Annotated in this window: 107 protein-coding genes and 1 pseudogene (1 of these 108 running past the window's edge); 97 read left to right on the top strand and 11 right to left on the bottom strand. The window is 26.4% G+C overall.

Features of this window, described 5'->3' with window-relative positions; all coding sequences use genetic code 11:
• Together I2E98_RS03010 and I2E98_RS03005 are read left to right on the top strand one after the other, a co-directional pair.
• Nucleotides 1–684, top strand: partial view of an ABC transporter permease gene (locus I2E98_RS03010; RefSeq protein WP_195467485.1) — the 3' portion only. Its footprint begins 120 nt before the window's first position; 684 of the gene's 804 nt are visible here — the last part of the coding sequence; the start codon falls outside the window, past its left edge; its stop codon occupies nt 682–684.
• 127 nt (nt 685–811) lie between these two features.
• Nucleotides 812–2,086, top strand: a complete 1,275-nt coding sequence (locus I2E98_RS03005) for a 4Fe-4S binding protein (RefSeq protein ID WP_195467484.1) — start codon at nt 812–814, stop codon at nt 2,084–2,086.
• A gap of 338 nt (nt 2,087–2,424) precedes the next feature.
• Here the strand turns inward: I2E98_RS03005 and I2E98_RS03000 are convergent, their stop codons facing one another.
• Nucleotides 2,425–3,507, bottom strand: a complete 1,083-nt coding sequence (locus I2E98_RS03000; protein ID WP_195467483.1) for a PRK06851 family protein — start codon at nt 3,505–3,507, stop codon at nt 2,425–2,427.
• Nucleotides 3,508–3,840: 333 nt separating this feature from the next.
• Between I2E98_RS03000 and I2E98_RS02995 the strand changes: the two genes are divergently transcribed.
• The 4 genes from I2E98_RS02995 to I2E98_RS02980 all read left to right on the top strand — a co-directional run bounded on the left by I2E98_RS02995 (nt 3,841) and on the right by I2E98_RS02980 (nt 9,096).
• Nucleotides 3,841–4,680: a transporter substrate-binding domain-containing protein gene (locus I2E98_RS02995; protein ID WP_195467482.1), complete on the top strand. Its 840-nt coding sequence runs from the start codon at nt 3,841–3,843 to the stop codon at nt 4,678–4,680.
• A 276-nt stretch (nt 4,681–4,956) separates the two neighbouring features.
• Complete coding sequence (locus I2E98_RS02990; RefSeq protein WP_195467481.1) at nt 4,957–5,637, top strand: amino acid ABC transporter permease; 681 nt, start codon at nt 4,957–4,959, stop codon at nt 5,635–5,637.
• Nucleotides 5,624–6,346 carry an amino acid ABC transporter ATP-binding protein gene (locus tag I2E98_RS02985; protein WP_195467480.1) on the top strand — a complete coding sequence of 241 codons (723 nt, stop codon included), beginning with the start codon at nt 5,624–5,626 and terminating at the stop codon, nt 6,344–6,346. The genes I2E98_RS02990 and I2E98_RS02985 overlap by 14 nt, the downstream gene beginning before the upstream one ends.
• 149 nt (nt 6,347–6,495) lie before the next feature.
• Complete coding sequence (locus I2E98_RS02980; protein ID WP_195467479.1) at nt 6,496–9,096, top strand: SEL1-like repeat protein; 2,601 nt, start codon at nt 6,496–6,498, stop codon at nt 9,094–9,096.
• 465 nt (nt 9,097–9,561) lie between these two features.
• Here the strand turns inward: I2E98_RS02980 and I2E98_RS02975 are convergent, their stop codons facing one another.
• Nucleotides 9,562–10,737, bottom strand: a complete 1,176-nt coding sequence (locus tag I2E98_RS02975) for a cation diffusion facilitator family transporter (RefSeq protein ID WP_195467478.1) — start codon at nt 10,735–10,737, stop codon at nt 9,562–9,564.
• Between the two features lie 254 nt (nt 10,738–10,991).
• Between I2E98_RS02975 and I2E98_RS02970 the strand changes: the two genes are divergently transcribed.
• A complete protein-coding gene (locus I2E98_RS02970) occupies nt 10,992–12,287 on the top strand; it encodes a M18 family aminopeptidase (RefSeq protein WP_195467477.1) in 1,296 nt (431 codons plus the stop codon).
• 188 nt (nt 12,288–12,475) lie between these two features.
• On the opposite strand, the gene I2E98_RS02965 is transcribed toward I2E98_RS02970, so the two are convergent.
• Nucleotides 12,476–12,898, bottom strand: coding sequence for a type II secretion system protein (locus I2E98_RS02965; protein WP_195467476.1), 423 nt, complete (start codon nt 12,896–12,898; stop codon nt 12,476–12,478).
• Nucleotides 12,899–13,648: 750 nt separating this feature from the next.
• The gene (locus tag I2E98_RS02960; RefSeq protein ID WP_195467475.1) at nt 13,649–14,320 is read right to left on the bottom strand and encodes a response regulator transcription factor; all 672 of its coding nucleotides are present in this window, start codon (nt 14,318–14,320) and stop codon (nt 13,649–13,651) included.
• A 606-nt stretch (nt 14,321–14,926) separates the two neighbouring features.
• Between I2E98_RS02960 and I2E98_RS02955 the strand changes: the two genes are divergently transcribed.
• The 22 genes from I2E98_RS02955 to I2E98_RS02850 all read left to right on the top strand — a co-directional run bounded on the left by I2E98_RS02955 (nt 14,927) and on the right by I2E98_RS02850 (nt 38,144).
• On the top strand, nt 14,927–16,837 hold the full coding sequence (locus I2E98_RS02955) for a nucleoside-diphosphate sugar epimerase/dehydratase (protein ID WP_347708009.1): 1,911 nt from the start codon (nt 14,927–14,929) through the stop codon (nt 16,835–16,837).
• Between the two features lie 89 nt (nt 16,838–16,926).
• Nucleotides 16,927–18,033, top strand: a complete 1,107-nt coding sequence (locus tag I2E98_RS02950; RefSeq protein ID WP_243250911.1) for an aminotransferase class I/II-fold pyridoxal phosphate-dependent enzyme — start codon at nt 16,927–16,929, stop codon at nt 18,031–18,033.
• 94 nt (nt 18,034–18,127) lie between these two features.
• Complete coding sequence (locus I2E98_RS02945; protein WP_195467473.1) at nt 18,128–18,724, top strand: sugar transferase; 597 nt, start codon at nt 18,128–18,130, stop codon at nt 18,722–18,724.
• A 148-nt stretch (nt 18,725–18,872) separates the two neighbouring features.
• Nucleotides 18,873–19,613, top strand: a complete 741-nt coding sequence (locus I2E98_RS02940) for a Wzz/FepE/Etk N-terminal domain-containing protein (protein WP_195467472.1) — start codon at nt 18,873–18,875, stop codon at nt 19,611–19,613.
• Entirely contained in the window at nt 19,564–20,253 is a 690-nt protein-coding gene (locus I2E98_RS02935; RefSeq protein WP_195467471.1) for a CpsD/CapB family tyrosine-protein kinase, read from the top strand. Before I2E98_RS02940 ends, I2E98_RS02935 begins: the two co-directional genes overlap by 50 nt.
• Nucleotides 20,254–20,264: 11 nt before the next feature.
• On the top strand, nt 20,265–21,239 hold the full coding sequence (locus I2E98_RS02930) for an ATP-grasp domain-containing protein (protein ID WP_195467470.1): 975 nt from the start codon (nt 20,265–20,267) through the stop codon (nt 21,237–21,239).
• Nucleotides 21,240–21,911, top strand: a complete 672-nt coding sequence (locus I2E98_RS02925) for an HAD-IA family hydrolase (protein ID WP_195467469.1) — start codon at nt 21,240–21,242, stop codon at nt 21,909–21,911.
• A 28-nt stretch (nt 21,912–21,939) separates the two neighbouring features.
• Nucleotides 21,940–23,067, top strand: a complete 1,128-nt coding sequence (locus I2E98_RS02920) for a glycosyltransferase family 4 protein (protein ID WP_195467468.1) — start codon at nt 21,940–21,942, stop codon at nt 23,065–23,067.
• Nucleotides 23,068–23,150: 83 nt separating this feature from the next.
• Nucleotides 23,151–24,260 carry a glycosyltransferase family 4 protein gene (locus tag I2E98_RS02915; RefSeq protein WP_195467467.1) on the top strand — a complete coding sequence of 370 codons (1,110 nt, stop codon included), beginning with the start codon at nt 23,151–23,153 and terminating at the stop codon, nt 24,258–24,260.
• A gap of 14 nt (nt 24,261–24,274) precedes the next feature.
• The gene (locus tag I2E98_RS02910; protein ID WP_195467466.1) at nt 24,275–25,090 is read left to right on the top strand and encodes a glycosyltransferase; all 816 of its coding nucleotides are present in this window, start codon (nt 24,275–24,277) and stop codon (nt 25,088–25,090) included.
• A gap of 11 nt (nt 25,091–25,101) precedes the next feature.
• On the top strand, nt 25,102–26,163 hold the full coding sequence (locus I2E98_RS02905) for an EpsG family protein (protein WP_195467465.1): 1,062 nt from the start codon (nt 25,102–25,104) through the stop codon (nt 26,161–26,163).
• A 16-nt stretch (nt 26,164–26,179) separates the two neighbouring features.
• Nucleotides 26,180–27,304, top strand: coding sequence for a glycosyltransferase family 1 protein (locus I2E98_RS02900; RefSeq protein WP_195467464.1), 1,125 nt, complete (start codon nt 26,180–26,182; stop codon nt 27,302–27,304).
• Between the two features lie 11 nt (nt 27,305–27,315).
• Nucleotides 27,316–28,506, top strand: coding sequence for a glycosyltransferase (locus I2E98_RS02895; RefSeq protein ID WP_195467463.1), 1,191 nt, complete (start codon nt 27,316–27,318; stop codon nt 28,504–28,506).
• An 18-nt stretch (nt 28,507–28,524) separates the two neighbouring features.
• Nucleotides 28,525–29,553: a glycosyltransferase family 2 protein gene (locus I2E98_RS02890; protein ID WP_195467462.1), complete on the top strand. Its 1,029-nt coding sequence runs from the start codon at nt 28,525–28,527 to the stop codon at nt 29,551–29,553.
• A 68-nt stretch (nt 29,554–29,621) separates the two neighbouring features.
• A complete protein-coding gene (locus I2E98_RS02885) occupies nt 29,622–30,719 on the top strand; it encodes a polysaccharide pyruvyl transferase family protein (protein ID WP_195467461.1) in 1,098 nt (365 codons plus the stop codon).
• A gap of 37 nt (nt 30,720–30,756) precedes the next feature.
• A complete protein-coding gene (locus I2E98_RS02880; protein WP_195467460.1) occupies nt 30,757–31,947 on the top strand; it encodes a glycosyltransferase in 1,191 nt (396 codons plus the stop codon).
• A 9-nt stretch (nt 31,948–31,956) separates the two neighbouring features.
• Nucleotides 31,957–33,147, top strand: a complete 1,191-nt coding sequence (locus I2E98_RS02875) for a glycosyltransferase (RefSeq protein WP_195467459.1) — start codon at nt 31,957–31,959, stop codon at nt 33,145–33,147.
• 21 nt (nt 33,148–33,168) lie between these two features.
• A complete protein-coding gene (locus tag I2E98_RS02870) occupies nt 33,169–34,359 on the top strand; it encodes a glycosyltransferase (protein ID WP_347708008.1) in 1,191 nt (396 codons plus the stop codon).
• Nucleotides 34,360–34,376: 17 nt separating this feature from the next.
• On the top strand, nt 34,377–35,333 hold the full coding sequence (locus I2E98_RS02865) for a glycosyltransferase (RefSeq protein WP_195467458.1): 957 nt from the start codon (nt 34,377–34,379) through the stop codon (nt 35,331–35,333).
• Nucleotides 35,334–35,347: 14 nt separating this feature from the next.
• Entirely contained in the window at nt 35,348–36,259 is a 912-nt protein-coding gene (locus tag I2E98_RS02860; RefSeq protein ID WP_195467457.1) for an SP_1767 family glycosyltransferase, read from the top strand.
• Nucleotides 36,260–36,384: 125 nt separating this feature from the next.
• On the top strand, nt 36,385–36,594 hold the full coding sequence (locus tag I2E98_RS02855; protein WP_195467456.1) for a hypothetical protein: 210 nt from the start codon (nt 36,385–36,387) through the stop codon (nt 36,592–36,594).
• A 2-nt stretch (nt 36,595–36,596) separates the two neighbouring features.
• Nucleotides 36,597–38,144: an oligosaccharide flippase family protein gene (locus I2E98_RS02850; RefSeq protein ID WP_195467455.1), complete on the top strand. Its 1,548-nt coding sequence runs from the start codon at nt 36,597–36,599 to the stop codon at nt 38,142–38,144.
• A 483-nt stretch (nt 38,145–38,627) separates the two neighbouring features.
• Here I2E98_RS02850 and I2E98_RS02845 read toward each other — a convergent pair whose 3' ends face one another.
• Nucleotides 38,628–42,239, bottom strand: a complete 3,612-nt coding sequence (locus I2E98_RS02845; protein WP_195467454.1) for a MucBP domain-containing protein — start codon at nt 42,237–42,239, stop codon at nt 38,628–38,630.
• Between the two features lie 184 nt (nt 42,240–42,423).
• Here I2E98_RS02845 and I2E98_RS02840 point away from each other — a divergent pair, with 184 nt between their 5' ends.
• From I2E98_RS02840 to I2E98_RS02830, 3 genes are read left to right on the top strand one after another with little or no spacing between them, the layout of a single operon-like run.
• Nucleotides 42,424–43,452: an acyltransferase gene (locus I2E98_RS02840; protein ID WP_195467453.1), complete on the top strand. Its 1,029-nt coding sequence runs from the start codon at nt 42,424–42,426 to the stop codon at nt 43,450–43,452.
• Nucleotides 43,439–44,503, top strand: coding sequence for an acyltransferase family protein (locus I2E98_RS02835; RefSeq protein ID WP_195467452.1), 1,065 nt, complete (start codon nt 43,439–43,441; stop codon nt 44,501–44,503). Before I2E98_RS02840 ends, I2E98_RS02835 begins: the two co-directional genes overlap by 14 nt.
• Before the next feature lie 48 nt (nt 44,504–44,551).
• A complete protein-coding gene (locus I2E98_RS02830; protein WP_195467451.1) occupies nt 44,552–44,698 on the top strand; it encodes an acyltransferase family protein in 147 nt (48 codons plus the stop codon).
• A 1,011-nt stretch (nt 44,699–45,709) separates the two neighbouring features.
• Here I2E98_RS02830 and I2E98_RS02820 read toward each other — a convergent pair.
• Entirely contained in the window at nt 45,710–48,430 is a 2,721-nt protein-coding gene (locus I2E98_RS02820; protein ID WP_195467450.1) for a hypothetical protein, read from the bottom strand.
• 164 nt (nt 48,431–48,594) lie between these two features.
• On the opposite strand from I2E98_RS02820, the gene I2E98_RS02815 reads away from it, so the two are divergent.
• The 11 genes from I2E98_RS02815 (at nt 48,595) to I2E98_RS02765 (ending at nt 56,998) form a co-directional block, all read left to right on the top strand.
• Nucleotides 48,595–49,191: a YdcF family protein gene (locus tag I2E98_RS02815; RefSeq protein WP_195467449.1), complete on the top strand. Its 597-nt coding sequence runs from the start codon at nt 48,595–48,597 to the stop codon at nt 49,189–49,191.
• Between the two features lie 57 nt (nt 49,192–49,248).
• Nucleotides 49,249–50,115 (top strand): metallophosphoesterase, encoded by an 867-nt coding sequence (locus tag I2E98_RS02810; protein ID WP_195467448.1) that lies wholly within the window; start codon nt 49,249–49,251, stop codon nt 50,113–50,115.
• Between the two features lie 224 nt (nt 50,116–50,339).
• Nucleotides 50,340–51,569: a nucleotidyltransferase family protein gene (locus I2E98_RS02805; RefSeq protein WP_195467447.1), complete on the top strand. Its 1,230-nt coding sequence runs from the start codon at nt 50,340–50,342 to the stop codon at nt 51,567–51,569.
• Between the two features lie 398 nt (nt 51,570–51,967).
• Entirely contained in the window at nt 51,968–52,252 is a 285-nt protein-coding gene (locus tag I2E98_RS02800) for a hypothetical protein (protein WP_195467446.1), read from the top strand.
• Between the two features lie 283 nt (nt 52,253–52,535).
• Nucleotides 52,536–52,820, top strand: coding sequence for a hypothetical protein (locus tag I2E98_RS02795; protein WP_195467445.1), 285 nt, complete (start codon nt 52,536–52,538; stop codon nt 52,818–52,820).
• A 176-nt stretch (nt 52,821–52,996) separates the two neighbouring features.
• Nucleotides 52,997–53,920, top strand: coding sequence for a hypothetical protein (locus I2E98_RS02790; protein ID WP_195467444.1), 924 nt, complete (start codon nt 52,997–52,999; stop codon nt 53,918–53,920).
• A 324-nt stretch (nt 53,921–54,244) separates the two neighbouring features.
• Complete coding sequence (locus tag I2E98_RS02785; RefSeq protein WP_207737562.1) at nt 54,245–54,574, top strand: lasso peptide biosynthesis PqqD family chaperone; 330 nt, start codon at nt 54,245–54,247, stop codon at nt 54,572–54,574.
• The gene (locus I2E98_RS02780) at nt 54,549–55,004 is read left to right on the top strand and encodes a lasso peptide biosynthesis B2 protein (RefSeq protein ID WP_195467443.1); all 456 of its coding nucleotides are present in this window, start codon (nt 54,549–54,551) and stop codon (nt 55,002–55,004) included. The genes I2E98_RS02785 and I2E98_RS02780 overlap by 26 nt, the downstream gene beginning before the upstream one ends.
• A gap of 45 nt (nt 55,005–55,049) precedes the next feature.
• Entirely contained in the window at nt 55,050–55,349 is a 300-nt protein-coding gene (locus I2E98_RS02775; protein WP_195467442.1) for a hypothetical protein, read from the top strand.
• A 571-nt stretch (nt 55,350–55,920) separates the two neighbouring features.
• The gene (locus tag I2E98_RS02770) at nt 55,921–56,190 is read left to right on the top strand and encodes a hypothetical protein (RefSeq protein WP_195467441.1); all 270 of its coding nucleotides are present in this window, start codon (nt 55,921–55,923) and stop codon (nt 56,188–56,190) included.
• Between the two features lie 265 nt (nt 56,191–56,455).
• Nucleotides 56,456–56,998 (top strand): Uma2 family endonuclease, encoded by a 543-nt coding sequence (locus tag I2E98_RS02765; RefSeq protein ID WP_195467440.1) that lies wholly within the window; start codon nt 56,456–56,458, stop codon nt 56,996–56,998.
• A 58-nt stretch (nt 56,999–57,056) separates the two neighbouring features.
• Here I2E98_RS02765 and I2E98_RS02760 read toward each other — a convergent pair whose 3' ends face one another.
• Nucleotides 57,057–58,835, bottom strand: coding sequence for an ABC transporter ATP-binding protein (locus I2E98_RS02760; protein ID WP_195467439.1), 1,779 nt, complete (start codon nt 58,833–58,835; stop codon nt 57,057–57,059).
• A gap of 161 nt (nt 58,836–58,996) precedes the next feature.
• On the opposite strand from I2E98_RS02760, the gene I2E98_RS02755 reads away from it, so the two are divergent.
• Complete coding sequence (locus tag I2E98_RS02755) at nt 58,997–61,312, top strand: bifunctional diguanylate cyclase/phosphodiesterase (protein ID WP_195467438.1); 2,316 nt, start codon at nt 58,997–58,999, stop codon at nt 61,310–61,312.
• A 118-nt stretch (nt 61,313–61,430) separates the two neighbouring features.
• On the opposite strand, the gene I2E98_RS02750 is transcribed toward I2E98_RS02755, so the two are convergent.
• Both I2E98_RS02750 and I2E98_RS02745 read right to left on the bottom strand, forming a co-directional pair.
• Nucleotides 61,431–61,595 carry a hypothetical protein gene (locus tag I2E98_RS02750; protein ID WP_195467437.1) on the bottom strand — a complete coding sequence of 55 codons (165 nt, stop codon included), beginning with the start codon at nt 61,593–61,595 and terminating at the stop codon, nt 61,431–61,433.
• A 100-nt stretch (nt 61,596–61,695) separates the two neighbouring features.
• The gene (locus tag I2E98_RS02745; protein WP_195467436.1) at nt 61,696–61,884 is read right to left on the bottom strand and encodes a hypothetical protein; all 189 of its coding nucleotides are present in this window, start codon (nt 61,882–61,884) and stop codon (nt 61,696–61,698) included.
• A 228-nt stretch (nt 61,885–62,112) separates the two neighbouring features.
• Between I2E98_RS02745 and I2E98_RS02740 the strand changes: the two genes are divergently transcribed.
• The 30 genes from I2E98_RS02740 (at nt 62,113) to I2E98_RS02610 (ending at nt 91,280) form a co-directional block, all read left to right on the top strand.
• Nucleotides 62,113–63,141 carry a type I phosphomannose isomerase catalytic subunit gene (locus I2E98_RS02740; protein WP_195467435.1) on the top strand — a complete coding sequence of 343 codons (1,029 nt, stop codon included), beginning with the start codon at nt 62,113–62,115 and terminating at the stop codon, nt 63,139–63,141.
• A gap of 116 nt (nt 63,142–63,257) precedes the next feature.
• Nucleotides 63,258–63,926, top strand: a complete 669-nt coding sequence (locus I2E98_RS02735) for a transposase (protein WP_195467434.1) — start codon at nt 63,258–63,260, stop codon at nt 63,924–63,926.
• A gap of 111 nt (nt 63,927–64,037) precedes the next feature.
• Nucleotides 64,038–65,159: a glycerate kinase gene (locus tag I2E98_RS02730; RefSeq protein ID WP_195467433.1), complete on the top strand. Its 1,122-nt coding sequence runs from the start codon at nt 64,038–64,040 to the stop codon at nt 65,157–65,159.
• 179 nt (nt 65,160–65,338) lie between these two features.
• On the top strand, nt 65,339–65,938 hold the full coding sequence (locus I2E98_RS02725) for an ATP-binding protein (protein ID WP_195467432.1): 600 nt from the start codon (nt 65,339–65,341) through the stop codon (nt 65,936–65,938).
• A 628-nt stretch (nt 65,939–66,566) separates the two neighbouring features.
• A complete protein-coding gene (locus I2E98_RS02720; protein WP_195467431.1) occupies nt 66,567–66,917 on the top strand; it encodes a hypothetical protein in 351 nt (116 codons plus the stop codon).
• Nucleotides 66,918–67,105: 188 nt separating this feature from the next.
• Nucleotides 67,106–67,609, top strand: coding sequence for a hypothetical protein (locus tag I2E98_RS02715; RefSeq protein WP_195467430.1), 504 nt, complete (start codon nt 67,106–67,108; stop codon nt 67,607–67,609).
• Between the two features lie 137 nt (nt 67,610–67,746).
• Nucleotides 67,747–68,025: a hypothetical protein gene (locus I2E98_RS02710; RefSeq protein WP_195467429.1), complete on the top strand. Its 279-nt coding sequence runs from the start codon at nt 67,747–67,749 to the stop codon at nt 68,023–68,025.
• Complete coding sequence (locus tag I2E98_RS02705; protein WP_195467428.1) at nt 68,025–68,768, top strand: ABC transporter ATP-binding protein; 744 nt, start codon at nt 68,025–68,027, stop codon at nt 68,766–68,768. Before I2E98_RS02710 ends, I2E98_RS02705 begins: the two co-directional genes overlap by 1 nt.
• Before the next feature lie 14 nt (nt 68,769–68,782).
• The gene (locus I2E98_RS02700; RefSeq protein WP_195467427.1) at nt 68,783–68,983 is read left to right on the top strand and encodes a hypothetical protein; all 201 of its coding nucleotides are present in this window, start codon (nt 68,783–68,785) and stop codon (nt 68,981–68,983) included.
• 254 nt (nt 68,984–69,237) lie between these two features.
• On the top strand, nt 69,238–70,122 hold the full coding sequence (locus tag I2E98_RS02695) for an extracellular solute-binding protein (RefSeq protein ID WP_195467426.1): 885 nt from the start codon (nt 69,238–69,240) through the stop codon (nt 70,120–70,122).
• The gene (locus I2E98_RS02690; protein WP_195467425.1) at nt 70,119–70,799 is read left to right on the top strand and encodes a hypothetical protein; all 681 of its coding nucleotides are present in this window, start codon (nt 70,119–70,121) and stop codon (nt 70,797–70,799) included. The genes I2E98_RS02695 and I2E98_RS02690 overlap by 4 nt, the downstream gene beginning before the upstream one ends.
• 645 nt (nt 70,800–71,444) lie before the next feature.
• Entirely contained in the window at nt 71,445–73,178 is a 1,734-nt protein-coding gene (locus tag I2E98_RS02685) for an ABC transporter ATP-binding protein (protein ID WP_195467424.1), read from the top strand.
• Between the two features lie 13 nt (nt 73,179–73,191).
• Nucleotides 73,192–75,177, top strand: coding sequence for an ABC transporter ATP-binding protein (locus I2E98_RS02680; protein ID WP_195467557.1), 1,986 nt, complete (start codon nt 73,192–73,194; stop codon nt 75,175–75,177).
• A gap of 225 nt (nt 75,178–75,402) precedes the next feature.
• Entirely contained in the window at nt 75,403–76,521 is a 1,119-nt protein-coding gene (locus I2E98_RS15845; protein WP_207737561.1) for a hypothetical protein, read from the top strand.
• Nucleotides 76,522–76,537: 16 nt separating this feature from the next.
• On the top strand, nt 76,538–77,290 hold the full coding sequence (locus tag I2E98_RS15840; RefSeq protein ID WP_207737560.1) for an FtsK/SpoIIIE domain-containing protein: 753 nt from the start codon (nt 76,538–76,540) through the stop codon (nt 77,288–77,290).
• Nucleotides 77,223–77,573, top strand: coding sequence for an FtsK/SpoIIIE domain-containing protein (locus tag I2E98_RS15835; RefSeq protein ID WP_207737559.1), 351 nt, complete (start codon nt 77,223–77,225; stop codon nt 77,571–77,573). The genes I2E98_RS15840 and I2E98_RS15835 overlap by 68 nt, the downstream gene beginning before the upstream one ends.
• A 167-nt stretch (nt 77,574–77,740) precedes the next feature.
• Nucleotides 77,741–78,022 carry a hypothetical protein gene (locus tag I2E98_RS15830; RefSeq protein WP_207737558.1) on the top strand — a complete coding sequence of 94 codons (282 nt, stop codon included), beginning with the start codon at nt 77,741–77,743 and terminating at the stop codon, nt 78,020–78,022.
• A gap of 26 nt (nt 78,023–78,048) precedes the next feature.
• Nucleotides 78,049–78,813 (top strand): hypothetical protein, encoded by a 765-nt coding sequence (locus I2E98_RS02670; RefSeq protein ID WP_195467423.1) that lies wholly within the window; start codon nt 78,049–78,051, stop codon nt 78,811–78,813.
• A gap of 54 nt (nt 78,814–78,867) precedes the next feature.
• Nucleotides 78,868–79,719 (top strand): hypothetical protein, encoded by an 852-nt coding sequence (locus I2E98_RS02665; protein WP_195467422.1) that lies wholly within the window; start codon nt 78,868–78,870, stop codon nt 79,717–79,719.
• 18 nt (nt 79,720–79,737) lie between these two features.
• The gene (locus I2E98_RS02660) at nt 79,738–79,914 is read left to right on the top strand and encodes a hypothetical protein (RefSeq protein ID WP_195467421.1); all 177 of its coding nucleotides are present in this window, start codon (nt 79,738–79,740) and stop codon (nt 79,912–79,914) included.
• Between the two features lie 37 nt (nt 79,915–79,951).
• Nucleotides 79,952–80,203 carry a methyltransferase gene (locus I2E98_RS02655; protein WP_195467420.1) on the top strand — a complete coding sequence of 84 codons (252 nt, stop codon included), beginning with the start codon at nt 79,952–79,954 and terminating at the stop codon, nt 80,201–80,203.
• An 85-nt stretch (nt 80,204–80,288) separates the two neighbouring features.
• Nucleotides 80,289–81,101 carry a hypothetical protein gene (locus I2E98_RS02650; RefSeq protein WP_195467419.1) on the top strand — a complete coding sequence of 271 codons (813 nt, stop codon included), beginning with the start codon at nt 80,289–80,291 and terminating at the stop codon, nt 81,099–81,101.
• A 27-nt stretch (nt 81,102–81,128) separates the two neighbouring features.
• A complete protein-coding gene (locus I2E98_RS02645; protein WP_195467418.1) occupies nt 81,129–81,929 on the top strand; it encodes a hypothetical protein in 801 nt (266 codons plus the stop codon).
• A gap of 44 nt (nt 81,930–81,973) precedes the next feature.
• Nucleotides 81,974–82,630, top strand: a complete 657-nt coding sequence (locus I2E98_RS02640; protein WP_195467417.1) for a hypothetical protein — start codon at nt 81,974–81,976, stop codon at nt 82,628–82,630.
• A gap of 592 nt (nt 82,631–83,222) precedes the next feature.
• Nucleotides 83,223–85,445: a MucBP domain-containing protein gene (locus I2E98_RS02635; RefSeq protein WP_195467416.1), complete on the top strand. Its 2,223-nt coding sequence runs from the start codon at nt 83,223–83,225 to the stop codon at nt 85,443–85,445.
• Between the two features lie 708 nt (nt 85,446–86,153).
• Nucleotides 86,154–87,146: a hypothetical protein gene (locus I2E98_RS02630; RefSeq protein ID WP_195467415.1), complete on the top strand. Its 993-nt coding sequence runs from the start codon at nt 86,154–86,156 to the stop codon at nt 87,144–87,146.
• Nucleotides 87,147–87,414: 268 nt separating this feature from the next.
• Entirely contained in the window at nt 87,415–87,705 is a 291-nt protein-coding gene (locus tag I2E98_RS02625) for a nucleotidyltransferase domain-containing protein (protein ID WP_195467414.1), read from the top strand.
• A complete protein-coding gene (locus I2E98_RS02620; protein ID WP_195467413.1) occupies nt 87,692–88,087 on the top strand; it encodes a nucleotidyltransferase substrate binding protein in 396 nt (131 codons plus the stop codon). The genes I2E98_RS02625 and I2E98_RS02620 overlap by 14 nt, the downstream gene beginning before the upstream one ends.
• A gap of 237 nt (nt 88,088–88,324) precedes the next feature.
• A complete protein-coding gene (locus I2E98_RS02615; RefSeq protein ID WP_195467412.1) occupies nt 88,325–89,269 on the top strand; it encodes an IS1 family transposase in 945 nt (314 codons plus the stop codon).
• A gap of 415 nt (nt 89,270–89,684) precedes the next feature.
• Nucleotides 89,685–91,280: a peptide chain release factor 3 gene (locus I2E98_RS02610; protein WP_195467411.1), complete on the top strand. Its 1,596-nt coding sequence runs from the start codon at nt 89,685–89,687 to the stop codon at nt 91,278–91,280.
• Between the two features lie 159 nt (nt 91,281–91,439).
• Here the strand turns inward: I2E98_RS02610 and I2E98_RS02605 are convergent, their stop codons facing one another.
• The gene (locus I2E98_RS02605) at nt 91,440–91,853 is read right to left on the bottom strand and encodes a hypothetical protein (protein WP_148324539.1); all 414 of its coding nucleotides are present in this window, start codon (nt 91,851–91,853) and stop codon (nt 91,440–91,442) included.
• Between the two features lie 384 nt (nt 91,854–92,237).
• On the opposite strand from I2E98_RS02605, the gene I2E98_RS02600 reads away from it, so the two are divergent.
• The 4 genes from I2E98_RS02600 (at nt 92,238) to I2E98_RS02585 (ending at nt 95,990) form a co-directional block, all read left to right on the top strand.
• The gene (locus I2E98_RS02600) at nt 92,238–93,305 is read left to right on the top strand and encodes a SpaA isopeptide-forming pilin-related protein (protein WP_207737557.1); all 1,068 of its coding nucleotides are present in this window, start codon (nt 92,238–92,240) and stop codon (nt 93,303–93,305) included.
• Nucleotides 93,306–93,523: 218 nt separating this feature from the next.
• Nucleotides 93,524–94,315, top strand: a complete 792-nt coding sequence (gene srtB, locus I2E98_RS02595) for a class B sortase (RefSeq protein ID WP_195467410.1) — start codon at nt 93,524–93,526, stop codon at nt 94,313–94,315.
• Nucleotides 94,316–94,405: 90 nt separating this feature from the next.
• Nucleotides 94,406–95,119: a thioester domain-containing protein gene (locus tag I2E98_RS02590; protein ID WP_195467409.1), complete on the top strand. Its 714-nt coding sequence runs from the start codon at nt 94,406–94,408 to the stop codon at nt 95,117–95,119.
• A 118-nt stretch (nt 95,120–95,237) separates the two neighbouring features.
• The gene (locus tag I2E98_RS02585) at nt 95,238–95,990 is read left to right on the top strand and encodes a CpsB/CapC family capsule biosynthesis tyrosine phosphatase (RefSeq protein WP_195467408.1); all 753 of its coding nucleotides are present in this window, start codon (nt 95,238–95,240) and stop codon (nt 95,988–95,990) included.
• A gap of 120 nt (nt 95,991–96,110) precedes the next feature.
• Here the strand turns inward: I2E98_RS02585 and I2E98_RS02580 are convergent, their stop codons facing one another.
• The gene (locus tag I2E98_RS02580; protein WP_195467407.1) at nt 96,111–96,749 is read right to left on the bottom strand and encodes a sigma-70 family RNA polymerase sigma factor; all 639 of its coding nucleotides are present in this window, start codon (nt 96,747–96,749) and stop codon (nt 96,111–96,113) included.
• A 657-nt stretch (nt 96,750–97,406) separates the two neighbouring features.
• Here I2E98_RS02580 and I2E98_RS02575 point away from each other — a divergent pair.
• From I2E98_RS02575 to I2E98_RS02485, 19 genes and pseudogenes are all read left to right on the top strand, one after another.
• Nucleotides 97,407–98,081: a Wzz/FepE/Etk N-terminal domain-containing protein gene (locus I2E98_RS02575; protein WP_195467555.1), complete on the top strand. Its 675-nt coding sequence runs from the start codon at nt 97,407–97,409 to the stop codon at nt 98,079–98,081.
• A gap of 14 nt (nt 98,082–98,095) precedes the next feature.
• A complete protein-coding gene (locus I2E98_RS02570) occupies nt 98,096–98,782 on the top strand; it encodes a CpsD/CapB family tyrosine-protein kinase (RefSeq protein WP_195467406.1) in 687 nt (228 codons plus the stop codon).
• 117 nt (nt 98,783–98,899) lie between these two features.
• A complete protein-coding gene (locus I2E98_RS02565) occupies nt 98,900–99,550 on the top strand; it encodes a sugar transferase (protein ID WP_195467405.1) in 651 nt (216 codons plus the stop codon).
• Between the two features lie 32 nt (nt 99,551–99,582).
• Nucleotides 99,583–100,647, top strand: a complete 1,065-nt coding sequence (locus I2E98_RS02560; protein ID WP_195467404.1) for a glycosyltransferase — start codon at nt 99,583–99,585, stop codon at nt 100,645–100,647.
• A gap of 75 nt (nt 100,648–100,722) precedes the next feature.
• Nucleotides 100,723–101,211, top strand: coding sequence for an acyltransferase (locus tag I2E98_RS02555; RefSeq protein WP_195467403.1), 489 nt, complete (start codon nt 100,723–100,725; stop codon nt 101,209–101,211).
• 78 nt (nt 101,212–101,289) lie between these two features.
• Entirely contained in the window at nt 101,290–102,090 is an 801-nt protein-coding gene (locus I2E98_RS02550; protein ID WP_195467402.1) for a glycosyltransferase, read from the top strand.
• 56 nt (nt 102,091–102,146) lie between these two features.
• Nucleotides 102,147–103,310: a hypothetical protein gene (locus I2E98_RS02545; protein WP_195467401.1), complete on the top strand. Its 1,164-nt coding sequence runs from the start codon at nt 102,147–102,149 to the stop codon at nt 103,308–103,310.
• A complete protein-coding gene (locus tag I2E98_RS02540; protein WP_195467400.1) occupies nt 103,303–104,109 on the top strand; it encodes a glycosyltransferase in 807 nt (268 codons plus the stop codon). The genes I2E98_RS02545 and I2E98_RS02540 overlap by 8 nt, the downstream gene beginning before the upstream one ends.
• Nucleotides 104,102–105,082, top strand: coding sequence for a glycosyltransferase family 2 protein (locus I2E98_RS02535; RefSeq protein ID WP_195467399.1), 981 nt, complete (start codon nt 104,102–104,104; stop codon nt 105,080–105,082). Before I2E98_RS02540 ends, I2E98_RS02535 begins: the two co-directional genes overlap by 8 nt.
• A 35-nt stretch (nt 105,083–105,117) precedes the next feature.
• Nucleotides 105,118–106,218 (top strand): polysaccharide pyruvyl transferase family protein, encoded by a 1,101-nt coding sequence (locus tag I2E98_RS02530; RefSeq protein ID WP_195467398.1) that lies wholly within the window; start codon nt 105,118–105,120, stop codon nt 106,216–106,218.
• Between the two features lie 24 nt (nt 106,219–106,242).
• Nucleotides 106,243–107,772: an oligosaccharide flippase family protein gene (locus tag I2E98_RS02525; RefSeq protein WP_195467397.1), complete on the top strand. Its 1,530-nt coding sequence runs from the start codon at nt 106,243–106,245 to the stop codon at nt 107,770–107,772.
• Between the two features lie 2 nt (nt 107,773–107,774).
• The gene (locus tag I2E98_RS02520) at nt 107,775–108,926 is read left to right on the top strand and encodes a Coenzyme F420 hydrogenase/dehydrogenase, beta subunit C-terminal domain (RefSeq protein ID WP_195467396.1); all 1,152 of its coding nucleotides are present in this window, start codon (nt 107,775–107,777) and stop codon (nt 108,924–108,926) included.
• A 113-nt stretch (nt 108,927–109,039) separates the two neighbouring features.
• Nucleotides 109,040–109,912 carry a UTP--glucose-1-phosphate uridylyltransferase GalU gene (gene galU / locus I2E98_RS02515; RefSeq protein ID WP_195467395.1) on the top strand — a complete coding sequence of 291 codons (873 nt, stop codon included), beginning with the start codon at nt 109,040–109,042 and terminating at the stop codon, nt 109,910–109,912.
• Between the two features lie 746 nt (nt 109,913–110,658).
• Nucleotides 110,659–110,829, top strand: coding sequence for a hypothetical protein (locus I2E98_RS02510; protein WP_195467394.1), 171 nt, complete (start codon nt 110,659–110,661; stop codon nt 110,827–110,829).
• Between the two features lie 209 nt (nt 110,830–111,038).
• Nucleotides 111,039–111,623 carry a hypothetical protein gene (locus I2E98_RS02505; protein WP_195467393.1) on the top strand — a complete coding sequence of 195 codons (585 nt, stop codon included), beginning with the start codon at nt 111,039–111,041 and terminating at the stop codon, nt 111,621–111,623.
• A 106-nt stretch (nt 111,624–111,729) separates the two neighbouring features.
• Nucleotides 111,730–111,936 (top strand): hypothetical protein, encoded by a 207-nt coding sequence (locus I2E98_RS02500; RefSeq protein WP_195467392.1) that lies wholly within the window; start codon nt 111,730–111,732, stop codon nt 111,934–111,936.
• 27 nt (nt 111,937–111,963) lie between these two features.
• The gene (locus I2E98_RS02495) at nt 111,964–112,242 is read left to right on the top strand and encodes a RepB family plasmid replication initiator protein (protein ID WP_195467391.1); all 279 of its coding nucleotides are present in this window, start codon (nt 111,964–111,966) and stop codon (nt 112,240–112,242) included.
• Nucleotides 112,243–112,409: 167 nt separating this feature from the next.
• A pseudogene (locus I2E98_RS02490) lies at nt 112,410–113,614 on the top strand (hypothetical protein).
• Between the two features lie 347 nt (nt 113,615–113,961).
• Nucleotides 113,962–115,239, top strand: a complete 1,278-nt coding sequence (locus I2E98_RS02485; RefSeq protein ID WP_195467390.1) for a hypothetical protein — start codon at nt 113,962–113,964, stop codon at nt 115,237–115,239.
• Nucleotides 115,240–115,343 lie beyond the last annotated feature (104 nt).

The raw sequence follows: 115,343 nt of genomic DNA, 5'->3' as shown, positions 1-115,343 counted from the left end.
AATAGTGATACAATCTTAGGCAATATACCACAAATACTTGCAATATTAATTTATGTTGGAATAATGGTTGCTATATTTGTAGTTACAGTATTTATAATAATTCAAAGATATCGTACTAATTTATTATGTGATGAAGGCTACTTAATGAATACAATACCTGTTAAACCATGGGAAAATATATTAAGTAAGCTTGTAGTAGCATTAGTTTGGTCAATAGCAAGCATAGTTATTTCAGTTATTTCAATTATAATTTTAGCTTATCAAAAAGGATTATTTACAAAAATAATTACTACAATTCCAGTGTTCTTTAATGATGTAAATAAAATAGCTGGAACTCAGGGATTCTTAATAATATTAGAAATAATATTAATGATGATTATAAATGTAGTATTTTCAATACTAATGATATATGCATCACTATCTATAGGAAGTTTATTTCAAAAACAAAAAATATTAGCTTCATTTGGAGCATTTATAGTATTAAATATTGCAACTAATATAATAGCGTCAATGGTTCAACTTCCATTAATGCTAGGACTAGATTTAACAGGCACTATGAATAATTCTGAAATTACTGCAGTGAGTATATTTATGGGAGTAATGTTAGGTATAAGTATACTATTTTCTATAGCATACTTTATAATTTCAAATTATATCTTAAATAAAAAATTAAATTTAGATTAGTAGATAAAAAACATGGTTTCTTTTGATAGCTATGACCCTTGAGGGGTGTATAAAAATTTTTAAAATAGAAAATAATTGTATGTGATAGTAAAATTAACTATATGATTGTGAATGGAGGATATTAATAATGTCACATATAGTTGGAAAATCAGCATACAAAAGCTTAGAAGAAAGATTAAATAGATTTCCGCAAGGGGCACCAGCATCAGATACACTTTATAAAATATTAGAAGTACTATTCGATGAAAAGGAAGCTGAGTTAGTTGCACAGTTACCAATAAAGGCATTTAGTATAGAAAAAGCAGCGAAAATATGGGGAATGAAACCTATAGAAGCAGAAAAGATTTTAGATAAACTTGCAAGTAGAGCAATCCTACTAGATATTGAGCATGACGGAAAAAGAACATTTATGCTACCACCTCCAATGGCTGGATTCTTAGAGTTTAGTATGATGAGAACGAGAGGAGATGTAGATCAAAAACTATTAGCAGAATTATATTATCAATATTTAAACGTAGAAGAAGATTTTATTAAAGACCTATTTTATAGTGCAGAAACTAAATTAGGTAGAGTTTATGTTCAAGAAAAAGTTCTTACAAATGATAATTCAGTAGAAGTTTTAGATTATGAAAGGGCTTCTCATATAATAAAGACTGCAAGTGATATAGGAATTAGTATGTGTTACTGTAGACATAAAATGCATCATATGGGTAAGGCCTGTGATTCACCAATGGATATATGTATGACATTTAATACTACAGCTTCATCATTAATTAAGCATGGTCATGCAAGAAAAGTAGATGCTTCAGAATGTTTAGATCTTTTAGATTTAGCTTATGAAAGTAATTTAGTACAATGTGGTGAAAATGTTAGAAAGGGAGTAAACTTCATTTGTAATTGCTGTGGATGTTGTTGTGAAGCAATGCTTGCAGCTAAGAAATTTGGAGTAATTCATCCAGTTGAAACTACTAATTTTATTGCAGAAGTAAATAAAGATACTTGTGTTAACTGTGGAAAATGCATTAGGAAATGTCCTGTTGGAGCTATTAAAAATGTAGTTATAAATAAAGGTACACCAATGGAGAAAACAGTAGCGGAAGTTGATAAAGATTTATGTTTAGGTTGTGGAGTATGTGTAAGAAATTGTTTTAATAATAGCCTAATGTTAAAATCAAGAGGAAAAAGAATAATAACTCCAGCAACTTCAGTTCACAGAGTTGTACTTATGGCCATAGAAAAAGGTCAGTTATCTAACCTTATTTTTGATAATAGAGCACTAGCAAGTCATAGAGCCATGGCAGCAATATTATCATCAATATTAAAACTTTCACCAGTAAAAAAAGCAATGGCCAGTGAACAGATGAAGTCTATATATTTAGATAAGTTATTGGATACCAAGTAATAATATAACTAAATTGTGAGCACTACGAGATTGAAATATAAAATAGTATTTTTCTGATAATGGTAAAATTTTTGCCTAGAATTTATGATTCACTGCTTTCATTAATATTCGCACTTGAAAATTAACGACTTCTTCTAGGGGATCATATGAGAAGTCGTTAACTTTTTAGATTGGAGTATGTGAAATTGTATACTTAAGCTTTAAAGCTAGTGATAGAGAAAAATTAATGATATTACCGGAAGGAAGTATTATATAAATTCTTAGCGAAATTATATGACTTAATGGAGGTTATATCATTAATTTTCGGCATCACGGCACAAATGCTTTAGTGTACAATATTACTCGTATTTTTCTAGCTTCTTAATGACTTTTTCGTAGATGTTATCGGCTACAGAGAAGTCCATAGCTTTAATATAATATGCTTCCAATTCATCATGTAAAAGATGAGCATTATGAATTAAAGAAATACTCTTATTAATCAAATCATAGAATAAATCGCTATCATACTTTATATCATCATTTTTTGATGAAGATAAATTTGATTTAGTATAATCAAACAAGTTATACTCTATTCCAGTATAGTTAGCTTGATTAATTTCATTATTAGTTATAATACATGTAGAAATTTCGGGAATAAATATATGCTCAATACGTTCGGGAACAAATGGATCATGCATATATTCAATAAAATAACCTTTCTTTTGAGCGCAACTACCTATAAATTTTAAAATATCAGTCTTACCAAATCCAGGTCCACCAGTCAATATATATTTCGTCTTAAAATCAGTACTCAAAGAGTCAGCATAAGTAATGATTCCATCAGGAGTAATTGCAGTTGCAAATAAATGACGTTCATTACCATATCCAAATTTGTCAGTTTTAAAAATATTATTCTTTAAATTCTCAATCAAATTATAAATTTTATTAGAATCTAAAGATTCATAATTTAAGCTACTCCAATCATCGTGAATACATTTAGCTGAGCCTAAAAATCTATAAGCTCTCTTAAAGTTTTTACCTATTTCTTTATTTAAAGATATTATTTCTTTTTTATTTTTAGCTAGCATATCCATATCCAGAGCATCACCCATATTAAGTATTTCATCAACAGCACCAGGATTAATAGGATCTACTATATGAGGTGAAGTACCGTCTAATAAAGCTATGTTTAATTCTTTTACCAAAACTCCATCTAAAGAATTTGGATCTGAAGAACAGTGATGATATTCGATTGTATATCCTTTTTTATTAAAATGAGCACCAACCTTTTTCATTAATTGAGATTTACCTGTTCCAGGACCGCCTTTTATACAAAGAATTCGTCTAGCATCATCTTGTGGAAGTACATATCTATAAAAAGAATAGAATCCTTTTGAAGTATTTCCACCTGGGAATAGATGCCTTTCTTTTAGTGTAGACATTAAATCACTCCTAAATAAATATAACTTGTTCATAATATTTTATTCAGTATGTACTAAAAAATGGACAAAATAAAATAAATAATTTCTAAAGAATTTATAGCAAGTACTATGAGAATAATATTTATACAAAAAAGGCTGAATAAAACGAGAATGTATGCATAAAAAATATACATATTTGTTTTATAAAAATCGCAAAATACGTAAAATATTCATAAAAATATAATTTTTATGCATAAATATAAAAAAACTATTGCATAAATATAATTTTATAATGTATAATTATACCGTGGTTTAGGAAAAGTTTTACATAGAATAATTAAGGGGGATTTAAATATGAAAAAAGGATTAATTAAAAAGGTGGTTGCAAGTGCAGTATTAGGAATTATGGCTATGGGGTTAGTTGGATGTGGGGCATCAGGAAATAAAAAAGAAACTAAAGACTTATTAGAAACAATTCAAGAAAAGGGAAAAGTTGTTGTTGGAATGAGTGCAGATTACGCACCATATGAATTTCATTACATAGATGAAAATGGCAAAGATGTTATTGGGGGATTTGATGTAGATATAGCTAATGAAATTGCTAATGAACTTGGTGTTGAATTAGTAATTCAAGAGATGGATTTTGATGCATTAGTAGCAGCATTACCAGCAGGAAAGGTAGACTTAGTAATATCAGGGATGAATCCTACAGAAGAAAGAGCTAAAGTAGTAGATTTCTCAGAAATTTATTATAACTCACAACATGGAATATTAGTTAGAGCAGAAGATGTAGATAAGTATAAAACATTTGCTGATTTAGAAGGTGCAAAGGTTGGAGCTCAATTAGGATCAACTCAAGAACAAATAGCTAAGGATGAAATTCCAAATGCTGACTTACAATTATTAGCCAATGTTAATAACTTAATATTAGAATTAAAAGCAGGGAAAGTTGATGCAATAGTTATGGAAAAACCAGTTGCAGAAATGGCAGTTAAAACTAATCCAGAATTAGCAGTTGGACAACCAACATATGAAGAGGAATCTGGTGGGAATGCAGTAGGTATTGCTAAGGGAAATGAAGAGTTATTAGCTAAAGTAAATGAAGTTATTAAAGAATTAAATGAAACAGGAAAAATGGACGAGTATATTGTAAAAGCTAATGAATTAGCAGCAACTGCTAATATAGTAGAATAATAATATTTGCAATTAAAGTTACTTTTATAAAATTGGGGCTATAAATGTAAGAGTAAACTTTAAATATAAACGGAATTCTTAGCTTCAGGTGGAGTTTTAACTCCAGCTGAAGGTTAGAATTCGTTATCTAGGGGCGTGCCCGATGTTATCTCCCAATTTGAAGAAGATGGGAGTGTTACAGCGGCTAGCCATCAGATAAAATTTAGTTATAGCAGAGCTTTGGGGCAAGCTCTGTTAAATAGTAAATTTTACATAAGGAAAAGAGGAGGATAAAAAATGGGTTTTGATTTTAGTTTCGTGCCACAATATATGCCTTATTATTTAGAAGGTGTTAAATATACATTATTAATTTCTTTAATTACAGTACTTTTCGGGGCATTATTTGGTTCTTTATTATTCTTTATGAAGAGCTCAAATTTTCATATTTGGAAGATTAAGCCTTTAAAAATAATAGCTGTAGTTTATATTGAAATAATTAGAGGAACACCAATGCTATTACAAATCTTAATTATGTATGCTGGTTCTAAGATGTTCTTTGGAATAGATTTAAGTCCATTTACATCAGCAATAATAGCAATTGCATTAAATTCAGCAGCATATGTATCAGAAATAGTAAGAGCTGGTATAGAAGCAGTAGACAAAGGACAAATGGAAGCTGCAAGAAGTTTAGGAATGAAAAGAAGTACAGCAATGATGTTAATTGTAATACCTCAAGCTGTTAAAAATATATTACCTGCAATAGGTAATGAGTTTGTTGCAATAATCAAAGAATCATCAATGGCTTCAATAATTGGTGTTAATGAATTGATGTTTGCATCAAAGGTTGTAGTAGGTTCAACATATAGGGGATTAGAACCATATATAGTAGCAGCAGGATTCTACTTCATTATGACATTTACATTAGGTAGAATTATATCTCTTATAGAAAGGAGAATGAAAAAAAGTGATTCACGTTAGTAATCTTCATAAAAGTTTTGGAAAAAATGATGTTTTAAAAGGAATAGATGAACATATAGAAAAAGGTGAAGTTGTAGTTGTAATAGGCCCATCAGGTTCTGGTAAAAGTACATTTTTAAGATGTTTAAACCTATTAGAAGAGCCAACTTCAGGTAAAATAGTATTTGAAGGTAATGATATTACAGATAAAAAAGTAGATATAAATAAAATTAGAGAAAAGATGGGAATGGTATTCCAACAATTTAACCTTTTCCCACATAAGACTGTATTACAGAACTTAACAATAGCTCCTATTAAAGTGAAAGGGCTTAGTAAGCAAGAAGCGGAAAAGAAGGCAATGGAATTATTAGATAGAGTTGGTTTAACTAATAAGGCAAAGGCATATCCATCATCACTTTCAGGTGGACAAAAGCAAAGAATAGCAATAGCAAGAGCATTAGCTATGGAGCCTGATGTTATGCTATTTGATGAACCAACCTCTGCATTAGATCCAGAAATGGTTGGAGAAGTTTTAAGTGTTATGAAAGATCTTGCAAAAGAAGGAATGACAATGGTAGTTGTTACTCATGAAATGGGATTTGCAAGAGAAGTTGGAGATAGAATTTTATTCATGGATAATGGAAATATTGTAGAACAAGGAACTCCAGAAGAAATATTCTCAAATCCAAAGAATCCGAGAACAATAGATTTTTTATCAAAAGTATTGTAAAAATATGTAACGACCTCCGGGGTCAATCCAAATAATGGATTGACCCCGGAGGTCGTTACAATATTTGGATTCTTTATTATATCTGATGCGTAATAAAGGGATTATCAATATAATAAACTAATAGTAGAAGCAATAGCATTGGAGGATATATGAATAGGATCTTCAGTTATGATTTTTTAAAGCTAGAATTTAGAGATATATATGAAGATATAGAAGAATTGAGGAAAAAGACAACTCATGATGATATAGAGAAAAATATTAATGCTTTAATTGGTGATATTATTTATTATATATATAAGAAAAATAGTATATTATATGATGAAAAAATTCAGTGGAATAAAAGATTAGAGATGTTGAAGGAGATAAATATAATACCAAGTGAGATATTGGATATGATTATACTTTGGAGTAACAAAGTTAAAGTAAATCATTCTGATATTATAACTGCCGAGGATAAGATCTCGGAAATGAAAATATTATATGAAATTTTAGCATGGTTTGTTGTTAATTATGGTGAGGAGAATTATTCTTTAATAGTAGATAATTTAATAGATTCAGAGAAAGAAATTTTTACGAAATATTTGCCGACCAGTAAAAGCATTCCAGAAAAAAAGGCATCAAAAGTCCTTGAGAATAAAGTAGGAGAATTAGAAGAAAAAGAAGAGGTTACACGTCAGCTTCTTGAGAAAGGTGAAAATTATTACTTTGGTAGAGGCGTTAAGAAGGATAGCAAAAAGGCTTATAAATATTTCTTAGATGCAGCAAAATATAAGGATGAATATGCTGAAACTTACCTTGGATTATTTTACGATAAAGGTATAGCAGTAAATAAAAACTATGAAATTGCATATCAATGGTATTACAAAGCTGCAATAAAGGGGAATGCATTTGCTCAATACTCTTTAGGTGTTTTATATTCTGAAGGAAATGGAGTTATTAAGGATTATAATAAAGCATTTATATGGTTTCAAAAGAGTGCAGAAAATGATTATGTAGGTGCATACTATCAATTGGGACGTGCGTATTATAATGGATTAGGTGTAGATAAAGATGAAGAAAAAGCATTTAAATGGCATAAGAAAGCAGCAGAAAATAATTTACCAGCCTCACAATATGCCTTATCACTAATGTATAAAAATGGAGAAGGCTGTGATGAAAACTTAGTAAGTGCATATTATTGGCTTGAAAGAGCAGCAGAAAATGATTATGAAGATGCTTATTATGTAGTTGGAAGATCATATTTAGAGGGAATATGCCTAGAGGTTAATTATAAGAAAGCATTTTATTATTTAAGTAAAGGATATTTAGCCTTAGATACAAATTGTATAGAATCCCTTGCGGAAATGTATTTAAAGGGACTTAATGTAAAGAAAGATGTTTATACTGCATTAGAATTATATAATAAGGCAATAGAATTTGGGGATAGAAGTATATACTTCAAGCTTGGAAAGGTATATGAAGATGAAGGTTTAATTAATCAAGCAATTTCAATATATGAACAAGGTCATCAAGAAGGAAATTTAAAGTGTACTCAAAGATTAGGTATAATGTATTACAATGGTGAAGGTATTGAGAAGAATCTTGAAAAGGCAGTGGAATATATGGAGATAGCAGTAGCTAAAAAAGAACCACATGCCATGTATGTTCTAGCAGTTGCATATTATAGATTAAATAAATTTGGTGATAAAACAAGTGATATTGTTAAGGCCTTATTAAAAGAAGCATATGAATTAGGTTCACCTTATGCAGCAGATTATTTGGCCTGTATAATGATTAATGAATTAAAGGAAGGCAAAGATGTTAATAAAAATGAGCTTGTAATTTATATAAAATTTGGTGTAGAAAATGAACTTAAAGAATCAATCTTTAAGTATGGATATATATATGAAAAGGGAATTGGAATAGAGCAAAGTTATGAAAAGGCCTATTACTATTATACCTTAGCAGCTGAAACTAAATATGTTAAAGCTATGAATAAGCTAGGGGATTGGTACAAGGCAGGTATTTTCTTAAGCAGAAATATAGATTTAGCAATTAAATGGTATGAAAAAGCAGCAAAAGAAGATGATATAGAATCAATAGAAAAATTAATAGAGATATACGAAAGTGGAATTGGCGGTAGGAAAAGTGATATAAAAGCTATTTACTATGTATTTAAACTTATTGATTTAGATGCATTAAAGGGAAAAGAAAAGCTAGTATATTATTGCTTTAAAGGAATAGGAATTGAAGAAAATAGGGACAAAGGCTATGAATTACTTGATGAAATTGAAGAAATAGATGTAGGAACAGCCAAATATATTAGAGGATATTTAGGTGAAAAAGTATTAATAGATATTGATAGAGATGAAATTATAAATTTATATAGGGAAGGAATAGAACTTGGAAATTTAGAGTGCTATGGACAGCTTGCTATTTATTTATATAATAGTGGCTTAAGTAAAAATAATAAGTATAAAGAAGCATTTGAAGTTGCCATGGAAGGAAAGAGTTTAGGAATAAATAAATGTAAATATATATTCCTAAAGGATAAATTAAAAGAGGTTCAAAGTAGTAGTATAGTTACTGTTGAGGAATTAATAATTATTAAAAAGCTTAGTAAGATGATAAATAGTGGATTTTATGAAGTGATCAATGATTTAATTCAGTGGTATGATAATAGAAAACCTCAGGACAAGAGAATTTATTATGAGTTACAGGAGGAGGCAATATATTATAACGTTGTTAAAGAAGATGAGAGACTTCAATAAAATAAACGACGAGGCTTAAATATAAGTCTCGTCATTTATTTTAAATAGACATTTTGAAAAATGTAAATACTCTAAATTTACTTCTTATAAAGAGCGTAAATTAGATTAATTATATTATTTATATTAAGTGTTTAGAAGAGTGAGCCAATTAAATTACCCCTATTTATAGAGGATATAAATTCGTAAATTTCAGTTAATGATTGATATACTATAGAAAGTTATATTCTATTTAATTTGTACATCAATCATTAACTATCGTTTCTATTGTTTTACTTTAGATTAAAAGGGAGTTCAAAGTAAAAAATAGAAACGATTCCAAAAAAGTGTGAAATTTGATTAGATTGTTTGGTATAAAAATATTTATATTTTTATGGAAGTTATGTAATAATTATAACGTAAATTTCCCCAATAAACCATTGGAGAAATTTACAAAATTTATCAAATATATATAAATTACACCTATTTTTATAAGGCTAAATCAACAGTAATAACACATCTATATTCAGGAGATTTTTCCTTAATATCTTTCTCTATATTAGATAATAATTGAGATGAACTACTTTCACTAGCTAAGCATTTAGGGCAAACTTCTATATCAAAAATCAAATTTTTCTTATCATCATCTCCAACAACTCTGAAATCATGGAAAGACTTAACTTCTTCATATTTGCTAAGTATATCTTGGACCATATTTCTGGCTTCAACTATTTCATCTGTATCAACACAAATAGGATCCATATGAATAACTAAATAGATATTTAACTTTTTAGAAATTTCTCTTTCAGCAGTATCAATAATATGATGTATTTCCATAATATCAATATTACTAGGAATTTCAGCATGAATAGAAGCCATAATTCTACCTGGACCATAATTATGAACAATTAAATCATGAATTCCAGTTATATTATCATAAGACATAACCATATCAGTAATATCACTAACTAAAACGGGATCTGGTGGTTCTCCAAGTAATGGACTTAAAGTTTCTTTAATAAGAGAGAAACCAGAATAAACAATAGCTAAAGCTACAACAATACCAATATAACCATCAATAGGTAAAGTAGTGAATTTACATATTAAAAAAGAAATAACAACAGTAGTAGAAGTAAAAACATCACCCATAGCATCAGTTGCAGTAGCCTTTAAAGTAGATGAATTAATCTTATTTCCAATAGACTTATTAAATTTAGATAGCCAAAACTTAAATCCAATAGAAATAAGTAATAAAATAAATGGCCATAATTCAAAAGTTACTGGGGTAGGATTAATAATCTTTTGAAAAGATGTTTTAACAAATTGAAGACCAACAAGCATAACCATGAAAGAAACAATCATGGCAGTTATATATTCAATACGACCATGTCCAAAAGGATGTTCTGCATCAGCTGGTTTATTTGCCATCTTAAAACCAATTATAGTTATAATTGAAGAGGTAGCGTCAGATAAGTTATTAAATGCATCTGCTAAAATTGAAACAGAGTTAGATAATAAACCAACAGATAGCTTTATTATAAATAATATTAAGTTAACAATTATTCCAATGATTCCAGCAAGATTAGCATAAGCACCTCTTACTTTTATGTCTGATATATTATCATAATTCTTAACAAATCTTTTAACTAAAAAATTTGAAAACATAAAAATCCTCCCATTTTTATTTGTAATTATATTAATAGTATGTTATTTTTTTAAAATAATTACGCTTATTATAATATGCTAATTTAATCCAATATAAAAGTCAATTATATATTATTTAAAGGACATACTAAATAAGGCTAAACCTAATAATGTAGCCATGTCTTATATGTAGTTGTGGTAAAAAATAATCAGTTGTGAAAAAATAGTAAATGAAGTATATTAGAAATATACGAAATATAAAGGAGTAAATGACTATGGAAAAGAAGTTAGCATTAGAATTAGTAGACTTTTTATATGACAGTCCAAGTGCTTGTCATGGAGTAAAAGCAACACAAAAAATATTAGATGAAAATGGATTTATTGAAATAAAGGAAACTGATAAATGGGATTTACAAGCAAAAGGCAAATATTATGTTATAAAAAATGATTCAGCATTAATTGCTTTTGAAGTTGGTACTGGAGATATAGAAGAAGCAGGATTAAGACTTATAGGAGCCCACACTGATGTGCCAGGATTCAGAATTAAGCCAAATCCTCAAATGATTTCAGAAGGAAAATACGTTAAACTAAATACAGAGGTTTATGGTGGGCCAATACTTCACACATGGTTTGATAGACCATTATCAATAGCTGGTAAGGTATCATTAAAAGGTGCATCTCCATTAAAACCAGAAACAAGATTAGTTAATATAAATAAGCCATTATTAATAATTCCAAGCTTAGCCATTCATATGAATAGAGAGGTTAATGAAGGATTTAAAATAAATAGACAAGTAGATACACTTCCTTTATTAGGGCTTATAAATGATAAATTAGAAAAAGAAGACTACTTAATGAATATATTAGCAGAAGAACTTCAAGTTAATAAAGAAGACATATTAAACTTTGAATTAGGTTTATATGAATATGAAAAAGGTATGCTAATAGGAATGAATGAAGAACTTATTTCTTCAGGTAGATTCGATGATTTATGGATGGTTTATGCAGGAATTAAAGCTTTAGTTGATAGTAGAGAAAATGCAGCAACTAAGGTTATGATTTGCATAGATAATGAAGAAATTGGTAGCTTAACTGCTGAAGGAGCTAATTCTACATTACTAAATAATATATTAGAAAGAATAGCTTTAGGATTAGGTAAGGATAGAGAAGGATATTATAGAACATTAGCTAATTCTATAATGATTTCTGCTGACTTAGCTCATGCTGTTCATCCAAACTTAGGTGATAAACATGATCCAACTAACAGACCTGTACTTGAAGGTGGACCTGTATTAAAGATTGCTGCTTCTGGAAGTTATAGTACTGATAGCTTTAATGGTGCTGTATTTGCAGGTGTATGTGAAGCTGCAGGTGTACCATTCCAAAAGTTTGTTAACAGATCTGATGTTAGAGGTGGAACTACAATAGGTCCTGTAACAGCTGCAAATTTAACTATTCCAGTTATCGATATGGGAGCTCCTGTTCTTGGAATGCACTCTATAAGAGAATTAGCAAGTGTTAAGGATAATTATTATACTGTTAAAGCATTTACTGAGTTCTTTAGTTTATAATTTTAAAATTAATTATGACTTTTAGAATAAGCTGTGTAAAGGAATATAATATATTATATAAGCCTTACACAGCTTTTATTATATAAATTAATGTAAATATTATTAATTTAATTTTTAAATATTATATAAATAATTTCTATATAGTTTGTTTTAATCAATATAATGTCTATTAAAGTAATATTAAAAATTTAGTTAGGTAATTGTATAGTACCAAGATCAGAATTATCAATATTTTTAAATATAGAAATACTATTATCATTTATTTTAAAGCCATTTGTTTCAGTATCAAGTAGCAATCTACATTCTGATACTGTTGCATTTCCTAGCCTTTTTAATGTTCCTTCTTCAATTGGTAAATTATCACCTTCAAATTCTATACCAGTATCATCTTCATCAAAATTTGATCTATGTCTTACTGATTCATAAGCAGTAACAATAGTCTTAGCTTCATTTAAAACAGCAACCTTTTTAGCTTCCGTAATATAATTACCCACTTTAGGAACAAATGCAGCAGATAAAATTGCAATAATAGCTAGGACAGCAACAAGCTCAATTAAAGTGAACCCCTTTTTCTTTTTTTTAGATTTTAGATTTTTAGTTTTTAATTTCAATAGACTTTCATCTCCTTTGAAAAATAATAAAATTATGATTATTTCATGAAATAATTCTTTACAGATTATGGACGATAAATAAATTAGATATTCAAAAAAAGATGAAAAAAATTACAAAACTCATATTTTTGTAAAAAGTTCTAAAGAAATATGAATAAATTAACCTCAAAAAGGATAAAACAATAATAGAGATAACAAATGATAAATAAAATTATTGTTTATAAGTTTTAAATGAAATGTGAATATAATATGTTTGTTATATTCTAAATTGAATTTAAAATTTATACTGTTATCTCTGTAAGGATTTTGATCTATTTCTTTCAAAATACATAGTATGCAGAGTTATTTTTATGAGATAACAGAGATATTAATTTTTGAAAGATGCTTATTTATATATGAGAAAAGCTTTATAAGGGCACATGATGGTTCGAGATAGTATTTTAATATTAACTTAGATTAATATTAAGCATAGCTTCGGATATTTTCTATTTAGACATACTGCAATAAAAATGATAAAGAAATTTATCAAGAGATGACTAAAGTTATGTATAATACACTTGTCAACAAGTCATAGAGGATAAAGGACTATCTCTATATATTAAATATAGTAGTTTAAGTTTATAGTTTTAATGATGGGTATATTATTAAAAAGTAGAACTTAAATAAAATAGAATCAAAATCCTTTTAATAATAAAAATAAGATATTTTTTTTATAAAATTAAAAAAGCTACCAATAGGTAGCTTTTAATATTACAAGAATAAAGGTTTAGCTATTAATCCAGATTCATAAGCATAAATTATAGCTTGAGTTCTATCCTTAACATTTATCTTTATAAATATATTACTAATATGTTTTTTTACAGTATTCTCACTTATGTTAAGATTCTTAGAAATTTCAAAATTGCTTAATCCATTAGATAGTTGCGAAAGAATTTCTAATTCTCTTCTAGTTAGAGGACTTCCTAAGTTGCTTTTACCAGTAATAGTTGCAGCAGGTTCTTCTTCTACCAATCTATATAATAACTCTCTATCATAAAATTTAGTTCCAGTAGAAATTTTATGAAGAGCATAATTAATATCTTCTTGAGCAAATGTTCCAAGCATATATCCATCAATATTTAGTTTTGACACCTTAAAGAACATGTCCTTACTTTCATTGAAATCAACAATTAACAATTTAAGCTTAGAATAATTATCTTTAATAGATAAGATATTGTCTATTGATCTTAAATCTTCTTTAAATAAAGTAACAATTAAAATAGTATCTTCAGTATCATTTATAAAATCACTATCAGAATCATCTAATGCTTTAAAACAATCTTCAATAGAAGTAAAAGAGGTGATGATTGGATACTTCTCTTTTAATATTGATTTAATTCCTTCATGGATCACTGGATACTTGCATAATATGGAAATATTCATTTAATCCCCCTTTTCATACATAACATAAATTTATATTAAAATTATACATTCAAAAAATGTAAAAGTCTATATATAATTACATTAAATTCCAAGAAATTATTCTGTAGTAGTAGAAATGATGATTTAAAAGTAGTAATTACACAAAGTAATTCTAAAGCAGTATTTATAAAGGGTGAAAAAGAAAAATAATTTAGTAAAAGAATAAAAAATAGAAGGAGAGATTTAGAATCATTAGAAAAATATAAAAAAATATTACCATTAAAAATTCAGGGGATTTACAAAAAAATTAAGGGGCATAAGGTTACTTATTTAACTTTATATTTAAAGAGTAACCTAAATAATAAGAAAATGTTTACAAAAGCAAAAAATAATCTGTAAGAATTAGTGTTTAATACCACTATAGTTTACTAATGTGATTATTAAAAGAATTAATCGGTGTAGTAATAAAAAGTAGAATCAACAGTATAATACCAATAGATTATTTACTGTCAAAATGTGTAAATATATAATTTACATTATAATAAATGGTAAAAATGTAGCAAAGTGGTTACTGGGGGTTGATAAATAAGCTACATAATTAAGTAATAATTATGAGGGGGAATAAATGTGCAAGATTTAAGAATATTAAATCTAAGCAGAAGAAAAAAAAATATAATATTACTATTAGTTGATATATCAATAATAATGTTGGTTTACACTACATTAGCTCTATTAAATAGAGATGATATTAATTCAATTATAGGATTATGGACAACAATAGCAATTGCAGTAATTACTTATGTATTCTTCTTAGAAATAAATAATATGTATAGTTGCATTTGGGTTAATGCAGGTGCATATGAATTTAGACAAACAATAGTAGCATCTATATCAGCATGTATAGTAGTTACATGGATAACATTAATTATACCAAATACAATGTCAGTACTAAGTAATATTTTAGCTGGAATATTAATAATGGTAGCACTTACAGGGGTTAGGCTTTCATTAAGAGTTTTAACTAGAATTGTAACGTATTCTGTAGCTAATAGGACTAATGGTAAATATAACATTCTAATTATAGGGGCTGGAGATTGTGCTTCAACGATTATAAGTGAAATAAGGAAAGAAAAAAGTAGTGACTATAATATTATAGGAATTATAGATGATAATGAATCAAAATTAAATACTCTTCTAAATGGAGTAAAAGTATTAGGAAATAGAGACAACATAGTTGAAATAGTGGAAAGAGAAAATATAGATCAAATATTATTTGCAATAGCTAAGATAAGTGGACAAGAAAAAACTAGCATATTAGATATATGCGGAAAAACTAAAGCAAAAGTAAAAGTTATCCCAGGATATTATCAACTTTTAGAAGAGGGAATATCAATTAATAAAATGAGAGATGTTGACTTAAGAGATTTAATTGGTAGAGAAGAAGTTAAGTTAGATAAGTCAGGTATAGAGAAATATATAAATAATAAAGTTGTTTTAGTAACTGGTGGTGGTGGTTCAATAGGATCAGAGCTATGTAGACAAATTGCAAAGTTTAATCCAAAGTTACTTTTAATATTAGATATATATGAAAACAATGCATATGATTTACAAAATGAATTATCTTACAAAGAACCAGAATTAAATAAGAAAGTAATAATTGCTTCAGTAAGAGATAAAGCAAGATTAAATCAAATAATAAGTGCATATAAGCCTAATATAATATTCCATGCAGCAGCACATAAGCATGTACCTTTAATGGAAGATAATCCATCAGAAGCAATAAAAAATAATGTAATAGGTACATTAAATATGGCACAAATTGCAAGTCAATATAAGGTAGAAAAGTTTGTTTTAATTTCAACAGACAAGGCAGTAAATCCAACTAATGTAATGGGGGCAACAAAGAGACTTTGTGAAATGATAGTTCAAGCTGTCAATCATGAAAGAGGAAATAAAACAGAATTTGTTGCAGTTAGGTTTGGTAATGTACTAGGAAGTAATGGTTCAGTAATTCCATTATTTAAGAGACAAATTAAAAATGGAGGGCCATTAACTTTAACACATAAAGATATAACTAGATATTTCATGCTAATTCCAGAAGCAGCACAACTTGTACTCCAAGCTGGTGCATATGCAAAAGGCGGAGAAATATTTGTTTTAGATATGGGTAAGCCAGTTAAAATTTATGACTTAGCAGAAAATTTAATTAGACTTTCAGGATATACTCCAAATAAGGACATAAAGATAGAAATAACTGGTCTTAGACCTGGAGAAAAATTATATGAAGAATTATTAATGAATAATGATAACTTAACAAAAACAGCACATAACAAGATATTTATAGATAAGCCAGAAACTATATCTCTAAATAAAATAATAAAACAAATAGATGATTTATTATTTGTTGCTAAGATAGGAAATAAAAATATGTTAAAGGATAAGTTAAAAGAAATAGTTCCAACATATAATTCGCCAGAATTTTATAACAATAAAAGGGCATTAGAAGAAGCAGCAGTTACTACAGGGGGGAAAGAGTAATGGAAATATTGAAAAGTAAAGAAATACTAGAAAAATCAAAAGAAGAAAGCAAGAAGGAAAACAAGAGAATATATTTAGCATCTCCACATATGGGAGAGCTAGAGCAAGTTTTTGTGAAAGAGGCTTTTGATACAAACTGGGTAGCTCCACTTGGACCTAATGTAAATAACTTTGAAAAGGAAATTGCTGAATATGTAGGAATAAAATATGCATCAGCATTAGTTTCAGGAACCGCAGCAATACATTTAGCTATTAAGCTTTTAGGTATAAAGCCTGGAGATGTAATTTTCTGTTCATCATTAACTTTTGCAGCTAGTTGTAATCCCATAATTTATGAAGGAGCAGAACCAGTATTTATAGATTCAGAATATGAAAGCTTAAATATGTCACCAATAGCATTAAAAAATGCATTTAAAGCTTACTCAGAAAAGGGAAAGCTACCAAAGGCAGTAATAGTAGTTCATCTTTATGGACAATCAGCTAATATGGATGAAATTATGGCTATTTGTAATGAATATAATGTTCCAGTAATAGAAGATGCAGCAGAATCTCTTGGAGCAACTTATAAGGGAAAACAAACAGGAACAATAGGTAAGTATGGAATTTATTCCTTTAATGGTAATAAGATTATAACTACTTCTGGTGGTGGAATGCTTGTCTCTAATGATGAAGAAGGAATAAAGAAGTCAAAGTTTTGGGCAACTCAGGCTAGAGATAATAAAAGATATTATCAACATACAGAGTTAGGATATAACTATAGAATGAGTAATGTTGTTGCGGGAATTGGAAGAGGACAGCTTAGAGTTCTAGATGAAAGAATAGCTAAAAAGAAATATATATATGAAAAATATAAAGAAGGATTTAGTGATATTAGAGATATAGAAATGTCTAATATATGTGAATATGGTGAAGCAAATTATTGGTTAAGTATTGGAATATTAAGTCCTGAATCAAAGGTTAAACCAATTGATATTATTTTAGAGTTAGAAAAGGAGAATATTGAATCAAGACATATATGGAGACCAATGAATATGCAGCTTTTCTATGAAAAATATGATTTTTTTAAAGATTATGATAATGATGGGATTAGTGTTGGAGAGGATATTTTTAATAGAGGAATATGTTTACCTTCTGATACTAAGATGAGTGATGAAGAAATTAATAGAATTATTAAAATTATTAAGGGATTATTTTAAATTAAGAAAATACTAATTTAGATGTGAAAAATTAGGGGTTGGTATGAGTAGGATTTAGGGGAAGAAGACTATTCATAAAAAAGGATGGGGAAATATGCTTATAAAAAGAATATTAGATTTTATTATATCATTGGTAGCACTAATTATTTTGTCACCATTGATGTTAATTATTTATATATTAGTAAAAATTAATCTTGGATCACCGGCGTTTTTTGTTCAAGAAAGAGTTGGAAAAGATAACAAAGTTTTTAAGATGATTAAATTCAGAACAATGAGGGATGCCAGAGATAAGAATGGTAATTTACTTAGCGATAATGAAAGAGTTACAAAGCTTGGAAGCTTTTTAAGAAGTTTTAGTTTAGATGAGTTGCCAGAGCTTATAAATATTATAAGAGGTGATATGAGTCTAATTGGCCCAAGAGCATTATTAGTTCAATATTTAGGACTTTATAATGATGAACAAATAAGAAGACATGAAGTGCTTCCAGGTCTTACTGGATGGGCACAGATAAATGGAAGAAATTCAATTACTTGGAGTGAAAAGTTTAAGCTTGATGTTTGGTATGTAGATAATTGGTCCTTATGGTTAGATATTAAAATTTTCTTTTTAACTTTTTGGAAAGTTATTAAAAGAGAAGGAATTAATCAAAGTGGAAGTGTTACAATGGAATATTTTAATGGCACAAATTAAGTAATTAATTGGGAAATTAATTGTTAGCAATAAGTAATAGATAATTAAGGGCTATATAAGAATTAAAGTAATAGATAATTGAGGTCGATATAAGAATTAAAATTGGGGATTGCTTTAAAAAATATGAATAGATGACTGGAGGATGAAGATGGAAGAGAAATTAATTGATATTGAATTTGACGAAGTGTGGTATTTATTTAAAAAGAAATTTTGGATAATTATTGTCATTACTGCAATGACAACTTCTTTAGCTGTAGTTAAAGTATCAAAATTACAACCAAGCTATAGTGCTACAGCTAAGGTATTTATGGGAAATGGAAATGATATGCTTCAAGTTTACTCTGAAAGTGAATTAAGTTATTATTCACAATTTTTAACCATATTTAGTGAAATATCTAAAATAGATGGTTTTTTAGATGATACTTTAAAGAAGAATAAAATAGATAAAACATCTCTTGAAGTTGCTTCAGCATTAAGTTTTTCATCTTCAGCAAATACTCCAATAGTTAATATTTATTATGCAAGCTATACTGATTATCAAATGGCAGAAACATTAGATGCAGTATGCGAACAACTCTTAGATAAGGTAAAAGAAATAATGCCGGAAACGAATCCCACAATATTAAGTGAAGCCAGAGTAGCTACTATATATCCCAATAAAACTAAGTTGCCAATTATGGCTTTTGGAGTAGGAATTATTTTATCTATTGGGTTAATTTTAGTTTTAGATTATTTAGATACAAGAATAATTTCTAAAAAACAATTAGGGAAAATAGTACCAGTACCTGTATTAGGAAGTATACCAGTATTAGAAAAAGAGTTTAGAAAGGAGAGCAAAAATGCTTATAACAAAGGAGAAACCGAAGTCACTGTCAGCGGAAGCTTATAGAAGCTTAAGAACGAGTATTAAGTTTTCATCAGTAGATAAACCAATAAAAACAATAGTTGTAACAAGTGCCTTAATAGGGGAAGGTAAGTCTACTGTTGCAGCAAATTTAGCATATACTTTAAATCAAGATGGTGCAAAAGTTTTAGTAATTGATTGTGATTTAAGAAAACCATCTATGCATTGCAACTTTTCTGTATCAAATGAGGAAGGGCTAACAGATGTTTTGGCTGGAAACTCTGATTTAAAGAGTGTTATTAAAAAGGTTGAGGAATCACTTTTTTTAATAACAGCAGGGTCGATTTCACCTAATCCAGCTGAAATTTTAGGTTTAAAAGCAATGAAAGATTTAATAAATGAGTTGTCTACTAATTTTGATTATATAATTCTTGATACTTCATCAGTACTTCCAGCAAGTGATGCATTACTTTTAGCCTCAAAAGCAGATGCAACTTTAATAGTTGTTAAGGCTAGAAAGACTAAAGAAAAGATGGTTAAGGAAAGTTATGCACAGCTTGTAGATGCTGGAGCAAATGTTATTGGCACTGTTTTAAATGAAAGTGATAAGTCTTTAGATAATAAATATTGTGGTTATTATGAAGAAGGAAAAAGTAAAAAGGGAAAAAGATTTAATAAGATATAAAGGGGATTTATATGGAGATAAATATACTAATATTAAGTGCAGGTAGAAGAGTAGAATTGATAAAGTGTTTTAAGGAAGCGGCAAAGATTAAAGGAATAAAAAGTAATATAATAGCAGCAGATATGTCAAAAACTGCACCTGCAACATATTTTGCTGATAAAAGCTATATGATACCAATGGTTGATCAAGAAGGATACATAGAATCAATTATTGATATATGTAATAAAGAAAAGATTAAGTTAATAGTACCAACAATAGATACTGAGCTTAGAATTATTAGTGTAAATAAAGCTTTAATAGAAGAAAGAACAAAGGCAAAAGTTTTAATTAGTGATAAACGAGTTATAGATATATGTAGGAATAAAAAAAATACTAATAGATTTTTTGAGAAAAATGGATTTGGAGTTCCAAGAGAAATTAGTGAAAATGATATAAACGAAGAAAATTATAATTTACCTTTATTTATAAAACCGCTTGATGGTAGTTCAAGTATTAATGCTTTTAAGATAAATAATAAAAGAGAATTAGAATTTTTTAAAGATTATATTAAAGAACCTATAATTCAAGAATGTATAGAGGGAAAGGAATATACAATTGATGCTTTTATAGATTTTGATGGACAACCAATAACAATAGTTCCAAGAGAAAGAATAGCGACTAGATCAGGTGAAATATCTAAGGGGAAAATTATTAAAGATAGAGAGTTAATTGATGAAGTAAAGGAAGTAATAGAAGTATTAAAGCCAATAGGACATATTACATTTCAATGTATGAAGACTAATGAAGGAATTAAGTTTATTGAGATTAATCCACGATTTGGTGGTGGAGCTCCTATGAGTATTAAGGCAGGAGCAAATTCACCATTAAATTTATATAAGTTACTTTTAGGTGAAAAAATTTCTTATAACGAAGATTATGAAGATAATATGATAGCTTTAAGATTTGATGATTGTATATTTTTAAATAGTGATGGAGCATTGATTTAAATGATTAAGGCAGTGGTATTTGATTTAGATGATACGTTAATTTCTGAAAAGGAGTATATAGAAAGTGGATTTAATATTATAAGCAAAGAAATAGCTAAGAGGCATAACTTATATAGTGAAAGGGTTTATGAGAAAATGATTAATCTTTTTGAGGATTCATCAAAGAATGTTTTCAATAGGGTTTTAGATTATTTTAGTATTAAATATTCAAATGATGAAATATTAGATTTTATTAATATTTATAGAAATCATAAGCCTAATATAAAATTTTATGATGATGTCATTCCAACTATTACAGCGCTTAAAGAGAAAGAGATTAAAGTTGGAATAATTACAGATGGATATAAAGAGACACAGTTTAAAAAAATTGAGGTTTTAGGCTGTATGGAGTTATTTGATGAAATAATTATTACAGATGAGATGGGAAGAGAGTTTTGGAAGCCAAATGAAGTATCATATAAGTTAATGGCTGAAAGATTAAATATTAATTTAAATGAAATGATTTATGTAGGTGATAATGTAAATAAAGATTTTGTAACAGCTAATAAATTAGGAATAGAAACAATACACATTGATAGAAAAAATGGAATATATAGTGAGTTAGATGTTCCGAGGGGGTTTTTGGCAAAGACTAAAATAGAATTTCTATATGATATATGCTTAAATTTATAAAGTGAATTTTTATATATAGGAGATAAAAATGAAAATTGTATTATTAGCAAAGTTTTTAAGAAAAGATGGGGCAAGTACTCATATATATACTTTAGCAAAGGAATTTGATAATAGAGGGCATGATGTTCATATAATTTCAGCAGGGCCTACTAAAGATAAAAATGCAATTAAATTGTTTAATAATTCAATAAATAAAAATGTGAAACATCATAAAGTTATATTTCCTTGTTACGCAAAGTTTAATTTTATTAATAAAGTTTTTCAATTAATTAGATATTTATGCGCAATACCACAAGTATTATATATATTATATAAAATTAATCCAGATATAATACATGTTCATTATCCTGTAACATCATATGTAGCCTGGATATATTGTAAATTAAACAACAAAAAGTTTATTACGACATATCATATAACCGGTATAGAGAAGCAGATTTTGCATAAAAAGGCTAATGCTGCAGTTGCTATAAGTAAGGAATTAGAAGAAGAGTTAATGCTAAAATGGGGATATTCTAAAGATGAAATTTATAAAGTAACTAACGGAGTTGATGATAAAAGATTTAATAGAGATGTTTCACAACTAGAAAAACAAAGATTGAAAGAAGAATTTAATATACCAAAGGATAAAATTATAATAGGTTTTGTTGGAACATATGAGCATAAAAAAGGTATTGATATATTGATAAAAGCATGTAGCAAAATTGAAAAGAATAAATTTCATGTAGTTTTAGTAGGAGATGGAGATGTGAACTGGGTAAATTCATTAATTAACGAATTTAATATTAGAGATAATATTACATTAAAACAATTCCAGGATCCTGTAGATTTTTATTCAATATTTGATATTTTTGTATTACCATCAACGAATGAGGGATTTGGATTGGTTGCAGTTGAAGCTATGATGCAAGCAATACCTGTAATAAGAAGTAATACGGGTGGAGCTTATGATATGATAAAACATAAAATTGATGGATATATATTTGAAAATAAAAATGTAGATGAATTAAGGGGCTATCTAGAAGAGTTAATTATAGATAATAAATTAAGAAAAAAAATTGGATATAATGGTAAACAAAGAGCTATTAATGAATTTGGTAAAGATAAAATGATTGATAAAATGTTAGAGGTATATACTGATGTTATTAGTAAATAGCGATAAATAATAATTTATGAATAAAGTTAAATCAATAAGAAGTAGATACTTTATTTAAAAAGAATAGGAGAGATATTGTCGATATGAAAAAAATACTATATGTTACTACGGTGAGCAGTACAATAAATGTATTTCTAATACCTCATATAAAAAGATTAATAGAGAAAGGTAATAAGGTTGAAATAGCATGTAATATTGACCAACCAATATCTAACGAATTAATAGATTATGGAGTCAAATTACATATGGTAGACTTTTCGAGAAATCCACTAAGCTTAAATAATATAAGAGCATATAAGCAAATAAAAGAAATACAAAAAAAAAATAAATATCAAATAATAAACGTTCATACACCTATAGCATCATTTATTACTAGATTAGCATTAAGAAGTTATAAGGTAAAGATGATTTACACATGTCATGGTTTTCATTTTTATAAAGGATCATCTATTTTAAACTGGATTTTATATTATCCTATGGAAAAAATAGCAGGTAGATTTACTGATACTATAATTACAATAAATACAGAAGATCTAAAAATAGCTAAAACATTTAAACTTAGAAAAAATGGTAAAATAAGGCTTATGCATGGGGTAGGAATTGAACCTAATAGATACAGAGTTGAGAATTTTAATAAAGAAGAATATAGGTTGAAATTAGGAATTGACAAAGATGATTTTATAATATTAATGCTTGCTGAGTTAAATAAAAATAAAAATCATAGACAGCTTATAAATGCTATAGAAATTTTAAGTAAAAAATATTCCAATATAAAAGTATTATGTGCAGGAAAAGGAGAATTAAAAGATAGATTAGAAAAAATAGTTGAAGAAAAAGGTCTATCAAAAACTATAAGTTTTTTAGGATTTAGAAGTGACGTAAAAGAGTTAATTAATATATCAGACTGTATAGCATTATTTTCAAAAAGGGAGGGGTTAGGAAAGTGCATTTTAGAAGGAATGATAGTAGGAATACCGGTAATAGCAACTAATACAAGAGGTCCGAGGGAATTAATACAAGATGGTGATAATGGATACTTAGTGCAAGTTGGGAATATAAAAGAAACTGCAAATAAAATTGAGAAAATATATTTAAATAAAGAAATTAGAGAAAAGTTTATTAGCCAATCATTTAGTAGATGTCAAAAATATTATATTAAAAATGTCTTAAATGAAATAGAAGAATATTGTTAGAAAGAGGAAACCTAATGAATAATAATCCTAAGGTATCAATAATTATGGGGATCTATAATTGTGAAAATACAATAAGAGAAAGTATAGAATCTATAATTAATCAAACATATAAAAATTGGGAGCTTATAATGTGTGATGATTGCTCGAGTGATAATACCTATGCAATAGCAAATGAATATAGAAAGCAATATCCACAAAAAATTAAACTTATTAAAAATGAAAAAAATATTACCTTAGCACCTACCTTAAATAATTGTCTAAAGATAGCCACAGGAAAATATATAGCTAGACAAGATGGAGATGATATATCTATACAAGATAGATTAGAGAAACAAGTTGAGTTTTTGGAGAAAAATTCAACTTATGATCTAGTATCTACGCAAATGATATCTTTTGATAAAAATGGAATAAAAGGCGTTAGAGGAATAACTGTAGAAGAACCTACAAAACTAATTATGATAAATGGAACTGCTTTTTGTCATGCTACAATATTAACAAAAAAAAGTGTATATGATAAGTTAAATGGTTACAATGTTAAAGGATATACTAAAAGATGTGAGGATATAGATTTATGGTTTAGATTTTTTGAAAATGAATTCAAAGGATATAACTTAAAAGAAGCTTTGTATATGGTTAGAGATGATGATAGCTCTTATAAAAGAAGGACTATGAAAAATTATATTAATATATTTCTAACAAGTATAATAGGATACAGAAGAGTAAAAATACCAATTAAATATTATGGATATTTAATTAAACCATTGATAACAATATTGATACCAAATTGTATTCTTAAAATCTATCATAATAAAAAACATAATGTGAAATAGGACATTAAAATATGGATATGTTTATTTTTACTACTATAATCACGTTTTTATTTAGTTGTTTAGCAATTACTCATTTAAATAATAAAAAAGAGGCAAATATTATATTTACAGCTGTAGTAATGGTTGTATTAGTGTTAGTTTCTGGGCTAAGAAATGGAATAGGAGACACGGTATATTATATACACTCATATAATATGATTGGACCGGAATATAATTTTATGGATGGAGGATATGAACCAGCGTTTTGTCTTTTATTAAAGATTTTACACAGCATTTCTCCAAATCCACAATTAATGATTATGGTTACATCAATAATTATAAATGTATTAAATGTGTGGATAATAAGAAAATACAGTAAAGATTGGTTTGAGTTAAGTGTTTTTTTATATGTAACAACTTATTATATGGTTACTATGAATGGGCTTAGACAATCTTTAGCAGCTGCGCTTATATTTTCTGCAACGCCTTTATTAATTAAGAAAAAGACTATTCTCTATTGCTCATTAATGGTATTTTTACTTTTATTTCATGAATCAACATTTATTATGATTCCACTTTATTTTGTAGTAACTAAAAAGGCTTGGTCAAAGGAAATATGGATAACTATAGGTATATTCATTATAACAATGTTTTTTTATGAGCCTGTAATGAAAATTATATTTTCAGTAATGGGAGACTCTAAATATGCAGGTTATGCAGATTCTAATGAAGGTGGAGCAAATGTTTTTAGGATTATTATTTATTTTATTCCAGTTTTATTATCATATTTAGGTAGGGAAAATCTTTATAAATGGAAATATAGTGATGTTTTTATAAATATGACATTAATTAATTTTATTATAATGGCATTTTCATATTTTAATTGGATATTTGCAAGATTTACAATATATACTCAATTATATGTTGTAGTATCCTTACCATTTCTTATTAAGAAGTGTTTTTCAAGTAAGGAAAGAAGAATATTATATTGGGGGGTAATGGTATTTTATTTTCTTTTTTTTATTTTAGAAATAAAAGTTGGATATATAAATTATTATAGTGATTATAGTTTAAAGGATTTATTATTTTATTAGTATTTAAGGAGTAAATATGAATAAAAAATTGAAAGTATTACATGTAGTAGGTGGAATGAATGTAGGTGGTACTGAAACTATGCTTATGAATTTATATAGGGAAGTTAATAAGAAAGTTCAGTTTGATTTTATATCTTACTATAATGAGGAAGCTTATTATGATGAGGAAATAAAAAAATTAGGTGGAAAGATAATAAAGTTAGATTCACCAAGTAAAGTTGGACAAATAAAAGCTATTAAAAATTTATATAACTTAATAAAGAATGAACAGTATGAGGTTGTTCATACTCATACATTATTTAATTGTGGAAGTGCAGTTTTAGCGGCTAAGTTAGGCGGGGCAAAAATAATAATATCTCATGCACATACAAATTTAGATTTGGGTACAAGTAGAGTGAAAAAAATATACTTTTTTATAATGAGAAGTTTAATAAATAGATTTTCAACTGACTTTATGGCATGTAGTGATAGTGCTGGAAGATATTTATTTGGCGAAGGGATAACAAATAACAAAAAATATAAGGTGTTACCTAACTATGTTAATTATAAAAGTATACTCAGATGTAATGATACTAATAGTATAAAAGAAGAGTTAGGATTTAATAAAGAGGATATTATAGTTGGACATATTGGAAGGTTTGTAGAAGCTAAAAATCATAAATTTTTAATAAAAGTATTAAATGAAATGATTAAGGAGAATAGGAGCATTAAAGCTGTATTAGTTGGAGATGGACCTTTAAGGGAAGATATAGAAAATCAAATTAAAAAGTTAGGGTTAGAAGAAAATATTAAACTTTTATATTTAAGAAATGATATAGATGTAATATTAAATAATTGTGATTTATTTATATTTCCATCTACATATGAGGGATTAGGTCTAGTAATGCTAGAAGCTCAATCTGCCGGATTACCTTGTTTAGTTTCAGAGGCAATACAACCAGAAGCTGATTTAAATGTAGGCTTATTAAAGCAAATTAATTTAGATATGGGAGCAAAAGTTTGGAAAAATGAAGCATTAAAGCTCATAGGAAAAAAAAATAAGAATAAACAAACTATAGAGTTAGCTTTTAAATATAAAGGACTAGATTTAGATAGCATAGTAAATAATCTATTAAAGGCTTATAAAATAGATATGAACTAGGAGAGAAGTTTATGAGAAATATATTAATATCGTCTTTTGATATGGAAGTTGGTGGAGTTGAAAGGAGTCTTATAAGTATGTTAAATAACTTTGATTATGAAAATAATAAAGTTGATTTAATGTTATATAGTCATACTGGAGATTTTATGTCACTTTTAACAGATAAAGTAAATTTAATAAAGGAAGTTAGACAATATACAACTTTTAGAAAGTCAATAGAAGATACGATAAAAGAAGGTAACATTGTTTTAGGAATAATAAGAATTTTATCAAGATTTATAGCAAATGTAAGAGGTAAAAGAAAAAACTTAAGTGAATATGGGATTTATCAAATGCAACTTATGTGGAAATATGCACTACCTTTTTTACCTAAGATTGATAAGAGGTATGATATAGCAATAAGCTATCTTTGGCCCCATTATTTTATAGCTGAGAAGGTTAAATCAAAAATAAAAATTGCCTGGATTCATACTGATTACTCTACTATAGAAACTGATATAGATATGGATTTAAAGATGTGGAATAAATTTAATTATATTATAGCTGTATCAGAAGAATGTAAGAATGCTTTTCTTAAAAAGTATCCAAGCTTAAAAGAGAAGGTTAAGGTAATGGAAAATATAACTTCTCCTGATTTTATAAAAAAAATGGCAGAAGAAGATATTGAAGAAAATATAAAGTATGATAATAGTTTTAAATTAGTTTCAGTTGCAAGGCTTTCACATGCAAAAGGAATAGATAATGCTGTTAGAGCATTAAGGGTACTACATAACAGAGGATTAACTAATATTAAGTGGTATGTAGTCGGATATGGCGGAGATGAAGTTATAATAAGCGAACTTATTAAAGAAAATAAGTTAGAAAATAGTTTTATATTATTAGGAAAAAAGACAAACCCATATCCATATATGAAGTCCTGTGACTTATATGTGCAGCCTTCTAGATATGAAGGGAAGGCTGTTACTGTTGTGGAAGCTCAGATTCTTGGTAAACCAGTGTTAATAACTAATTATGCAACGTCTAAAAGTCAAGTAAGAGATAATATTGATGGATATATATGTGAATTATCAGTTGAAGGAATTGCAGATGGAATAGAAAAGTTGTATAGAAATAAAGAATTAAGAGATAAGCTATCTAGTAATTGTAAGCAAATAGAGTATAGTAATAGTTATGAATTAGAAAAATTATATGAGTTAATTTGATTAAGTATGGAGGCAAAAATGAAGCCACTAGTAAGTATTATAATTCCTGCATATAACTGTGAGGCATATATAGGAAAATGTATAGAAAGTATATTAATTCAATCTTATAAAAATATAGAGATAATAATTATAAATGATGGTTCAATAGATAAGACAGAGCAAGTTATAAAAGGATATATTTTAAATGATGACAGAATAAAATATGTTACTCAAAATAATTCAGGTCCTTCTATGGCACGTAATAAAGGTATTGAAAAGTCTAGTGGTCAGTATTTAATGTTTATAGATTCCGATGATATTGTAAGTTATTTATATGTAGAGAGTCTGGTAAGAAAGATAGAAAGCGATAATTATGATATAGCTTGCTGTGGATATATTGATGAAAGTAAATACGGAGTAGTTGAATTAAATGACTTTTGGAATGGTAAAGGTGAATTAAATAAAAATGAGTTTCTAAGTTGTGTTTGTAATGGGGTTGGGGGAGTTTTGTGGTCTAAGATTTTTAAAAGGAATATTATATTCGATAATAATATAAGAATGGATCCAAAAATATTTATGAGTGAAGATTTAATATTTATCTTAGAATATTGCAAATATAGTAATAAGTTTGGAGCGATTGATGAGAATTTATATTACTACAATAGGTTAAATGATAATAGTATAAGCTCAAATATAGATGCAAATTACTTAGATAATTACATTTTATTAGTAAATAAAATTAAAGAATTACTGAATTTTTTAAAAGTTGATAGTATCGAAATAAATAATATTAGTATTTTAAAAGTACAGGTATTAGTTAATAAAATATTGTTAAATGAAAGTAATAATTACTTAAGTTCAAAAAATAAAGATGAGTTTATTAATAATTTAAAGTCCATTTTAGAAAATGATTTTATAAATGAATATAAAAGCTTTTTTATAAATAGAAGTAATTTAGATAAAATTATAAATAAATTTATAAATACTAATAGATATATTGAATTACTTTATTTGAACATAGCAATAATAAAATTAAAAAAGTTTAAAGATAAATTTTTAAGAAGATAGTAAATATATTAGTTGATAAGTAATTTTATCAGCTACCGTATTTAGAAATTGGTAACAGGGGATAGAATATGAAGAGAATTTTTGTTGATATTTATTTAGCTTATAACTTAGGTGATGATTTATTTTTAGATATTTTATCTAAAAAGTATGAAAACGTAGAATTTACTGTTAATTATGTAGGTAGTGATTATGATAATTTTATTAAAAAATATGGAAATTTAAAAAGGAGGAAGTATACATATATAGATAAATTTTTACAAAATTTAAAAGTAAAAGATACCTTAACAAATTATAAGCATATAGCAGAAAATCATGATGCAATGATATTCATTGGCGGATCTATTTTTAGAGATGAAAATTATCATGAAGATCTTTATAACAATAGAATTAGTATGTTAAATGAATTTAAAAAAAGAGATAAGCCAGTTTTTGTATTAGGTTCTAATTTTGGACCATATAAAAGAGAAAGTTTTTTAAAAGATTATAGGGAGTTTTTCTCACAATGTGAAGATGTATGCTTTAGGGATAAATATTCATATAATTTATTTAAAGACATGAAAAATGTAAGGTATGAACCAGATATAGTATTTCAATTGAATTTAGATAAGTTTAAGAAGAATGAGAAAAAGAATACTATAGGTTTTTCTATAATAGATGTTAATCATAAAGAGGGATTAGCACAATATGAAGAGGAATATATCAATAGCACTATTAAATCAATTGAATTATTTGTATCTAAGGGGTATAGATGTTGCTTAATGTCTTTTTGTGAAAGAGAAGGGGACTTAAAGTGTATCAATCTAATAATGTCAAAATTAGAAAATAATATAAAAGATAAGGTTGAAGTTTATGAGTATAAAGGTAACTTAGAAGAGGCAATTAATATAATCTCAGAATTTAAACTTTTTTTAGCGGCACGGTTTCATGCAAATATTATAGCTCAGTTAGTAAATGTACCTATATTACCAGTGATATATAGTAGTAAGACCACTAATATGCTTAATGATATAGGGTTAAATAGTTTAATTATCAACATGGACAAATTAGAAAAAATGTATGATTACAATGTAATTATTAATGCATTTAATAATGTAAAAGATATTAAAGATATATGTATAAGAGCTAATAATCAGTTTGAAAAATTAACTAAATTTATTCAAACATAGTTGAAATATCAATAAATTTATAAATAGGAGAAGAGATATGAGCAATAATATATTATTTGTTATAGATTCTTTACATTGTGCTGGGGCGGAAAAGAGTTTAATAACATTGTTATCATTAATAGATTATTCAAAGTATAATGTAGACTTGCAGTTATTTGGTTATGGTGGTGCATTAGAAGAACTTATACCTAAGGAAGTTAATTTGTTAAAACCATTAAAATATACTGAGTTTACAACTTTAAGTATTAAATCAGCAATGATTCAATCGTTAAAAAATTTTGATTTTAAAATGTTGAAATCAAGGCTTAGATTTTCAATTAAATTAAGAAAAGAAAATTATACAAATTCACAAAAGGCAAGGATTTTTTGGCAGAGTGTATCTAATGTTCTGGAAAATAGCAACAAAGAATATGATGTTGCTATTAGTTATGCTCAAGGAATACCAACTTTTTATGTTGCAGATAAAATAAAAGCAAAGAAAAAATATGCCTGGGTTAATGTAAGTTATAGATTAAAAAATGAAGATAAGTTATTCCAAGAACAATATTATGATAAGTATGATAATATTATTGCTGTTTCTGATTCAGCGAAGGATGTATTTTTAGAAACTTTCCCTAAGTATATAGATAAAGTAAAAATAATTTATGATATAAATGATTGGAACTTTATTTCTAAGATGGCTGATAGTGGACAAAGTTATGATGATAATTTTAAAGGTTTAAGAATACTTACAGTAGGAAGATTAGAAAATCAAAAGGGATATGATATAGCATTGGAATCTTGCAAGATGCTAAAAGAAAAAGGGATAAATTTCAGATGGTATTCATTAGGTATAGGACCATTGAAAGAAGAAATAGAAGAATATATTAAGAAGAATAATTTAAGGGATAATTTTAAATTATTAGGAGTTAAGTCTAATCCATATCCATATATAAAGAGTTGTGATATTTATGTACAGACTTCAAAATTTGAGGGGTTCGGATTAGCAATTGCTGAGGCAAGAATGTTAAATAAGCCAATAGTAACTACAAGATTTGATGCTGTATACAATCAAATGATAGATAGAAAAAATGGGTTGGTTGTAGATATGGATGCACGTGGAGTTACTGATGGAATTTTAGAATTAATTAATGATAAAGAACTTAATAATAGTATAGTGGAATATTTAAAAACAGAGAAAAAAGGCAATACTGAAGAATTAAATAAATTTTATGCGTTAATAGGATAGGGAGTATTCATGAAGAAAATATTATTTATGTGTATTAATATGAATATTGGAGGTACTGAGAAGGCATTATTAACTATGCTAAAGGAAATGGATAGTAGTAAATATGATATTACTTTACTTATGTTAGAGGAGTATGGTGGATTTCTAAATGAGATACCTAGTTATGTTAAGTTAAAATATGTTGATGAATATAAAATAATCAAACCTTTTATTAATGAACCTCCTAGGTTATTAGCTAAGAAATTAATAAAAAATAAGAAGTATTTAACAGGAATAATAACTTTATTAAATTATAGTATTTCTAAAATAGCTAATAATATGTCATATTATTATAAATATATATTAAGAAATATAAAGAATTTAGAAGAAAATTATGATTTAGCAGTAGCCTATGCAGGACCTATGGATTTTATAACATATTTTGTTTTAAACAAGATTAAATCAAAGAAAAAAGTTCAGTGGATACATTTTGATATAACTAAGATAGGATTCAACAAAAAGTTTGCAGAAAAAAATTATAAGAAATTTGATAAGATTTTTGTAGTTTCAGAAGAAGGGAAAGAAAAATTAATAAAATTAATACCTGCTTTAAGCAATAAGGTTGAAGCATTTTTTAATATAATATCATGTAATTTAATTGAAAATATGAGTAAAAATGAAAAAGGATTCGATGATTCGTTTAATGGAACAAGAATACTTACAGTGGGAAGATTAAGTAAAGAAAAAGGACAAGATTTAACTATTAATGCTTTAGCTAGATTAAAGAATGAGGGCTATAACATTAAGTGGTATTGTATAGGTGATGGTCCTGGAAAGGATAATTATAAGCAAATAACTAAGAAATTCAATATAGAAAACGACTATATCCTATTAGGTTCGAGGCTAAACCCATATCCATTTATGAAACATTGTGATATCTATGTACAACCATCAAGACACGAGGGATATTGTATTACTTTAGGAGAAGCAAGATGCTTTGACAATCCTATAGTTACAACTAATTTTACTGGAGCTAATGAGCAAATAAAAAATGAAGTAACTGGTTTAATTTGTGATATTAGTGAAGATGGAATATATAAATCAGTAAAAAGATTATTAGATGATAAAGATTTATACAATAATATTAAAATTAATCTTAGTAAAGAGATAGTTGATAGTACTAATGAAATTAGTAAATTAGATAAAGTATTAAATTCTTAGAGTTATAAGGAGTACACAGAAGTGAAGAAAAAAATATTATTTATGATAAGTAGTATGAATATTGGTGGAGTTGAAAAGTCATTACTTTCATTATTATCAGTTATTCCAAAAGATAAGTATGATATTACAATTTTAACTTTAGAAAAGAAAGGCGGTTTTTTAGATTATATTCCAAGTAATATAAAAGTTGAGGAGGCAATATGGTTTAAAGATATAAAACCTATTATTATGGAATCTCCACAAAGCACAGTAAGAAGATATTTAGCAAGAGGTAAGCTATTTAAAATACCTTCATTTGTTTATTCATATTATAGATCTAAAAATACAGGGGATAGATATATATACTATAAAAATATACTTAAAAGTATTCCTTATAATGAAGAAGTATATGATGCAGCTATTGCATATGCAGGGCCAACTGAAATAATAGATGCATATATAGGACATAAGGTTAATACAAAGAAAAAAATAGGATGGGTTCATTTTGATATATCAAAGCATAAGATCAATGAAAAATTATATAAAAGATTATATGAAAAATTTAACAAGATATTTGTTGTTTCAAATGAAGCCAATAAAAAGTTAAATGAAATAATACCAAATACAGTTGGTAAATCAGAAGTATTGTTAAATATAATTTCTAAGGATTTAGTATATAATATGGCAAATGAAGAAATTGACTTTGATGATAATTTTGATGGAATAAAAATTGTAACTGTTGGTAGATTATCAAAGGAAAAAGGTCAAGATTTAGCTATAAATGCTTTATTAAAATTAAAACAAGATGGATATAAAGTAAGATGGTATTGTGTTGGTGAAGGAAATGCTAGGAGCGAATATGAAAAGTTAATAAAAGAAAAAAATTTGGAAGATAATTTCATATTATTAGGGGCGAATCCTAATCCTTATCCATATATAAAAAAATCAGATATTTATGTTCAAACATCTAGACATGAAGGATATTGTTTAACATTGGCAGAGGCAAAATGTTTGTGTAAACCAATAGTAACTACGAATTTTATTGGAGCATATGAACAAATTGAAAATCAAATTAATGGATTTATAGTCAATCAAAATGAAGATGATATTTATAGAAATATAAAGTATATCATTGATAATAGAGATATTAGTGATAAATTTATAAAAAATTTAGAAGGTATCATTTTAGATACTACAGATGATGTTAATAAATTGATTAGTTATATTGAGTGATGGGAGGAATTAGTTTTATGAGTCCAAAAATAAGTATAATAGTACCTGTTTATAAGGTAGAAGCATATATACATAAATGCATTGATTCAATATTGAATCAAACTTTTAAAGATTTTGAGCTTATACTTGTTGATGATGGATCGCCAGATAACTGTGGAAATATATGTGACGAATATGCAAAGAAAGATAATAGAATTAAAGTTATTCATAAAGAAAATGGTGGACAAGCAACAGCTAGAAATGCTGCATTAGATATTGCCAAGGGAGCATATATAGGGTTTGTTGATAGTGATGATTATATTGAGCCAGATATGTATGAGTTGCTTTATAGTATGTGCATAGAAAATGATTGTGATATAGCTAATTGTAGCAGTACAATTTATTTTAAAAACAGAGTTCAAGTTAATGGTGGACATAATTTAATGATACACGATACTAAAGAGGCAATGAAAGTAGTAACAGAAGGGTTACTTTACGATGAGTGCTTATGGACTAAGCTAATAAAAAAAGAATTATTTAATGGGTTAAGAATTCCGGAAGGAATTGCATATGAGGATACAGCTTTTACATATAAGCTTATTGATAGAGCAAAGAAGATCTGTTGTAAGGGAGAAGCTAAATACAATTATATAAAGCGTGAAGATAGTACTATGGATAGGGCTATAAAGAATGTAAAGATAGATGCTGTATTAGTTTATGAAGAAATGTATAAGTTTATGGAAGAAAGATATCCGGAACTATGCGATTTAGTAGCTTTAAAGCTTGCTAATAATAGTCTGAGTGTAATGAATTTAATGATAAGACATGGTGATTTTAAGAAACATAAAGAAAGTTACTTAAAAGTAGCTAGAATATTAAATAGTAAATTTAATAGAATCATTAAATTTAAGGAATATCCTGGAAATGTTAAGTTGTTATTAATTGCAAATAAAATAAATCCAATTATATATAAAAAATTTATAAGTATTATATAAAGCAAGAAGAAAAAATGAAAAAGTATCTTTTAAAAATATATTACTACTTATTAGATAGTAAAGATAAAATAACTATATTTTACAATAAAAATATAACAGATAAACAAAAGAAACCTATAGTAAAAGGTACAGATGAGACTTTAGATAAAATAATCAAGGATAAATGTTCAGTAAGTAGATTTGGAGATGGAGAATTTTCATTAATTTATGGCGAGTCATTAAAATTTCAACCTAAGAATGAGGAGTTGTCAAGAAGATTAAAAGAAATACTAAAAAGTAATGAAGAAAATCATATTGTATGCATACCAAATGTATTTGGAGAAATAGAATGGGCTACAGATAGAGCTAAAGAGTATTGGATTAAATATTTAAATTTAAATAGAGGTAAAATATACAAGATACTAAATAAAAATAAAGAATATTATGATACTCAAGTAACAAGATTATATATTGATTTAAAAAATAAAGAAAAGGTAAGAAATAGATTTGAGAAAATAAAACTACTTTGGAAAGACAAAAAAATTGTAATAGTTGAAGGCGAAAAGAGTAGACTAGGAGTAGGAAATGACTTGTTTGATTCCGCTACATCGATTGAAAGAATTATTTGTCCATCTGTAAATGCGTATTTAATGTATGAAGATATATTTAAAGAGATAACTAAACAAGATAAATCTAAATTAATATTAATTGCATTAGGACCAACAGCGACGGTATTAGCTTATGATTTATCAAAAGCAGGATATCAAGCTATAGATATTGGGCATATAGATATAGAATATGAATGGTTTTTACAAGGGGTCATTAATAAATGCCCAGTTAAAAATAAATATATAGGAGAAATAGACAATGGAGATAAAGTAGAAGACTTAATAAATCCAATATATGAAGGGCAAATAAAAAAACAAATAAGATTGTTGAAGTTGTAATATGAAGAATAATATAAAGTTGAGTGTAATAATATCAGTTTATAATGTTGAAAATTATGTTGAAGAATGTATATTATCAGTATTAAATCAAAGTGTTAATTAAAGATGATGAATTGAGGAAATGTATGATTAATTATATTAGTGAAAGTACATTTAATGTTAGTAAAAATGGAAAAGTTAAAAATATTCCTAATGAAATTAAAAAGCTTATCTTAATTGGACTCAATGATTCTAAAAAACTAAAGGAAGCTAAGTTATTATGTTTTAATGAAAGATTATATTATTTTTTTATTAAAGTTATATATAGGGTAAGAATAATAATCAAAGGGAGATAAAAATGAGAACAAAATATGCAATAAAAAATATATCTATGAGTATTTTCTCACAGATAATAATTATTTTACTTGGATTTTTATCACGAAAAGTATTTGTAGATAATTTAGGCGCAGAATATTTAGGCGTTAATGGATTATTAAGCAATGTTTTATCTATGATGGTTTTAATTGAAAGTGGTATTGGAATAAGTATAGTTTATAATTTATATAAGCCATTAGCTGATAATAATAAAGAAAAAATAGTAGCATTAGTACAATTATATAAAAAGGCATATACAGCATTAGCTATTATAATGTTAATTATAAGTATGGTTTTATATCCATTTATAGGATGTTTAATGAAAACAGATACAAATATACCTGGAATGTTTATAGTTTATGCAATTTTTGTAGGTAAAAATATGATATCTTACATGAATGCATATAAATGGGCATTAATAAATGCAGATCAAAAGGGATATATACTATCAGTAAGTAATTTGGCATTTCAAATAGTTACTACTTTGGGGAAGATTGCTATATTAATGGTCACTAAAAATTATATAGCATATTTATTAATAGAAGTAGGTATATTTGTTATTCAAAATGTAGTTAATACTTTTATAGTATATAATAAATATCCTTATTTGAGAGAAAAATCAAAGTATAAAATAGATTTAGAAACTAAAGGAAATATTAGAAAAAATGTAAAAGCGATGTTTTTACATAATATTGGTGGATATTTAGTATTTAGTACAGATAATATATTAATATCTGCTTTTGTAGGATTAAAATTAGTTGGATTATATTCTAATTATACTATGGTAATTAGCCAGTTATCTAATTTGTTAACACCTATTATTGATGGAATAGGTGCGAGCGTAGGAAATTTAATAGCAACTGAAGATAAAGATAAGGCCTATTCTATATTTAAGATATCCTTTATGATAAGTTTTTGGATATATTCATTTGCAACAATTTTTTTATTTAACTTACTAGATCCATTTATAGTATGGTTATTTGGTGAAAAATATATATTAAGTAAGTCTATAGTAATAGTTATATTATTAAATTTCTATTTAACTGGAATGAGGGGACCTATAGCAACATTTAAAAATAAAGCTGGATTATTTATGCAAGATAAATATATTTCTGTTATAGAGGGTATGGTAAATTTATGTGGATCATTAATTTTAATAAGATATTTTGGATTTATTGGAGTATTTTTAGGTACAACATTAAGTACATTAGTTACTGTATTTTTTAGTCAACCTATAGTAGTGTATAAGTATTTATTTAAAAGAAAAGTTACTAATTATTTTAAAAGATATATATTAATGATGATAATAATGATATTAGTTGGAGGATGTACAAGTTATATTTGCAATACTTTAATTAGTGAAAATAGTTTTTTCGCATTAATAGAAAGAGGATTAATTTGCATTATTACTGTAAATTTATCTTATATACTATTATTCTTTAAGACAAATGAAATGAAATATTTAATGAATATTTTAAAAGTTCAATTTGGGAGTTTAATTGTTAGAGGAAAATTAAAAGAAAATTTATAATAATAAGATCCTAGTTATTAAAAAATATATAGTTTTAAATAAAATGAGTAACTGTTGTAAAAGCAACTATCCGATTAAATGAAAAATAGATTCAATAGAATCCATATTTTTTGAATAAACTTAAATTATCAACATATTCAGTTTATAAAATATTAATCAAAAATTAGTATTACTAATAGATTTACAAGTTATGATACCTAAAGAAGATTTAGTTAGATTATTAAGCAGAATATTGTAGGTGCTAGATTACTTAGAATTATACGATGCATACTTTAGCAATGCTAGAAATTCAGAAGTCTAATAGAAATTTCTATTTATAATATTAGTCTATATAGATTTAAATGTGCTCCTATGTCAATATTTTAGATACAAAAAGTCAACATTTTTTATGCTGAACGAGGCTGTAGATAATTTTGTGTAATATAGTTTCTTATAAATAAAATATTACTGGAAATTTTGCTTTCCAGTAATATTTTTTTAGTGTTATTCAATTATAATTATATTATTACATAGTTTTGAGGTAGGATCACAGAGCAATAAATTACTAGGTGTTAAAGTATTATTCATAAATAAAATATTTATATTATTTTTTATAGAATTATTTAAGCCCGTAATTATATATTTAGAGTTAAGGAGAAAAATTTTATTTTTAGAAATACTTAATATATCTTGCTTAAGACCAATTTCTCCAGTATTATTACCTATATCATCTGTATGAAATAATATTAATCCATTGGTGCTAGTTGAAGTAATAGTGTTTTCTATGAGAGATATAGGACTTCTCATAGTATATAAGGGTAAGCTAATAAGGTGACTAGTATTATTAATTTGACAATTACTAATTAATATTGGAAAGTTTTTAGGTTTTCCCCAATATAGAGCAGTTAATATTAAGTTAGTAATTATGCATTTATAAAAGCTAAGAGATCGAGTATTAGTGCTATCAAAATGTTCAAGTGACATATTAAATATATTGCAGTTAGTAAATTCTAGATTACCTTGTATCCAACCAGAAATATCTTTTAAAGTGCAATTAAAATATTTTCCAGAGCTATGCCCTTGACCTTTTTTAGAAGTAATATTACAATTTTTAAAAATTCCTTTTCCTAAACTAGAGCTAGGGGTAGAAGAGTCGCTTAGATTACAATTAATAAATAGCGTATTATCGACAGTAGTGGAATAAGTGTAGCCTATAATATCACAATATTTAATTGATAATGGAATATCGGAATTTTCTGAATTTATGATATTTATACCATTAGTACAAGTGTTTTTATAAAATCTAATATAGCCACTTTTAAATCTACTGTTGCTAACCAAATTTATACGTTTTATATTTTTACAGTTTCGGATAACATAAGAATTACATCTACCATTTGAGCTGAATCCAATATTTCCATCAATCATAGTATCTATTATGAGATTATGACCACCAAAAGCTACAAAGCCACTTCCATCATAGTTTTGAGAATTAATTAATTTAAAAGTTGAGTCCTGCATCATATCCCATCCATCTTCACAATCAATATCAGATATAGCTTTAGCTTGACCACAATTAATGAAAGATAAATTTTCCGCTAACATATCATTCATTTTAAATGGAGAATATCCAACGCATCTTACATTATTAAACTTATTATTTTTAAATGCGCAATGTCTAGGTCCTTGAATTGAATTTATAGTTAAACCTGTAGTATCAGATGATGAATTTAAAATTGTAATTTTTAGAAAATATGAGTCTTTTGGTATTTTTACAATCCTATATTGATAAGAATCTATTGATATGATATATTCTTTATTAATATTATAAAAGTGACATATTATATTCCAGGTTCCACAACTATTTCCTTGATAACCTAAATATCTACTTATGACTAAATAATCATATTGTACACATGTAGATATATCTATAAAATCACAAGTAAGTCTAGTTGTGCTAGAAATTATATTTCCATTAGTTCTAGATATATCGCACAATGAGAATTTTCCATAAATTGGGATTGGGTTAAAAGAGTTGTAAGTTGAATCAGTTCTAGAAAGTTTAAAGCCATTTATAGCTCCATATCCAACTATATCCTTAATTAATAAATTTTCAATAGAGCTAAATTTTGAGTTGTTATAAATTCCAACTCCGTGATTTTGTTCATCTTTACCATCATATATATGAGTAAAGTAATCGCCTTCTAAAGTTCCATTAATTAAATGTGAATCAAAGGTATTATCTAATTCTAGCATTAAAGTATTCTCACCTTGAAATTGATTTAATTTAATTGTGGCCTTATTAAGGTCTAAAGTAAAGTGTGTCGGAATATATATTGGTGTTTGATGGTCAATTCTATAGGTTCCAGGTAGTAATGTTAATTTATTATATCCTGCAGCTTTTTTATCATCTAAAAGTTGTTGTAATCCTATTCTTGTATTTATAGCTTCGTGTAACACTTCATCTTTGTTATAATCACTAGCATAGACAACTTGATTTTCTCCCCACCAATTATTAGGTGTTCCATCACCATCTGTGTCAGCAATGACACAAACATAAGTTCTTGATTTAGGAATAATATTTGATGCAGCTTCAACTAAAGCAGCTTTAACAGTAGTGCTATCCTTAGTTATTAATGAAGATAAATCAATAATATTTTTAACTTCATAATTATCAGTATTTTTAATACTATAAGTTACTAAATCATCTTCAGTCATAATATATTCTTTAATTTCAACATCGCCTTGAACTAAGAAGAAATTAAATAGCTCATGGGAATTCCTACCATATTTATCAGCACAAAGAATAGAAAATTTTTGCTCGCCTTCAGTAGAAAAGCTACCTAAACTTACTTGATGATCTCCAGCTTTCAAGTAGTGATATAATTTATCATTTTGACCTTCAACTCTAACAGTAACAGTAAAAGTTTCACTATAATCTTCTTCAATATATTCTTTTTGATAGTAATCAGTAATATAGTAGTCAATAAATACTTCTTCACCTGGTTTAACTATAGGTTTAATATAATAAGTTGAAATATATGGTACGTAATTCCAATTTAAATCATCGGGAATTTTAATTTCATTATATTTAAAAGATATAGTCTGATTAGGTTCAACAGTTGTCAAAGTAGTAGAAATACTAGAATCACCATCAATTTCATAATTATCAATATATATAGCATCATAAGTATAACTACCTAATGCTATATCACTTATTGTAGTTGAGGGGACAATTTCAGATAAAGTAGATGAATCAACATATTTAATAGTGACACTACCAAACAATTCATTATATTTAAATTCAATTTCTACATCATGATTATCATCAGTTAATTCTACTACTTGAGTAGAATCATTTGCTAATGAGTAACCAGAGATATCTTTATAAGTGTAGCTATAGCTTCCTAACTTTAAATCGGTAAAGATATCAGCTTTTAATAATTCGGCAGAAGAAGAGTTATCAATATATTTAACAGTTACAGTTCCTAATATTTCTGTATATTTAAAAGTAATTGTTACATTTTGAGACGATTCTGTTATAGTAACTGTTTTTGTTTCATTATCACTTAGTACATAGCTAGGGATATTAATTGCTCCATAGGTGTAAGTGCCTAAAGGCAAGTTTTCAATAGTTTTGGATTCATAGATATCGGTGCCTGTAGTTATATCCATATATTTTATTGTAATAGTTCCTAATACTTGATTGTAATAGAAGGTAATTATTTGATTAGGATTTTCTTCTGTTAAATTAACTGATTGAGTAGAGTCGTTTTGAAGTTTATAGTTATATATAATTCTTGCTTCGTAGTTATGGCTTCTAAGCTCAAGGTTATTTATTGTTTCGGAAGGATATATTTCATTATTAGTAGTAATATCTATATATTTTAGTGTAACGGAACCTTTTGCTTCAATTGGTTCGGTATTTAATATTTTCAAATTCCCTTTTTTAACATAAGCATTAATATTATTATATTTAAAATATGCCCAAGATTTAGAAATACTTATTACATCAATTTGATCACCTCTATTAAGAACTCCTAGGACTTGAGAAAACATATTAGGTTTATTCATAACAAGAGCAGTTAAACTTGATACTTCGTACAGAGTGCTCATTTATATACCCCTTTCTTTTGTTTTTATATAAATAAAAATGTTTATTATATAATATGTGGAGTAATAAACAAAAGTGACAAAAATAGCATAATATGGTAAAATATGAATCGTGAAACAATATAATAAATAAAATTTGTTATATAACTTTTACAGATAAACTTTTTTATTATATAGGGGGATAATAATGATTTATACTTTACAAGGATTAAGAGCATTAGCCATGCTGGGTATTTTTTTATTTCATTCAGGATTATTACTTAATGGAACATTTCCTGTAACATTTTTTTTTATTTTATCAGGATTTGTATTATATTACACTAAATCTAATACTGTTGATAATATGGATTTTAAGCAGAGTATTAGATGGGCTTTTATGAAAATGGGGCCTTTTTATATTATACATGTAATCACATTTTTACTTAGTATAATTATAAGATGGGAATGGGTAAGTAATATGGAAACATCAATATTAATTAAAAGAATAATAATAGATTTATTATTAATTCAAAGCTTTTTTAAAGAAGATGCATTTATATTTAATAATTTAGCATGGTTTTTATCTGTCATATTTATTTTATATCTAGTTTCAATTCCTATTATTAAATTAATAAAGAAAATAAAATTAAATAAATTAATTATGTTTATTTGTTTAATTTTAATAACTCAATATATATTAAATTTAATTAACATTATGAATATGGGGAATTTATATTTGTACTCTAATCCGTTATATAGATTATTAGATTTTTGTTTAGGTATGATAGTTGCAAAATTGTTTATCAAAAATAAATTTGAAATTAAAAATTATAATAGGTGCGAAATAGAAATAGTAGTTACATTTATATTAATGTATGTAATCTCTTTTTTTGTAGATACTCGGTGCAGTTATTATTCACTATTATTTATAATTGCTTTATATATTTTTTCTTATGAGAATGGATGTATTTCAAAACTATTAAAATGTAGAATATTACAAAGTCTTGCTAAAATAAGTTTTGAATTTTATATGGTACACGAGCTTATATTAATATTATTTAGAAAGGTATTCTCTAATCTTAATTATAATTGGTTAATAAAAAATATAATAATATGTATACCTTCACTAATAATTTCATTAATAATTTCAAAATTAATTAGTAAGTATATTACTCGGAATATAAAAGGTAATTATAGAAGTGATGGTATTTGGGGGAAGAGATATGGAGTTAACTAAAAATCAGATAAAAATGACTAAGGGTGTAGCGATTTTATTTATGTTACTTTTACACTTATTTTGTACAAAAACATATGAAGGTTTATATATACCATTAATATTTATAGGGGATACTCCTTTAATATATTATTTGGCTTTATTTGGAGACTGTTGTGTAGCTATATACTGTTTCTGCAGTGGTTATGGATTATTAATTAGTTATAAAAATAATAAAGAAAATTACATTAAGAATAATTTAATGAGAATTTTTAAGTTATATATAAACTTTTGGATAATACTTTTCATATTTGTAGTTATTTTGGGGCCATTAATGGGGCAAGGCGAAAGCTATCCTGGTACTTTAAAGAATTTTATATTAACATTTACGGCATTAGATCCAGCGTATAATGGTGCATGGTGGTTTTTTACAACATATATAATTTTAGTTTTACTATCACCAATTATAAATAAAGTTGTAGTTAAATATAATAATACATTAGTTATAGCTTTATCATTTATATTTTATATATTTGCATATATTCAAAGAATCAAAGGAGTAATAGTTTTAGATAATAGTATATTAAATTGGTTTATAAGACAAACATCTCTTTTTGGAACATCACAATTACCATTTACAATTGGTTCAGTATTTGCTCATAGAAAAATATATAGTAAATTAAATAATATATGCAATAAGATAAGATATAAAAATATATTAGGAATACTAATGTTAATATTAATGATAGTAGCACATGGAATGGTTCAAACATTATTTGTTGCTGTATTTACAGGAATAGTATTTATTTGTATATTTAATTTGATGGATAAACCAGAATGGGTAAATAGATTGTTTAATTACTTAGGGGATCATTCGACTAATATTTGGCTTATTCATATGTTCTTTTATATGATTTATTTTAAGAGTTTAGTATATGGAGCTAAATATAGCTTTTTAATATTTCCTTGGTTAGTAGTTTTATGCTTAGCTTCATCTTATATAGTTAATTTAATATATAATATAGCAATAGGATTAACACAAGGAAGAAGTAATGAGTTAGAAGTAATTGAATGAGTATTTAAAAGTGTATTAAAAATTATGGGTAAACAAAAAGGGGGAACTATGGAAAGAAATTATTCAATAGATAGAATGAAGTTTTTATGTTGTATAGCTGTAGTATGTATACATACATCACCATTTAAGGATTATGCAATTGGTACAATAATAAATGTAGTTTCTAGGGTAGCAGTTCCATTATTTTTTGTTTAAAGTGGATATTTATTTTATGGAAACTTTAATTTGAATTATACTAAAAAATATATTATTAAAATAGCTAAATTATTTATTAGTTGGACTATATTTTATATAATTTTAGGGTTAAGTCTTGCATCAATATCTAATATACTAAATGGAAATAATGTGTTTTATGGATATAAAGACTATTTTTCCTAATTTAATATAATTGATCTTTATTATACTAAAGGCATAATAAAATATCATTTATGGTATTTAAGTTCAACTATTATAATAATTCCAATATTATATTTAATTATAAAAAATAATTGGATAAATAAATTTATAATTATTACATTAGTAATAAATATATTAGGAATATTTATATATAATAGTGACTTAGAAATAGTTGAAACAACAAGGGATGCTATATTTTTAGGTTTATTTTACTCAGTAATGGGTGTTTATATAAATATTAATGAGAAATTACTAAAGAATAAATTTAGTAAAAAAATTTCATTTAAATATATGATAGTAATATTAGGTTTTATAATAATATCTATCGTAGAGAGGAGATTATACGATATTTATTTTCCTAAAACAGCTGATTTTTATATTTCTACAATCCCATTAACTTTTTTATTATTTATGTTATGTATAATTAGAGATAGTAAAAAAGAGAGTTTTATTACGAATATAGGTGCTAATAGTGTAGGTATATATTTAATTCATATTGCATTTATAGATATTATAGACATAGCTCTATTTAAGCTAAATTTAACAAGCATAACTATGACAAAGCATTGGCAAATTATATATACACCAATTATTATTATTTTATCATATATAAGTTATAGAGAAATACAAAAAATTAAATTCAAAATAATAGGCACTTTAACAAATTATAAGGTAGTGAATAAATTAAATATTAAAAACTAATAAAAATAAGAGTACTTAAATATAAAATATAATTATACACTATAAAAATAATTATAATAAAAAGATAATGGGTATGTAGAATATATAACATACCCATTGATAGAGTAATTAATTATTAGTAATTTTTATGTTATTATTGTTACTACAACTATTAGTATATAAATTCAACTCTTTAGATAACAGCTCATTACTCCTAAAAGTAATATTAATATTATTAACAGTATCCTTATTAATACCACTAACAACATATTCAGAGTTATCAAGTCTTATTTTATTATTTTCAATAGTAAGCATGTCTTGTTCAACTAATTCACCAGCAGACCCACCAGTTCTATCATCATAAAATACAATCATGCCATCCTTACCATTAGAGATAAAAGAAGAATTAATTATACTTATAGGCCTTTTCATACTATAATGAGGTAATTTCAATAAAAAATCTTCATTATTAATATCACAATTATTAAATAAGGTAGTAGCTCCTTGATGCCAATAATCAAAGGTAATTTCAAAGTTATTAAGTTTGCAATTAGTAAAAGTATAACTAGGTTCATAAGCACCAGCATACGTACTCCAATTATTTATAGTACTATTACTAATATCAAAAGTTCCATGAATATTTCCAGTTATGTCTTCAAAGGTACAATTTTCATAAACTCCACCTATATTTTCACCGCTTTTATTTATAATAGTGCAATCTTTAAAGTTTCCATTAGCTAAGGCTGTATTCCAATTATTATCTTTATTATTGGATTTATCAATATTACATCTTAGATATAATCCAGTATCAATAATATTTTCAGCTCTACCATTAATATTACAATCCTTAATAGTAAGAGGCCAAATATCATTTTCTTCAGCTGCTCCAATAGTAATATTGCCATTAACGGTATTATCATAAAATCTAACATAACCACTACGTTTTCTACTTGTGTGACCTAAAGAAGCATTATCTAAATTATCACAATTTCTAACAACATAAGAGTTAGTACGTTCCCAAAAGTACACTTTTCCATCTATCATATCTTCAATTACAAAATTATGACCTGCACAAGTTAAAAAATCATTATTAGGGTTATCATGAAAATTAAGTTTTCTAAAGGTTACATCTTGCATCATGTCCCATCCATCTTCAGCATCATAAGCACATTTAGCAGAGGATTGACCACATTTAGTAAATTCACAGTTTTCTACTAACATATCTTTCATGGCAGATTGGGCCAACCCAACACATCTATTATTTTCAAATTTAATATTTTTAAATGAACAATGAGTGGGAACCATAAAATATTGAACTGATAAATCAGTTGGATAACTTTCTTCTAAAATTGTGACTTTAATATATTTAGCACCATCAGGAACTCCAATTCTTCTATAAAAATAGCTATCAACAGAAGAAATATATTTTTGCTCTCCATCATAAAAATGAGCAATCATATTCCAAGTATTACAGGAGTTGCCTTGATATCCTAAATACCTACTAACTGATAAATAACCAATTCCATCATATCCTTCAATAGAAATAAAATCAGATGTTGTTCTATTAGTAGACTCAATTAGTTTACCAGTTTTTATATCAATATCACCTAGTTTAAAACTATCACCAATTGAAATTGGATTAGTGTAAGTATAATATAAAGATTCATCTCTAGATTTAGCAATGCCATTACTACCACCATATCCAGTTATATCTTTTACAACTAAGTTTTCAAAAGAGCTATATTTAGCTTCACTACCAATACTAATTCCCATTACCCATTCAGAATTATTGGGAGAATTTGCATAGTCATGACTATAATAATCTCCTTCAATTGTTCCATTAATAACATGTGAATCAAAAGTATTGTTAAGAGTTATCATTAATGCCTTATCGCCAGTAAATTGATTTAATTTAATAGTTGCTCCATTCATATCTAAATTAAAGTTTGAAGGAATAAAAATACTTTCTTGATGATCAATTCTATAAGTTCCAGGTAACAATTTAATAGATGAGTAGCCTTTAGCACTTATATCATCAAGTAATTGTTGAAGCCCAATTCTTGTGTTAGTAGATTCTTGCATTACAACATTTTTATTATAATCATCAGCATACTTAACTATAGTTTCACCCCACCAGTTTCCAGCTTCACCATTACCAACAGTATCTGCAATTATACAAGTATAAGTATTAGAATTAGGAGTTATAGTAGAGGCTATTTTTTCAAGTTCAGCTTTAACTGTTTTAGAAGTAGGTTCCTCTAAATTAAGAGTAGCAATATGTTTATCTTCATAAGTATCGATATTTTTAATATTATATTTAGTTAAATCATCTTTTGTCATTATATATTCTTTTTCTTCTTTATTTTTTTCTTCTACTAAAAAGAAATTAAAAAGTTCATGTGAGTTACGACTATACTGATCTGTGGCTATTATTGAAAATTTTTGTTCACCTGGATTTTTGAAACTTCCTATATTAATTGAGTTGTCACCAGCTTTAACATTCTTTTTAACTATGTCTTTTTGCCCATCTATTTTAACTGTTATGGTGAATGTTTCTGAAGTATCTTCTTCCGTATATTCTTTATGATAATAATCTGTTACATAATAGTTTATTATTACATCTTCATTAGGAGAAACCTTAGGTTCTATATAATATGTCGATATATAAGGTACTTCATTTAAATTTATATCTTTAAGTGAGATAGAATCTGTATTTATAGTATTGCCTTTATAAGTAATATAAGATATTAGGTTTTGAATTAAAAATGTAGTTGTAATAGTTAAGATTATTAATAATGGTATAAGTACAGCTATAAATATATTAAATTTCTTTCTATTTAATTTCTTCATTTAATCCTCCTTATAAATATAACAAATTGATATTAATTTATTTTAACATATTTTGTTAAAAATATTGAAATATTTAGAAAAAATGTTTAAATTTATATTGGGGATTATATAATTAATATAATAATTTAATAAGGTTTTTATTTAAAGGAATAGGAGAAGAATTAATGAGTAAAAAAAGGAAAGTTATTATTTTAATAATAGTTACAGCAGTATTAATAGTAATTATAGGATTAAATCTAGGAAGGTTTTTAGTGGAATCAGATAAATTAGAAAAAGCAGATGCAATAGCAGTTTTTAGTGGAGATAGTGGAGCAAGAACTGAAAGGGCAGTAGAACTTTTAAAGGAAGGATATGCTGATTACTTAATACTTTCAGGGGGAAAGGTATATGATGATGTAACAATGGCAGAATTAATGAAAAATCATGCAATAAAATTAGGAGTAGATGAAAACAAAATACTTATTGATGATGAAGCATCAACGACTAATGAAAATGCTGAATTTACAAGGGATATAATAGAAGAAAACAATTTTAAATCAGTAATAGTAGTAACATCTGATTATCATACAAGAAGATCAAAACTAGCTATGGAAAAATCTTTAGAAAATACATTAATAGATGGAGAGAAAGTATCTGTAACTGTAACTCCATCTAAAGAAGAAAAGTTTACTACTAAATGGTGGACAAGTGGTGATAGTGTTCTTATGGTCATAAGTGAATATTTAAAGCTTATGGGTTATTGGGTAAAGGGATATATATAGTATTTATTTTTTTCATATATGATAAGTTTATATAGTTCTTTTCGATTGGAGGCAAAAATGAAAAATAAGAAAATTATAGTATCAATCTGCATAGTTTTAATTTTTATAAGTATAGTTATGTGTTTTATTAATAAAATAGATGTAACAAAATATACAATCTCAAATGAAAAAATACCAGAAGAATTTAATGGGTTTAAAATAGTTCAATTATCAGATTTTCATAGTCAAGGCTATAGAAATACAACAGAAGATATAATAAATAAAGTAAAAGACATTAATCCAGATATAATTGTAATGACTGGAGATATGGTAAGTTGGGATATAGAAGATATAGAAGAGGTTAAAATTTTAATTAAATCATTAGCAGAGCTATATCCTATATACTATATTGATGGTAATCATGAACATTTAGCTGAAATTTTACGTCCAGGAAAATATGTAGCTTTTATTGAATTTATGAAAGAGTTAGGAGTTACTACTATAAAAAATGATTATATAGAGATATATAAGGGAGATAAATCTATTAATTTATATGGGATAAACCTTCCTTTAGATGGAGCAACAGGACTTTATGTAAATAAGTTTCAATTAGAAAAAAATTATGTTGAGAAGACATTACCTGAGGCTAATGAAGAGAAATTTAATATATTGTTGGCACATACACCAACATTTATTAAGCAATATAGTCAATGGGGAGCAGATCTTGTTTTATGCGGTCATATGCATGGTGGAATTGTAAGAATTCCATTTACTAATATTGGACTTTTATCACCGGAAAGAACCATATTTCCTAAATATGCTGCAGGTAAATTTAAAGTTAATGGATCTATAATGATAGTAAATAGAGGAATAGGAACATCATCATTTAAGTTAAGACTTTTTAATAATCCAGAAATTACAGTAATTACTTTAAAGAGCAAATAAAATGATATATAAATAATAGAAAAGAACTTTTAAGGTACCTAACATAGTAAAGATAGGAAAAGCTTTAAAAGTTCTTTTTTGTATAGAGATTTAAATAATTGATAAATAGTATCATTAATATCATATACAAAAAAGTAATAAATTGATATAATATAAAATAGTTAGTTATGTAAAATAAGTAATATTATGGTTATTTGTTTTGAGGGGTATTAGGAGGATATAATATGAATAATGCACAAAAACAGTTTGTAGATATTTTATCTGCAGGCATTAGAGGAAAGAGAGCAGATAAAGTATATGAGAATGTTGATTGGAATGAAGTAATAGATTTAGCTAATAAGCACAAGGTCGAAGGAATAATATACTTAGCTTTACGTAAAAGTAATTTGGCCTCAAAAATTGGAGAAAATAGAATAAATTTATTAAAACAAAAAGCTGCAATTACAGGAATAGGACAATCAAGGCACATCTCAGGATTATCTACTGTTCTTAATAAAATTACTGAAGAAAATATTCCAGTAATTGTTTTAAAAGGACTAGTTGTAAGAGATTTTTATCCACAACCAGATCAAAGAACTATGAGTGATGCAGATATTTTAGTTCATAAGGATGATGTAGAAAAAGTTAAGCAATTATTAATAGAAATGGGATATATTTATTTAGAGGATCATAAGGCTTCACATCACATAGCATTGGTTCATCATAAATATCCAGTTGTTGAATTACATTGGAATTTATTTAAGAGAGATGGATTTAGTAATGAGCTAGAACATTATGAAAGATTAATTTGGAAGAGAGCTATAAAGGTCAATGTAGGGGAAGCAGAAGTTCTATCGCTTTCATACGAAGATTTAGCATTACATTTATGTATGCATATGGCAGCTCACCTTGCAGCGACGGGATTTGGAGTAAGGCAGCTTTGTGATCTTGTTGTACTTGTTGAAAAGAAGGGTGAAGAAATTGATTGGAATAGCTTTATAATGAAGGCAAGAATGTATGGCTTTGAGAAATTCAGCTTAATTATGTTTTTATTATGTAAAAAGTTATTTGATATAGAAATACCTAAGGAGTTAGAAATTAGGTCTGTAAATAATAAAAAATATGTAGCGGCATTGATTGATGAGATTTTTGAAGCTGGAGTACATGGTAAAAAAGACATGTCTAATCAATTTGCTACTCAAGTTGCTTTTAATTTCGAGGATAAGGATAGTAATGCTACATTAGGAGCTGTGAAAAGATATTTTAGATTTATTTTTCCTAGAATTAGTGATATGTCAGATAAGTATAGTTATGCTAAGAAGTTTAAGATTTTAGCTCCAATTGCTTGGATTCATCATTTATTTGTAGGAATTTTTACTAGTGAATATAGTTTTAAGGATAAATTTGAATTTTTAACTAAGGGGGCAGCTACTGCTGTTAATAGAAATAAGTTGCTTGATTGGATGGAATTATAGTGTAAATATTAAGAGTACTGTGGTATTAAATACAGTACTCTTTTTGTGGTGTGCCAAGCATGGACAACAAATTGATGGTGAAAGTCGTTGTGCTATTGTAGCTGGAACTACTAGCTAAAGATAAGGATGTCCATACTATTAGAAGACAACAGATGTCATAGTAACTTTCTCTTGCTCGATTAGATAGTAAGATATCTGGAGTTATTAATTAGCATTAGGCATAAAAGATTATAAGTTTTTTTATAAATAAGCAATATTAATTATTTACATAAAAGTAAATAAAAGGTAAAATATTAGTATAACATATTTAAATATTTATTTTTAAATTGGGGCGCAAATTTAGGAGTAAGTAGTTTAAGAATGTTTACGAAAATTATAAAGTGAGGGGTGAATAATTAATGAAAAAGGCATGGGAAAATCCTAGAGTTTTAGGACTAGAATTACATCATACTAATGATGGGCAAGGTGTTTATTATAGTAGTAAAGCAAGAGCAACTTTAGTGTGTAGAGGTGTTGGAAGTATTGGCGCTGATGGAAAGGTGACTATTGATAAGCATTGTGGAGAGCATATATTCGGAGCAACACTAGATGAGGCTAGAGCAAATTGGTATAAACACTGTGCAGAGGTTCATCCAAATGATCCACCTATTGGTGATGAACTTGTTGTAGGAAGAATATCTTAGAGTTCATTTAATAGAAAGTCATCATTAATATTAGTGATGATTTTCATTTTGTTGAAAAACCCCTATTTAAGAACAGGGGGTTTTTCTATTATGTACGTCTAGTAGGGTAACTGAATGAATTTTAATAACGTATCTTAAAGAGGGGAGTAGTCAATAATGAGTAGTTATTGAAAAAGAAAATATAATAATAAAGTGTAATTTACATAATATGTAATAAAATGTTATAATTGTTAATGCAAAACAAACTATATGAATAAAAAATAATAAATGAAGGAGAAAAGAAATGAAAAAGATATGGGAAAATCCTAGATTTTTAGGATTAGAATTACATCATACAAACGATGGAGAAGGTGTTTACTATACTACAAATACAAGAGCAACTTTAATTTGCAGAGGAATTGGACATAGAGACGCTAATGATAAAATAGTTATTACTGAACCATGTGGAAAGTCAATATGGGGAGCAACATTAGAAGAAGCTAGAGCAAATTGGAGACTACATTGTGAAGAGGCTCATTCAGGAAGACCAATGATTGGTGAAGAATTAGATTTTGGTAGAGTATCTTAGAATTTAATAATAATTATAATAAAAAGCCATCACTAATAATAGTGTTGGCTTTTTATTAAGTAATACTTTTTTATTAAAAACTACTACTAAATAATAATTTATTATTAATCAATAAGAGTGTATAATTATGTTATAAATTACATATATTACATAAAGTATAAGCGAGGTAAAGTTTAGTGATAAATAATTATTATGTTTATGGATTAAATATTAAATCAGAAATAGAAATTCAGGAATTTGAAAAGATAGATAGAATAGAAAATAAAGATATAGTTACTATAAGGTATAGTAAAATGCAAAAAGAAATAAAGGATAAAATTTCAGAGGGATGCAATATACAATTATTTAAAGATAAAATATGGTTTCATATAAATAATATAGCTACATATTGTATAACAAATGGAAATAGCATAGAAGTTGAAGTTTGTGAAAATGCGGACATGCAGCTTATGAAAGTATATATTATGTGTAGTTGCTTAGGATTTATAATGCTTCAAAGGGATATGGTTGCTATTCATGGTGCAGTTATAGAGATGGATAATAAAGCAGTTATATTTACAGGAGATAAAGGAGCAGGAAAATCTACATTAAGTACTGCATTAAGAGAAAAAGGATATAGATTTATTTCCGATGATGTTGCCTCAACTAAATTCGATAAAGTTCCTTATGTAATGCCAGGTTTCCCATATCAAAAATTATGTAAATCTGCCATGGATAATTTTGGTTATGAAAAGGACGAATATATTTCATTTATGAGTGATGATGAGATTAAATATATAGTACCAGCTAAGGATAAATTTGTTTATGAAGATAGAGAGCTGACAGCAATAGTCAAACTTAGTGTTGGTAGTGTTGAAGAAGTAACAATTGAAGAGTTAAGAGGGGGTGAAAAATTAAATAATATAATTGAAAATATTTATAGGGGTGAATATATCAAATATTTGGATGGAATGAATCCAAAGTATTTTAAACAGTGCCTTAATATAGCTAAAAATATAAGGTTTTTCAAAATTACTAGACCAGTGAATAAATTTACAGTAGATGAGCAAATTGAATTAATTGAGAGAGCAATAATTGGAGTTAAAGAGGCCGCAGTATAAAGTGAATATAATGATTAAAGAAAGCCAATATGTAATATAAGCATATTGGCCTTAATTATTATAAAAGCATTTTAAATATATTAGAGTTATCAGATTATAAATCTATAATAAGAAGAATTTATAGTATGAGTTTATATAAGTTTTTTATAATAAAAAATGATATTTGTAGAAAAAATAATAAGAAGTAATTCTTATTAGTAATTAATAAATTAATCAAATAGAAGTATTTAATTAATTTGAATTAATTGGTAAAATTTATATATAATTAGTAAACATAATAAGTAAATGTTTTGAATTAAATATAATAGGATAGGAGATTAAAATATGATTAATTTTAAAAAGAGTACTGGGAAAGTTGGAAAAGTAAAAAGAGATTTAAGAATAAATCTAGATACAATAATTAATAAAAATTTAGAAATAGAGGATACTGACTTAGATGGAGAAAAAGTAATGATGAACCTTGAGAAAGGTGAATACTTTATGATGAATGAAGTCGGAAGTAGAATATGGGAAATTATTAGTAAGCCTATAAATGTTAAAGATATAATTGAAACTTTACGTTCTGAATATGAGGTTGATGAAGAAACTTGTAAGTGTACAGTAATTGACTTTTTAACAGGGTTGAATCATGCAAAGCTTATTAGTATTAGCTAGAAAAACTAAAACATTTATATGCATGGATAATAAAGAGAAGTTTTATATAATACAAACTTTTTTTTATACAGGTTTTTATAGAGCATTTATACTTTTTATACCATTTAATAAGTTAAGAAAACGTATGGGTACACATAAACAAGAATCTCCAGAGAAGGTTGATAATGATACGTATAAGATTGCTAGAAGAATTGCTTCTAGAGTTTTATTTGTTTCAGCTAAGACACCATGGGAAAGTAAATGTTTAGTACAAGCATTAACTGCTCAAAAGTTATTGAAAAACCAAGGTATTTCCACAACAATTTATTTAGGTGTTAGAAGATATGAAAATGAAATGAAAGCTCATGCATGGCTAAGGTGTGGTGAGTATTATGTTACAGGTGGAGGAGTTATAGATCAGTATACTGTAGTAGCTAAGTTTGCTAATTAAAAAATATAAATATAAATTAAAAAATAATAAAAAAGGGGTATTTTTATGGAAAAGAAAAATTGGAGTAATCCAGAGTTAAAAACTTCAGATGCAATTCATACACATGAAACAGAATGTTCTTGTGGAGTTGTTATAAGTGGTGATATCACAACTTTTAAGGCGAATAAACATCCTTGTCACAAAACAGGAAATGGGCAGCATAACAATAGTGGAAATCACACTGAGGGAGTAGAGCAAAATGGTCATGTTCTTTCATCTGGATGCACAGATCCAAGCCATTATGATGCACAAGGTAATCCTATGTGTTGTTGCTTTAAGGCTGCATCAGTTGGAGGAATGTCTTAAAGGGTTAAATGATGATAAGAAGGAGAAGATTAGAATTTGAATCTTCTTTATTTGTGAATAATAACTTTTATTAAAAAATTTGAGATTAAAAATAATATTATATAAATTTAAGAGGTAGTATCTATATGTAGAACTATTTTATAACAAACAATTTACAATGTTATAAATAAAGTTCATTCATGATCAAGAAAATAAACAATAAATATATTACACTTAAAATGTTAATACAAAATATGGAAATTAACATTTTAAGTGTTTTCTTATTATAAAATATTAATTTGTTATTGCTACTAAAGTATTAATTATAATAATAAGAATATTCCCCTAAAGTGTAATTTACATAAATTGGAGTAATAATATATAATAAATATACGCTGATATTAGTATATGGATATTTTAATTACTACTGATTAGAACTAGATATGAAAATTAATTTAGTAAATAAGTGGTAATTAAAGATCAATAATTTTATACTTAATAAATTCAGTAAGATAATATAATTAATCGGAAATGGTACCTATATACCCAAATGGTATCAGTACCGAAGTGTACAAAAGGGAGAGGATTAATAATGAAAAAATGGGGAAAACCAGAATTAAAAGTTTTAGGGGTAGAGGATACAAGAGAGGGAGTTTCAATGACAGGTATTTATGCACCAGAGGGATATGAATGGATATGTGCAAGTTGTTATGGAGATCCTAGAGGTGATATCGATGATAAGGGAACAACTAATGACGGAATTATATACACAACGCCAAACCAAACTTGTGGTGATTGCAAAGTAAGTAATAGATGGATAAAAGTATTAAAAGGAACTAAGCCATCGGTAGGTCTATCTTAAAATTTTAAGGTTAAGTAGTTATAGAGATTAAATTTATTAATTTATCAGTAAATGAAAATAACATAGATGTTACTAATATCTAGTTAAGACATGATGTAAGATTGTCTTAATAATAAAAACCACCTTCAATACTAACAAATTAGTATAGGGGTGGTTTTTATAAATAAAATTAACTCACTATATAGTTTTACATGTAATATGTTTATAAAATCTTAATGGTGGTTTATAATATAACTAATGATATATGGTTAGAAGGGAGAAGTAAATGAATACAAATAAAAATATTTATATAACTCCAGAAGAATATGAAAAAATGCAATCAACATTTAATTGTAAAACTGAATATGATAATGGAAGAATTATCATGCATTCAGATACATCAATTAGACATAATGATATAGTATTAAACATAGCATTTGCTTTAAAAAAATATCTTAAAGGTAGAAAATGCAAAGTTAGTACAGAGCAAATAGAGGTTATATTTGATGAAAATATAAAATATAAACCAGATGTATTTGTAACTTGTGAAGAAGCAACAACAAAAGGTCAAAGTTTTACATCACCACCAAAACTAATATTTGAAGTAGTTTCAAAAAGTACTTCTAGCCATGACTATATAACAAAGCTTTCAGTATATCAAAAATATGGAGTGATGGAATATAATATAGTAGAGCAAAATGGAAATATTGTTCAATATGGATTAGAGGATGGAATTTATAGAATAACAAACACATTTCATAATGGGGATATATTTTCAAGTTATTTATTTAAAGATTTTACTGTAAGTATGGAAGAGATTTTTGAGTAAAAATAAAAGCTACATATGAATTCAATTAATAGATGCAATACATATGTAGCTTATTTTTTTAAACTAATTCACTGGCAACCTCTAATATGCTTTCTCTACTAACCTCTCTAAGATGTCCCTTCTCCAACTTCATAATTCTATTACAAATATTAAGGGCTGAAGGTCTATGAGTTATTATTATGCATGTAGGTTTAGTAGGTAATTCTCTAACAGCCTTTAAAACATTAACTTCAGTTTCAGGATCAAGAGCAGATGTAGCTTCATCAAGAATCAATATAGGTCTTTCCCTTAAGAATGATCTAGCAATAGCAATTCTTTGAGCTTGTCCTTCTGAAATACCAACACCTTTTTCACCAATCATAGTGTCAAGACCATTCTCAAGTTCATTAACAAAGTCAAGAGCACAGGCATTACTTAAAGCAGCTTTAATTTCATCATCACTAGCATTAGGATTACCATATTTAAGATTATCTCTAATACTTCCAGAGAATAAGGTATTCCCCTGAGGTACATAAGAAATAAGTTCTCTATAATTTCTATTAATATCCTTAACAAGATCACCTTCACTAAGTAATATATTACCTTCAGTTGGATTAATTAATGATAAAATCAATCGAATCATAGTTGTCTTACCTTCACCAGATGGACCAACAAAGGCAAGGGTTTCCCCAGCTTCTATAGTTAAATTAATATTATTTAAAATATTATTATTAGCCTTATAAGCAAAGCTTACATTATCAAAAACTATATTAGGTTTATTAAATGCAGAAGATGCTTTACTGCTAATAGTATCTAAAGCAACTTCTAAACTACCAATATCATCAAGTTCTTTTTCATCAGCCATTTTTTCAACTGGAATAGCTTCTATTTCCATAAGTCTTTCAGCAGCAGCCATAGTTGAAATAAGTCCAGGAATCATACTTGCTAATGAAGAAAATGGTGCTTGTACTTTACTATATAATTGAAGCATTCCTGTAAATGTACCATAAGTTGATAATCCCTTTGCAATGTTTAAAACTCCCCAAGTAAATATTGTGAAGTAAGCAAGAGAAGAGCAAAAGCTCATAGACATTGAAGTCATTACTGAAAGTCTTGTATTTCTCATAGCAATTTTATATTTATTATTTTGAATATCAATAAGTCTATGCATATTTATTTTTTCCATACAGAATGTTTTAACTATCATTATGTTTTGAATAGATTCCTGCATAAATGATCTATATTTAACATCTTCTTCTTGAGCTTCTTTATATAGATCTTTAAGTTTACTGCTAAAATATTTACCAACTAATATTAAGAATGGACCAAGAAAAACTGCAGCTAATGCAATTGAAGGGGCCCAGCTTATTAGGGTATAAAAAGAACCAATCAATGTAACAAGCAGTGAAACAAGGCTTGGAATTGTACCAAGAATAGCAGAGCTAATATTACTAACATCTGATGTTACTCTTGTTAATAAGCTTACAGAGTGAAATTTACTTTGTTCTAGCCAATCACTACATTGTATATGTTGATATATTTTTCTTTGAATATTTTGTGTTAATTTAGTTGATGAGTGTGTACTCATAAATGATGTTACTGGACTTGATAGCATACTAATTAAAGTAATGGAAAGCATTATAATTAACCAGCGAATTGTAGCATCAGAGTCACCACTAATTGCAGAGTCTATTAATGATTTTGAAACTGTAACATTATAGATGCCTATAATAGCAAATATAACATTAACAATTATTGAAAATATTAAGAATAGAATTGCTGGTTTAGCATAGGATCCCATCCATTTTATCTTCATCCATAAGTCTTTTGATGGCTTAAGTTTCTTAAAATTTTCCATAGTATCTCCTTCCTAACTTTTGTTATAAACAATCATTATTATTTTAACATTATAGTAAAATATTTACAAGAAATCCTAAAATTATAATTGGTAGATTTAAGAAATTTTATATGGTAATATATTCATATAATAACAAAATAAAGTTAATAGGGGATGGCAGATTGATTTTTACTAAAAAAATAAATTTAAGACTGACTCTTATAGGGATTGTATTTGTGGGACTTTTAGTATCAACAAATGGAATACTTATGGAGTATGGTTTAAAGAAGAGTGTTGAGTTTACATATAATACTCATTATAATGAAGCTAAAAAAATACTAAATCAAGAAATATATATATTAAGAGATATTGCAAATGGGTTAGCAAAAGATAAAAATATAATAACTTATTTAAATAATAATAAAAGCATTGATGATTTAACTGAACAGGAGACAAAACAAGTAATTGAAGAAATTGAATATATTCAAGAGTATTTAAAAGATTTAACATTTATAAATCATGTTACTCTTATAAATATTCTAGGAGAATATTTGTTTTATTCGGGAGAATTAATTGAAAATTTAAATGTGATTTCTAATTATGAATTAGATAATTTTGGATTTAGTAAAGAAAACTCACAAATAATAACGGATATTTATACTGATCCTGGAAGTGGAAAATATACAATGGCAGTAATTAATTTTATTTATTCAGATGAAAGTGATGACCCATTAGGAATATTTATTTTAGATATTTTACTGGATGATTTGATTGAGGATATAAATTCTAAATTTTATATGGGGGAATTAAATGCATACATAAAAATTGATAATAATACTTACTATTCTAGCGATGGAATTGTTAATAGTATTAATAATAAAAAGAATAATTACATAGCAAAGTTAGAGAATATTTTTGATGGTAATATAGAGATATTTTTAGAATTTGATAAAGATTCTATTGTTTATAGTAAATATATGAAAAGAGTTAATGATTTTAGAATTTTGATATTTACTATTTTGGGAGTAATTTATTTATTAGCTTTAGTTTTACTAATTAGAAGAACATTTAAACCAATATTAAAGTCTTTAGATAAGCTGAAAATATTATTGAGAAATTTGGATAATGAAGATTTAAACTTTGAAAGTTTAAATGAATTTGAACAATTAGAGGTTATTTCTAGTTCTTTAGGAACTTTAGTTGATAAGAAAATTAAATCTCTTATTTATTATGATGAATTAACAAAATTACCTAATAGAAAATTATTATTTAATCTATCCAATGATTTAATAGAGGCTAATAAAAATTTTGCATTAATATTTGTTGATTTAAATAAATTCAAATATATTAATGATGTTTTTGGCCATAGTGCAGGAGATGAAGTATTAGTTAATTTTAGCAGGAGACTTAAAAAGTGTTTAAAAGATAAGGGAATAGTAACTAGATATTCTGGTGATGAATTTATAATTATATATAACAATTACATTGATAATGATGAGTTACAGTTATTTTTTAATAATGTAATACTGGAAGAGTTTAAGGAACCTATAACATTTAATAATGGTAAAAAGGTATTTATGAATTTTGCCGCTGGAGTTTCTGTATATCCTAAGGATGGAAATAGTTTTAATGATTTAATTAATAAAAGTGATTTTATGATGTATTCTAGCAAAAGAAGTAGCAAGAATTCAAAGTTGTTGTTTTTTAATGATTCAATTTATAAAGAAATACTTGAAATTGAAAATATGAAAGAAGATTTAAAGTATGCAGTAGATAACAATGAATTCATTTTATACTACCAGCCAATAGTAGATAAAAGTAAGTCTATAAAGAAGCTTGAGACATTAATTAGATGGAATAATAAAAAACTAGGATATATTCCCCCAGATAAGTTTATTGAATATGCAGAAGAAACTGGAGAGATAGTTAAAATAGGTTATTGGATTATAGAAGAAGTATGTAAAAACTTTATTGAATTATTTAATTCAGGTCATATATTACAAGTTAGTATAAATGTTTCTCCAATTCAACTTATGGAAGTTGATTTTGTAAATAGGGTTGAGGAAATTCTTAATGAGTATAATGTTATTTGGGAAAATTTATGTTTTGAAATAACAGAATCAGTGGTTCTTGATGAAAATATAATTATTCATGATAATTTATTGTTACTAAATAAAAAGGGAATAAAAATTGCCTTAGATGATTTTGGAACAGGATATGCATCATTTAGTTATTTAAAAAAATTTAAACTTGATATTTTAAAGATTGATAAAATATTTATAGAGAATGGTTCATATGTTGATTTTAAAATTGTAAATAATATAAAAAATATTGCTCATCTACTTAATATGGAAACTGTAATTGAGGGTGTTGAAACAGCAGAGCAATTTAAAGTATTAAGTAATGTAGGTTGTGATTACTTCCAAGGATATTATTTTTCGCATCCTTTACTTGCAAATGAGATAATAAATTATCTCAAGAGAGTTAAGGAAAACTAGAAATAAAATATTAATTAAATATGGTTATAGCAATATAATTATGTAATTGTCTCTAGGACAAGCTAAAAATGCGCTGAAGTTTTTAATTATCAGCGCATTTTTTATTTTGAGATACTAATTAAAATAAGGTATTTTTTTTACTTTCCCTTTGGATAGTTTCTTTATTTTTATTGTTTAAACTACCAAGGGGACTGTTAAAACTATTAAGAGGATTTGGAAGCTCGGTATTACTAGATGGCATAACACCTCTAGTTCTGTGTTGCTTATCATTAGATTTAGCCATAATATTATATCTCCTTTAATATATGATTTTATCCTATTGAGTTGAAAATTAAATCAAATAATAAATTTAATATTAAGGTTATTTATGTTGTTATATTAATCTATATATCGTCACCGTCATCTATGTAACTAAATTCATTACAAGCTATATTGTTGGCTACTATAGGGTCCTCAACAGTATTTGCTAGAGGTGTGTCAACTCCCTCTGGAGATTTACTTACTAAAAATTCTTGACTTGGTTCATAATAGCTTCTTACATGTGGCAAATAAACATTAGACTTATCTTTCAAGATGCTCCCTCCTTGCAACATAAATGTTGTAAATATACTATACATAATACTAATTATTAATTTAGCTTTAGGAATAATTAAATGTAAGCCAATTAGTTTCATAATAGTTTATTCCTAAGCATATATATAGTGTTTGAAGGTTGTACAAAAAATATACATATTAAAAATAAAATATTAATTCAATTAGGTATAAAAGTTAAGTATAAAAGGAGAGAAGGAGAAGTTATTATGTATCCAATCAAGTTTGAAAACATTTACCGTGAGAAAATTTGGGGTGGAAGAGATTTAGAAGCTTTTAGAAATAACTTACCATCTGGAGATATTGGTGAGTCTTGGGATGTTGCATGTCATCCAAATGGAACTGGAGTAGTTGCAAATGGTGAATTAAAAGGAAAAAAGTTTGATGAAATAATATCTGAATTTGGACATGCTTTAGTTGGTTCAAAAGTAAGTACAGAAAAGTTCCCATTGTTAGTTAAATTAATAAATTCAAGAGAAAAGTTATCTGTTCAAGTTCATCCAGGAGATGAATATGCTCAAAGAGTTGAAAATCAATTTGGTAAAACAGAGGCTTGGTACGTTGTAAATGCAAAGCCAGGGGCAAAATTAATTGTTGGAACAAAGAACTGCGATAAAGAAGTCTTTGCTAAGGCTATAGAAGATGGAAGATCTGAAGAGTATTTAAATGTTGTAGATGTTAAAAAAGGAGATTGTTTCTTAATTAATAGTGGATTAGTTCATGCCATTTGTGAGGGATTAATAATAGCTGAGATACAACAAAATTCAGATGTTACTTACAGAGTTTATGATTATGGAAGACCGAGAGAGATTCATGTTGAGAAATCTTTAGATGTAATTGACTTTAATTTAAAAGCAGTAAATTTATCAAATAAAGAGATTGTGAATTTTGATGGATTCTCTAAAGTAGATTTCTGCGAAAATGAGTATTTTGGTATGCAAAAATTTAATATTGAAACTGAATGGTCTGATTGTAGTAATGAAGAGAAGTTCTTTATTTTAACTTGTGTTGATGGTTGTGGAATTATTGAAAGTTGTGGAACCGTTGAAAGTGATGGAACTGTTGAAAATGATGGAATCATTGAAAGTGAGGGAACGAGCAGACAAGCTGCTAAAGCTGTGAGTAAACAAGATTTCCGTGAGGAAATAAAGATGGGAGATAGCTATTTAATACCTGCAACATTAGGAAAATATGTTGTTAAGGGTAACTTAGCAGTAATCAAAAGCTACCCAATGTAAATTTTTGTATGCGCCTCCGGGGAACACCCAATAAATGGATGTTCCCCGGAGGCGTATTATTTTTATGTGATTTGTCAATAATTTAGTTAAAACTTTCATAAGGAGGAGCGTTTTTAATGGCATCACCAAAGAGACCGTGGGTACCTGGAGCAATTTATCATATAACTAATAGAGGAAATCATCAGGAAATAATATTTAGAGAAAATATTGATTATATTGTTTATTTAGGAATTTTAAAAGAGACTTTAAAGTTTTATCAGGATGATAATTATAAATTAATTAGCTATTGTCTTATGAGTAACCATGTGCATTTGCTTTTGAAGACTGGCACTAAGGAGCCAAGTTTTTTTATGAGAAGAATTAATAGTATGTATGCAAGATATTTTAATAGTAAATATCAATGTATAGGTCATTTGTTTCAAGGAAGATATTTTAGTAATTTAATAAATAATGTTATAGAATTACTTGAGGTTAGTAGGTATATACATTTAAATCCAGTCAGAGCTAAAATGGTTGATAGTCCAGAGAAATATATGTGGTCTAGTTATAATAAGATTGTATTAAATGAAGATAAGTTTAAGGATTTAGATTTAAATAGTAGAAAGTTAATGACAGATATGTATATAGATGAAAACGAGATATTAGATTTATTTAACATATATTCAATAATTGAAGAAAATAATAAAAAGGATTTGGAATGTAAAGTAAAGAATATGATGGAAGAGAGTAAATTTAAATATAAGAAATATGTAGAGAGCAAGATTAATGCAGAAGAAGAAGTATAATTAACTGTAAAAATATGTAACGACCTCGGAGACCCTTACATTTTATGTAAGGGCCTCCGGGGTCGTTACAAAAAGTGGAAAATGGATTTTGCTATTATGGAGGGAATATATATGAAGTTTGTTTTAGCACCAGATTCTTTTAAGGAAAGTATGACTGCAAAAGAAGTTTGTATTGCAATGGAAAAAGGAATAAGAAAGGTATATAGAGATGCAGAGTGTATTCATGTACCTATGGCAGATGGAGGAGAAGGAACAGTTCAATCTTTAGTTGATGCAACAGGTGGAGAATTATATAAGGAAGAGGTTACTGCACCATTAGGAAATAAGGTTATTGCAACTTATGGGATACTTGGAGATGGGCAAACTGCCATTATAGAAATGGCAGAAGCTAGTGGACTTCAGTTAGTTCCAAGAGAAAAAAGAAATCCATTGATTACTACAAGCTATGGAACTGGAGAATTAATAATTTCAGCATTAAATAAAGGAGTTAATAAAATATTAATAGGATTAGGTGGAAGTGCAACTAATGATGGTGGAGTTGGTATGCTTCAAGCTTTAGGGATAAAATTTATAGATAAAAGTGGACAAGACATAGGATTTGGTGGTGGAGAGCTAAGTAAAATTGTAGATATAGATATGTCTTCCTTTGATAAGAGAATTCTAAATGTTGATATAGAAGTTGCTTGTGATGTAAAGAATCCACTAACAGGAATTAATGGAGCAAGCTATGTATTTGGACCTCAAAAGGGTGCAGATAAAGAAATTGTTAAAATATTAGATGATGGATTAAAGCATTTTTCAAATATTATTAAAGAAAGAATGGATAAAGAGATTGATAATATTGAAGGTGCAGGAGCTGCTGGGGGATTAGGTGCAGCGCTTCTTGGATTATGTAATGGAAAGCTTAAAAGAGGAATTGATATTGTTGTTCAATATTCAAAATTAGAAGAAAAAATTAAAGATGCAGATTATGTCTTTACAGGAGAAGGTAGTATAGATTTTCAAAGTAAGTTTGGAAAAACCCCTGTTGGAGTATCAATGTTAGCTAAAAAATATGGTATACCGGTAATAGCCTTTGCTGGTAATGTAGGAGAGGAAATCGAAGAATTTTATGGTTTGGGAATAACTTCAATAATTGGAATACTACCTGGAGTAGTAGCTCTAGAGGAGGCACTAAAGGCGGGAGAAACTAATATGGAAAGAGCAGTTAAGAATATAGTAAGGATACTTTAACTATTCCATAAAATGTATGTGCCTCCGGGGAACACCCATTTATTGGGTGTTCCCCGGAGGTATATCGAAATATAGTAAAAATTGTCGTTGAAAAATATTTAAGTTATTGGTATAATTATATTTCTCAAAGGGACGAACAAAAAGATGAAATTTTATATAAATATTTGGAGGAGTTACCAATGCCAGTAAGAATTGCTATATTAGGTGGACCAAGATGTGGTAAAACAACATTAATTCAACAATTATACGTAGACTTAAAAATTAGAGATATAAATGTAGGAGTTGCTACAGAATATAGTACAGATTATTTAAGAGATAAGGGTATGATTGAATCTATTTCAGAACAATATGGAATATATTTAGGTCAATTACATTTAGAAAAGAGCTTAGATGGACATGATTATGCTATAACTGACTATGCTACTTTTGTACCGTATATATATGGAAGATTAATGCTTGGAGATAAGAAGAGAACTAAGAAAGAAATCGAAATATTAAATGATTTATATAGCTTAGCAATCAGAGATCTACCACAATATGATCACATATTCTTTGTACCAAGAGAATTTGGTTATAAGAAAGATGGAGTTAGATGGCAAGATGAAGAAGTTGCTCAAATGGTGGATAAGGCTATCTTAGGATTCTTAGATGCTGAAAATGTTAAGTATTCAGTAATTACAGGATCAACTAAGGAAAGATCTGAGCAAATTATGAAGATAGTTGGAATAAATAAAGAAATTGTACAACCTGTTAAAGCTAAAGAGGTTAAAGAAAAATAATTTTATAAAGGTATTATTTATATATAACTTTTGTATATAAATTAAATTTAAGATAAAAGAATAAAAGTAGTTATATGAGTAGGCAGTGAAAATCTGAAAGGATAGTAACTGTCTATTTTTTATTTTTTTAAAATTATAATAAATATAAATAAAAAATTAAATAAGTTATTCTATATAAAATCAAAATATAACCACAAAATTATAAAAAAGAAAAAGTTATAAAATGTTACAAAATATTTAAAAATATTTACAAATTATTTGAAAAAATATATAATTTTTACTAAGGGGTAAATAGTTTGAGTAATATTGGGGGGTAATACTCAGAAGTATTACTTTGAAATGATATTTCTAGATATTAATTCCTAATGAGATTGAAGAAGGAAAAAAACAATATTATGGAGGATTAGTAACATTTATAATAGTTGTTTTTGTAGCTTTTATTACATGGGCTTTAGGTGATACTTTATGTTGGGTGAGAGGGAAAAAAACTTTTAGTTTTGTAATTAAATTATCAGAGGGATTATTTAAATTAGGCTGTAAGTAAAATGATTTAAATTATATTAATTAAATAAACATATAGAAATAATATTTAAAACTACTTACTCTTTAAAAGTAAAAGAGGTAATATATGAGAAATTATAAAATGTATTTAGAATTGGTTTTAAAACGAGCTAAAAATAGATTTTTAATAAATTTAATGGAAAGAATAGAAATAGTTTGTATATTTATTTTAGCTATAATTTTAGCAATAGGAACTGTGTTTTACTTTGGAGCTACATTGAAGAATATTCCAATTACTTTTGATGTTTTACCTAAATTATATTTTTCTATTTGTATACCTGCAATTTTACCATTTGTATTTTGTGAGTTGAAAAAGCAGAAAAAAGAAAGTGTTAACTATATAATTGAAATTTTATTTGGGCTAAAAAAATACAATAGAGTTATGGAGATATTAAAGCTAATATTAACTGTTTCATAATTAAAATATCAGTAAATAGAGAGTTTTCAAATATAGAAGATAAAAAAGGTATAGTTAAACAACGTATAAAGTTTGATAGACTTAGTGCTTATTTTGATAGGGCATTCATAGAAAGTAAATTATATATAACATTTTGTATATTTTTTATTTTATTTATTCAAATTATAAATTTTATTATTAAGAATTCCTTGGGATTAAATAGTATTGCACAAATAATATTACTAATTTCAATTTCAACTTATATGTTAGACATGTTAAGAAAAGAATATCTTTTGATTATAATAAATATGAGGGCTTCTTTAATAAAATACATAATATATCTACAAATTATGTATATATATATATCATTTTGCGCAATGATTATTAGTATTTTAATATCAGCATTTGCAGGCGATGCGTCATTTAATGAAATATTTTATGGATTAGATATATTTAGTTATTTATATTCATTAACTTCATGTATTACTATAACTGTGATATTGAGATTATTATTTGGAAAAACAATAAATAGTATTATCAAAAGTGCTATAGTTTTCATAGCAATAATTTTATCATATATAATAATTCCAAATATATCTCAACAAATTAGTTTAGCTATGAATATAAGTTTAACATTAAGTAAATTTTTAATCTGTTTATTGTTAATAGGAATACAATTAATAATGGTGAAAACATATGAATTACATGAATAAATTACTACAGAAAATAAAATGTATAGTAGATTTGTTAATTGAGATTATAATTAATGAATTTAATAATCTTTTGTTTGGAAAATATGGAAAAATAATTCAAGAAATTATTTTAAATTAATTTATGGGGGATGAGGAAAATGAAGAATATTAAGGTTTATTTTGTTACAGTTTTTACAATAATTATTATTTTATTTTTAATTTCTATGATGTACTTTAACAAAAGTTTTGAAGTATTAGAAACTCAATATGTACCTTTAAAAAGCTTTGCATTATATATTATAAATCATGAAAGTGTAGACATAAATTTTATTAATATAATTATAGTTAGTTTAGTTGGAGCAGTACCAATTTCATTACTTTTTACTACTATTTCTAAAAAGTTAAATAATGCAATGAAAATAAGAGGTAAAAAATAGTGATAGATAAGATAAAGGTTAACAATATAACTAAAGTTTTTGATTCAGTGATAGCTCTTAATAATGTAAATATTCAATTTGAAAAAGGAAAAGTTTATGCTTTACTAGGACATAATGGTGCTGGAAAGACTACATTAATTCAAAATATATTAGGAATACAAAAACTAAAAAAAACAATTGATAGTGGAGAAATTATTTATTTAAGTAATGAAATTAAAATTAGAGGAAATGAATATAAGAATCATTTATCATATTCGCCTGAAATATATTCATTATTTGAAGATTTATCTGTTATGGAGTACTTAACATTTGTGGCAAAAGTATATAAGCGCCCAAAATCATCAGAAGAATTAATAAAAAAATTAATAGAATATTTTGAGTTAAAGGGTAAAGAAAATAGATTTATTTATAGTCTGTCAAATGGTATGAAAAGAAAAGTTGCTCATATTGCAGCTTTATTAACAGAAAGTGATTTCTGTTTTTTAGATGAACCGTTTTCAGGTTTAGATCCTGTTTCTATTTTTAAGCTTAAGAGTTTTTTATGTGATGATATAGAAAAAAATAGAACATATATTATTTCAACACATCAGTTAGCAATTCTTGAAAGTATAGTGATTCCAGATGAGTTAATGGTAATTTTACTTATGAAGGATGGAAAATTAATATATCAAGGTACAAAGAAAAATTTATTAGAATCAACAGGAGAAGAGAGTATAGAAAAGGCATATATAAAATTAAGTTAAATTTAGAGGGGTATATGAAAAGAGTAGTAGGGATAATGATTAGTTTTACAATAATAGTTTTTATTATTATTTGCAGTATTAATGAATGGTTATGGTTTAAAGAGGAAATATATTTTAATGATTCAACAATAGAAGAAGTAGAATTACTATTTCAATCAGGAAAAGAAGGAATTATATATTTTGGAAGTCCTAAGTGCTCAATGTGTAGGAAATAAGAGTTAGTTCAAGTGGAGATTTTTTTATACTTATTGGGGATAAGAAAAAAATAGTTCAAATAGACCAAGAAACTTATAAAGAAAAAAATACTTTTGAAGTAGATGATTTTATTAATGACTTTATTATTATAGGAGATTCATTAATTATACATGGTGAAGAAGATATTATAGAATATGATATAAGTAGTGGTGAAGAAAAGGATGATTTAGATTTTTTTAAAAATAAATTCATAGAAAATAATTTTAATTTTTCATTGATTAAAACAAATGATCAAAATAAATTATATTATTACAATGTTGAAGGACTTTTTAGTTATGATTTAAATCATAAAAATATTGAAAAAATTATAAATGGTAGTTGTACAATTTTTGGAAATGAGAATATTATAGTCACATCCTTAATAGTTAAGGAAAATGGAGATTATTTAGGGGTATTTAATAAATGGGCTGATACAGGAAATCCAGTAGCTATTATCAATTTTAAGTATAACGAAGATAAAACTAAAATAGCTAATGAAAACATAACTATATATTCATTATTAGAAAACAATTCAATTAGACAAGCCGTTTCTAATTATAATAGTAATAATACAGAAATATTTCTTAAATATGAAGTTGGATTAGACTTTGAAAATTCTTTTACAGAAGTAGATGCTATTAAGAAATTAAATGCTGAAATTAGTAGTGGAAATGGTCCAGATATAATTATTCTTAATGGATTAAACTATGAAACTTATGTAGAAAAAGGTATATTAGAAGACATAAGTAGTATAATATCAGAAAATAATAGTAAGCTATTTAGTAATGTTATAGAGGAGTATACTGTTAATGGTAAAATTTACGCATTTCCAGTTGCGATAAAATATCCAATTTTAGTAGGTCCAAGAGATGAGATTGAAAAGATAAACAATCTTGATTCATTTGTGGAAGTAGTTAAAGAATTAAGTAATAATACTAATAGACCAATTATAGAAAATTATTATACTGAAAAAGAGTTTATATGTTCATTATACAACGCTTATGGAAATAGTTGGATTAAAGATGATAAAACTATAGATAAAGATAATTTAAGTAATTTCTTAAAAAAATCAAAAGAGCTATATATTACCATTGAAAACAAAATAAGGAATACTACATGAAAAATGGAGAAGTGCTTGAAGAAAGTATTAAAATAGATGAAAAAAGTGAAGAAGATTATTTTGATATAGAATATTATTTAAACTCACCACTTTTTATAGAGTCTTTTCAGATGAAGGATGCACCAATTTTTATGTATGGATCTTTAGATAATATATGGGATTATGCTTCTTTAATTACACTATTATATCAAAATAATGAAATTGATTATAAAATATTAAATAGAGAAGATGGTGGAGCATTTAGTTCAACTCTTCTTATGGGAATAAATACAAAAGGTAAAAATAAGGAGAATGCAAAGCAAGTTTTGGAAAAGTTAATATCAACTGATATAAATAATTCAAATGTATTTAATGGTTATAATACTAATAAAGAATATATAACAAAGCAGTTAAATGAATATCTTGATTATTTTGAGCCTATATATGATGAAAAAATAAACCATTATATAATACAAGATGATAATAGAGAAGATGAATATATAATGATATTTCCAAATGATGATGATATAAATGCTTTAATTAATGAGATAGAAGATATTAAGAAGGCAGCTACAGTAGATAAGAGAGTAATTTTAGAAATAGCTAAAGTTTTTGAGGGTTATGTAAGAGATGACTATACCTTAGATCAAGGTATAGATATTATAGAAGATAATTTAGAATTATATTTAGCTGAATAGTAGAAATAAAAAATAATAAATTAGATACAGGTAAGATGAAGGAATATAAATAAAATTATATTTTTGAAGTTATTTACTATAAAATAATTTTATTTAAAAAGGTTATAAGTCTATAATTATAGATTTATAACCTTTTTATCTTGAATTTAAGAATAATTGCATAAAAAAGATAAAATAGGAGAAAAGTAACGGTTATAAAAATATAGTATAATTTTTGTATAATATTTAGTAAAATGTTAAGAAGTAATGAATAAATTAATGAGATAAATATTTCTTTTAAAGGAAAAGTAGAGTCAGAAAAAACTTATCTTAATGGTTTTAAGGGAGAAAGAGTGAATTAAACAATGGATATGCTTTTTTTATACTTAAGAATTAATAAAGTAACGTTGAAAGTAATTAGTTATATTGGTAATTATGGATATAATATACCGATGGTTAGATATTTAATACATTGACTTCCAAAAAATTCAATGCTAAGATACATAGGTTGCTATGTATTTGTCTAATTTATGTTAAAGTTAATTTATAAAATTGTAAAAGGCATGAAGGTTGATGTATCAAAAATAGGAGTTACATCATTAATAGTGTTTATATAAAAAAACAGAAAATCTATATACAAATGGATATAAAGGAGAGGTGAAAAATATGATAAAAAAATTAGCTCCCTATATGAAAAAATATAAAACGCCATTAATTTTAGGTGTTTTATGTGCAGCATTAGAAGCTACTTTTGAATTATTAATCCCACTAGTAATGGCTCAAATCGTTGACTTTGGTATTTCTTCAGGAGATACAGGGTACACAATAAAAATGGGATTATTAATGCTTATAATGGCAGGTATATCATTAAGCTTTGGTCTTGGATTATCAAAGTTTTCAGCTATAGCAGGTCAAGGATTTGGTGCAGAACTTAGACAAGCAGAGTATGAAAAAATTCAAACTTATTCATTCAAGAATATTGAAAAATTCAGTACTGCATCATTAATTACACGTTTAACTACAGATATCACAATGATACAAAACTCATTAACAATGGGAATCAAGCTTTTAGTTAGAGCACCTATGATGCTTATAGTTGCTTGCATTCTTTCAGTTACAATTAGCCCTCAATTAGCTATGATATTCTTAGTATCTATGCCAGTTCTTACTATTGCAATTGCTTTAATAATTAAGAATGTTAAGCCAAGATTTGAGGCTATGCAAAAGAAAATTGATAACTTAAATACTACAGTTCAAGAAAACTTAATTGGTATGAGAGTTGTTAAATCTTTCGTAAGACGTAATAAAGAAAAAGAGAAATTTAAAGCAAGTAATGATGATTTATTACAAGCTTCAGAAGGTGCATTCGGTATAGTTGTTTTAAACATGCCAATTATGCAAGTTGTTGTATTTGCTAGTGTTATAGGGATACTTTGGTTTGGTGGAAACATGGTTTATGCAGGTACATTAACAGTTGGTAAACTTACAAGTTTCATGACTTATTCTTTCCAAATTTTAATGTCTCTTATGATGCTTTCAATGGTTCTTATGATGCTTTCAAGAGCAGTTGCATCAGCACAACGTATAATTGAAGTTTTAGAAGAAGAGCCAGATATTAAGGATCCAGTTAATCCAGTAACAGAAGTTAAAAATGGAGAAATTGAATTTAGAAATGTTAACTTTAAGTATGAAGATGATAGTGATGAAAATAATTTAGAGGGTATCAATATTACTATTAAAGCCGGTGAAACTGTTGGTATAATTGGTAGCACAGGTTCAGGTAAGTCAAGCTTAGTTCAGCTTATACCAAGACTTTATGATGCAACTGAAGGTGAAGTTTATGTTGGTGGAGTTAATGTTAAGGACTACCATATTGAAACTTTAAGAAATGAAGTTGCTATGGTTCTTCAAAAGAATACATTATTCTCAGGAACTATTAGAGAAAACCTTATGTGGGGTAATGAAAATGCTACAGAGGCAGAAATTGAAGCAGCTGCAGCATCAGCATGTGTAGATGAATTTATTGATAGACTACCAGGTAGATATGATATGCATATTGAACAAGGTGGAGTTAATGTATCAGGTGGACAAAAGCAAAGACTTTGTATAGCAAGAGCTATATTAAAGCAACCTAAAGTATTAATTTTAGATGATAGTACAAGTGCTGTTGATACAGCAACTGATGCAAAGATTAGAAAAGCATTTGCAGAAGATTTAAAAGACACTACTAAGATAATAATTGCACAAAGAGTAAATTCTGTAGCTACTGCAGATAAGATTATCGTTATGGATGATGGTAAGATTAGCGCAATTGGAACTCATGATGAGTTAATGGAAAGTAGTGAAATTTATAAAGATGTATACAAATCTCAACAGGAAGGGGTGGGTTTACGTGAATAAGGATAAAAATAATATGCCTAAGGGACAAGCAGCACTAGGCAAGAGTGGTAAAAAGCCAGGACCTCCAAAGCCTAAGAATATGAAAAAGACATTAAAAACATTAATAAGCTATTTAGGTAAATATAAACTACAATTATTGATAGTAATGATATTAATTGTAGTAAATTCAATTGCAATGGTAGCAGGATCATATTTCTTAAAGCCATTAGTAAATAATTATATTTTACCAGGTGATTTTAGTGGACTTGCTAAGATGTTAGCAGTATTAGGTACAATCTTTGGATTAGGTGCACTTGCATCATATGGATATGCAAGATTAATGGTACATGTTGCTCAAAACACTATTAGTAATATAAGAACAGATTTATTTAATAAGATGCAAGAGCTTCCTATTAAGTATTTTGATAGAAATACTCATGGTGACTTAATGAGTTTATATACTAACGATATAGATAATATTGGTGAAGCTTTAAATAACAGTTTTACAAATATTTTAGCATCAGGACTTACATTCATAGGAACAATAGTAATGATGGCTGTTTTAAGTCCAATATTAATTGTAATAACAGTAGCATTCTTAGCAATAATGATATTTGTTATAACTAAAGTTGGAGCTAAGAGTAAGTATTACTTTGGAATGCAACAAAAGAATATCGGTACATTAAATGGTTATGTTGAAGAAATGATAGAAGGACAAAAAGTAATTAAAGTATTCTGTCATGAAGAAGAAGCAATTGAAGATTTCAAAAAGCATAATGAAGAGTTAAGAAAAGCTTCAACAGGGGCTCAAACATTTGGTTCATACATGATGCCAATGTTAGGAAACCTTTCTCATATGAATTATGCAGTAACTTGTTGTGTTGGTGGATTAATGACAATAGCAGGTGCATTTGATTTAGGTTCATTAGTATCTTACTTACAATATACAAAGCAAGTTTCCAATCCAATTGCCCAAGTTTCTCAACAAGTAAATATGATATTAGCAGCATTAGCAGGTGCTGAAAGAATATTTGCAGCTTTAGATGAAGAAGTAGAAGTTGATGAAGGTAAGGTTACTTTAACAAGAGTTGAAGTTAAGGAAGATGGTAAATTAGTTGAAACTGATAAGTACACAGGTCACTGGGCTTGGAAGGTACCTGCATCAGTTGTAGCTAAAATGAGAAATACAGCAGAAGCAGAAGATACTTCAATGTCAGAAATGGCAGCAACTACTGCAAATTTAGAATCAGCTACAGCATTAAGTGATGAACCTATATTAAAAGAGCTTACTGGCGATGTTAGATTCAAGAATGTTGTTTTTGGATACAATGAAGAAAAGACTGTATTAAAGAATATTAGTTTATTTGCTAAGCCAGGACAAAAGATTGCTTTCGTTGGATCAACAGGAGCTGGTAAAACTACAATTACTAACTTAATAAATAGATTCTATGAAATCAATTCAGGTACAATTACTTATGATGGAATAGATGTTAAGGACATTAAGAAGGATGATTTAAGAAGATCATTAGGAATAGTTCTTCAAGATACTCACTTATTTACTGGTACAATAGCTGACAATATCAGATATGGTAATCTAAATGCAACTGATGAAGAAGTTAAAGCAGCAGCTAAGCTTGCAAATGCTCATACATTCATCAAGCATTTACCAGATGGATATGACACAGTTATTACAGGTGATGGGGAAGGATTATCTCAAGGACAAAGACAATTACTTGCTATCGCAAGAGCTGCAATTGCTAATCCACCAGTTTTAATAATGGATGAAGCAACAAGTTCAATTGATACAAGAACTGAAAAACTTATTGCAGAAGGTATGGATAAGCTTATGGAAGGAAGAACTGTTTTCGTAATTGCTCACAGACTTTCTACTATTAAGAACTCTCATGCAATAATGGTTCTTGAACAAGGTGAAATAATTGAAAGAGGAGACCATGATTCTTTATTAGAAGAAAAGGGAAGATATTATCAATTATACACTGGTAAAGCACAATTAGATTAGACAAAATTCGGGATACCTCCGGGGAACATCCATTATATGGATGTTCCCCGGAGGTGTTTTTTTATTTGTGAGTTTACATGAAATTCATTAATTGTATTTACAATAAAAGGTAAAAACAGTAAAATTTTAAATAAATAATATATATGAATATAAAAAGCAACTAAACAAAATACAATAATTGGGATAAATTATATAAGAACAGTAAATATTGATTCAAATTCATTTGTGAAATTTAAAAAGCAAATTCCAGAGTCAATCATTACTGATGAACTAGATGATTTTGAAGAAAAGAGTGAATATAAAGATATATTTTATCGTTCACCACGATTTAAAAATGATGTTGAAAAAAGAGAGTTTAAAATAGATTCACCACCAAATTCAAATAATAGGGAAGAGATACCACTAATGTATATGCTAGGACCAGCCATTACAATGGGAATGACTAGTGTACTTACAGGGGCAATAACAGTTCAAAATGTTATTCGTAACGGTGGAGATATAATGAGTGCTATGCCAACTCTTCTAATGTCGTTTAGTATGTTAACTGGAACTGTATTATGGCCGATATTAACAAAAAGATATGAAAAGAAAAAGCGTATAGAAAATGAAAAAGTAAGACAAGAAAAATATAAAAAATATATAGAAGAAGTAAGATCAGATATTAAATCAGAATGTGAAAAGCAAAGTAGGATATTATTAGCTAATAATATACCTATAGAAGAGTGTATAGATAGAATAGAACATAGAAAAATTAATCTTTGGGAGCGAACTATTAATCATAGTGATTTTGCTAAAGTAAGATTGGGAATAGGAAATCTACCACTTAATGCTGAATTTAAATATCAAGAAAAGAGATTTACTATAGAGGAAGATAATTTAGTAGATGAATTATATAACCTTATAGATGAACCAAAAGTATTGAAGTCAGTACCTATTACGTTATCATTACTTGAAGAGAAGGTAACTGGAATAATAGGCCATAGAAAGTTAGTGAAAGAGTTAGCTAAATCCATAATATTACAATTAATATCTCTTCAAGGATATGATGAATTAAAGCTTATATTCTTATATGATGAGGAAGAAGAGAATGATTGGTCATTTGCAAAATGGCTACCACATTCATGGAATGAAGATAATAATATTAGATTCATAGGAACTAATATTAAAGATATAAAAGAAATATCAGCTAATATTGAAAAAGTTATAAGTGAAAGAAAGTTACTTAATGATAATGAAAAAGAAGAACTTACTCCACATTATATAGTATTTTCTATGAGTAAATCATTAGGCATTAAAGCTGAGTTTATAAAATCAATATTAAACTACAAAAACAATAGAGACTGAAGTTGGAGTAGATACAATGGGAGAACCATTTAAGTTGGATCTTCATGAAAAATTCCATGGGCCACATGGTCTTGTAGCAGGAATGACCGGTTCAGGTAAAAGTGAATTTATAATGACATTTATACTTTCACTAGCAGTTAACTATCATCCAGATGAAGTTGCATTTATATTAATTGAACTTAAAACGCAACAACCAGAATTTATGGAACAACTTATAAGTGCAGCTAGAATAGGTAGAAGTTTAGGGGTTCATTTAATACTTGCAACTCAAAAACCAGCTGGTGTAGTAGATGATCAAATTTGGAGTAACTCAAAATTTAGGGTTTGTCTAAAAGTTCAAGAAAAAGCAGATAGTATGGATATGATTAAAAGACCAGATGCTGCAGAAATAGCTGAAACAGGTAGATTCTATTTGCAAGTAGGATTTAACGAATTATTTGAAATGGGACAATCAGCATGGGCAGGAGCTCCATATTATCCTTCAGATAGGCCAGAAAGTGATAAGGATGAAAGTATATCTGTTATAGACAATATAGGAAGAATTATTAGTAGTGCAAAAATTGATAGAAAGGCTTCATTAGCTAAAAATCCTCCAAAGCAAATAGATGAAATAGTAAAATATATTGCTAAAATTTCTGAAGAGGAAAATATAAAAGTAAGGCAGCTATGGTTAGATCCAATAGCACCATTAATATATATAGATGATATTAAAATTACCAATTTCACAAGAAGGAAATACTGTAGTTTATGGTTCAGCAGGGAATGGTAAAACAACATTTATTACATCACTTATGTATTCATTAATGCAAAGTCATACACCAGAAGAAGTTAATATGTATGTTTTAGATTTTGCTTCAGAAACATTAAGAGCCTTTGATAAATCTCCTCATGTAGGTGAAGTATTACTTTCATATGAAGTTGAAAAGATAAATAATTTATTTAAAATGCTATATTCAGAAATTGAAAGAAGGAAAAAATTATTCGCTCTTTTTTTGAAGATAATAATAAAAAATATAGATATATTAATGACCAATCACAATTTGAGGATATAGCAGTTGAATTATTTAATAGATTAGTAGAACGTCATCAAGCAATCAAAGCGGCAAAAGAAAATGGTACAGAAATACCGGAGTATAAAAATATTAAGTGTATTATTAATTCATTCAATGACTTTATTAGTTATTTATCAGATGATGGTAGAGATAAAGTAAAAGTATTTATGGTAAATGGGCAATTAGCATATAATATGAATTTTATAATTGTTGAAGAAGTAGGTAATATAAGCTCTATATCATATGAAGAATGGTTTACAAAACAAGTTTCATTAAGTAATGCTATTTGGATTGGGAATGGAATTTCAGATCAATATCAATTAAAGATAAATAAGATTACAACTGATATGTATTCAGAAATAGGAAATAATTTTGGTTATGTAATAAATGATGGAAGGGTTACTTTAACTAAGGTATTAACTAGTGTTAATGAGGTAGAGGAAATCTAATAATGTGATGTTTAGGGGGAAAAGGGTTGATTAATAAATTAGTAAAAATGATGGCAGTATTAGGTTTAACAGCGATTATTTGCATTGGAGGGTTTGGATGTATGACTGTAAATAATAAAAAAGAAATATTAGAGTATATGGAGAAAAAGTATAATGAAGAATTTGTAGTAGAAAGTTATACTCCATGGAACAAGTTAACAAATCAATATGGTGGGGGGAAGATAATAGCTCATCCAAAGGGAAATCCAGACTTAGTATTTTATGCAGGAGTGCTAGATAGTAAAAACGGTGGATATTACGAAAATTACCAAGAAACAATTTATGGAGTAGAACTTAAAAAATATTTTGAAGATAGTATTACTTCAAATATGAGTAATCCATTTGATTTTGCAATATATTTTGATTTTGGAGATTTGGATAACACTAAAGAGGCTCAAGAAATGAACTTGGAAGAGATACTTGAATACGGAAAAGAAGAAGTTGGAATAGTTATGGATTTAGGAATAGAAGTAGGTTCAGAAGATGAAATTTCGAAGCATTATGAAGAGGTGTTGAATATATACAATTTATTAAAAGATTTTAAAGTAGATAAGTTTACGCTAAATGTTGGATTTGTTAAAGATATAAATAGTAGCAATATTAAATCATACTTTATTAAAAGTGAAGTTTATAATAATACATGGGATGATTTAGGAAGCGAAGTTTATGGAAAAATAGTTGTAAATAGAAAATCAAATATAGAGAATATAAATGAAATAAATAATGAATATAGAAGTTTAATAGATGAATAGTAATGAAAGATTAAGTAATATTTAGTTAAGATAAATTAGTGTTAAATATAAATATTGAATGGACAACCTATAAATTGGTGGGGTTTAACAAGTGAAGAGAAAAATGCATTAAAAAGCGATAGGTTTACTTTTAATGTTATAGATGGAGATTTTGTTAGTTGGTTAGGATTTTCCATGCCATATATAGATAAGTATATAAAATTTAATGAAAATGCTAATAAGGGTTTATTGGAACCACATTATGAGTATAATGCACAATATACTGAAAACAAGCAGCATATAGTAGAAAAAAATCCATACAAAGACTTTAAATTACAAATGGTCATAGCTATAGCAGCAACTTCATTTTTTACTTCAATAAATAGAGACCCTAAAATAAGTAATATAGCTAAATTTTTTGCATATACAGCTACAATTTCAGAAAAAGTTAGTAAATTCATAATTAATGTATATACAAAGGGGAAAGAAATTGCTGTAGATATAATAAATTCAGTATCAAATTCGCTAGCTAAGTTAGCAAACAAAGGAAAAGAATTAGCAGAGAGTTTTAAAAATGGATTTAAGAATATACAAAGTGTAATATTATCAAAAATAAAAGGCATTAATAAGTTTGCAAAAATCAGTTCTGGTATTAGTTTAGAAGGGATAAATTTAAGGACAGAAGATTTAAATGCTGCAATAACTAAATTAAATAATGTTCAAAGAAGAATTTCCATAGTTGATAATAAGTTAAGTGCATTAAGAAGAAATGCGAATTTAGATGACAAGGTAAAAATAGCATTAATAGATTTAAAAGTTGGTCAGAAAGATTATGATATAACAAAAATTATATTATACCTAGATAAAGCAATAAATGAATTAAGTAAATGCGAAAGACAAGTATTACAATGGGCTAGGAGTATTTAAAGGTAGAGGTGATCAATTTTGAAAAATGAAATTCAAGATATAGTAAATGATTTAAATTATATAGTAAATCAATTAAATAGTTGTAAGGATATATTGAGATCAAGTAAAGGAATAGCAGTAGATAGATGTATAACATCCTTAGATAAAACAGCAAGAAAGTATTCAAATATAAGATTAAAAGTTATGAAACTGTAAAAGTAAGTAGGTATAGCTATTAAAATAGGAGGAACATATGGATAAGATTTTAATAGAGGTATTTTTACCAGCAGCTAATAAAAACTTTGAAGTGTATATACCTTTAGATTTAAAATTTCATGAAGTAACATTTTTGGTTTCTAAAATATTAAGTGATTTATCTAATGGATTATTTAGTTCAGATGATAATTCTGTTTTATGTGAAATTGATACTGGAAATATTTTAAATATAAATATGTCAGCAAAAGAACTAAAACTTAAAAATGGTTCTAAATTAATGTTGTTATAAAATAATGCTATTTTAATAATGTTATTTCAAAAATAAAATATATAACATTATTATTATATAGATATAAAAATATGAGGGGGAATTAATGTCAATAAATTATTGGGGAATTAATAGTAAAATAAATAGTTTAAAGAGATATTCAAATGATTTAAAATCAGCAAAAGTAAAAATTAATGATATAAAAAATCAGATTAATACTACTTGGAAGGCTGATGAATCTAGATATTTAATTAATTCATTGGATAATATGATAAGTGAATTATCATTAATTGCTTCAAATATAGATTTTTTAAGTAGCTTAATAAAAAGTGCTAATGATGAGATTAAAGGTGCTGCATTAGGGTTTAATCCAAGGGATTATTTATTAGTAGGATTTTTTAATAAATTTGGATTTAAATTTATGAAGGATAAAGTAAATGGAACTATAAATATAAAATTAAATGGGAAGGGTTTCACAAATAATAAGGAGTTTATGCAGATAAGAGATAAATTAACTGAGTATTTAGGTGGGACATCTAAGTGGGATAAAGGATTTGTCGAAAAGTTAAGTAGTGATAAAGGATTAGCTTTATTTGATATAGATGATAAAGTGCCTTTTAAAAAAAATATTAATAAATTTAAAAATTCTAATTTTGAATCTTTAATAGATTCAATTGATGATATATCAGATGGACTTAAAATTGATAAATTTACAAATGCTATTAAAAAGGGAAGTAGTTCATTTAAAGATAATGTAAGTATCAGTAATATGATTGATGATTTTAATATTAAATCCTGGAAGGGAACAACCACTACAACAAAGGTAACTAAGGGGTTAGGTATAGTAGGTACCGTATTAACAGTTGGAGGAAATTTAGATAATTTTGTTACTTCTGATGGGAAAGTACAAATAAATTAATATACAGAATATGGGGGGAAGGTAATTATGAAGAATTTAAAAAGTGATGATTGGTATGAATTAAAAAAGGTAGCACAAACAAGATTAGGGCCTAATGAAATTTCAGGATGGTTTGCAGCTTCATTAATTTATTCATTAGTAATATTAGGTACAAGTATTTTTGCACTTGTACAAGGAGCATATCTAAATAAGGAGTTCTGGAAACCAATAGTAATAGTAGCTGGAGTACTTTTTATTACTCAAGTAATAATAGGTGTATTTTTTTCAAATATGAGAAATATATATGATCATCAAAAAATTGAAGCTGTTTGTTTATCAATAACAGCAACGAAGCTTTCTATAGATGGTTACTTATTTTTCTTTATGCTAGCAGATGAGAATATGATAGAAAAGTCTGTTATAAACATATTTATATTAGTAGCATTAGCTGGAATAATTTTAATGATTATATCAACAATTAGAGGAATAAAAAGGGTAAAGCAAGGTCATTTTAGAGAAGGTGGAGATGGGTTATATGATTTTAAAAACTCAAAGGGATATATTAGTTTTGTAGGAGTATATTCAGTAGTTATTTTAGTAACTATATTATGTAAAGTTATTAATAATTATGGAAATAATATTATGAAGGTAATAATTGTTTTAATTCCGTTGCTTGTAGTACAATATGGGGTTTCAATAGCAATACCTGAATTTTATTTATTAACATATTGTAAGTTTAAGTATGATGAATTTATCATACCAGTACCAAAAGGACATAAAGAACTTTACAATAGACAGTTAAAAGTAAATGAAAAAAGCAAAAATAAGAAAATAAAAGTTAAAAAATAAAAATAGAATTAGAGTTCTAGAAGAATAATTAGGAGAAATATAAAATGATTAAGAATCCTATTTTGGTTGAAAAGAACAAAGGTAGTAAAGTGATTTTAAGAATATTATCTATAATTATATATATAATGTTAATACCTATAGAGTTTACAATAATTTTTGATGCTGTAATAAATAAAAATAGTATTTCAGAAATTATAATTATAACAATACTATTTGGAGTTTATACATACTATTTATTAGTAAGTATGAGCAATAAAAAAGTAAGGGCTTTAAAATATATAAAAGATTATATGAGTTATAAAGATGCATTAAAACATATGGAAAGTCAAGTTTTTAGGAAGATAGAAGGATTAAATGGAGTATTTGAATCAGAACTTTGGTTTAAAATAGATGGATATTTTATACCTAAGAACTTTATATTAGGTATGTATTCTATAACTCAAATAGCACGATATGGAAGAAGGTATCAAATCTGTATTGTATTAATAACAGGTGAAGAGTTAATGCATTTCGTAGGAACTGCAGAATATAATAAGAAAAATAAACTTAAAGATAATTTTCTTAAAATAATGTCAGAGAAATTACCAAATGCTAATATATCAGAAAGTAATTCTATGAAGGATTGGTATGAAAAAAATAAATATAATATTAAAGAGAAGTTTGATAAATATTTATATGAAAAAAAGATATATTTACTTTAATAAATAATAGCATAGATAAAAGTGGATATATGCCTAATAAACAGGAAAGTGTAGATGATTCAGAAGAATATTTTAATGATATGTTTAATAGCAAGAAAGAATAAAAATTTAACCCAGTTATAGATATGATTTCTATTTATATAATGAAAAAGATATTAAAAAAAGAAAAGAAATTATTTTTGAGATATCAGGAATAACACATAATCATATCATCTGGATATGTAATAGATACATTAAAAGCAGTATTATTATACAGACAAAATCAAAAATTTCGTCTCAATATCAATGTTTAAATGAAAATGGCATATTATATACTATAGGAATATGAGTAAACTAGAGTAGAATTAAATATTTAATTGAGTGTAAAAATTTATAGAGCTAAGCTTTATGTATAAACATATGGCTTAGCTCTATTTTTATGTAAGAATATAATTTCATATTAAAATTCTGAAAGGATAAAAATAAAAAAATATAGGAAATTATGTAATAATAGTATATAATTGTATATAAAAGAATATTATGGACAATTTTGAGTGGAAAATTAGTAAATAATACAAATTTCATAAATATAAAAGATAAATGGGGGATTAGAATGAAGAGAAGAATGATAGCCATGACTATTTTAGTAACAATGGCAACAAGTAATATACCAGTTATAAATGCTAATGCAGATATAAGAGATATGAATACTGCAGGTATAGAGGTCGAGGTAAATCAAGAAGAGGCAGAAGAGATAGAAGAAGATAAATCAAATTTAACAGAAGAGAATACTGATAATGTAGAAAATGAAGACATTATTATAGAAGAAGATGCAAGTTTAAATGAAAAAGACATAATTTATAATAATTCAACTAATTTAGAAAATGAAAATAAAAGTGAAGTAATTGAACTAGGCAATACAGATATATTAGAGGAAAGTAAAATAGAGGTTTCTAATGAAGTAGATACAACAGTAAAAAGTAATAATGAAATTACATATGAAACAAAAATATTAGAAAATGAAAAATTAGTTGAAGAGTTAGAAGGACAAACGTGGTTATTAGAATTCGTTGCAAGTGAGAAAAGAAAGGATATTACTGAAGTAACAGTCAAAGATTTAAAAGATATAGAAGAAATATCAAGAAGTTCTGTAAGTATTCCTGAAAATTCAGTTATTCCAAAAATAATTGGAAGATTCGAGTCTTTAAGGATTATTGAAGTTAATGGATATAGCGCAACATGTAATTTAACTGATCCATTAAATACATTCGAAGCAAATGGAAATTTAGTTAGTGTATCTGAAGAAATTAGTAAATGCGAAAATTTAGAAGAAGTAAAATTGAGTTGTAATAATTTGATATATTTGCCTAAAGAGTTATTTAGTATTAAAAATATAACTAAATTAGACTTAACGGGAACAGCTTTAAAAAGAATTGATGGAATAGCAAGTGAAATATGTAATTTAACAAACTTAACACACTTGTATTTATCTCATACTTATATTGATATTAATGATGTGAAAAGTTTAGGCTCTTTAGAAAATCTACAAGTGTTAGATATAGCTAGTAATATGATTTTGGGAGATATAAAGGATATATGTGATAATATTAAAGTTAGTAAAAGATTAGATATGCACATTAATTCTTTATATGGTAATGGGAAGAACTTACTTAAGTATGATTATAGTATTTCAATAGATTGTAGTTCAAATTTAATGTATTTTTCGGATGAAGATGTAGTAAAATTTGAACAATATAATGAAAGAGAAAATGATAAAAGTTATGGATACAGGTATTTTGGGGGAAATTTTTATAATAGTAGCTTTGCGCAAAATAATAATAATAAGATGTATACATCCAAAATAAGCAATATAAATGAAAATATTACTGTTAATAAGGGTACTAGCATCGATGAAATATATAGTCTATATAGAGATGGAGTTAGAGTTTTAGATTATAATTTAGAAGTTGACTATTTAGATAATAAAATATTTAGGGAGAAGGTTCCTTATAAAATAAATATAAAAAATCCAGAGCTATTTGATGAAAATGGAATAGCTATAAAAGATGGAGTAGCTAAGATAGAAATTAAGTATGATGATGAATCAGTTTTATGGGAAGATGAATTTGAGGTAGTACCTAATATAACTAAATTAACTATAGAATATGTAGATCAATATGGAAATAAAATTGCAGAGCAAGAAGTTATAGAAGGAGATTATGGTACTAGCTATACTATTAACCCTAAATTTATACTAGGATATAGGGTTGAAAAGATTAGCGATACTGATTTAGTAGATAACTATGAATATAAATTTGGAGAGAATGATGGAGTAGTTAAAGTAGTTTATAATGTGTTTAATGAACTACCAGTTATAACAGGAAATGATTATATTGAAATAGAAGTTGGAGATGAATTTGATCCAATGAAAGATTTAAATATATCTGCAAGTGATTATGAAGATGGAGATATAAGTGAGAGTATTGAGATTGTTGAATCAAATATTGATACAACAAAAGAAGAAGAGTATGAAATCATACTTTCAGCAAAGGATTCAGAAGGACAAGTTTCTTATTTTACAGCTATAGTAAAAGTTAAGGCTAAAGATGTAGAAAATCCAGTTGAGCCAACTGAACCAGCGGAACCATTAAAACCAAGTAAACCGGTAGAGCCAGGTAAACCAAGTGGTAATAGTGATAAAAATCAAAATGTGAATACAGGAAATAAGCCAACAAACAATAAAAATCAGTTGCCTAAGACAGGGGGAGTACCTTCATCAATTTTATTAGCAATAGGTGCATTATTAGTTGGTGTAGGTAAGAAGAAATTACAATAAAGAATTAAAGTACTTTATAAATAATATAATAATAATTAAATTATAATAAATAAAAGGTCTGATAGGTTAACCTATCAGGCCTTTTATGTACATAAATACTTTATATAGATATGCCGAAGTATTTGGTACCATTGGAGAGGTATGAGGGAACAATAAAATAAGTCTTATTATCCAAGTAACTATAAATAATGTTCCAATTATATAAATTAACCTCTTATCCATTTTCACGTATATATATGGAAATAATATAACCGCAAGCTGGACAAGGGATTGATGTATAATTATAAAAAATACACATACTGGAGCTTCTAAATAGGCTTATTATTGTAATAATTATACCAATTAGTATAAATAATAAATAAGTAATCATTATTTTCCTTTTTTTTAACATTATAAAGTCCCCTTTAAAAATAATCACTAACATCACATTTGAAGATAACACCATTTTATATATAATCTTAAAAAAATGATAAAAATACTGAAAAAAGTGAGTTATCCCCGTGGTACATTATATAGATCAAAGTATACCTTATAGTTACAGTGGAGAAAAAATGAGATATCATACAGCATCAGGAATAATTGATTGATAGAAAAATATAAATATTTTTCTACCAAGGTATTTTAAAATAACTCCACTACAAAAATAAAGTAAAAAGTGGTAGAATTATATAATAAATTCAAAAAATGTGGTTTGGTGGGAGAGATATAATGGTAAGAGCACAAGTTAGTAAAAAAAGAGTAATAATTGGATTAACTATAGTTATTGCAATAACTATAATTGCTACACTTGGTATTGGTGGAATTAAAGTAGTAAATGCAAAGAAAATAAGTAGCTCCTTAGAGTTGGGCATTAAATATTTAACAGAAGGAAAATATGATAAAGCAAAGGAAGAGTTCTTAAGGGTAACATCAATAGATAATACTCATGAAGAGGCAATAAAATTAATGGAGTTAATTGATGACTATTTAAAATTAGAAAATCTATATAAAAAGAAAGAATATGTGTCAGCATTAGACTTAATTAATAAAATTAATGAAAATAGGTATTTTAAGTATATAGAGGAAAAAGTCAATGAACTTTCAGTATACATAGAAGAAAAGATAAAAATAATAAATGAAATAAATAATATAGATGGTCAGATTGATAAGTTAATAAGTGAAAATAAATATGAAGAAGCTATTAGTTTAATTAATGGATATTTAGAACAAGATTTAGAAGAAGAGTATTCAAATAAACTAAATATTTTAATGAGTAAGGTTAATGATTCTAAAACTTCTTATGAGGAAGAGCAACAGAGAATAGCTGAAGAAATGAGATTAGATGAAGAAAGAAAAGCTGAAGAAGAAAGAAAAAAGCAAGAAGAGCTTGCTAAGCAAGAGTCAGAAAATAAGAAAGAAGAAAGTAGTACAGATAGTGGAAGTGTTAACTTAGGAACTAATGCAGTAAATGAAAGTATATATCAATTAGATGCTGCAGAAATGGCGTTACAAGTAGTTAGAAGAGAGCATCCTGGATATGGACCACATTATTTCGAGAGAGGCCTTATTACAGAGGGTGAATGGCGTTGGGCATTTGTATTTCTTAAACTTGAGGATCCAAATGCTGCAAGTATAGAGGATAGCAATATAATTGGAAAAGTTGGATATACAGTAAATGCAAAAACAGGTGAAGTAAAGCAAGAGGACTGGTTGGTACAATAGATTCGACAAAATGCGGGCTACCTCTGAGGTTAATCCAATATATGGATTAACCTCAGAGGTAGCCCCATATTTTGTTAATTTATATTTCGTTTAATTTCTAGAGTTGTCCTACATAGAATGGGTTAGCTGTACTCATATAAAGATCATCTTTACTTGATACAAAGGATAAAATAATTCCTTTTATAATGGGGAATTGTTTTATGTTTATGTAGATTGATTTGTGGTATATAATATAGATAATTATTAATTTGTTTAGGAGGAAGAACTATTGAATTTAAGTAATAGTATTATAAATGAGATAATAGATATATCTAAAAAATATTATGGGATTAATAAGGTAGTTCTTTTTGGTTCAAGAGCAAGAGGGGATAATGAATTAAAAAGTGATATAGATTTAGCTGTATATTGTGATAGTGATTTATCCTTATTTATAGAAGAAATTGAAAATACTACGCATACACTTTTAGAATTTGATTTTTCAGATATGAATAATATAGTAGATGATTTTTTTATAGAACAAGTAGAAAAAGAAGGGATAGTATTATATGAGAAGTGTTGAATTTAAATATATGAATTTAAAAAAAGCTTATTTAAGATTAAAAGAAGTTAGTGATATGTATGATGGCAAAAATGATATAATTAGGGATAGCCTTATACAAAGATTTGAATTTACATATGAGCTTACTCATAAAACATTAAAGGAATTTATGAAGTATTTAGGAGTAACATTAGAAAATTCATTCCCAAGAACTATATATAAGAAAGCTTATGTTAATAATTTAATTTCGGATGATAGTGTTTGGATTAATTTATTAGAAGATAGAAATTGCACTTCACATATTTATAATGAAAGCTTAGCAGATGAAATTGCTAAGAGAATTGTTAATAAATATGTAGATGCAATAGGTGAACTTGTAGATAATTTAGAAAAGCTATTGTAATAATATAGGGTAAAAATATTAGAAGATAAAATTAATTTTATGAATTTTTAAGTTTGATTTTGCAGTATGTAATATATATTTTAAATAGTATAGTGTATCTGTTATATAAAAATGTTGGTAACAACATTCTTATATAACAGAATGCCTATAGAGAAAAATAGGTATGTTAATAGATAAAGTCTAATGAAGGATTAAATGTGAAAAAATGTGTTAATACTCATAACTGGGTGATGAATTATGAGTAAAACCATTAATAACAAAGAATATAGATTAAAGTTATTTAAAGAAAAAATAGATAAATCAACATTAAAAATAGAAAATAATATTAATGATAAAAAGCAAAATAAATACATAAAATGCCCTCATTGCAAAAGCGAAGATGTGATAAAGTATGGTTCATATAACGGTATACAACGATATAAATGCAAAAACAATAAATGTGAAAGAACATTTACAAAGCAAACTGAAAGTCCCTTTAGATATTCAAAAAAGTTTAAGGAAAATTGCCATAAATATAAGGAGTTATATGAAAAGGGACTAACAATTAGAGAATGTGCAGAGATTCTTAACATAAGTATAGTAACATCATTTTTCTGGAGACATAGATTTTTATATAACTTAAAGCAGGTAAATTATGTTGAGAAGTTATGTGATTATGCTGAATTAACAAGGGTAGTTTTACTTGAGAATTTTAAAGGCGATAGATATAGTAAAAATAAAGAGAAGGATAAAATTTCAATAGTAAATGCAATGAATAAATCTATTGATATTATATCTATAATAGCAGCTAGAAATCATCTAGGATTTAGAGAATTAAAGGAAAATATAGAACCAAGAATTGATAAAAAGGCTATTGCTGTGGCGTTTTTAGATGGAAGACTTCAAGCTTTTTCAGATAAACATAATACAATAAATAAAATTAGAATTAGGAGAATAGATATCACTCCAATCGATGCAAGCTACTCTGTAAAAATAAAAAGATGGTTGAAAAAATTTAGAGGAGTTGCAACTAAATATATAGACCATTATTTAAGTTGGAGAGCCAATGAATATAAGAATAATATTGAATATGATTATAGATTAAATAAAGATGAGAAATTAAAGTTGAATATAAATTTAAATATAAAAATAACTACATATGTATCATGGAATAACATAAAATCAAAAGTATTACCAGTATAGTAGCGTATAATATTATATGATAATACTATATTTGTAATGAATTAAAAAAATTAATATTTAAATCTATCTGAACATAGGGAATTATTCCCTAAGCTTAGAGGAATTCTTGTATTATGGAATAAAAAAGTATATAATAATTAAGTTAAGTGAGACTCCAAATTTAAATTTGGTCAGTCGAATTTACTCAGCGACTGAAAGGAGTCGAGTTTCCTTTAAATGAGACTTCAAATTTTATATTTGGTCAGTCGAATTTACTCAGCGACTGAAAGGAGTCGAGTTTCCTTTAAATGAGACTTCAAATTTTATATTTGGTCAGTCGAATTTACTCAGCGACTGAAAGGAGTCGAGTTTCCTTTAAATAAATAAAAAGAAATAAATTTATTCATTATATAAATAATTTTAGGAGGACATAACATTGGCTGATTACATAAATGAGATTAAAAAGAGAAGAACCTTTGCAATTATTTCTCACCCTGATGCTGGTAAAACAACATTAACAGAAAAGTTCCTATTATACGGAGGAGCAATAAGACTTGCAGGTTCAGTAAAAGCAAGAAAAGCATCAACACATGCTGTTTCAGACTGGATGGAAATAGAAAAGCAAAGAGGTATTTCTGTTACTTCATCTGTTATGCAATTTAACTATGCAGGACACTGCATAAACATTCTAGATACTCCAGGACACCAAGACTTCTCAGAAGATACATATAGAACGCTTATGGCTGCTGACTCTGCTGTAATGGTAGTTGACGCCGCTAAAGGGGTGGAAGATCAAACAAGAAAGCTATTCCATGTTTGTTCATTAAGAGAAATGCCAATCTTCACATTCATCAATAAGATGGATAGAGAAGCTCAAGATCCATTTGGATTATTAGAAGATATTGAAGCAGAACTAGGAATCAAAACATATCCAATGAATTGGCCAATAGGTTCTGGTAAGGATTTTAAAGGTGTTTACGATAGACAAAATCAAAGAATTATAGCATTCAATGGTGGAAACCACGGTTCTACAGAAGTTGAAGCTATTGAAGGTTCTGTTGATGATGAAAAGTTTAGAGAAATATTAGGTGAAGCACTACATGAGAAATTAATGGAAGATATTGAGCTTCTTGATATTGCTGGTGATGAACTTGATATGGAAAAGGTTAGATTAGGAGAATTAACTCCAGTATTCTTCGGATCAGCTTTAACAAACTTTGGTGTTGAGCCATTCCTAGAACATTTCTTACAAATGACTACATCACCACTTGCTAGAAACTCAAATATTGGAGAAATAGATCCATTTGATGATAAATTCTCTGCATTTGTATTTAAGATTCAAGCAAACATGAACAAAGCTCATAGAGATAGGATTGCTTTCATGAGAATTTGTTCAGGTAAGTTTACTAAGGGTGAAGAAGTATTCCATATGCAAGGTGGAAAGAAGCTTAAGCTAGCTCAACCTCAACAATTCATGGCTGAAAACAGAGAAATTGTTGAAGAAGCATATGCTGGAGATATTATCGGGGTATTCGATCCAGGTATATTCTCAATAGGAGATACATTATGTTCACCATCTAAAAAGTTCAGATTTGAAGGAATTCCAACATTCGCTCCTGAACATTTTGCTAGAGTTAGACCAGTGGATACTATGAAGAGAAAACAATTTGTTAAGGGTGTTACTCAAATAGCTCAAGAAGGGGCTATCCAAGTATTTAAAGAAAACCATGTTGGTATGGAAGAAATAATTGTAGGGGTTGTAGGTGTACTTCAATTTGAAGTTCTTGAATACAGACTTAAAAATGAATACAATGTTGACATCAAGATGGATAGACTTGCATTTAGATATGTAAGATGGGTTGAAAGCTATGATGGAGATATTGATAGATTAAATTTAACATCTGATGCTAAGAGAGTTAAGGACTTTAAAGATAGAGACTTAATAATATTCCAAAATGACTGGGGAATTAACTGGGCTCTTGACCACAATAAAGGATTAGTTCTTTCTGGTGTAGGTAAGAGTGACGAGTAAATTTAAAAATAGAAAATAAATTATTTAAATAGAAGCATGTAGTAAGATAGAAGAAAATAATAGTGATCTTACTATGTGCTTTTTTATTATAGTTTCTGTTAGATTAAATTATTGATATGGTACTCAAAATAGGGTTGCACAAATTACAACCCTATCTCACTATAAACTCTTTTTAGATTCCCTAACAATATTTCTATTGCAGAGGTCTATCTTCAATGTATTTATTAATTCTTTAGTATTATTACTAAACACTAATTCTGTTATTATAGCGTCTTCGTCTCTTAATCCAAATTGCTCTCTTCTAACTAAATACAAATAACTTATGTTAGTATGATATAGATTTATAACATTGGTTATTGGTCCATTCGCAAACATTTCAGTTTCAGTTGGGTTTACATTGTCATGAATCTCAAGTAATGATGTTAATATGTTATAATTAGGAACATAAAAACCTAAAGAAATAATTATATCTTTCATGTCATTATTATAAAATTCTAATTCTTTATCTAATAAAAAATCCTTTATAATATCATCATTATCATAATCTTTTAGAATTTTTATAAATTTATTCATAATCCTTCACCTCGTAATCTTTCAGTATAATTTTTACATATAATACTAACAAATATAAACTTATCAAGCAATGCCTAAAAGAAATTATATTTTCTTTCCTTGTATCTTTCTATCTTAGTGTCAACAAATGGAATTACACTATGGATAAACATATTCTTTGTTTTTATAACTTCTCTATCCTATTTTTATTAAATATATTGAAAAGAACAACAAAAGTAATATAATAGTAATTGAATGGAAATAATTGGGAATATATTAAATGTAATTTAAATGAAGGAGATGGTGTTTTGAAAACAGACAATAAAAAAGAAACTGCAAGATTTAAGAAAATAAACAAAAGAAACACTAGAAAAAAAACTTATATCATTTTTAACAGCCCTATTTATGATATTAGGGTTAAGTACATCAATAGTAAGAGCTGAAGAAAACGAAAGTTATGATTATACCTATAGGGGAGTAGAAATCAGTGGTAATCGTGTTGTAGTAAATGGAAGCAGTGCGTCAACAGCACTATTTAAGGTCGGAAACCCTGATGGGAGTATATCATATGCATATTGTGTAGATTTTGATACAGTAGTAGAGAATAGACATAATTATTCAAGGGTTAATGTTGAAGATGCAAATTACTATGATGATGATAGTGCTAAACATATTAGAGCAATAGTTAGAAATGCATATCCATTTATATCACTTGAAGAAATATCAAGTACTTTAAACTTAGAAAATTTAACTGCAGTAGAAGCAATAACAGCAACACAATTAGCAATTTGGAAATATGCTAATGCTGCAAATACACCATCTGATTTAACAGGAAATATTGCTGCTATATATGACTATTTAATAAATCTAGATGGAGTTGAAGGACAAGTTTCAGTAGCAAATATTATTTCTAAAGATCCAGTAATCCATCAAAATGGTGAAAACTGTGATGTTGAATTTATATTTAAAGTTGATGGAAAAAATGCTGATGGTACAGATATTGATTTACAATACACAATAGAAGGACAATCAGAAGAATCAAATCATACAAACTTAGGTGTTGATGAAGATGAAAATCCATTAGCAAATGCTGAATTTGTTATAAAAAATGAAGCAGGAGAAATAGTTTCAAAGGCTGAAACTGACGAAAATGGAGTAGTTAAATTTACAGATCTTCCTTATGGAAAATATACTTATCAAGAAATTACAGCTCCAGAGGGATATGTATTAGATAATACTGAATATTCTTTTGAAATTAAGGAAAATAATGAAATAATAAAAGCCTCTCATACAAATAAAAAAGAAAACAAAAATACAACACCTACTACAAATACGAAGCCCATCAATACAACAACAAATAAAAATACATCAACACCAAAGACAGGTGAAATTGGATTAGCAGGAGTTGTAGCTGTATTACTATTAGCAGGCGGTGGATTATTAGTAAACAATAGAAAGAAGAAAGATAAATAATTTAAACTAAAGTATAAAACACAGAACCAAGCCAATCAATAGCAAAAGTTCTGTGTTTTATATATTTATCTGATATCTAGCCGTTGTAACACTCCCATCTTAAGTCGGTGTGTTATAAAAAACGGATAGCCACTAGATAACGAATTCTAAGCTTCAGATGGAGTTAAAACTCCACCTGAAACTAAGAATTCAGTTTATATAAAAAAAGGAGGAAATTAATGAAGAGGGTAACTAATACAACGTTATTTATAATAATAATATGCTGCTTGTCTGTAATTTGCTATAAATTTTATAATTATTTTATTGATGAAAAATTAAATAATGAAATTCAAAGTTATGCACCAACAATTAGTGATGTATATTTATCAGATGATGGCGGCGAATCCTCAAGTAATGAAATACAAGATAATGATGATTTAGTTAAATCAGAGGAGAATAATAAAACAATAAATACTAATGAAGAGGAACTAAAATCTATAAATAGTAATTATGAAATGTGGATTCAAATTCCAAACACAGAAATTAATTATCCAATAGTTCAGGCAGAAGATAATGAATATTATCTTAAACATAATTTCAAAAATGAAAGTAATATGTCAGGAACAATATTTGTAGATTATAGAAATAATATAGATGAAGATAAAAATATCATAGTATATGGTCACAACATGAGAAATGGTACCATGTTTAATAATATAATTAAATTTAAAGAAGATAGCTTTTTCAATAGCAATGATACAATTAACATAATAAGAAATAATACATTATATCAATACGAAATATTTTCAGTATATGTTGAAGATGAAAGTAAAGTTAGCTTAGATATTGAATTTGCAGATGATGAAGCCTTTGTAAACTATGCTTTAAATGAATCAGAAAAATCAATGTATAACAAAGATATTACTATAACTGAAGAAGATAAAATAATAACATTAGTAACTTGTAGTTATGAATATACAGGCGCAAGAACTGTATTAGTTGGAAAGTTAAATAATGCAGTTGTAAGATAATAATTACCTAAGTTTTATTAGACTTACTTTGAATATATTTCTGGATAAAGACAACACTAAAATTAGAAATATTATTGGAGGTGAAGTCTGATGAAAAGCCTTAGAAATAATATATTTATTGTATTATTTATATTACTAATATCAATAATAAATTTAACTACTAATGTAATGGCAGGGCCAACAGTAAAATCTTCTATTCCCAATCATACAACAATAGATGTTGGAAATGAAGTGATTAATACTATAGGATATGAAAATTTTTATTTATATGCATCAAGAATAGATTCAGAGGTTGGCTCAGGATATTGTTTAGAAGTAGAAAAGGATTATCCATCAGGACAAAACTTTGAATTTGTAGGTAAAGCAGCAAGACAAGTTGTTGGAATCATGGCTGAAGGATATCCAAATAAAACTGCAGCTGAAATTGGAGTAACTACAGATGATAATGCATACTTTGCAACACAAATGGCAATTTGGTGTGTTACGGAAGGGTATTCACCTGATAAATTTAAATCAAAAGATAAAGAATTATTACAAGCAATTAAAAATATATATAAAAAAGGTATGCAATATACAGGTAATGATTTAGATTATACTGTTATGGAATATTATTATAGTGATTCTATTCAAAGAATAGTTATCTATATTAATAAGAAAAGTGAAACAACTGATGAGGGAAAAGATTGGAGTATAGGTATAAGACCTAATATACCAAGTGAGGAAGTACCAACATTGCCAGAAGTTCCTGATGATGAGAATGCATCAGATGAAAGTAATAAAGTTATTGTTCCAGGTTTGGGATAATAGTTAAATTAATAATTATAAAAAATAATAATAAATTAGATATATTTCCCTTTTTACTAGAAGAGTACATAGTATATAATATGTACTGTATAATATACAAAGGCTAGGGGGAAATTTTATGGTAGATATACATTCTCATATAATAAATGAGATAGATGATGGTTCAAAAAGTATTGATATGACAATAAACATGCTAAAAAAATCAGAACAGTCAGGAACAACAGATATAATTGCAACACCTCATTTCATGAGAGGAAGATTTGAAGTTGAGTATAAAGATGTAGTTAAAAAGGTAGAAGAATTAAAAAAGATAGTAAAAGAAAATAACATAGATATTAATATATATGCAGGACAAGAAGTTTATTATAGTAGAAAACTTATAGAATATTATAATGATAAGATAATAGGAACAATTAATAATACAAAATATATGTTAATAGAGCTTCCAATGTTAGAGTTTAATATAGATGAAGTAATAAACACAATATATGAGTTACAAATAAGAGGAATTGTTCCAATAATAGCTCATCCAGAAAGATACAAACAATTTATTAAAAAACCATCAATGATTAATTCTCTTATAAAAGAGGGAATGTTATTCCAAATGAATACAGGTAGTATTGTTGGAGATTTTGGAAAAGATGTTAAGAAAACTGCAGCTAAATACTTAGAACATAATGTATATAGCTTTATTGGATCAGATGCTCATAGAGATAGAGGAAGAGACACTGATATAAGTGAAGCATTAAATATTTTAGAACTACCACAAAAAAAGGAATTTATTAATAATGGGAAAGTAATGCTTCAAAATGGAGATGTAGAATTTAAGGGAACTACAGTTAAAGAAAAGAAATTTTTAGGAATATTTTAAAACTTATAATATAACTTAAACAACTATTTTTATTATTAAGCTATGTTTTAAAAGTAAGTTGATATTAAAAGCTTATTTAATTAAGTTAATATCAGCATAGATTTAAAACATAGCTTATTATTAATTTTCAATAAATTTACGAATTCTAGATAATAAAGCAAGTAATTCACGCCTTTTCTTTGGATAATTCCAGTTATGTTCAATACAATATCTATATAAAGTACAGTTTTCAGTAAGGTAAGCAATTCTAATTAGTTCAAATTCATCAGGAGAAAGAGCAGTTCTTAAAGAATCAATGAGCATAGAGTTAATCACATAATCTTCTAAATCAAAGGAATCACTAATTAAGTCTTCAATTTCAGTATCTTCATCAACAGCAATATTAAGACTAGACTCATCTTTATATTTAATTTGGTTACGTGCCAAGTTTTTGAAACCATTTTTAATTGAATTAATAATATAAGCATCAATATATTCTCCACCCTTAGCAAGATCATATTTATTAATAGCAGTAATAATAGATATATTTCCAATCTGTATTAAATCATCAGCATCATAATTTTTTAATTTGTACTTAAAAGCATATTTTTTTATTAGAAATTGATATTTTTCAATAAAAAAGAGAATAGATTTTTCATTACCACTCTTAGCATTACATAAAATAGTAAATAAATTTTCAAAATTACATTTTACATTTCTATTCCTGTTATTGAAATTATAATTATTATTTTCTTGAGTTTCTGCATATAAAGATTTCAAAATTGACACCCCCTAAATTGAATACGGCTTTTTATAAAAAAAAGCGAACATACATTCTCGAACATATGTTTATTATACTACATATTCAAAAAAATGGAAACTGAAAAGCGTAAGTTTTGTGAGATTTTACAAGAATTCAAAAAAGTTAAAAAAAATTAACAAATTTAAATATAAAAAATTGCAACAATTTCCGACAAGTAAAAATAGTAAGTATGAGGAATTCAAAGAGAAATTTAAAAAAGAGAAATAAAAAATCAAAATAAAGGAAATGAAGGAAATAATAGAAAAAGTTAATCTGCAAAATAAAACAATATGGCAAATGAAAAGGTTTTACTGATTAAAATTCCATAGCTTTAGAAAGCTTTTAAGAGTATTCCTTTTATGATATAATTGGCTTTGTCAAAAAAAATGTTGAAAAATATATAAAAACAGGAGAAAAGATAATATGGTAAGAGGAGCATTAAAAATTATTTATATAATTAAAGCTCTATTAAATTTCAAATTAAATATTCCATATTAATCATTAGTTATATAAGTAAATATAAAATTAATTAATAATATATGTTAAGAAATTAACAGATAAGTAGTAAATTTTTAAACAACTAAAATAAAATATAAAATCTAAAAAAAGAAAAGGAGAGTTTATTAATGAATGAAATGGAAGAACAAGTAATAAGCATATCGGAAATTTTTGAAGCATTAAAGAAACGTTGGATATTAATAGTTTCTATTACTTTAGTTGCTACATTAATTTCAGGAATATTAAGCTTCTTCGTAATTAAGCCAACTTATGAGGCAAGCACTAAGGTTTTCGTGGGGAAGGAAGAAAGCAGTTTAGAAGGATACAATACTAATGATATTCAAATGTATCAAAAGCTTTTACAAACTTATGCAGAAACAATAAAAACAAATGAAGTAGTACAAGCTGCAATTAATAGTACAAATGCAGACTTAAGTGTTAAGGATGTTAAAGATAGTTTAACAGTAACTCCTATAGCTGATACGCAAATACTTCAAATTAAATATAAAAACAATGATCCAGAAGTAGCAAAATCAATATTAGAAAACATAACTAATGAATTTGTTATTTTATCAAAGGAACTTGTACCAAATGGTAATGTTAGAGTAATTGAAGCAGTTCAATTACCAGAAAATCCAGTAGCACCTAATAAGAAAATGAATATTGCAATAGCATTTTTATTAGGTCTTATGGTAAGTGTAGGATTAGTATTCCTTTTAGAATATCTTGATAATACTTTTAAAACTAAAGAAAATCTTGAAAGAGAATTAAATATTCCAGTACTTGGATTAATTCCTTCATGTGATGAATAATAGGAGGGAAATAAATGTTTATAGTTGAGACAAAACCTAAATCTATAGAAGCAGAAGCTTATAGAAGTTTAAGAACTAATATACAGTATTCATCTTTTGATAAGAAATATCAAACTTTAGTTGTTACTAGTGCAAATCCAGGGGAAGGTAAAAGTACTGTTTCAGGTAACTTAGCTTTAGTATTAGCACAAGGGGAAAGCAAAGTGCTTTTAGTTGATTGTGATATGAGAAGACCTTCTGTTCATAAGAAGTTTAGAATTAGCAATACATATGGCATTTCAGATTTATTAGTTGGAAATAAGAAGATGGAATCAGTAGCACATAAATACAATGATAATTTAACAATTGTACCATCAGGGAAGATTCCACCAAATCCAGCAGAAATGCTTGGTTCTAAAGCAATGACAGCATTTTTAGAAGAAATGAAAAAGCATTTTGATTATATAGTATTAGATACTCCACCACTTCAAGCTGTAGCAGATGCACAAATTTTATCAACTAAAGTTGATGGTAGCTTACTAGTTGTAAGAGCAGGAGTAACTAAGAAGGATGCAGTTCATAATGCGGTTTCTATTATAAATAAAGTTAATGGAAATATTATTGGAACAGTTCTTAATGCTGCAGATAATAGTAAAGATAAGTATTACTATTATTATGGAGATGAAGAAGGTAGAACAGGAAGAAGAACTAAAAGACACTAGGAAATTTAGAGGGTAAATAATTTTTAAAAGGCAAGTTAACTAAAGGGAAGAAATAATTTACCTTTTTATGGGAAAAAAAGATAACTAATTTTACAAATTGAAAGAGGGGGGAAATGTATGGAGGGTACACAATTAGATTTTGAAAATGAATCTACTAGAGGATTCAGTTTTTATGAGATTATTAAGAGATTAATTGATATTATCTGTTCTTTTATGGGATTATTAGCATTTAGTCCATTATTTATTATTATAGCAATTATTATTAAGTTTACTTCTAAGGGACCTGTGTTTTTCTCACAAAAGAGAGTTGGAAGAAATGGTAAAGAGTTTGATATGTATAAGTTCAGATCTATGGTAGTTAATGCTGAAGAACTTAAGGAGAAGCTAGCTGCTCAAAATGAAATGTCTGGACCTATGTTTAAAATGAAAGATGATCCTAGAGTTACTAAGGTTGGTAAGTTTATTAGAAAAACTTCTATTGATGAGCTTCCACAGCTTTGGAATATTCTTAAGGGGGATATGAGCTTAGTTGGACCTAGACCAAGTTTACCTAAGGAAGTAGCTCAATTTGAGGATTGGATGCATAGGAGATTAGAAGTTAAGCCAGGACTTACTTGTTATTGGCAAGTTAGTGGGAGAAATAATATTGACTTTGAAGATTGGATGAAGCTTGATATTAGGTATGTTAAGGAAAGAAATCTTTGGATTGATATTAAGTTGATATTTAAGACTGTGGGAGTGTTGTTTGGGGATAAAAACGCTCATTAGATTATAAGTTGTCAGTAGAATGGAGGAAAAGTATGAAAAAAAAGGTGTTGCATATCGTTGAAGCATTTGGTGGTGGAGTATTTACTTTTTTGGTTGACTTGGTAAACAATACTTGTGATGAATATGATATAGTTTTAGCTTGCTCCATTAGACCACAAACTCCAAATGATTATAGAAGCTATATAGATAAAAGAGTAAAGATAATTGAATTAGAAAGTGGAATAAGAGATATAAACTTAAATAAGGATATTAAATCTTTTATTGAAATAAGGAAGCTTATAAAAAGTGAAAAACCAGATATACTTCATTTACATTCATCAAAATCAGGTTTTTTAGGGAGAATGGCATGTAATGATAGAAATGTAAAGGTGTTATATAATCCTCATGGATTTGCATTTTTAAAAGAGGATGAAAGTAATTTAAAGAAAAAGATATATAAAATTTTAGAGTATGTTGCAGCCAAAAAGTGTGGATCCATTATTGGTGTATCAAAAGGAGAATATAAAGAAGCTTTAAAGTTATCTAAGAAATCTTATGTCATTAATAATGGAATAGATATTTCGAAGCTACCTAAATTGGATGAAAAAATAATTAATACTAATAATTTAAAGGTTTGTACAGTAGGAAGAATATCTTATCAAAAGAATCCAGAGTTATTTAATAAAATTGCTGAGGAATTTCCAAATATAGAGTTTACATGGATTGGCGAAGGCGAAATGAAGGAAAAATTATCAGCTGACAATATAGAAATAACTGGATGGATGAATAAAAAAGAAGTATTAAAGAAAATGAATGATTCAGATATATTTATTTTAACATCATTGTGGGAAGGGTTACCAATAGCGTTGCTTGAAGGAATGTATTATAAGAAAATATGCATAGTTAGTAATGTAATAGGAAATAGAGATGTTATTATTAATGGAGAAAATGGGTTTGTGGCTAGTAATTTAGAAGAATTTATATTGATAATAAAAGAAATTAAAGCTGGAAATGTAGACAGTGTTAATATTTCGAAAAAGGCCTATAAAGATATTTTAGAAAGGCATAATTTTGAAAATACTTCCAGTTGTTATAAAAAAATATATAGTTTGGCATAAAGGTGTAATAATTCAAAGATAAGAAGTGAAGAGATAATTAGTGGATAGATTTAAAGTGGGGGTGGAATAAAGTATATGCTTATTTTAAAAATTAAACACCATTTATTTGCTATTATAAAAAAAATGTTTTATAAAATAATTTTTAAAGAAAAAGTTAAGTTTGGTAAGAAAAGTACCTTTAGAAAAGGATTTAACATGTCAATAGAAGGAATAGGTAAGGTAGAAATAGGAGAAAGATGTTTCTTTAATAATTATTGCTCAATAAATTCATTAAATAAAATTTCTATTGGTAATGATACTATATTTGGAGAAAATGTAAAGTTATATGATCATAATCATAAATTTTCAGATAAGATTAAATTAATTTCCCAACAAGGATATAATACTGCACCAATTTCCATTGGTAAAAACTGTTGGATAGGTAGTGGGGTAATTATATTAAAAGGGGTTTGTATTGGAGATAATGTTGTGATTGGAGCAGGTTGTATTATTAATAGTAATATACAAAGCAACACGATAGTAAGATGTAAAAATAATATAATAATTGAAGATAAAAGAATGTAGAAACTGATAGTGGAAAAGTATCAATAATTAGTAGCGCTATTATAAAAAAGTATAATTATTATAGGAAGGTAAGAAATTATGTCAAAAGTGTCTATATTAATGGGAATTTATAATTGTAATAATCCAAAGGAACTCGAAGATAGTGTTAAAAGTATAATTAACCAAACATTTACGGATTGGGAATTAATTATTTGTAATGACGGTTCTATTGATAATACATTACATATTTTGAATCAAATAGCAAAAATGGATAATAGAATTAGAGTGGTTTCATATAATAAAAATCAAGGATTAGCATATGCTTTAAATTATGCGTATAAATTTGCAAAAGGGGAATATATTGCTAGACAAGATGGAGATGATATATCCTATCCACAGAGAATAAGTAAACAAATAGAGTATTTAGATAAAAATAATGATATAGATTTTGTAGGAACTATTGCAGATGTATACGATAATAATGGAATATGGGGAACATTTTCCCTTGTAGAAAATCCACAAATACATGATTTTTTATGGAATAGCCCATTTATACATCCTTCAATTTTAATGAGAAGAATTGCTTTTGAAAAAGCTGGATTATATAGGGTATCATGGGAAACTAGAAGATGTGAGGATTATGATTTATTTATGGCTATGTATTCGTGTGGTAGTAAAGGAGCTAATATTCAAGAAAAACTTTATAAATATAAGGTAGAAAATGGAAATAAAAAATATAGAAAAATGAGAGATAGACTTGAAGAATCTGTTGTAAGAATGAAAGGGTTTAGAAAAATGAATATCGGGATTAAAGGAATTCCATATATTTTTAAACCAATTATTATAGGATTAATACCACAAAAAATATTTGGTAAAATAAGAGAAAAACAATATTCATAAATATAAGAGGTAGTAAAAAGAGAAAGACTATTATTAAAGAAAGGTTTTTTAAATAAATGGATATAGCAAAAGAAAAAAGAGTAAAAGTTAATAATAATTTATATTATTTTACAATTTTTTTATCTGTAATTAAATTAATGATATATTATTCAACAATAATAAACTATCCTGAAAGTATAGATTTAGTTTTAAGTATTGTTATAGTAGTTATACTTTTCATTAAAATGTATTATGATAGGTTAACATATAAAACCTTCTTTTTTTGTATTATAATTGGAATATTATGTTTATATACTAGTTATAAGATAGAAAATTTTACATTATTATTATCATTTGTGTTTATAGTGGCTTCTAAAGGCATATCGATTGATAAGACAATAAAGATTATGTATACAACCCAAGTTGTTTTTTTATTTTTACATATAATTTTATATATTATCTTCGGGGTATTTGGAAATGAATTATTTGAGGTAATGTATAGAGAAAATGGTGATGTAAGATTTTTGTTTGGATTTAATCACGCAAATGTAATAGGAATGTTTATATTATGGACTATTTTAGAATGGCTATATTTAAAGTATAACAAGTTAAATTATTTAAATTTATCAATTGTTATGGTTATTACACTAATATTTTATTATTTCACAGGAACAAGAACTTTATTAATTGTATTAGTTAGTACATACTTATTAATTATATTATCAAAGAGGCGAAGTAAAATTGTTAAAAAGGTAATTGATTATATAGCTAAATATGGTTTTTTATATAGTTCAATTATATTTATTATTTTATCTAGTATATACTTTAAAAGTAGTGGGATAATTAACGATATATTAGTACAAATAGATAATTTGTTAAATTATAGAATAATATTTAGTGCATATGCTATTCAAAAGTTTGGATTTACATTTTTAGGGAGAAAGAATATAGATAATAGCATTCCGTGGGGCAAATATAATACAGATGTTTTGATATTGGATAATGCTAGTATACAATTGTTTGTAAGTTATGGAATTATATATTTTATTTTAATTTCGTTATTATTATATATGATGGCTAAAAAAAGAATAAAAAGAATAAATATATTTATTATTGCATATGTACTTTTTTCAATCATGGAATCTTTTGTAATGAATGCTGTGTTATGTTTTCCAATATTAATTGCTGGGAATGTATGGATTAATCGTGAAGTTTATAGAGAGGGGAATTTAAATGAGTAATATACCTAAAAAAATTCATTATTGCTGGTTTGGAGAAAATGAATTGCCAGAATTAACTCAAAAATGCATGGAGAGTTGGAGAAAAAATTGTTTAGGATATGAAATTATTGAATGGAATGAAAAAAATTTCAATATTAATTGTAATGAATATGTGAAGGAAGCTTATCAGTGTAAAAAATGGGCTTTTGTAAGTGACTATGTAAGATTAAAAGTATTATATGAAGAAGGCGGTATATATGTAGATACTGATCTTGAAATTATAAAATCCTTTGATGATTTGCTAAAATTAAAGTCATTTATAGGTTTTGAAGATAATCAAGGATTATCTACTGCAGTAATCGGAGCAGTACCGAAAAGTAATTGGATATTCAAATGGATGGAATATTATGAAACTAACAATTTTATAAAGCAAGATGGAAGTATGGATACAACTACTAATGTTGAGATAATTTCTAAAATGTTAACTAAAACGACTAACTTAGAGTTTAATAATACAATGCAAATTTTGAATAATGGAATTAAAGTTTTTCCTAAAGAGTATTTTTCGCCAAAGGAATATGCTACAAATATTATGAAAATTACTAATAATACTTATGCTATACATCATTTTGATTCATCATGGTTAGGTGAATTAGAAATAAAAAAGCTTAGAAGAGGGTTTAAGTTAAGAAAAATTTTTGGAAATACCTTTGGAAAAATAAGTAATAATATTATATACGGATTTGAAAAGTATGGGATATTAGGTCCGTTAAAGGTTTTTGTAGAATTTAAGAAAAGGAAAAAAGAGAAATATGTCTAAATTAATTTCTGTTATAGTTCCAGTATATAATGTAGAAAAATATTTAAATAGATGTATACAAAGCATAGTAGAGCAAGAGTATAAGAATTTAGAGATTATTTTAATAAATGATGGATCAACTGATGGATCACTTGAGATTTGTGAGTTATGGAAAGAAAGAGATGAGAGAATAATTCTAATAAATAAAGAAAATAGCGGTGTTTCAGACTCAAGAAATGAAGGGATTAATATTGCTACTGGAGACTATATAGGGTTTGTAGATAGTGATGATTTTTTACAACCAGATATGTATAAAAAATTGTTAAATAATATATTGAAATATGATTCACAGGTATCTATATGTTCATATAGATATATAAAAGATACAGTTTTACAAGCATATAAATACGAAAATAAACTTAAAATATATTCTAATAGTGAATTACTTAAAGAAATATTTTTAGGAAAAAGCATAAATGGTTTTTTGTGGAATAAGATTTTTAAAAAAAATCTATTCGATGAAATTAGATTAGAAAGTGATTTGGAACTATGTGAAGATCTTCTACTAATCACTAAAATTATAAAGCAAATAGATACAGCAATATATACAAGTGAAAAGCTATATAATTATACTTTAAGAGAAAATAGTGCTACAAATGACATTAGAAAAATATTTGTACAAAATGCATTAAGATATGAAAAGCCATATAGTATGTTATTAGAAGTATTTGAAGATAATGATGAAATGAAAAAATACATAAAATTATGGTATATAGAATGTATTAGAGATTCTGTCTATAAATTAATAGTTGCTAATTATGATTCAAATATTATTAATAAATATATTAAAGAACTTCGTAAAAATTTATTTTCATATTTGTTATGTAAGGATATTTCCTTTAAAAGGAAAGTGACGTTTTTATTAGTTACAATTTTACCTTACGCTTACAAAAAATTTCATGAATTGAAAAAGAAAATGTACAAAATTAGATAAATATAAAAGTTAATTAATACAGAAAGGAAATAAAAATGAGAGTTGGAATAATTACTATAACTAATGGACAAAATTATGGGAACAGATTGCAAAATTATGCAGTACAAGTTGTACTAGAATCTATTGGATGTGAAGCTGAAACAATAAAAAATATAACTGGTGATAATAATAAAAGAGAAACAAAAATAATTAATTCTATAAAAAAAACAATTCATATTATCAATGATTCATATTTAGGCATTAATAATGAAAGATTTAATAAAATATCACGTTATATTAAATTTGAGCAATTTACAAATAGATTAATTAATCAAAGTAAGCATATCGTATCAAAAGGTAATATTTCGGATGTAATAAAAAAAGAATATGATTATTTTATTACTGGTAGTGATCAAGTTTGGAATCCTAATTTTTTCTTTAATTCAGAGATTGAATTTTTAACATTTGCAAAAAAGGGACAAAAGATAGCCTATTCACCTAGTTTTGGAATAAGTGAAATTCCCATAGAATTAAGAGAAAAATATTCAATGTTAATTAATCAAATGGATCATTTATCTGTTAGAGAAGAAGCAGGAGCAGAGATAATAAAAGATTTAACGGGTAGAGATGCAAGTGTTTTAGTAGATCCTACAATGATGTTAAGTAAACATAAATGGTTAAGTATAGCAAATAAGCCAAAATGGAAATCGGACAAAGAATATATACTAACTTACTTTTTAGGGAACAAGGATGAAGAGTATAAAAATAAAATTGATAGAATAAAAAATAAAAATAATTTAGAAGTTATTAATTTATTAGATATTTCAGATAAAAATGCATTTAGTGTCGATCCAAGTGAATTCTTATGGTTAATAAATAATGCAAAGCTAATGTGTACGGATTCGTTTCATGGAATAGTATTTTCATTGATAATGAAAACTAATTTTATATTATTTACAAGAAAAGATAAGGAAGTATCTATGAATTCCAGGTTAGAAACATTACTTTCAAAATTTAATATGAATAATAGAGTAGATAAAAATATAGTAAGTGATGAACAAATATTTAATGTTGATTTTAGTAAGGTCGATGAAATTATTAGTATTGAAAAAGAAAAGGCTATTAATTATTTAAAAAATGCATTAAATATTAAATAGAGTGTTACGGGGGATAGTAACAAAATGAAAGTAAATCAATTAAAAGCAGGAGTAATACTATCATATATAGGAATGATAGTACAAAATTTAGTATCGATAATCTATACTCCTATTATGTTAAGACTTTTAGGACAAAGTGAGTATGGATTATATAATTTGGTATATTCGGTAGTAAGCTATTTAGGATTATTAAGCTTTGGTTTTGGAAGTGCCTTTATAAGATATTACTCTAGATATAGAGTTAAAAATGATGAAGATGGGATGGCAAGAATTAATGGTATGTTTATGACCATATTTTGTGGTATATCCTTAATAACGGTCTTAGCAGGAGTAATATTAATATTTAATGTTGAAAATATATTTAAAGGTGGATTAAGTATTAATGAAATTAATACTGCAAGAGTATTGATGATATTGATGGTTATAAATATAGCAATATCATTTCCAGCTAGTGTATTTGATTCTAATATTACAGCAAATGAGAAATATATTTTTCAAAGAGTTGTTACACTATTAAAATCAATATTAAATCCATTTTTAACATTACCATTACTGTTATTGGGGTACAAGTCAATAAGCTTAGTTATAGTTACTACAATAATAACTGTAGGAAGTTTGGCTATAAATATGTGGTATTGTTTTAAAAAGCTTAATACTAAATTTATATTTAAAAACTTTGATTTTAGTTTAATGAAAGAAATGTGGGTATTTTCATTCTATATATTTTTAAATATGATAGTAGACCAAATAAATTGGAGCATAGATAAATTTTTATTAGGTATGTTTAAAGGTACTATAGGAGTTGCAATTTATTCGATAGGAGCTCAAATTAATAATTACTATTTAACATTATCAACATCTGTATCTTCAGTGTTTATTCCTAAAGTACATAGAATAGTATCTGAAACAAATGATAATAAGGTATTAACAGATATATTTACTAAAGTTGGAAGAATACAATTTATTATTTTATCATTTGTATTAACTGGATTTGTATTTTTCGGTGAATACTTTGTTAATGCATGGGCTGGTGAAGGATATAATTCGGCATATTATATAGCTTTAATATTAATAATTCCAGTGACTATTCCGTTGATTCAGAATTTAGGTATAGAAATTCAAAGAGCTAAAAATCTTCATAAATTTAGATCTATAATATATTTCTTTATTGCAATTGCTAATATTTTCATAAGTATTCCATTGTGCAAAATATTTGGTGGAATAGGAGCAGCTATAGGGACAGCTTTATCATTAATTATAGGAAATGGTATAATTATGAATATTTATTATCATAAAAAGGTTGGTTTAAATATTAAATATTTCTGGAAAGAAATTCTAAGGTTTGTTCCAGGGTTAATTATTCCTATTATATGTGGAGTAGCAATTAAGTGCTTTATAGGAATAAATAATATATTTATGTTTATTATATTAGGTATTATGTACACAATAATATTTGTAGTATCAGCATGGTTTATTGGCATGAATGAATATGAAAAAAGTTTATTAGAATGTCCAATTAATAAAATAAAATCTAAATTTATTTCAAGGAGATAAAAATGATAGAAATTAGTAAAAAAGAAGAATGTCATGGTTGTCATGGTTGCATGAATATATGTCCTAAAAACTGCATCTCAATGGAAATAGACAATGAAGGTTTTTGGTATCCAATGGTTGATAAGAGTATATGTATAAACTGTAATTTATGTGAAAAAGTATGTCCGATAATTAATATACCTAAAAGAGAAAAAATTGATTCAATAGTGTATGCATGTAAAAATAAAGATGAATCAATAAGAATGGATAGTTCATCTGGTGGAATATTTACATTATTATGCGAATTTATTATTAAAAAAGGTGGAGTAGTATTTGGAGCTGCATTTGATAAAAATTTTAATGTTTATCATTGCTATTCGGAAACTATTGAAGGGTGTGCTAAATTTAGAGGCTCTAAATATGTGCAGAGTGTTATTGGTGATACTTATAAACAAGTAAAAAAATTTTTGAATGAAGGAAAGCTTGTTTTATTTAGTGGAACTCCGTGTCAAATATCAGGATTAGATACATATTTAATGAAAAAATATGAAAATTTAATAATGATAGATATTGCTTGTCATGGGGTACCTAGTCCTGTAGTATATAGAAAATATATTGATAGTATCAAAAAGTTAAATAGTAGTAAAATAGAAAATATTCAATTTAGAGAAAAATCTAATGGATGGAAGGATTATAATTTTAAGGTTACTTTTAATGATGGTAGCTTTACTCAAAAAATGACTGATAATATATACATGAAAGGTTTTTTATGGGATTTATATCTAAGGCCTTCTTGTTATAGTTGTAAATTTAAAAAACCAGTAACATCTGCAGACATAACTTTAGCAGATTATTGGGGAGTTCAAAATATTCATCCAAAATTTGATGATGATAAAGGTGTTTCATTAATATTGGTAAATACTGATAGAGGTAAAGAAATTATAGATAATATTTCTAAGAAGATGGATATAATAAAAACAGATTATAATTTTGCTATTAAGAATAATCCATCTATAGTAATGGCTAGTAACTATAATAATAAAAAAGATAAATTTTTTAAGTATATAGATAAAAATGATATAGAAAAAAATATTATTAGGTTTACTAGAGTAAGTATAACTGATAAGATAATTAGAAAATCAAAAAAGATAGTTAAGAAATTGGCAAGGATGTAAATTGAGGGATTGTTAGTAATATAAGGATTTTAAATAAATTAGCGATAATAAATATATTTATATTAAGTTTTAGTGTAGTAATTATATATAAAGTAGTAAGGGGAACATTAGGTATGGAAAAGAAAATAAGAAAAGCAATAATACCAGCAGCAGGGCTTGGCACTAGATTCTTACCTGCGACAAAAGCACAACCAAAGGAAATGCTTCCTATAGTAGATAAGCCTACTTTACAATACATAATAGAAGAATGTGTTCAATCAGGAATAGAAGAGATTCTTATAATAACAGGAAGAAATAAAAAAAGTATAGAAGATCACTTTGATAGAAGTGTTGAACTTGAAATGGAGCTTGAAAAAGCAGGAAAACAAGAAATGCTTGAAATGGTTAGAGAAATATCAGATATGGTTAATGTCCATTTCATAAGACAAAAACAACCAAGAGGATTAGGACATGCTATACTTTGTGCAAAGACTTTCGTAGGGGATGAGCCTTTTGCAGTACTACTTGGTGATGATGTTGTTTATAATGATCAAAAACCATGCTTAAAGCAACTTATTGATTGTTATGGAGAGTATAAAACCTCAGTTTTAGGAGTTCAAACAGTAGATCCACAAGAAGTTAATAAGTATGGAATAGTTGGTGGATTACATATTGAAGATAGAGTATACAAGGTTAAAGAATTAGTAGAAAAACCATCAGTAGAAGAATCACCATCTAATGTTGCAATATTAGGCAGATATATAATAACACCAAAAATATTTGAAATATTAGAGAATACAGCTCCAGGTAAAGGAAATGAAATTCAACTTACAGATGCATTACTTAAGCTTATTGAACATGAAGCAATGTATGCTTATAACTTTGAAGGAAGAAGATATGATGTAGGAGATAAGCTTGGATTCCTTGAAGCTACAGTTGAATATGCTCTTAGAAAAGAAGAGTTAAGAGATGGATTTATTGAATATCTAAAAAATATTATAAAATAGAAGAGAATTTTGAGTCTTTTGAAGAGCTATACTGTTGTATAGCTCTTTTTAATGTATAGGAAAGTATAAAAATTTCAATGGCTGAAAGTTAGATAAAATCTAGCTTTCAGCCATTTTTTGTGGTAAATTAGTAAATTATAATTAGAGGTTAACAAATGTAGCAAGAGAGTGACTTCGTCCCTCTCAAGTACCCCCGGGGGTTTTAAAATTTTCCAGTGGCAAGCTTATGTAAAAGCATAAGTTTGTCACTATTTTTAGTTAATAGAGATTTTTATTTATAACATATTTAATGTAGAATATAATTAAAATATACAATAATTATACTATAGGAGAAAATTATGAGTAAAAATTTATTAACTTCTTAAAGTAGATTTTGTATTTTAAAATATATTTAAATTATCAAATCTAGTTAGAAATATTAAAATTAAAAAAATAGTAAGTGTTGAGATAAAAAATATAATTTATTATATAGTAAATGAAGTGAATATATTGGGTTAGGCAAAAGTTATATAGAAAGCATATATAAGTTAGAACATGCATTACAAATACAAAAAGCAGGATATGAAAAAGAATAAAAAAGTAAATGATAATTTCATTAAATTAACAAATTAAAGTAAGAAAATTTATAGGACTAAGCTTTAAATATATTAATAAAGTTTAGTCTCTATTTACTTTTTAATTACTATTCTAACATATAAATATATAACGTATATATTATATTGATATGAATAGAAAGGATTTTTTATATGAAAAAGTATATTTTACTACTAATATCAATACTTTTATTTAGCATATTAATATCCTGTTCGAAAGAAAATGATATTAATAATAAGGAGCATACTGAGATAAAAGAGAAAAAAACTGTTGTTTACTGTACTTATTGTGGAAAAGAAGCAGAAGAAATATATGATTTTTAGCAAGAGAGTGACTTCGTCCCTCTCAAGGACCCCCGGGGGTTTTAAAAATTTCCAGTGGCAAGCTTATGTAAAAGCATAAGTTTGTCACTGTTTTTTTCGTTAATATATGTTCATGTTTTTATAAATACTAATATAGATTAATAGTATTTAAAATTTAATTAGTAATATATAATTAAGTTAGAATTTACATAATAATGGGGGAAATAAATGTGATTATACTTTATCAAGTAGCAATTTTTGCAATTATAATATTATCATCATTTGCAGGTTTCAAGGGTTTATTTATATCTGTATGTTTAATAGTAGGATTTAGTCTAAGTAATATTTTTACTGCAAAATTGTTAGTTATACAATTTACAACTATAGTTGTTTCAACAGTTATTGGAGTAATTATAGCAACTATTAAGTTAATACTAAATATGCCTAGAATAATTAATGACAAATTTAATTCCATTAAAGAATATTTTCAAGTATATAGAATAATAGAAAATAAATATCTTAGTCAATATTTATTAAGATGTGGATGTAGAATATTAACTACCTTTATTACAGTATCATTAATTATAATACTATCTGAAGAATTTAATATTAATAGTGATTCAGCCTTTATAGGAATTATACTAGCTATAGGTATAATTTTTTCAATATTTCCAGTTTTAACTGTGAATGCAGGAAATGGAGGCTTTATTGAGGAGTCTCATACATTTAGATTTTTAGTTGCTATTGGCTGTATATTTATTGGATGGAAAATTGCAATTAATTTATGTACGCTATTATTTGGGGTACTTCAATAAGATGTTGAATGACCAATAAATTCCTAGAGTCAAGCTTTATGTATAAGCATAGAGTTTGGCTTAATTTTTTTAGGGGAAAGGTATTATAGAAGTAATTTCAATAGTATTGGCAAAAAGTAATGTTATAAATCTATATGAAAATGATGAAATTAAACTTTTAGGAATAGGTGTTTTAGATAAATTTTTATCTAGAATGGAGTGTAAATTATTAAGACTTATAACAATTCAGCCTAATTTAGAGTTATGTTCTATATATGAAATGACTGTAGAAAGAATATTACATAAATACGATTTTTCTCTTTCCTGTGAATAAATAAAAAGATTTAAGTGAGGTAACAAAATGAATAGTAATGGTTATGTTATTAGCAATGTTTTTAATGATAAAAATATTAATATTAATAAAGATGAAAGATATATGTTTTTAATGTTTATATCAGTGATTAAGGATATTAAAGAAGAAATTACAATTTCAATTAATACTTTGATGGAAGCTTTCCAAACTAAAGCAAATAAGAAAGTATTAAGCATTTTAAAATCATTGGAGGAAAAGGGTTATATAGAAATAATAAAGATAATTGGAAAAACTAATAAATATAGAATTATTATAAGAAAAATATAATAATGTTGTGTTTTATAATTTAATTGAAAAATATAATTAAAAAATGTGATTAATAACCTTGAAAATGATTACCCTTGCAGAAATTATACGTATGATAGTTAGCTATATAAGCCTAGAATTATGATATAATCTATATGTAATAAAGATATCAATAGGGAGAATTTTTAATGTTTTTACAAAGGTATAATGAGTGGATTAACTCAAAAGTAACAAGTGAAGAAATAAAAAATGAATTGAAATCAATAAATAATGATAAAGAGAAAGAAGATAGATTCTATAAAGATTTAGAATTTGGTACAGGTGGACTTAGAGGAGTAATTGGAGCTGGAACTAACAGAATGAATATCTATACAGTTTCAAAAGCAACTCAAGGATATGCACAATACTTAAATAATCATTTTGCAAATCCAACTGTAGCAATAGCATATGATTCAAGAAATATGTCTAGAGAGTTTGCAAAAGCTACAGCATTAACATTTACAGCAAATAATATAAAATAGAAATGGCGAAGGAAAGCAATCCAGATATAATATTTGGAACAGATCCAGATTGCGATAGAATAGGCGTTGTTGTTAAGGATAATGTTGGACAATATAAAGTTTTAACTGGTAATCAAACAGGAATGTTATTAGCTCATTATATGCTTAAATCATTAAGTGATAGAAATGAATTACCTAAGAATTCAGCAGTAATTAAGACTATAGTTACTACTGAAGGTGTTAGAAAAATAGTTGAAAGCTTTGGAGCAGAACTTATTGATACATTAACTGGATTTAAGTATATAGGTGAAAAGATTAAAGAATTTGAAGAAACTAATAGTAATTCATTTATTTTTGGATTTGAAGAAAGTTATGGATATTTAGCTGGAACTTTTGTTAGAGATAAGGATGCTGTTATCGCAGCGGCTCTGATTACAGAAATGGCTCTTTATTATAAAGAAGAAGGGTTAACTCTATATGAAGCTTTAGTTAAATTATATGAAGAGTATGGATTTACTCAAGAAGAATTAATTTCTATTGAACTTCAAGGTAAAGAAGGGCAAGAAAAGATAGCTAATTGTTTAGATACTTTAAGAAAAGATAAGTTAATAGAACTTAATGGAGTTAAGGTAGTTAAAGCTTTTGATTATAAGTTAAGTGAGGAAATCACTTATAGAAGTGAAACGGTAGTATCTGAAATTAAATTACCTAAGTCTAATGTATTAAAGTATATATTAGAAGATGATTCTTGGTTCGTTGTAAGACCTTCTGGTACTGAACCTAAAATGAAAATTTATTTATCTGTAGTAGGTAAATCATTAGATGATTCTGATGAGAAGTTAAACAACTTTAAGAATGATGTTATGGATAAGATTAATAATATATTAGCCTAATTTAAAAATAGGGCTATATGAAATATTTATATAGTACTAATTACATATGAGATTACAATTAAAGTGTGGAATATGTATCCTAGTGCTCAATTAGCCAGTAATAAACTTATATTTTTATATAGGATTATTACTGGTTTTATTATTAAATTAAATTAAAGATTTAAATTATTCATTAAATTTAAATTAAATATAAGTAATATCTAAGAATATTTAAAGCAGTTTATGTAATAATACAATAAATTTACAATGAAAATATTGTAAAAATAGTATGTGTATTGTAAAATTTTAAGTGAAAATGATATTAAATAACTAATATAAAAGGTGATTTATAAAAAGGAGGAGGTTTTATGGATAGATTAATTAAGAAGTTTATAGTTATGGCAATAATATTATTATCAACATTTAGTATAGGATGTTTAGGTTCGAATATATCTAAACAATTAGAACTTTTAAATTCAGCATTTAGTGGATATGAAATTGATACAGCTATAAAAATAGTAAATGATAATAAAGATGATGAAAAATTTATGGATGAATGTTTACTAATAATAAATAACTATATTAAAAAGTATAAATTAAAATACGAAGTAAATGAAATAGATGAAGATACATATATAAAAATAAATGAGTTAGCCTATGATATTACTCAAGATAAATCATATGAAGAAATAATTAAAAGTATAGAAAGCAACCAAGAGAATATGGCATTATATGATGAGGCTATTAAATTAATAGAAGAAAAAGATTATATGAATGCAGTTAAAAAACTTAAAAATATAGATTCAGATAATGAGAATTATAATAAAGCTGTTGGATTAATTAATGAATATGCAACAATAGTAAAAGAAGAAATGGTAAATGAAATTAATAAATATGTTAATAATAAAAGTTTTACGGAGGCAATTGAAAAAGTTAATGAATTAAGTGAGTTATTTCCAAAAGATGATACAATACTTGCTTTTAAAAGTGAAGTAACTAAATATTATGATGACTATAAAAAGAGTATAGAGATAAATAATCAAATTGCAGAAAACAAAAGAAAAGAAGAGGAACAATATAATAAAGCATATGAAAAAATATTAGCGGTATGCAAGAAATTAGCCTTAAATGAACATGGAACTAGCAATGTAACAATAACTTGTGATGGAACACTTGTTATAGATGGAAATGAGTATTATTCATTTTTACAAACTATAAATGATATTTCATATAGTGATTCTAAGAAATTAGTAAAAAAGAGTGATTACAGTATGTATGAATATTATTGTAATGGAGATTTATTTCTTATAAATGAAGATGGTACATATGGTAGTAAAATAACCTCAATAGATAATCCTATTGAAATTAGCATTGGAGAACTATGCAAAAATCAATATAAGTATACGGAGCAATATGTAAGAATTACAGGAATAATTAATTATATAGATGAGGGGTTTAGTCCAAATCATATGATACTTGTTAATGATAGAAAAGAGTATGTTCATATCAGTTATATAGATGATTCATCTTATCTAAAGGGAGACTTAGTTACTGTAACAGGATTAGTTATATCTACAACATCAGATTTTTCAGTTAATGGTATACCGATTACAATGCCAAGTTTAGATTTTGGTAAGATAAATTAGAAAGAATATTTAAGTAAGGGTAATTTATTAGATCTTTTTCAAATTTAATTTTGAATCTAGAAAATTGTGAAGCATTAGGAACCGTAGTGAAACCGCAAATATCA

The sequence above is a fragment of the Clostridium sp. D43t1_170807_H7 genome, from assembly GCF_015555905.1.
In the GTDB taxonomy this organism is placed as follows: Bacteria; Bacillota; Clostridia; order Clostridiales; family Clostridiaceae; genus Clostridium.
This window is presented reverse-complemented; position numbering and strand designations above follow the sequence as displayed.

What these genes read in the sequence shown, in the direction of transcription:
- I2E98_RS02685 (WP_195467424.1), top strand. Translation starts at nt 71,445, where the DNA reads ATGATAAAAAAATTAGCTCCCTATATGAAAAAATATAAAACGCCATTA.
- I2E98_RS02725 (WP_195467432.1), top strand. Translation starts at nt 65,339, where the DNA reads ATGCCAGTAAGAATTGCTATATTAGGTGGACCAAGATGTGGTAAAACA.
- I2E98_RS02865 (WP_195467458.1), top strand. Translation starts at nt 34,377, where the DNA reads ATGAGTCCAAAAATAAGTATAATAGTACCTGTTTATAAGGTAGAAGCA.
- I2E98_RS02835 (WP_195467452.1), top strand. Translation starts at nt 43,439, where the DNA reads ATGGAGTTAACTAAAAATCAGATAAAAATGACTAAGGGTGTAGCGATT.
- I2E98_RS02585 (WP_195467408.1), top strand. Translation starts at nt 95,238, where the DNA reads ATGGTAGATATACATTCTCATATAATAAATGAGATAGATGATGGTTCA.
- I2E98_RS15840 (WP_207737560.1), top strand. Translation starts at nt 76,538, where the DNA reads ATGGGAGAACCATTTAAGTTGGATCTTCATGAAAAATTCCATGGGCCA.
- I2E98_RS02935 (WP_195467471.1), top strand. Translation starts at nt 19,564, where the DNA reads ATGCTTATAACAAAGGAGAAACCGAAGTCACTGTCAGCGGAAGCTTAT.
- I2E98_RS02630 (WP_195467415.1), top strand. Translation starts at nt 86,154, where the DNA reads ATGGTAAGAGCACAAGTTAGTAAAAAAAGAGTAATAATTGGATTAACT.
- I2E98_RS02565 (WP_195467405.1), top strand. Translation starts at nt 98,900, where the DNA reads ATGGAGGGTACACAATTAGATTTTGAAAATGAATCTACTAGAGGATTC.
- I2E98_RS02880 (WP_195467460.1), top strand. Translation starts at nt 30,757, where the DNA reads ATGAGCAATAATATATTATTTGTTATAGATTCTTTACATTGTGCTGGG.
- I2E98_RS02570 (WP_195467406.1), top strand. Translation starts at nt 98,096, where the DNA reads ATGTTTATAGTTGAGACAAAACCTAAATCTATAGAAGCAGAAGCTTAT.
- I2E98_RS03000 (WP_195467483.1), bottom strand. Translation starts at nt 3,507, where the DNA reads ATGTCTACACTAAAAGAAAGGCATCTATTCCCAGGTGGAAATACTTCA.
- I2E98_RS02855 (WP_195467456.1), top strand. Translation starts at nt 36,385, where the DNA reads ATGATTAATTATATTAGTGAAAGTACATTTAATGTTAGTAAAAATGGA.
- I2E98_RS02770 (WP_195467441.1), top strand. Translation starts at nt 55,921, where the DNA reads ATGAAAAAATGGGGAAAACCAGAATTAAAAGTTTTAGGGGTAGAGGAT.
- I2E98_RS15830 (WP_207737558.1), top strand. Translation starts at nt 77,741, where the DNA reads ATGGTAAATGGGCAATTAGCATATAATATGAATTTTATAATTGTTGAA.
- I2E98_RS02645 (WP_195467418.1), top strand. Translation starts at nt 81,129, where the DNA reads ATGAAGAATTTAAAAAGTGATGATTGGTATGAATTAAAAAAGGTAGCA.
- I2E98_RS02920 (WP_195467468.1), top strand. Translation starts at nt 21,940, where the DNA reads ATGAAAATTGTATTATTAGCAAAGTTTTTAAGAAAAGATGGGGCAAGT.
- I2E98_RS02680 (WP_195467557.1), top strand. Translation starts at nt 73,192, where the DNA reads ATGCCTAAGGGACAAGCAGCACTAGGCAAGAGTGGTAAAAAGCCAGGA.
- I2E98_RS02485 (WP_195467390.1), top strand. Translation starts at nt 113,962, where the DNA reads ATGGATAGATTAATTAAGAAGTTTATAGTTATGGCAATAATATTATTA.
- I2E98_RS02720 (WP_195467431.1), top strand. Translation starts at nt 66,567, where the DNA reads ATGAGAAATTATAAAATGTATTTAGAATTGGTTTTAAAACGAGCTAAA.
- I2E98_RS02710 (WP_195467429.1), top strand. Translation starts at nt 67,747, where the DNA reads ATGAAGAATATTAAGGTTTATTTTGTTACAGTTTTTACAATAATTATT.
- I2E98_RS02980 (WP_195467479.1), top strand. Translation starts at nt 6,496, where the DNA reads ATGAATAGGATCTTCAGTTATGATTTTTTAAAGCTAGAATTTAGAGAT.
- I2E98_RS02775 (WP_195467442.1), top strand. Translation starts at nt 55,050, where the DNA reads ATGGAAAAGAAAAATTGGAGTAATCCAGAGTTAAAAACTTCAGATGCA.
- I2E98_RS02730 (WP_195467433.1), top strand. Translation starts at nt 64,038, where the DNA reads ATGAAGTTTGTTTTAGCACCAGATTCTTTTAAGGAAAGTATGACTGCA.
- I2E98_RS02945 (WP_195467473.1), top strand. Translation starts at nt 18,128, where the DNA reads ATGCTTATAAAAAGAATATTAGATTTTATTATATCATTGGTAGCACTA.
- I2E98_RS02885 (WP_195467461.1), top strand. Translation starts at nt 29,622, where the DNA reads ATGAAGAGAATTTTTGTTGATATTTATTTAGCTTATAACTTAGGTGAT.
- I2E98_RS02525 (WP_195467397.1), top strand. Translation starts at nt 106,243, where the DNA reads ATGAAAGTAAATCAATTAAAAGCAGGAGTAATACTATCATATATAGGA.
- I2E98_RS02785 (WP_207737562.1), top strand. Translation starts at nt 54,245, where the DNA reads ATGATTAATTTTAAAAAGAGTACTGGGAAAGTTGGAAAAGTAAAAAGA.
- I2E98_RS02620 (WP_195467413.1), top strand. Translation starts at nt 87,692, where the DNA reads ATGAGAAGTGTTGAATTTAAATATATGAATTTAAAAAAAGCTTATTTA.
- I2E98_RS02635 (WP_195467416.1), top strand. Translation starts at nt 83,223, where the DNA reads ATGAAGAGAAGAATGATAGCCATGACTATTTTAGTAACAATGGCAACA.
- I2E98_RS02545 (WP_195467401.1), top strand. Translation starts at nt 102,147, where the DNA reads ATGGATATAGCAAAAGAAAAAAGAGTAAAAGTTAATAATAATTTATAT.
- I2E98_RS02960 (WP_195467475.1), bottom strand. Translation starts at nt 14,320, where the DNA reads ATGAATATTTCCATATTATGCAAGTATCCAGTGATCCATGAAGGAATT.
- I2E98_RS02765 (WP_195467440.1), top strand. Translation starts at nt 56,456, where the DNA reads ATGAATACAAATAAAAATATTTATATAACTCCAGAAGAATATGAAAAA.
- srtB (WP_195467410.1), top strand. Translation starts at nt 93,524, where the DNA reads ATGAAGAGGGTAACTAATACAACGTTATTTATAATAATAATATGCTGC.
- I2E98_RS03005 (WP_195467484.1), top strand. Translation starts at nt 812, where the DNA reads ATGTCACATATAGTTGGAAAATCAGCATACAAAAGCTTAGAAGAAAGA.
- I2E98_RS02540 (WP_195467400.1), top strand. Translation starts at nt 103,303, where the DNA reads ATGAGTAATATACCTAAAAAAATTCATTATTGCTGGTTTGGAGAAAAT.
- I2E98_RS02740 (WP_195467435.1), top strand. Translation starts at nt 62,113, where the DNA reads ATGTATCCAATCAAGTTTGAAAACATTTACCGTGAGAAAATTTGGGGT.
- I2E98_RS02815 (WP_195467449.1), top strand. Translation starts at nt 48,595, where the DNA reads ATGAGTAAAAAAAGGAAAGTTATTATTTTAATAATAGTTACAGCAGTA.
- I2E98_RS02845 (WP_195467454.1), bottom strand. Translation starts at nt 42,239, where the DNA reads ATGAGCACTCTGTACGAAGTATCAAGTTTAACTGCTCTTGTTATGAAT.
- I2E98_RS02900 (WP_195467464.1), top strand. Translation starts at nt 26,180, where the DNA reads ATGAATAAAAAATTGAAAGTATTACATGTAGTAGGTGGAATGAATGTA.
- I2E98_RS02800 (WP_195467446.1), top strand. Translation starts at nt 51,968, where the DNA reads ATGAAAAAGGCATGGGAAAATCCTAGAGTTTTAGGACTAGAATTACAT.
- I2E98_RS02970 (WP_195467477.1), top strand. Translation starts at nt 10,992, where the DNA reads ATGGAAAAGAAGTTAGCATTAGAATTAGTAGACTTTTTATATGACAGT.
- I2E98_RS02510 (WP_195467394.1), top strand. Translation starts at nt 110,659, where the DNA reads ATGAAAAAGTATATTTTACTACTAATATCAATACTTTTATTTAGCATA.
- I2E98_RS02915 (WP_195467467.1), top strand. Translation starts at nt 23,151, where the DNA reads ATGAAAAAAATACTATATGTTACTACGGTGAGCAGTACAATAAATGTA.
- I2E98_RS02615 (WP_195467412.1), top strand. Translation starts at nt 88,325, where the DNA reads ATGAGTAAAACCATTAATAACAAAGAATATAGATTAAAGTTATTTAAA.
- I2E98_RS02850 (WP_195467455.1), top strand. Translation starts at nt 36,597, where the DNA reads ATGAGAACAAAATATGCAATAAAAAATATATCTATGAGTATTTTCTCA.
- I2E98_RS02780 (WP_195467443.1), top strand. Translation starts at nt 54,549, where the DNA reads ATGCAAAGCTTATTAGTATTAGCTAGAAAAACTAAAACATTTATATGC.
- I2E98_RS02640 (WP_195467417.1), top strand. Translation starts at nt 81,974, where the DNA reads ATGATTAAGAATCCTATTTTGGTTGAAAAGAACAAAGGTAGTAAAGTG.
- I2E98_RS02820 (WP_195467450.1), bottom strand. Translation starts at nt 48,430, where the DNA reads ATGAAGAAATTAAATAGAAAGAAATTTAATATATTTATAGCTGTACTT.
- I2E98_RS02575 (WP_195467555.1), top strand. Translation starts at nt 97,407, where the DNA reads ATGGAAGAACAAGTAATAAGCATATCGGAAATTTTTGAAGCATTAAAG.
- I2E98_RS02650 (WP_195467419.1), top strand. Translation starts at nt 80,289, where the DNA reads ATGTCAATAAATTATTGGGGAATTAATAGTAAAATAAATAGTTTAAAG.
- I2E98_RS02605 (WP_148324539.1), bottom strand. Translation starts at nt 91,853, where the DNA reads ATGAATAAATTTATAAAAATTCTAAAAGATTATGATAATGATGATATT.
- I2E98_RS02795 (WP_195467445.1), top strand. Translation starts at nt 52,536, where the DNA reads ATGAAAAAGATATGGGAAAATCCTAGATTTTTAGGATTAGAATTACAT.
- I2E98_RS02950 (WP_243250911.1), top strand. Translation starts at nt 16,927, where the DNA reads ATGGGAGAGCTAGAGCAAGTTTTTGTGAAAGAGGCTTTTGATACAAAC.
- I2E98_RS02990 (WP_195467481.1), top strand. Translation starts at nt 4,957, where the DNA reads ATGGGTTTTGATTTTAGTTTCGTGCCACAATATATGCCTTATTATTTA.
- I2E98_RS02805 (WP_195467447.1), top strand. Translation starts at nt 50,340, where the DNA reads ATGAATAATGCACAAAAACAGTTTGTAGATATTTTATCTGCAGGCATT.
- I2E98_RS02535 (WP_195467399.1), top strand. Translation starts at nt 104,102, where the DNA reads ATGTCTAAATTAATTTCTGTTATAGTTCCAGTATATAATGTAGAAAAA.
- galU (WP_195467395.1), top strand. Translation starts at nt 109,040, where the DNA reads ATGGAAAAGAAAATAAGAAAAGCAATAATACCAGCAGCAGGGCTTGGC.
- I2E98_RS02690 (WP_195467425.1), top strand. Translation starts at nt 70,119, where the DNA reads ATGAAAAATGGAGAAGTGCTTGAAGAAAGTATTAAAATAGATGAAAAA.
- I2E98_RS02495 (WP_195467391.1), top strand. Translation starts at nt 111,964, where the DNA reads ATGAATAGTAATGGTTATGTTATTAGCAATGTTTTTAATGATAAAAAT.
- I2E98_RS02840 (WP_195467453.1), top strand. Translation starts at nt 42,424, where the DNA reads ATGATTTATACTTTACAAGGATTAAGAGCATTAGCCATGCTGGGTATT.
- I2E98_RS02890 (WP_195467462.1), top strand. Translation starts at nt 28,525, where the DNA reads ATGAAGCCACTAGTAAGTATTATAATTCCTGCATATAACTGTGAGGCA.
- I2E98_RS02700 (WP_195467427.1), top strand. Translation starts at nt 68,783, where the DNA reads ATGAAAAGAGTAGTAGGGATAATGATTAGTTTTACAATAATAGTTTTT.
- I2E98_RS02760 (WP_195467439.1), bottom strand. Translation starts at nt 58,835, where the DNA reads ATGGAAAATTTTAAGAAACTTAAGCCATCAAAAGACTTATGGATGAAG.
- I2E98_RS02655 (WP_195467420.1), top strand. Translation starts at nt 79,952, where the DNA reads ATGGATAAGATTTTAATAGAGGTATTTTTACCAGCAGCTAATAAAAAC.
- I2E98_RS02925 (WP_195467469.1), top strand. Translation starts at nt 21,240, where the DNA reads ATGATTAAGGCAGTGGTATTTGATTTAGATGATACGTTAATTTCTGAA.
- I2E98_RS02905 (WP_195467465.1), top strand. Translation starts at nt 25,102, where the DNA reads ATGGATATGTTTATTTTTACTACTATAATCACGTTTTTATTTAGTTGT.
- I2E98_RS02930 (WP_195467470.1), top strand. Translation starts at nt 20,265, where the DNA reads ATGGAGATAAATATACTAATATTAAGTGCAGGTAGAAGAGTAGAATTG.
- I2E98_RS02940 (WP_195467472.1), top strand. Translation starts at nt 18,873, where the DNA reads ATGGAAGAGAAATTAATTGATATTGAATTTGACGAAGTGTGGTATTTA.
- I2E98_RS02530 (WP_195467398.1), top strand. Translation starts at nt 105,118, where the DNA reads ATGAGAGTTGGAATAATTACTATAACTAATGGACAAAATTATGGGAAC.
- I2E98_RS02895 (WP_195467463.1), top strand. Translation starts at nt 27,316, where the DNA reads ATGAGAAATATATTAATATCGTCTTTTGATATGGAAGTTGGTGGAGTT.
- I2E98_RS02810 (WP_195467448.1), top strand. Translation starts at nt 49,249, where the DNA reads ATGAAAAATAAGAAAATTATAGTATCAATCTGCATAGTTTTAATTTTT.
- I2E98_RS02735 (WP_195467434.1), top strand. Translation starts at nt 63,258, where the DNA reads ATGGCATCACCAAAGAGACCGTGGGTACCTGGAGCAATTTATCATATA.
- I2E98_RS02875 (WP_195467459.1), top strand. Translation starts at nt 31,957, where the DNA reads ATGAAGAAAATATTATTTATGTGTATTAATATGAATATTGGAGGTACT.
- I2E98_RS02910 (WP_195467466.1), top strand. Translation starts at nt 24,275, where the DNA reads ATGAATAATAATCCTAAGGTATCAATAATTATGGGGATCTATAATTGT.
- I2E98_RS02555 (WP_195467403.1), top strand. Translation starts at nt 100,723, where the DNA reads ATGCTTATTTTAAAAATTAAACACCATTTATTTGCTATTATAAAAAAA.
- I2E98_RS02995 (WP_195467482.1), top strand. Translation starts at nt 3,841, where the DNA reads ATGAAAAAAGGATTAATTAAAAAGGTGGTTGCAAGTGCAGTATTAGGA.
- I2E98_RS02975 (WP_195467478.1), bottom strand. Translation starts at nt 10,737, where the DNA reads ATGTTTTCAAATTTTTTAGTTAAAAGATTTGTTAAGAATTATGATAAT.
- I2E98_RS02590 (WP_195467409.1), top strand. Translation starts at nt 94,406, where the DNA reads ATGAAAAGCCTTAGAAATAATATATTTATTGTATTATTTATATTACTA.
- I2E98_RS02860 (WP_195467457.1), top strand. Translation starts at nt 35,348, where the DNA reads ATGAAAAAGTATCTTTTAAAAATATATTACTACTTATTAGATAGTAAA.
- I2E98_RS15835 (WP_207737559.1), top strand. Translation starts at nt 77,223, where the DNA reads ATGATATTAAAATTACCAATTTCACAAGAAGGAAATACTGTAGTTTAT.
- I2E98_RS02520 (WP_195467396.1), top strand. Translation starts at nt 107,775, where the DNA reads ATGATAGAAATTAGTAAAAAAGAAGAATGTCATGGTTGTCATGGTTGC.
- I2E98_RS02550 (WP_195467402.1), top strand. Translation starts at nt 101,290, where the DNA reads ATGTCAAAAGTGTCTATATTAATGGGAATTTATAATTGTAATAATCCA.
- I2E98_RS02750 (WP_195467437.1), bottom strand. Translation starts at nt 61,595, where the DNA reads ATGGCTAAATCTAATGATAAGCAACACAGAACTAGAGGTGTTATGCCA.
- I2E98_RS02600 (WP_207737557.1), top strand. Translation starts at nt 92,238, where the DNA reads ATGATATTAGGGTTAAGTACATCAATAGTAAGAGCTGAAGAAAACGAA.
- I2E98_RS02830 (WP_195467451.1), top strand. Translation starts at nt 44,552, where the DNA reads ATGGAAAGAAATTATTCAATAGATAGAATGAAGTTTTTATGTTGTATA.
- I2E98_RS02560 (WP_195467404.1), top strand. Translation starts at nt 99,583, where the DNA reads ATGAAAAAAAAGGTGTTGCATATCGTTGAAGCATTTGGTGGTGGAGTA.